The sequence below is a fragment of the Alteromonas sp. S167 genome (assembly GCF_036864375.1).
Taxonomy (GTDB): Bacteria; Pseudomonadota; Gammaproteobacteria; order Enterobacterales; family Alteromonadaceae; genus Alteromonas.
In genome coordinates this window covers 57,672-173,014 of sequence record NZ_JAZETR010000002.1, presented here as the reverse complement: position 1 = coordinate 173,014, position 115,343 = coordinate 57,672, and the positions used below count along the sequence as shown (strand labels likewise).

Sequence of the window (115,343 nt, the reverse complement as noted above, 5' to 3'; positions counted from 1 at the left end):
TGTCGCGTGTCAGTGCTGAAGCGTCATTTTCAAGCAGTGGAATAGTTAATATGTCGCTTAGCCCATCGAACGATGCATCTAACCCCTGCTGAACGTCAAATACATTAACATCATGGTAATGCAAAGCATGCAGCGTAGCTGCGGTAGGTGACGGTACCCAAGCAGTGTTTGCGCCTGCTTTAGGGTGACCTATTTTCGCATTCATCATGTTTTGCATCTCATCAGGAATAGGCCACATGCCTTTACCTATTTGGGCTTTGCCTGATAGTCCACATCGAAGGCCTACTGCTACGTTTGCAGTTTCATAAGCAGCAATCCAAGGCATTGTTTTTAGCGCTGCCTTTTCAGCAAATGGCCCTGCGAGCATAGAGGTGTGGATTTCATCACCGGTTCTATCCAAGAAGCCTGTGTTGATAAACACAACCCTTGAAGCAGCTTCTGCAATACATGCCTGAAGGTTTACGCTAGTTCGGCGTTCTTCATCCATAATGCCCATTTTCAATGTATTTTCAGGTACATCAATAATGCTTTCAATTTTACCAAATAGCGCGTTTGAGAAAGCCACTTCTTCTGGGCCATGCATTTTAGGCTTAACGATATAAATACTGCCTTCACGGCTATTTTTGAATTTACTATTACCAAGCAAGTCGTGTTTAGCGATAAGTGAGGTAACAATACCGTCCATAATGCCTTCCGGCACTTCTTCACCGTCAAACAATATTGCGTCGTTAGTCATTAAATGACCGACATTACGCACGAACATAAGGCTTCTACCAGAAAGGGTAAGCTGCTCATCCGTGTTTGCGTGAGCAGATGGTGAATAGGCTCTGTCTTCGTGCATGGCGCGCACTATCTTTTTGCCGCCTTTGGTCATTTCTACGCTAAGCGTGCCTTTCATCAGGCCAAGCCAGTTGCTGTACACTAAGGTTTTGTCTTCTGCATCAACCGCTGCCACTGAATCTTCGCAGTCCATAATGGTGGTTAAGGCTGCTTCCACAAGAACATCTTTCACGCTTGCTGGGTCGCTTTCACCAATAGGATGTGTAGGGTCAATTTGAATTTCAAAGTGAAGGCCGTTATGACGGAAAAGTAGCGCTGATGGTGCTGAAACGTCGCCCTGGTAGCCTTGCCATTGCTCAATGTTCGCTAAGCTCGTGACATCTCCGTCAGTCAGTTTAATGGCTAACTTGCCACTTTCAATTTTGTATTCCACCACGTCGGCATGTTTGCCTTTGGCCAGTGGGATCATGTCGTCTAAGTATGATTTTGCTTTCGCCACTACTTTTGCGCCACGCACTGGGTTGTATGCTTTACCTGCTTCAGCGCCACCTTCGTCGCTAATTACGTCTGTGCCGTAAAGCGCATCGTAAAAGCTACCCCAGCGTGCATTTACTGCGTTTAACGCGTAGCGAGCATTGTTAATAGGCACCACAAGCTGTGGGCCTGCCATGGTGGCAATTTCTGGGTCAACGTTGGTGGTAGTAGTTTCAACGGCTGATGGTTGCTCTACTAAATAGCCTATGCTTTTTAAAAACTCGTTGTATTCATTGCAGTTAACCGGGTTGCCGGCTTTGTGGTAATCGTCAATGGCACGCTGCAATTGTTCACGCTTTTCTAAAAGCGCACGATTCTGTGGAATGAATTCTGCGAAGAGGGCTTCTGCACCTTTCCAAAAAGCGTCTTGTTCTACGCCTGTTCCGGGGAGCGCCTGTTGGTTGATAAAGTTGTCGAGCTGTTCGGCAACCTGTAATCGGCCTCTAGTGATATATCCTTGCATAACTACCTCTATACATTTCTCTGTTGCTTCAGTGTAGTGTGAATAGAGGTAGTTTTTTAATTTATGGTTTGTATTTTTGCCATATATTTTGTGAATGTTTAGCCGGCATTCATCTCACTTGCTACATCGCTGATGAGTCGGCGCAACCAAATGTGCCCTGCATCATGGTGTAAAAGCGCGCTCCACGCCATTTTTAGTGCGATAGGTGGAATGTCGAATGGTGGCTCTTTAATGACGACATCTGGGTCGTGTTTAAACAGGCGCGCTGCTTTACTGGGAAGGGTTGCAATCAGTTTCTGTTTTTTCGCTATTTGAAGTGCGGCGTGGTAGTGACGTGTAAATACGCGAATGGCGCGTTGTTTACCTATTTTAGTAAGTTCTGCATCAACCCAGCCTAGCTTTTGTACTTCGTTAGGGTCAATACCAACCCCAACACCAAAGCCTGTTTTACTTACCCATATATGCTGAGCGCGAAGATAACCATCAAGGTCACATTTCGCTACCAGCGGGTGGTCGGCACTCATAACACAGCTGAAAGTGTCGTACCAAATCACCTTTTGGTGAAAGGAAAGCGGTAGTTCGTCAAACCGGTTTATTGCCATATCTACTTTGCCCTGTTCGACGTCATGGAATGTCACATCGCTCGGCGTGATAAGATCTAGCGTAATATTCGGCGCAAGGTCCGCTAATCTACCAACAAGCTCGAGCAGGAGTGTACTTTCCGCGTAGTCGCTGGTCATGATACGAAACGTTCTATCACTGGTAAGTGGGTCGAAGTCAGTTTCTGGCTGAATAGAGCTTTCTAGACGACTGAGTACATCGCGAATGATAGGTTGAAGTTCAAGTGCGCGTTTAGTTGGCGTCATGCCATCGCTAGTGCGAACAAGTAGCGGATCTTTAAACAAATCTCGAAGGCGCTTAAGGCCGTTACTCATTGCAGGCTGCGTAATGCTTAATTGGTTTGCAGCTTTTGTTACGCTTCCTTCTCGTAGAAGCACATCTAAATACACCAATAGATTAAGATCGACCTTCGCTATATTCATTGTTCTAATGCTCTTCAGTAATCTAATTAAACGTATCTATTGTACGCAATTTTGTATCGCTTGTCAGATAAGCATTTAGTCTTATTGTAAGTTTTTGTTTTTATTTTAAGTATTTGATTTTTATGCATTTGGCTATTTCTCGAACTATATCTTTCAGCTTGTGCAAAATATCACATGCATTAAAACGCATAATCTTAGTGAATATTTGTAGGTGAATTTCCATTGAACGTCAGAAGACACCACTATTTATATTCGCGATTTATAGTATTCACGCAGTGCTGTTAAAACACTTTCAGTGTACCTTAACGAAAAAGGGCACCCGAAGGTGCCCCGTGGAAAGGTTGGGATGCTTTCCAGTAAAGTGTTTTACGCGTTATTAAACGTCAAACTGGTTCATTGTGTTGTCTTCACCAGACGCCTTCAGTGCACCGTCACCAGAGAAGTACTCTTTGTGTGTGTCACCAAGGTCAGAACCTGCCATTGCCTGGTGCTTAACACACGCAAGACCTTGACGGATTTCCTGACGCTGAACACCGCGAACATAAGCAAGCATACCTTCTTCACCGAAGTACCCTTTAGCAAGGTTGTCAGTAGACAATGCTGCAGTATGGTATGTAGGTAGTGTAATAAGGTGATGGAAAATACCCGCTTCACGTGCTGCGTCAGCTTGGAAGCTCTTAATTTTCTCATCTGCCGCTGCAGCTAGTTCACTGTCATCGTAGTCAGCTGACATAAGCTTCGCACGGTCGTAACCAGATACGTCTTTACCTTCTTCAGTCCAAGCATCGAATACTTGCTGACGGAAGTTAAGCGTCCAGTTGAACGATGGAGAGTTGTTGTAAACAAGCTTCGCGTTTGGAACTGTTTTACGAATTTCGTTAACCATTTCCGCAATTTGACCAACGTGAGGCTTTTCAGTCTCAATCCAAAGTAGGTCTGCACCGTGCTGAAGAGAGGTTACACAGTCTAGAACAACGCGGTCAAAACCAGTGTTGTCTTTAAAGCGGAATAGTCCGTTAGGAAGACGCTCAGGCTTAACAAGCTTGCCGCCCTGCTTAAGCACTAGATCGCCTTCAGCTAGGTCATCCGCACCCGCCACGTCAGTGGTCTTAAGGAATGCATTGTACTGTGCTGCTAGGTCACCTTCAGACGTAGACACAGGGATCTTTTGAGTAAGGCCAGCACCTAGTGAATCGGTACGTGCAACAATAACACCTTCATCTACGCCAAGCTCAAGGAATGCGTAACGTACAGCGTTAATCTTAGCTAGGAAGTCTTCATGTGGAACCGTTACTTTACCGTCTTGGTGACCGCACTGCTTAGCGTCTGATACTTGGTTTTCGATTTGAATACAGCAGGCACCCGCTTCAATCATTTGCTTGGCAAGTAGGTATGTTGCTTCTTCGTTACCAAAGCCTGCATCGATGTCTGCGATAATGGGTACAACGTGAGTTTCGTAGTTATCAATTTCTGCTTGGATAGCAGCTACGTCACCGCCGTTTTTCTTAGCGTCGTCTAGCTTATTGAAAAGGTCACCTAGCTCGCGTGCATCTGCTTGACGAAGGAATGTATATAGCTCTTCGATAAGGGCAGATACAGACGTTTTTTCGTGCATTGATTGGTCAGGAAGTGGACCGAATTCTGAGCGAAGTGCTGCTACCATCCAACCTGAAAGATATAGATAGCTTTTATTAGTAGTGCCTTGGTGCTTCTTAACAGACAACATTTTCTGTTGACCTACGAAGCCGTGCCAGCAACCAAGAGACTGTGTGTACTGAGACGAATCTGCGTCGTATTCAGCCATGTCTTTACGCATGATGCTTGCAGTATAGCGAGCGATGTCTAGGCCCGTTTTAAAACGGTTTTGAATTTTCATGCGAGCAGCGAACTCTGGGTTAATACCTTCCCAAGTTCCTTTTTGTGCTGCTTTTAATGTGGCGAAGTTATCAATGTCTTGTTGATATTGCGACATGAGCGTCTCTCCCGACTATAATTAAAATACTTAACGTTATTAGCGTTTACGCTTTGGGGCGTTCCCGTTAGTTCCATTTCATCCTAGTGTGCGAATTCGAATAAGAGAAATATATAATCAGCATTGCCGCCATTCATTTTGTGAATGTTGTAGCGATGCGTTGTACGAAAAGGTGTTAAACCAGAAGTCTTTGTCTACGCTTTAAGTGTAAGGAATAAATAAGAGGCGCTTAGTTTTTGAGCTGGCAATTAGATGAAAGGGTAATAGCTATTAGTGCAAACGCCCTGTAGATTGTCGCGCACTGGTCGGATATGATCCGAGTGTATTGATTTTTAAAGAAAAGTGAGTGGTATGAGTAACAGTGTATTGTCGTCTGTCGATCAAAGAACCAAGCTTGTGGGTGAAAATAGGCTTGAACTTTTGATGTTCCAGCTTGGCACGCGTCACGTCTTTGCCATGAACGTTTTTAAAATCAAGGAAGTTATCAACGTTCCAAAACTAAACATGATGCCAGGTTCTCACTACAACCTTCGAGGCGTTATGAACTATCGAGGTAGCTCAATTCCTATTATTGATCTTCGCCAAGCAATAAAAATGCGCGGTTCGGTTGCCGACGACTTCGCCAAAAATGTGATAATTACTGAATACAATCGCAGCGTGCAGGGCTTTATCATTGGCGAAGTGAAAAGCATTGTGAATACATCATGGGGGGACATACAGCCCCCCCCAAATGGCATTGGTAAATCAAACTATCTAACCGCTATCACTCAGGTGAATATTGAAGGTAAAACCGAGCTGGTAGAGATAATAGATGTTGAGAAAGTGCTTGCTGAAATCATCGATTACGATATCTCAATATCGGAAGAGGTGCTGGATACCGAAATTGTAAATCACTTCGTAGGTAAGAAAGTGTTGATTGTGGACGACTCAAGCACCGCCCGTAAGCAAATTAAAGACACGCTAGAGCAATTAGGCGTATCAATTATTGAGCGTAAAAACGGTGCTGCAGCGCTGGCACTACTTCAAAAATGGGCAGATGAAGGTAAACGCCCATCGGATGAGATACTGTTGATGTTCACTGACGCGGAGATGCCAGAGATGGATGGTTACCGTCTGACGGCAGAGGTGCGCAGTGACCCACGTATGAGCGACCTTTTTATTGCTCTGAATACTTCACTTAGTGGAAGTTTCAACGATGCCATGGTTGAAAAGGTAGGGTGTAATCGTTTCATATCAAAATTCCAACCCGATATGTTAGTGGATGTAGCGCAGCAAAGAATGCGTGAATATTTAGATACCAAAAAGTAAGAGAACGTTTGCGGATATTAAACTTCCATCATCATAAGACTATTTGGTCTTAATTTCCTTGTAATAACCCTTGTTTATTTTAGTTAAACCTTTGAGGTGAAACGCTGTGTGTTTTACACTTATGCGAAAATTATTGTAGCAATGGCGCTCAGGTTTACATTTGCAATTGGCAAATATCAAATACCTTTGCCCACAAGTGAAATACTCAGGGAAGTATAAATGATGACAAATTTCTTACGTACAGCGCTGTTAAGCTGTGCGTCGGCTGCGTTTTTAGCAGGCTGTGGCTCAACAAAAAGTGACCCCGTTGCAGCCGCTGGTTCAGAAGTAAATACACCAAAAAACATTATTATGGTTGTTGCTGATGGTATGGGCCCAGCGTACACCACGGCTTATCGCAATTACATGGACGACCCTTCAACGCCTGTAATAGAAAATGTAGTGTTCGATGACATTTTAGTTGGGAATGCGTCAACCTATCCTGCACAGGTTTCAGGCTATGTCACAGATTCGGCCGCTGCGGCGACTGCACTCGCTACTGGCATAAAGTCTTATAATGGTGCCATTGGTGTGGACGTAAATAAAAAGCCAGTGAAATCAGTAATGCACTATGCAAAAAGCAAAGGCATGCGCACAGGCCTTGCGGTTACTTCACAAATTGTTCATGCCACCCCTGCATCTTATATTGCACATAATGAAAGCCGTAAAAACTACAATGCCATTGCAGAAGACTTTTTTGATATTCGAGTAAATGGTGAGTTTGTTGCAGACGTAATGCTTGGGGGCGGTGCGTCTTATTTTAAGCGTGAAGACAGAGATATTGCGGCGCAGTTTACTGATAACAATTACCAATTTGTAGACACGTACGAAACATTAGAAAAGGTACCAGCAGGTAGTAACGTGCTGGGCTTGTTTGCACCAGTGGCATTGCCTGCTGTACTTGATGATGAAAAGAAAAACCGTCTTCAATATCTTACTAAAAATGCCATAAAGCATTTAGAAAACGACAATGGCTTCTTTTTGCTTGTTGAAGCAAGTCAGGTTGATTGGGCAGGACATTCAAATGATATTGCATCAGCAATGGCAGAAATGCACGACCTTGCCATTACGCTAGAATATCTGCGCGATTACGTAACTAAGAATCCTGACACATTGGTGGTTCTAACTGCCGATCACAGCACGGGTGGGTTAACTATTGGTGCTAATGGCGATTATCGCTGGAGCCCTGAACACCTTAAGGGTTTAAAGGCCTCGGTGATGACAATTGCTATGGCAATGCCGAACGAAGAAAAGCCTGAAGAATATGTGGCATCAATGCTGGGCTTGTCGCTAACAGAAGATGAGTTAGCCACCCTTGCCAGTGTTGCAAACCAAGATGACAGAAGCCGCTTTACAACAGTTAAAGCATTTCTTGACGCCAAAACCAATACAGGTTGGACAACCGGCGGCCATACCGGTGTTGATGTAGAAGTGTTTGCATTTGGTGCTGGATACACAAACTTTATGGGCCAAATTGATAACACTGATATTGCTAAAAAAATATTCACTTTGCTTGATAAAAAGCACTAATCATAAATACTTAAATAGTGTTGTTTGTTGAAAGCGCCTTAACGGGCGCTTTTGCTTTATAGGGAGGAGAAGAATTATACGATGAATAGTGAAATGTATACCTTGCTACAAGATATCTATGACGAAGTAGAGCCTATGCTTGGCATGGGAAAAGTGGCTGACTATATCCCCGCACTTGCTTCGGTAAATCCAAGGCAGTTTGGTATTGCCATATGCGATACACAAGGTCAGATAACATCTATTGGCGATGCAGGCGTACCGTTTTCTATTCAAAGTATTTCGAAAGTATTTAATTTGGTCTTGTCTATAAACCACTACGGTGAGGAAATGTGGGAGCGCGTAGGTTGCGAACCTTCTGGGCTACCTTTTAACTCTTTGGTGCAACTGGAGTATGAGAACGGTATTCCTAGAAACCCATTTATTAACGTCGGTGCATTGGTGGTGAGTGATATGGTGCAGTCGCGTTTCGCATCACCACATATAGCTATGCGCGATTTTGTAAGAAGGCTATCTTGCAATGGCGATATTGTGGTCAATAAGGTGGTGGCAGAATCTGAATACGAGCACCGCTCGAGAAATGCTGCCATGGCCTATTTAATGAAGGCGTATGGCAATTTCGACAATGAAGTGGAAGATGTTCTACGAAACTATTTCCATAACTGTGCACTAGAGATGAGTTGCGAAGACTTGGCGCGGTCAACAAGCTTTTTAGCCAATGCGGGTTTTTCATCATGTGCCAGTGAACAGGTACTAAGCCCTTACCAAACAAAACAAGTTAATGCGCTTTTAGCAACAAGCGGCATGTATGACGAAGCTGGAAGCTTTGCGTTTAAAGTAGGGCTGCCAGGTAAAAGTGGTGTAGGTGGTGGTATAGTTGCCGTTGTGCCCGGGCGTTTTTCTATTTGTGTATTTTCGCCTGCGTTAAACAGCGTAGGTAATTCACAGCTTGGGGTTGCAGCACTTACATCGTTAAGTGAGCGAATAAACTGGTCAATATACTAGCCTTTTTAAACGGTTAGTAACCGGTAAGCTCCATAAACCCAGTGCCACCGTGTGTACCAGTTACGTCAATTCTGCCTTCGTAGTAGGGAAATAAACTAGGATTCCACTGGTCTTTTTTAAATGGCGAGGTTAGCAGGTTTATTTCTTTTGAAGGAATGGATATTCGCCAACTCGTGGGTACGCTGTGCTCCTTGTTGTTAGAGGTAATGAGAGATGTTTTTTCAGGCTGAATAGATATTTCATCGCCATTTAGGGTTTCTTTGCGCCCATCTTTTCTTATAAAACTAGCCGTTGTAAAAACTTCCGACACACTGCCTGTATCGCTTGTATTACTTACGTTTCCTTCTGCTTCTTTTTCTGCATCTTTTTTCGTTGCATGCATCCGAAACGCCATTAGCTTGTCGCCATTATCAAAATGAAGAGAAAACCAATCCCAGCCCATGGCCTCGCTATTGGCAAGGTGACTTGTCCATTCGTGATCAAACCAGCCAAGCCCTTTTACTGTTATCTGTTTTCCATTAACTACAAGCGTGCCGTTCGCTTCAATGAATGGTTGGCTGTAATAATATGACCTAAGGCGCTCGTCATAGGTTTTCTTGCTATACCCATCGTCACCTTGTTTGATGTAGGGGCCGTTAGCAGTAAGTTGAAGAAATGCACTAGTGTTGCTAGAGACCGCTTGGGGAAATGTGACACTTAACGATGATGGAAATAAGTCGGCGTTAGTGTTGTTAGCTTGCCAGCTCCAGTCATCGATAACTGCTTCAAATGGCGCTGTGTTTACATAAGCATTACCTACGCCGCCAGCAGCAAAGCGCTCTTCAAAAAAATGCTCGTCTTTAGAATGAAGTGATGCATGCCCCATCCATTGTTGTGAATTTGACCAACTACTCGCATGTTGGGGCGAGTTAGATGTGTCTTGCTCTTCAAAACCAGCTTCAAAACCACCTTCAAAGCCACCTTCAAAAGCCTCACTAAAACGAAAAAGCGTAAACTGCATGCCATATTCATTTTCGTTTTCATCTTCAAGTACAAAAGTGAGATACCACCATTCAAGCTGAAACTCGGGATGGCTTTTATGATCTTCAGGCAGTTTAAGCAGTGTGTTGCGCTGTACTGATGCGGCGTTACTCACAGTATTATTGCTAGGCATATTGCCAAAAAATGAGGTGGGGCCTACATTTGTTTCGCTGTTGTTAGATTGGTTTTGTTCAGAGCAAGACATCAGCAGAACGACAACCGATAAAAGGGCAGAAGGTACTTGTATCCACTTCAAACTTAGTAGTATGGCTAGTGCTGTTCCTGCCACATATTTCAATTCAAAAACGCGCTCGCGGACTCTTATTATCGTTTTACTGCATGAGGTGAAAATCATAGCTGAGTATCCTGCCTTAAATCTATCTTAGGCTTCAGTTTGCCCAACGGAAGCAGTAACACTAGCGAGATAATTAATAGCGATACGCCTACGCTGGTGGCAATAACTTGTACGTTAATACTTAACGAATACGACCAGTTAAAGGCATAGCGATTTACCAAGTTAATAAATACATACGCCAGATAAATACCGCACGGAACACTGAGTAGAGCCGTTACTATGCACAGCAGCAAGTATTGAATAAATAATACTGCCTTTACTTTTAGCTGAGTAACACCCAGTGCACGCAATACAGAAAGCTGCGCTGCATTCCCTAATGTAAGCACCGTAAGTGAAACTGCAAAGGCAATACCGGCGACTAGCAAGGTGGTAATATTTAAGCCATCGGTAAGTACAAACGTTTTATCAAATGTATTTAAAGACAGCGCCATTAATTCTTGCTGAGAGAAAAGTTGGCCTGCATCTTCTTTTGTATTCAGTTTTAAAGCGCTTTCAATGTCGCTTTTAGTTACAACGCTGCTTTCATATGCTGTATTGCTTACTGTATTTTTCGGTGAATGACTTACCGTACTACCTTCCGAATCACTTACTGAGTGATTTACCGTATTGGTGTCAGTGATTTCGTACTCTGAGCTGCTGTGGATTGCGATGACACCCGAGAAGAGCGCATCACCACTTGCTGTATCGACACGATTAAAAAACGGCAACGGCACTAGAAGTTGGCCATTTAAATTGCCGTAATCTGGGTATACGCCAAGAACAGTCCATGTAACAGGTGAAGTGAAAATGTCATCGATAGCGCCTTGGATGTCATCTACATTTTCCTTGTCTTTTACCACACTTCGGTTTTCATTATTTTGGGGGTGATACGTTACGTTCGATAGTGTCAGGGTTTCACCCACTGAAATACCTAACGCAAACGCGAGCTGCTGATTAATGTAAACGCCTCGACCTTCTACAAAACGCTTCCAGGCATTGGGCTGTGCGAAATCCACAACCAGCGCCTCTCTTCCCGAGACGTGAGTGGGATAGCTACTAATAGAAACTCTATCTTCCTCTTTCCCTTGAAAAGTTGTCGTGCCTTGTGCCCGAAGTAATGGTGTTACTTGTGCGTTACTGGGAAGAGAAATTGTTGAAAGCGGTTGATTAGTATAAAGGTAAAAAGGTGCATAAAGCCGTTGGTCCAGCCATTGTTCAGTGGCAGACCGAAAGCTATCTGTCATGGTGTTCATGCCGATATTAGCGGTAAGGGCAATAAAGAAGGCGCACACTGCGAGTTTTGTTTTTCCCGAGAGTAAATGCATGTTCGCCATTACAAAATGAAAAACAGGCCATGATTTGGGGGCAACAACAGCAAGGCTTTTAGCAAGTAGGGGAAGCCAAAGCAGCACTAAAGAGCAACACAACAACAGCAAAGCAGCAACAAACAGCAATGCCATACCCGTATTATGCACTGTCTGCTGTATCGTGATTAATCCGGCGATCGCTGCAGCAGTGCACAGCGCCGCTGTTCTTACTGAGAGCGTTCTTACGCTTCTCACACGTTTAGGTGTGAGCGCATTGGTTAACTGTGAAACTGGCTTCACCGCAAAAAGCAGCAGCGAAACAAAAGTAATACTTAACGTAAGGGCAAACAAGAAAAGCAGATTTACGTCGGGGTTTATAAATACGGCATTAAACAATGAAGAAAAAGTACCGCTGATAATTGGGGAAAGCGCCGATGCAGCATAAAAACCTATTGCCATACCCGCTGGAACACTCACTATGCAGTAACATAAAAGTTCGGCATACAACGCTATTAGCAATTCTCGTTGACCAATACCCAGCTGGCGAAGTCGTACGATGTTGGGAAGCCTAGTGCGGTACATCAAGTTAATAGCATTTAGTACTATAAATAATGCTACAACGCCCATCAGGGCGCTCATTGCCCAAAGGTTTAGTTTAAAGCTTTGTGGTAGCGAGCCTGTTTCGTTTTGCTGCGAGGTGCTTTGTAGTACTACTTGATTGCCCAACAGTGTTTGAATATTCGAAATGTCTTCGGCAGTTAGCGTATGAACTGAAACAAAGCCAGAGAGTGGAGTAGACTCTTCGGTAATGCCAGCACTGTAAAATTGGCTCATTGCTACCAGCATTACACCTTGCTCTATGCGAGTAGTTACTACCTTTTTGAGCTTTTGATTTTGCAGTGTCTCATTAGTGCGAGTGGCAAGAGTACTTATAATAGGAGGGCTAACAGTAGGAGTGCGAATAGTAAGTAAGTCATCGCACGCCAGCTTGGCCGACGTTATAGGGTGTATTAGCGCCGCGTTACTCAATAGCTGATTTTGTGCGGTATTGGTTGTTGATGTGCTGTTAAAAAGTGATGCCGTGAGCTCACTAAAAGCACTGCCTAACAGTGGTTGATAATCCACCCCTACAAGCCTAAGCGTGCTTTTTGTATCGGCATCAAAGCTATCAGAATCTGAGCTAGTGGTATCTGAACCACAGGCAACATTTACCTGCCGTTCTGCCATGGCAATAAGCGAAGTAAAGCCCGCTTTGCGTAACCTTACATAATCGTTTTTGGTAAAGCCTTCTTGTCCGTCGCTAGGTTTTATTATTTGCCCTGATAATACCGATGAATTGCTTTGAAGCAGTGCACCTTGCGACGCACCTTCGTTTATAAGTAAAACGGTAATTAATCCCGCGTTAGCCAACATAATGGCTAACATGATCAGTAAAGGTTCCCACGGCCGCTTTTTGGCCATGGCAAGTAAGGTAAAAAGCGTTAGGTTAAAAGCGCGCATAAGGGGTAACTAACCCACTAAACCGAAAGTAAAGGTTGGTGCTTGGCATCTAAAAGTTTGCCTTGGTGTAAATGCATTGGCTTGTCTGCAAGTGCTGCAACGTCGCTGCTATGCGTTACTACAATCAGTGAGGTGTTTGTTGTTTTGCAGGTGTCAAACAGCAGCGCTGATACAAATTCACTGGTGGCCTCATCTAAATTACCCGTTGGTTCATCGGCCAACACCAGAGAAGGACGATGTACCAACGCACGGGCAATGGCGCAACGCTGTTGCTCGCCGCCAGACAGGTCGTTCAACGGCTTTTTAGCAAGGTCGCTAATATTGAGCTGCTGCATTAATGTTTTTTGAAAGGCGCTATCGTAGTTTCCTTTAAGCCGAGCGGTAAAAGCGATATTGTCCCACGCGTTAAAACAGTCAAACAAATTGTAACTTTGAAACACAATCCCTAAATGGTTTTTACGAAAGTTATCTAACGCTTTTTTGCTTTGCACTTTACGTGCGCTTTTCTTTATGGGCTTGGGCGTTGCTAGCTCGGGATTTGTTTGACCGTGCGTTGTGGCATTTGGTGTAATTTGCAAACCACCTACTGATATCAAACCACTGGTAACACTATCGAAGCCAGCGATTAAAGACAGAAGCGTTGACTTTCCGCACCCTGAAGCGCCTTGAATGCTTACCGACTGACCTTGTTCAACCTGAAGGTTTATGTTGTTGAGCAACGGAGCGGCGTCAGTTGAAAATGTTTTTACTAAATTATTGATGAGCAGCATAGAAAGTACTTACAAAGCGATAAGTTACAACGACATTACTACTACGTGTTCGACGGTCTTTTTGTTTACTTATGTTTGAATGGGAACACGGTGCTTGCAGCAGTTAGAAAGTAAGAAATGTAAGCGCAATAAAAAAGGGCCATTAGGCCCTTTTTTATTGGTTTATAAAGTTATCTAGCTCTTCGCCAGTAATGTTCTTTATTTGAGCGAACAAATACCAGAGTGCTGCGATTAGCAATATCATGCTGGGTATAACAATTACTGGGTAGCTTAGCGCTGTCATACGGCCTAACTCTTCGGTGTAGGCGGTAGTGCCAGGCTCGCTCACTAGAATTATTTTTGCCAAAATGTAGTTAAGTGCAGAGGATAAGAAAAACGAGCTTGCAACAATGTAAGAGCTAACCGCCACTTTTTTCTTAAACTCAGATTGCTTGCCTTTTGCATCGAGCACTGCGTTAAGGTGCGGCCAATTAATGATTTGGTCGTTAAGAATAAGCATTTTAACCAGTGGCTTGTTGGAATATTGAGTGACCAATACCGCAATGCCTATTATTCCGGGAATTGCTGCTTCTTTAATTGCGATGTATTCCGCGGGAAGTTTTAGCAGACTAAAACCGCCGGTTAACAGCACGCTTATTATGCCTAAAATAGAAAAGCCGTTTACTTTTCCTGATGCTTTTAAATCCCACAAGCCATAGCCTATCGGAAAGCTCAAAGCTGCTACGATGCTCCACGCTGGCCCTAAATATTCATCAGAGCTTGCGTAGCTCATTAGCACCACGGGAATAATAATATTAAACGCAAGGTTACCAAAAAAGCCTTGGTTCTTTTGTGTAGGTTGTTGTACTGCTGACATAGTTACTTTAAATGTTAAGTCTTGGGTTCAATTATACGGAAACGAGTTATCGTGCCCAGTGCCATGCGGCAATTAAACCGCCAATAAAGCCAAATAAGTGATATTCAAAGGAAATAAACTTCGACGTAGGGAGTACACCAACTAACATTCCTCCATAAAGCGCAGCCACTAATAACGAAATAAGCAAGTATTTGACTTTTTTGCTTCTAAAACCGGCGAGTACAAGAAAACCAAAATAACCATACACCATGCCGCTTGCGCCAATGTGTGTGGCCGTTCGCCCGAATAGCCACACGCCTAAGCCACCAATGATCAAGGCACTGAGTGTAGCTATCAGAAAAGTACGTCTTCCCCATTGCATGGTTAACCACATAAACAATAACAACGGCACAAGGTTTGCCATTAAATGGGTAGGCGTGCCATGCAAAAATGGCGCAGTAAAAATATAGGGCAAGTGCGACAATGAGCGCGGCACAACACCAAACTGATTAAGGGCATTACCTGTTAAGATATTCGCCACTTCAATAACAATAAGTAACGCACCTAATGTTAATAAAACCCTTATTTGAAAAGAGAGTGGCTTCATTTCGATTTCCTCTTTACTACCAGTTAAAGCACCGCAAAAACGTGTGGCACTACGTGCGATATTATATGATGCACAGCCTTTAGAAATGATGCTGCGATAAACGATGCTACAGGATGATATGCGGCAAATACCTCGATAAGTCCTGCGTTATGGCAGACTTATCCTCCCTTACGGAAATGCCCGCAGGCATATCATCAACAAGCCAGCTTCCTATGAGTGTATGATTACCTTCAAAAACAGGCAATGGTTCAAATGCCTGAATAATAAAGCCTTCCTCGCCGTACGGGCCGCTACTTAATTCACTCTCTACGCCATTTTCGATGAGCGACACATTGGCACCTTCTCTGGAAAATAGGGGTTTTTTAATCCACTTTCCTGACAACGCATTGTTTTTGATATCTTCTGCAAAGTAAGCAGGAAGCAGGTTGGGATGGCCTTCGAAGCGTTTCCACAGCTGTGGCAACAAGGCCTTGTTAGACAGAATTGACTTCCACGCTGGCTCTAACCAACTAACATTGGCATCGTCAAGTACATTGCCAAACTCCTCACGAAGCATAAACTCCCAAGGATAAAGCTTAAAACAATCGGTTATTGGGTTATCTTGTAAGTCGGTGAAAACACCAGTATCAGCAAGGCCAATGTCTTCAATATAAACAAAATCAGCGGTAAGCCCTGCTTCTTTAGCGCAGTCTTGAAGGTATTGCACAGTACCGCGGTCTTCTACGGTATCTTTACAACACGCCATATGCAGTTGGTTAATACCATAGTGCAGCGCTATCTCTTTAAAACGATGGACAAGCTTTTCTTGTAAGCTGTTGAATTGATCTGCATGGCGAGCAAGCTTCCCACTATCAACATTTTGTTCAAGCCACAGCCATTGCCAAAAGCCAGACTCGTACAAACTGGTCGGTGTGTCTGCATTGTTCTCTAACAGTTTTGCCGGCGCTTTTCCGTTGTAAACCAAATCAAGGCGTGAATATAAGCTGGGATCTCTTTGAAGCCAGCTGTTTCTTACTGTGTCCCAGTGTGCTTCAGGAATACCAAATTGTGTAAGCAGTGATTCACTGTTAACCACTTCGTCGGCCACGGCCAGGCACATTTGATGGAGCTCAGCAGTAGGGTCTTCTAAGTCTTCTTCAATTTGTTCGAGAGTAAATTGATAATACGCACTTTCGTCCCAGTAAGGCTCGCCATACATAGTATGAAAGTGAAAACCGAATTCATTAGCCAGCTGCTGCCAGCCCTTTCTTGGCTGGCATGGCATTCTAAACATAGTTAGCCGCCCCAGCCGCCTTTACGGCCACTGCTGCCCCAAGATGACTTCGCGCGAACGCTGCTGCCAAAGCCGCCGCGTTTCATTGTGCGGTTTACAGTGGGTTTAGGCTTATAAACGTCTTTATTAACACGATAGTTACGTTTTCGTATATCGCCGTCAAACACATAACCATCTGCGGTAATCCAGCGTGAACGGAAAGGAGAGTTATACGAATACGATGTATATAGTGGTTGAGAGTAATATCGGTTAGGCGATAATAGTGAGCTAACCATATAGCCAGCCATAAACGGCATGAAAAAGCTGCCGCTGCTGTTGTTTACATACTGGCATTGGTTAGGGCCGAACTCATATTCGCAGTCATATTCTGAATTAAACCGCGGGCTGGTACGCATGGCTTCATCAACGGCTGTTTGATAAGCCGCTTCGCAACGTTCAATAGCGTCTGGGAAGTCCTGCTTGCAGTCTTCAAGTGAAGTATAAATAGTCGCATCTTCACGTTCTGCACCGCAGGCACTTAACATGACGCTGGCCACACTAAGCGCAATAGGTTTAATACTGAACGCTTTACGCATACGCGTTAAGTCGATGTTTTTACTTCGCTTAAGCTTTCTTGGCGCTTCATTAATATTGTGTTTTAGTTCAGTCATCAGCGCGCCCCTAGTAGGTCATGCAAGCCGCATTTAACAAGCCAACCGCAACTGACATGCTGGCCAGCATAACACCTGCTGATACTTCGTTGTTGTTAATGCGCTCGGCAATTTTAGGCATAAAGCTAAAACGCAGAAGGGCAAATGCAAGTGACTGCGCAATTAACGCAACGAGTGCCCATACCGCAAAATCAAGCAATGCAACCGAGTTCGATGCAGCGCCACCTAAGGCAATGGCAAATCCAATTATGGCTCCGCCAAATCCAATAGCAGCTGCAACGTTCTTTTCTTCTTTTACAAGCTTCCATTCATCATGCGGCGTAACAAGCGCGTAAGCTAATTTAAAGATGAAAAGAAAGACAATAGACAGGCCGAAATACAGTGCGAAGCTTCCAAGGCCAGCCAGTGAATGCATAATGGTTTCCATAGATAATCCTTTTTTCTTAACCGTTAATTGTTATATCTGCGGGTTGAATATCGAAGCCTGTTGAGATTACCAGGCATCGATCCATATTATTACCAACTTGTTTTTCTTCGCCAACAACCAGCAATGTTTCTACACGCTCATTATCTAGCGGGCGTTCGTAAAGCATCATGAACTGATCTGTTTTACTTACGTCACCGTCTTCCTCATAGGTGGTTTCTGTTACGGCTACTGGTGGAGATTCCTCACCAACGGCTTCCCAAACACGAGTAAACACTTTACCGTCTAATTCATAAGTTGGTTTACTAATAAGGTTTTTCAGGCAGTCGTTCCACTGCGCACTACTGCCAATGGTTTGCGTGTCATAAAAGTGCCAAAGCTTTACATCTGTGATGTGATTTTCGGTAGTACCGCCGTCCAGTACAACTTGCAGAAATGCGTCGTCGTCGGTGTAAAAACGTAGTAATGTGCCGCCTGTATCAAGAGGAGCTTCACCTACGGCTTGAATAAGCTGGGAACGTGCGGCGCCTTCAATGGTAAGCTCTGGCTCTATAAGCGACATTTTTAAATTATCTAGCTCAAATGAACCACCAAGGTACAGCCCCATAATTTCTGGCGCTTTCGGCTTACTGGGCGTCGACTTTTTAAACAGTTTACTAAACATAGAAATAGCCTTTTAGTCTGCGTCTAACGACGACCAATTGATGGCATTAATACGGTGCTCGGCTATGTAAAACAGTGTGTCACCGGCGTTTAGCGTTTCTTCTAGCGGCGGGTTTACTACCATTTCTTTTATTTTGGCGTTAGGGGCATAGCCAATAAAAATAGCGTTATGCTTGCGCTTCAAATTAATAAAAAGCTTTGCTACTGAAATTGTAGGGCTGTTTTCAGGAATTTTTACTGAAAACTGCGCCTGCCCATCTTCAACACTTAATAAGTCGTGATGAAGCATACTCGAACCCGGGTCGAAGGCGGCTTTTGCTAGCATTTCAACGGCCACACTTGGCGTGCATTCTACTCTAGGGCAGTGATCTTGCAGCAATCCAACAAGGCTGTCGTCGTCAAAGTAGGCTACTTGATGCGCTTCTGGATTTCGTTTTGCGCAATATAATGCGGTTGTCATGGTGACATCGTCTTGCGGGTTATCGATAAGTATTGTTCTTGCCTCAGCCACGCACGCTTTATCCATGTCCTCATCTTTGTTGAAAGAGTCAACCTTAACGAACTCAATGACGCCTGGCATAGGATTTTCAATGTCTTTCTTCACACACAACACAATATCAGGGCGTTCTGGCATTGCATCGCGTTCACGTATTAATAAATCTAACAGCAGCATTGTGCGCTGCTCATTCCATCCAATTACTAAAATATGCTGGTCTAGGTGCAAGCTATTCATACCCATTAGCCCTTTTTTCCATTGTCCTGTAACCCAAGCTGCTATTCGCCCAATAACCATAGCGAATATACTTAATCCAAGCGGTATAACGTAAAGTGCTACAACAATTTTCCCCGCCGAAGAGGAAGGGGAGAGGTCGCCATAACCTACAGTAGATGCCGTTACTGCAAGCCAATAAATGAAGTCGACGTTGCCAATAAGGTCATGCTCGCCTGCAGCATAAAGAAGCCAATAACTTGAGGCTGCGTAAAAACCGGTGGCACCTAATATTGTGTACCAGCGAGACTCCGCAAAATGCTTCAACATTATTTTGCGCAGCTTAATCCATGGAGACGGAGACATATTACCCAAAAGCCCTTTTTTCGCGTTATGTTACTGTGCCCCGAATATTGGGAGCTTGTCTATGGTTTATGTGTAACAAACCATTGTTCCTAACCACTTTTCATAAGGTAACAAACAAAAAAGGAGCCCGAAGGCTCCTTTTGCCCGGGTGCTTTCACAACCGGAGTATTACTTATTTACCTAAAATGCGTGCTAGCTCATCGTCGGCAGATGTTTTACCGCCTTTAATGCCTGCTTCCGCCAAACGTTTTTCTAAATCGCTGCTTGATTCTTCGGTTGCAAGCTCTTCAGCTGCTTGAAGTTCTGCAGTTCGCATTTTTTGTTTTTCTTGGATACGAGACAGCGATTCAGTAGCCGTTTTCATTTTACTATTCGCACCCATGTGTCGCGATGATACGGCAACTTGTGCTTTTTGAACGCTTTCCGTTGCCTTTACCATATCAACCTGCTGTTCTAAACGGCGAAGGTTAGCTTTTGCTTGTTGTATGTTTTGAGCAAGTTGCTTTTCAGACTGTTTAAACTGATCAAGATACGCCTGTTCTTGGTCGCGTTCTTCTTTAAGTTCCGACACTTTCTGGGCACAGTCTAAGGCTAGCTGTCGATCAGTATCTATTGCTTTGCGAGCGTGAGCTTCGTATTCCGCAATAGAACTATCAAAGCTGTCTACTTTTTGCTGAGATAGTTTGCATTTAGCCAAGATTTGGGTACGAGCGTGATCTGACTTGCGAAGCTCTTCTTTTGCTTCTCGTATTTCTTGTTCCAGAATGCGAATAGCTTGGCTGTCTACCACTGACTGCGCAGCTTCGGTTGCACCACCTTTCACTGCTGTTACTAATTTTTTCCACACAGACATTTGCTTCTCCTTAGAAGTAAATTATTAGTTAAGGTGTGTTTCGTATGCATCTAAAAACGACGCAACATTCTGAAACAGCGTTTCTACTTCAATTACAATGCTTTCGGCTTTTGATTGTGCACTGAGTGCGCCAAAAGCGGTGTAGTATTCTTCGCCATTAATAGTAGATATACCCACTGTTGTAAGCGGGAATACCATGTGTGATGACAATATTTCATGATCTAATGCAGGCTTATCCTTTACCTCTGATGCTGCAAACAATAAGCTTTCCACTAAAATTTGCTCACCACTTATGGCTAGCCAGGCGTCAATGCCGTCTTGATTAGCTATTAGTAAGCAGTTTTCTTCTCGTGTTACCACAAAGTCATCAACCTCTTTTAACAAGGTTTCGATGCTTTCTAGTTCCCAGCTCATGGCTTTCTCCTTTATTTTTGAAGCGATGATGTCGTGTGAAAGTCGAATTTTAGTAAAACGCGACACCCTACTGTAACGACAATTTCTGTACACGCCAATATCTAGACTTGCAGTGTAGACTCGATATGCCATAATCGTCAATATAAAATCACTCCATAAGTGTAAAAAAGTGTGTTTTTGTAAATTATAAGTCACATTTGTATATTTTTAGAGGTGCCATTTGAGTACAAAGAATGCGTGGCGACAAGCGGTTGCAAGGGTAGTTAAAAGTGAAATGTCTGTACGAGGGGTGAAATATCAAACGTTAAGCCAGCGGCTTGAAGAAATTGGTATAGATCAAAGTGCAGATAATTTAAGGAATAAGGTGAACAAAGGAATAATGGGCGCTGATTTATTGCTTCAGATATTGTATGTACTGAAGGCGCGCCCAATAGACTCTACGCTTTTAGAAGAAATCTTAACTGACCTACAGTAATAAAATGCGTAAACTATGTATCTATCGTTTTTGATTGAAAACGATGTTGAACGTGCAGGCAAAAAAATACCCAGCAAACACCGGGTATGAATGATAAGGAATGTTATGGGAGAACATCATCACTATCTGTACGCATCTTAACCGTTTAAGGTTGTAAGCGCTATCAAGGAAAAGTGATTTGACGTATGTGGCATTATAATAGGGTATTGATATTTATACGCTTTGTTTATAAATGGTTGATTTTATTGGTTTTTTATTGGTTTTAGTGAGCTTTGCGTTATGAAAAAGCGTAACGAAATGGTGTGATTTTAGCTTAACGTGTTCTTAACGTTAGAGAGTTAGTGAATTAATTTACGGTCTATAGTGTTGTTTTTATTATGAAGTTATCTGATTTCAGTTTTGAATTACCTGAAGCGCTTATTGCGAAATACCCAACTGAGCAACGCGCAGCTAGTCGCCTTTTACATCTTGACGGTAAAACCGGGCATGTTGCCCATACCATGTTTGCCGATATGCTGAAGTTTGTTGAACCGGGAGACCTGCTTGTTTTCAACAACACTCGAGTTATCCCTGCGCGTTTGCTAGGCAAAAAAGAAACAGGGGGCCAGGTAGAAGTATTAATCGAACGTATTACTTCAGACAATACAGCGCTTGCCCATGTTCGCGCTAGCAAAGCACCAAAGCCTGGCACAAAACTTATACTGGAAGATAAGGTAAATGTAACGGTAACAGGGCGCGCTGAAGCGCTATTTGTTCTTCAATTTGAGCACGACGATACAGTGTTAAGTTTGCTTGAAGCACACGGCCACATGCCATTACCGCCTTACATCGACCGTCCTGATGAAAACTCAGACAAAGAACGTTATCAAACGGTTTACAACGAAAAACCGGGTGCAGTGGCTGCGCCTACAGCAGGCCTTCATTTTGACGATAGCATATTAGCGGCGCTAAAAGAGAAGGGCGTTAACTTAGCATTTGTTACGTTGCATGTTGGTGCGGGAACTTTTCAACCTGTTCGCGTTGATAATATCCAAGAGCACAAAATGCATGCTGAATATGCAGAAGTTCCTCAAGAAGTGGTAGATGTAGTAATAAGCACAAAAGCAAATGGAAAACGCGTCATTGCCGTAGGAACAACGTCTGTACGTTCGCTAGAATCTGCAGCTAAAGCAAGCAGTGAGCGCGGCGATGAAGCTGTTATTGCTCCTTTCTACGAAGACACCGAGATCTTTATCTATCCGGGCTTTGAATTTAAAGTAGTAGATGCGATGTTTACTAACTTCCATCTTCCAGAATCTACGTTAATGATGCTCATCAGTGCGTTTGCAGGGAAAGAGCACGTTATGAATGCGTATCAAGAGGCCATAAACGAAGAATATCGATTCTTTAGTTATGGCGACTCTATGTTTATTGAGCGTGGATAAACTCGCACGCTCAAACTCGTGTAGTAGTGAACAAACGCTGCATTTTATCTACTCACTTAAAGTACAAATGAGTAGTTGATTTGCAGCTTAATTCGCTGATTTAAAGCTACATTTACCACACAATCTGCGTTTGTTTCTGTATTCATTCATCCTGCGGCTTGTTTTAATTCGCCTTTGATGACGGATAAACATAGATACAGGGCATGATCTCAGCAAAATTACTGGTATAATCGCCGCCAATTATTTTTTACACCCAGCGCAGCTGCGCATCAAAGTGGGAATATTTTCACATGCAATTTGAGTTGTTAAAAACCGAAGGACGCGCTCGCCGCGGTCGTTTGGTATTTGAGCGAGGTGTAGTAGAGACACCTGCGTTTATGCCTGTAGGTACTTACGGCACCGTTAAAGGAATGACGCCAGAAGAGTTGAAAGACAGTGGCGCACATATTTGTCTAGGAAACACATTCCACCTAATGCTTCGCCCCGGCACCGGCATTATCCGTGAACATGGCGACCTTCATGACTTTATGAACTGGGATAAGCCTATTCTTACCGATTCAGGCGGTTTTCAGGTGTTCAGCCTAGGCGACCTGCGTAAAATTACTGAAGAAGGGGTGACCTTCCGCTCACCAATTAACGGTGAAAAGATTTTACTTACGCCTGAAAAATCGATGGAAGTGCAGCGCGATTTGGGCTCTGACATCGTCATGATTTTCGACGAATGTACGCCATACCCGGCAACGGAACAAGAAGCACGCGTTTCAATGGAAATGTCGTTACGTTGGGCTAAACGAAGCAAAGAAGCGCACGGTGATAATCCTGCGGCGCTATTTGGTATTATTCAAGGCGGTATGTACGAAGGTTTACGCGACGTATCGCTTGCAGGTCTAGAAGCTATTGGGTTCGATGGTTACGCTATCGGCGGTTTGTCGGTGGGCGAGCCGAAAGAAGACATGATTCGCATCATCGATCACACGGCACCTAAGATCCCAGAAAACAAGCCGCGTTACCTAATGGGTGTAGGTAAGCCGGAAGACCTAGTGGAAGCAGTACGACGCGGTATTGATATGTTCGATTGTGTTATGCCTACTCGTAACGCTAGAAACGGTCACCTGTTCGTCACCGAAGGTATCGTTAAAATCCGAAACGCAAAACACAAAAACGATACGTCGCCACTTGATGAAAATTGTGACTGTTACACTTGTAAAAATTATTCTCGTGCTTATTTACATCACTTAGACAAATGTAATGAGATATTGGGTGCGCGTTTAAACACCATTCACAACCTTCGTTACTACCAGCGTGTTATGCAAGGCCTTCGCGATGCAATTGACGCGGGTACGCTGGATGAATTTGTACAAGAATTTTATGAACAAAAAGGGTTGCCGGTTCCGGCACTATAACAACGATAATAATTGGGGAATTTTATGAGCCTATTTATCTCAAACGCTTACGCGCAATCTGCTGGTGGTGCTCAACAGGGTGGTGGCATGGAAATGCTTATCATGTTGGCAGTATTCGGTTTAATTTTTTACTTTCTACTTTACCGCCCACAAGCGAAGCGTGTTAAAGAGCATAAGAACCTTGTTTCATCACTGGGTAAAGGTGATGAAGTACTAACGCAAGGTGGTTTAGTAGGTAAAATTACTAAGGTGTCGGAAGAGAAAGACTTTATCGAAGTGGCACTAAATGAATCAAACAACATTGTTGTTCAGAAGTCTTCAGTTACTGCTGTGCTGCCTAAAGGCACAATGAAGTCACTGTAAGTAACAACCGCCGGGGCCGGGATGCTTCCCGGTACTGGCACGAAAGGATTATCCAGTGCTAAATAAAAATACCATCTGGAAAGTACTCAGTGCACTCATTGTTGTTGCAATGTGTGCATTGTACGCACTTCCAAATATTTACGGTGAAGATCACGCCGTTCAAATTTCTGCAGGACGTGATGCAGTAGTAACCACTGCTACTGTTGACCAAGTAAAAGCAGCGCTTGCGGAAAAAAATATCACTCCGAAACGCGTTGAATTTGAAAATGAGCAAATTCTTGTTCGCGTTTCAGATTCAGACACACAATTAGTTACTCGCGAAGCACTGGAAAAAGTGTTGGGCGATGACTACTTCGTGGCAATGAACCTTGCACCCGATACGCCTGACTGGCTAGAAAGCCTTGGCGGTGCACCAATGAAACTTGGTCTTGACCTTCGTGGTGGTGTTCACTTCCTAATGGAAGTCGACATGACAGAGGTTATTGCTAAGTCACTTGAAGATGCGGAAAGTGGCTTTCGTACTTCACTTCGCGAAGAAGGCATTCGCTATCGTGGCGTTAAGCAAGAAGGTAATCACGTAGATATTACGTTTCGCGATGAAGACGCTCTAGATAAAGCTGAGTTCTTTTTGCGTAACCAAAGCCGTGACTTAACATTTAACCAAGTTGATGACTTAACCCTTCGCGCTGTTTTCGCTGAAAGCAAGCTGCAAGAAATTCGCGATAACGCCGTTAAGCAAAACATCACCATTATTCGTAACCGTGTTAACCAATTAGGTGTTGCCGAGCCACTGGTTCAAAAGCAAGGTGCTGACCGTATTGTAGTTCAGCTACCGGGTATTCAAGATACTGCGCGAGCAAAAGAAATTCTTAATGCAACCGCAACGCTTGAATTCCGTATGGTAGACCAAAAAAATGACATCCGTGATGCATTGAATGGTCGCGTTCCTCCTGGGTCTCAAGTTATTGAAGACCAACAAGGCGTTCCACAGCTTCTAGAAAAGCGCATTATGCTTACGGGTAGCCACATTATTGATGCTAACAGCGGCGTTGATGAGTATGGTCTACCGAATGTAAACATCTCGCTAGACTCAGAAGGCGGTAACAAGATGTCACGCTCTACTCGTGGCAATATTGGTAAGCCTATGGCAACCGTGTTTATTGAGTACAAATCTACTGGCGAGCGAAACAAAGACGGTAAATTAGTATTTGAAAAGCAAGAGCAAGTTATCTCTGTTGCTACTATTCGTGCGCAGCTTGGTAGCAAGTTCCAAATCACCGGCCTTGATTCACCTAAAGAAGCCCGTGACTTAGCGTTATTACTTCGTGCAGGTGCGCTAATTGCGCCAATTCAAATCGTTGAAGAACGTACGGTTGGTCCTAGCTTAGGTAAAGAGAATATTGAGCTGGGCATGCAGGCTATAATTTTTGGTCTTGCCGCTGTACTTATCTTTATGCTGATTTATTACAAAGCGTTTGGTGTTGTAGCCAACGTAGCTTTGGTAACCAATCTTGTAATGATTGTGGGTATTATGTCGATGATCCCGGGTGCTACGCTAACGCTTCCCGGTATGGCAGGTATTGTACTTACGGTTGGTATGGCCGTTGATGCGAATGTGCTTATTTTTGAGCGTATCCGTGAAGAGTTACGCGATGGACGTAGTCCTCAGCAGGCTATTCATCATGGTTACGACAGTGCATTTTCAACTATTTTGGATGCAAATATCACAACGTTTATTGCTGGCCTTATATTGTTTGCCGTTGGTACCGGCCCAATCAAAGGCTTCTCTATTACGCTTATGATTGGTATCGCTACCTCAATGTTTACCGCCATCTTGGTAACGCGCGTTATCGTTAACGCCGTGTGGGGTGGTAAACGCATAGACAAATTGGCGATTTAAGGAGCGTAACATGCAATTATTAAAACTTTCCGAAACCGTCAATTTCATGCGCCTTCGCATACCTGCGATGGTACTCTCTACTGTGCTTATTTTGGGCTCTATCGTGTCACTGGGCGTGAATAGTCTGAACTGGGGGCTAGATTTCACCGGCGGTACGTTAATTGAAGTGGGTTATGAAGATGCTGCAAACCTAGAAGCAATTCGTGTGCAGTTAAACGGCGCAGACTTTGAAGATGCCATTGTACAAAACTTTGGTAGCAGTCAAGATGTGCTTATTCGAATTGCACCTCGTGACGGAATTAAAGCAGAGACCATTGGTGAGCAAGTGCTTGCAACACTGCGTTCTGATGGTACTTCTGTTGATATGCGTCGTATTGAATTCGTAGGTCCGAATGTGGGCGAAGAGCTTACAGAGCAGGGCGGCTTAGCCATGCTAGTGGCGTTGCTGTGTATTCTTGTATACGTAGCAATGCGATTCGAGTGGCGTTTTGCACTGGGCTCGGTATCCGCACTTATTCACGACGTTATTCTTACTTTAGGTTTATTCTCTGTACTGCAAATTGAATTCGATTTAACGGTACTTGCGGCGGTGCTAGCAGTGATTGGTTACTCGCTTAACGACACCATTGTTGTTTCTGACCGTATCCGTGAAAACTTCCGTAAAATTCGAAAAGGCGAGCCCGTTGAGATCATCAATATCTCTCTTACTCAAACCTTGAACCGTACCATAATCACTTCACTTACTACTGTGCTTGTGTTGGTAGCATTGTTCTTTAAAGGTGGCGCGCTAATTCATGGTTTTGCCACTGCACTGTTGTTTGGTGTAGTAGTAGGTACTTACTCGTCTGTTTACATTGCAAGCTCTGTTGCGTTGGCGTTAGGTATCAGTAAAGAAGACTTGATGCCTCCACAGGTTGAAAAAGAAGGCGCCGACTTAGATCCAATGCCTTAAGCATTTTCTACGTAGTCGCAATGAAATGTTAAAAGCCGCACCTAGTGCGGCTTTTTTGTAGTTTATACTCGCTATGTAAGAAAAGAAAAAGGCGCGGGTATTGAACCAGCGCCTTCCTCGTTTTGTTTGTTCGTGTGGTGTATTTAGCGCTACACCAAGCGCTTTGACCTATTTAAGGTGCTTAGCTCTGTTTAAGGTGCTTAGCCTTATTTTAGATGTTTCACTAGGCCCTGAACAACCTTAACGCTGCCGGCAACAATTTCGCCTTTGTTAAGAGGGTCATTGCCGCCTTTAAAGTCTGTTACCAAGCCGCCAGCTTCGCGAACGATCAGTTCACCTGCTGCGATGTCCCAAGACTTAATGCCACGCTCCCAGTAACCATCGTGTCGACCAGCCGCTACGTATGCTAGGTCAAGTGCTGCGCTACCGCCGCGACGAATATCACCCACTTCGTGGAAGATTTTGTTTAGGCTTAGTGCGTATTCGCCAAACTGCGATTTGTTTTTAAACGGAAGACCCGTAGCGATAATGGTTTCAGTAAGATCGCGTGGTTTAGACGCACGAATGCGGTAACCGTTTAGCTGCGCACCTTGGCCACGGCTAGCGGTGAATAGTTCACTACGGATAGGGTCGAACACAACCGCTTGATCTAAACGGCCTTTGTGTAGAAGTGCAATTGAAACGGCAAAATGAGGGATGCCTTTAACAAAATTGGTGGTGCCGTCTAGCGGATCGATAATCCACTGATAGTCGGTTTCTTTACCGTGAATCTCACCCATTTCTTCGCCAAGGAAGCAATGCTCTGGGTATGATTGCTGAATTTTATAAACAATTGCTTGTTCTGCTTCTTTATCAACTTGTGTAACGAAATCGTTTAAGCCTTTAGACTCGGTTGCAACTTCATTATGTTTTTCAAAACCACGAACAATAACTGTTCCAGCCGCACGCGCAGCGCGCACCGCAATATTCAGCATAGGATGCATAGATAAACCACCAATTGTAAAAGACCAATGAAAAAAGCCAGCTGTATAAAAAATAGCTAGCTGTTTTCGAAAACGGGCGGAGTCTACCAGAATCATGCTGTGATGCAAATGAATTTGGTCGTATTGAAACGAGGGCTTTCACAAAGGCGTTGTGAATAGCCATCTATACTGCCGCTGTGATAAACTTAAAACATTAGAAATTGCCTGTTAAGCAGCGTGTTGTTTCACAGCAACATCTTTATCAAGCGCAATAAAGATTATTCTTAGGTATACAAAACATGCTCGAAAACATTCGTATTATATTAGTTAACACGTCTCATACCGGAAACATAGGTTCAACTGCTCGTGCTATGAAAACGATGGGGTTAAGCAACCTTTACTTAGTTGATCCTGTTAACGAACCTGATGGACAGGCGAGTGCTTTGGCGGCAGGTGCTGGCGATGTTTTAGCGAATGCGAAAATAGTAAGTACATTAGAAGAAGCAGTGAAAGATTGTGGTCTTGTTGTTGGTACATCAGCACGTTCTCGTACGCATTCTTGGCCAATGCTTGGGCCTCGTGATTGTGGTGAGAAGCTAGTGCAAGAAGTGGAAAAATACCCGGTTGCACTCGTGTTCGGTCGTGAGAATAGTGGCTTAACCAATGAAGAGCTTCAGCAATGTCACTTCCATATGTGTATTCCTGCAAACCCTGAGTATAGCTCATTAAATTTAGCGGCAGCGGTTCAAACACTGTGTTACGAAATAAGAATGGCGTATTTAAATCGCGAAACGTATCCAAGTGTTGAAGAAGAATACCCCCTTAACGAAGACTTAGAGCGCTTTTATGTGCACCTTGAGACCACGCTAGAAAAGACATCTTTTATCCGTAAAAGTCACCCTGGCGTGGTAATGACCAAGCTTCGCCGCCTGTTTAATCGAGCGCGCCCTGAATCACAAGAATTGAACATATTACGTGGTATTTTGGCGTCTATCGACAAGTCGGTAAACGCAGACACAGCCCAAGCTGCTAGCGTCGAAGCTGACGCTGAGATTAATAAAGAGTAAGCACTATGTTTGCCCGTATAAAAGACGATATCCAAGGTGTGTTCCATCGTGACCCCGCAGCACGAAATACCTTTGAGGTGCTAACCAACTACCCAGGTTTACACGCAGTTTGGCTACATAGAGTGAGTCATAAACTGTGGAAGGCTAATTGGAAATGGTTAGCAAGAACTTTGTCTACGTTTAGTCGTTGGCTAACAGGCATTGAAATTCATCCTGGGGCAACACTGGGGAATCGAGTTTTTATCGACCATGGCATGGGGGTGGTAATTGGCGAGACTGCTGAAATTGGCGATGACGTAACGCTTTATCATGGCGTGACTCTTGGAGGCACTAGCTGGAAAGCGGGAAAGCGTCACCCAACACTTAAAAAAGGTGCGGTTGTGGGAGCTGGAGCAAAAGTGCTAGGGCCTATTATTATTGGTGAAAATGCGAAAGTTGGATCTAATTCTGTCGTGGTGAAAGACATCCCTGATGGTGCTACCGCTGTTGGCATTCCAGGTCGTATTATTATTTCCAAGCAACATGACGCAAATGCCACCGTTAACCCCCAACGAGACAAGATTGCGCAAAAATATGGTTTCGACGCCTATGCCGTGGCGCCAGATAACCCTGACCCTGTGGCCAATGCAATGGGCATCATGCTGGAACACATGCACCAAATGGACACCAAAGTTGAAGAAATGTGTAAGGTTATTCAATCCTTAGGTGGTGAAGTGTGCACAGAGAACTTACATAATATAAGCGCTGAAGACTTCGCTAACACAGGTATCGATTTAGCGAACGCACAAAAACAAGAACAAGCGCATTCTTCGTTCGATCCGGCAATTTAAAATCAGTAGCAAGTATCATAAACAAGCTCAGTTATAACTGGGCTTTTTGGGTTTGAAATATTCGTTTTTACAATCAAAATAATTTCGTGTTGTCGCTTTACTTGATGTTTTATTAGAAGAAGTTTATGGTTGATTTTTGTTCGCTTGACCCATTGGAGTAGGGATAAAGCGAAACGCTTATATATCGCCTACTTATAGAAAAGGAACTTCAATGAGAAACATCATTTCACTTGTTCTCATCTCTCTGTTTATCCAGCAGTCAGCAAACGGTGCTGTAATATCATCATACTCTGGAAGCAGTGTATCTGTTCATAACTGCTCAGGTGTAAATGCAGAATATATCGAACAAAACCAACAAAAAATCATCGACTTTGCTCGTGAACTAAATTATCAAAACGCGTGTGAACAATCGTCATACGAAAAGGGAGCGGAGCAAGAACGTTTTGCAAAGCAATTTGATGGGCAAAGCGCTACAACGTCACTTTATAACGCCGTTTACTCAGAAAGTGAGTTACAAAATACTGTTTTGTCGTTACCAGAAATCCATATGTTAGCAAGCAGCAACCAAGGAAATATGAGCATAGCACGCAGCTTTGCTGTGCAGGGCTTTTTATGGACTGGTGAAGATACAACTTTGTCGTTTGATGCAGACTTAGATTACACAATAAGTGAAGATCAGTATGATCAATACGGAAATAGAATTGTTGGGGCTTATTACGAATCAGTTATTGCTGCTAGCTCAAGTATTAGACTTTCTACCGCCGACAATGATATATACCCGCTGAACTTTGATGAGGGTAGCTTACTAGGTGGCCAGTTCTATTCATCGGATAATACAGAACTAGCGGGGCAAGCTCGATATGATGAAATTCAGCTGGGCTTTCATTTTGACGTTAAGAAAGACAGTGTGTTCTATCTTTTTGGGCGTGCAACGGCTTACGGTTGGAACGGCGGTTTTGTCGATTCATTGAATACGCTTACCACCACTCTACGAATTACGGGAAAAACGTTTGAAGAAAGTAATTCAATCCTAAGCACATCTATAGCTTTACTTGAGCCCACTGCAGTGTCGTCACCGTCAACTTTCCAGTTATTCATTCTAACATTTATCGGTTTGGTAATAAGAACTAAACGAAAACACACAAACATATAACGGCCTATCTATGCTTTTTGGAATACTACAAATTATCCCCGTAATTCTATGTGCTTCTTATGAATGTGAGGCTGGTGCAGATGAAACACCATATGTAGAAGAAACAATTCATGTGCAAAGCGAAACTCATCAAGCTGAATTCTTCTTTGAACAGGCTCGGATACATGAATTGGGGGAAGGAGTACCTCAGGATTATGTGAAAGCAAAAGGTTTTCACGAAAAGGCAGCATCTTTGGGTTCAATTAAGTCAATTTCTAGACTGGGGTCTTTATATTATTGGGGAAAGGGAGTTGAGAAGGACAGTGCTAAGGCGATTTCTTTTTGGAAAGAAGCGGCTGCAGCAGGAAACGAATACTCGCTGTTTTATATGGGAGACATGAATCGCCTAGGTGTAGAAGGAGAGATAAATATAGACCGGGCACTAGAGTATTACCTTGCATCTTTTGAGCAAGGTTATGAGCCTGCTATTTGTCAGTATGGTGACCTTATGTCAAGACGGGACCCTGATGATGTGCTGCGAATAGCAGAGCTAATGGAGAGTGCTGCACTAGATGGGGAAGCACTTTGTATTCGTGCTATTTCATGGTTACTTTATGAAGGTTTTGATAAACATAACGATGCTGAAAAGCTTTTACATTGGGTAAACTACGGAGTAAGCCGCGATAACGCGGAAGCGACGTATGTAAAAGCGTTAATTTATGATTTCGACAAAACGAGTATTGATGCCAATCCTGAAATCGCTAAGCAGTATTATCTCAAAGCAGCAGAGTTAGGCAAAGGCGCTGCATATACCAATTTGGGTTTTATGTACGAAGAGGGAAAATTTGGTCATGAAGATCCCATTTCTGCTAAATACTACTACGAGCAAGCAATCGAAGCTGATGAAACTTGGGGCTATAACAACTTAGCGACATTCTATCACAGAGGTACTGGCAAAGAAGTTAACTACGAAAAAGCACGAGAGTTATACGAAATTGCAGCGAAAAGAGGGAACTCTTATGCTCATAGTAATCTGGGAGGAATGTACGCATATGGTAATGGAGTTGAAGTTGATGCGTATAAAGCAGAGTCACTTTACAAAAAGTCGATCGAATTAGGTTTCGACAAGGCCAAGATACATCTTGCTGAATTATATTTAAATCAAGAGCTCCCTCTTTTCAATAGAGCACTAGCGTTAGATTACCTTTATGAGGCAATCCAAGATGGTGAAGAGTTTGCACTTGAAAGATTGGCTGAACAATTCAAAGATGAAGAACGTAAGTGGTTTGTTGCATCTGAGGGAGATGCTCAAATAGCCTTCGATTTAGCAGCTCATTACGCAGAGGCGGACAACATTGCAGAGGCATGTAACTGGTATCTAGTGGCCTTTGAACGAAAGCATGATGAAGCCTATCTTGATTTACTCGACTGTGTAAAAGATAACAAGCTCGCAAACTCACCTTTTACTGACCATCTAGAAGTAGCAGCACAGTGGGCAAAGCACCAAGAGTGGGACGCTGACTCGCTTATTGGTGAACTTTTTTATTACGGTATAAGCGTTACCACCGATAAGTTAAAGGCGGCAGAATACTTTCACGCTGCTCATCAAAATTCAGGTGACTCCATTGCACAATACAAATTAGGCGTGATGTACTTAGAAGGCGATGGTGTATCCAAAGATGAAGCCACGGGGCGTCAGTTTCTTGAATTATCCAGCGAGCAAGGGGTAAGCGCTGCTTTTAAACAATTGAGCGAAGTTTACCGCAAGGGTAAAGGTGTTCCTGTAGATTTGCCAAAAGCATTCGAATATGCCAAGGCAGGCGCCGAATATGTTGACGATGTTGATGCAACGTATCAATACGCAGAAATGCTGCTTAACGGCGAAGGGACGGAAAAAAACATAGCGCTTGCAATAGATTGGTTTGATAGAGCAATTCAATTAGGCCACTGTAAAGCACAATGCGCCCTAGGTAACGTACTAGCCGAGTTCCCACAAAATCAAGAACATAAATCAAGAGCCGTGCAGCTACAGGAATTTTGCACCATCAAAAAACCTATATGTGCCAATAATACCTGACTAAAACACTAGGTCTTATACTTGACCATTTTAGTCGGGTATGTGAAAATTCCCGCATCAAAAACGGCGGGAGAATTCTATGAAACTCACTTCTAAAGGGCGCTATGCAGTAACTGCGATGCTTGATGTAGCTTTGCATTCCAAGCGTGGTCCAGTGCCTCTTGCCGACATATCAGAACGACAAGAAATTTCACTTTCCTATTTAGAACAGCTTTTTTCTCGTTTACGAAAAGAACAGCTAGTTGATAGCGTGCGAGGACCTGGCGGAGGCTATCTGTTGGGTCGAGATGCATGTGACATTGCTATTGGCGAAGTTATTCGTGCGGTTGATGAGTCGATTGACGCTACGCGATGTCAAGGTCAGGCCGACTGTCAAGGCGGTGATCGCTGTTTAACGCACAGCTTATGGCAAGACTTAAGTGATCGCATTTCGGTATTTTTAAATTCAATTACGTTGGGTGAGCTAATGGCGAAGCGAGATGTTCAAGAGGTGGCGGGTCGCCAAGACAGTGCCACGTCGCTTCGCAATATAGCTAACGACATAGAAGTAAGCATTCAACTTTAAATAGGTATTGAGTAACGCATGGCTTTATCAACACCCATTTACCTTGATTACGCTGCCACTACACCGGTAGACCCTGCGGTTGCAGAGGCAATGGCAAAGTGTTTAACCCTAGACGGTAATTTTGGTAATCCTGCTTCTCGCAGCTACCGTTTTGGCTGGATGGCCGAAGAGGCTGTAGATGTAGCGCGCAACAATATTAGTGATGCATTAAATTGCGACCCTCGCGAGATTGTTTTTACATCCGGTGCAACAGAGTCTAACAACCTTGCGATTAAAGGCATTGCAGAAGGATATGCCGGTAAAGGTAAGCATATCATTACGGTTAACACCGAACACAAGGCGGTTCTGGATACGTGCGAATACCTTGAAGAGCAAGGCTTTGAAGTAACCTATCTGGCAGCGCAGCAAGACGGCCTAATTAATCTAAACGATTTAAAAAATGCCATCCGCGAAGACACTATTTTAGTGTCGGTCATGCACGTGAACAATGAGCTAGGTGTAATTCAAGATATTCAAGCCATTGGTGAAACATGTCGCGAAAAAGGCATATTGTTTCATGTGGATGGCGCGCAGAGCGTGGGTAAAATTGCAATAGACCTTTCAGAGCTTCCAGTGGATTTACTGTCGATTTCCGCTCATAAGATGTATGGCCCTAAAGGCATGGGGGCCTTGTACGTTAGAAGACGCCCAAAGATAAATTTGGTATCTCAAATTCACGGCGGCGGTCATGAGCGCGGTATGCGTTCAGGCACCCTAGCTACCCATCAAATAGTTGGTTTGGGTACAGCGATATCTGTAGCCACAGCAAACCTTGAGCAGGAAAGTAAGCGTATTTTAGCGTTGCGAGAACTACTGTGGAATGGCTTGGAGAAGATTGGCGATGTTCATCTTAACGGCCACGAAACACAACGCATACCAGGCATTTTAAACGTGAGCTTTGCCGGTGTGGATGGCGAAAGCTTAATGATGGGACTTAACGATATTGCAGTTTCTTCTGGTTCTGCGTGCACGTCGGCAAGCCTTGAACCTTCATATGTATTAAAAGCAATTGGCCGCAGTAACGAACTTGCTCACGCGGGTATTCGTTTCAGTGTAGGCCGATTTACAACCCAAGAAGACGTTGAATACGTAATCAATAAAGTCACTGACGTAACAACGCGATTAAGAGGCATTGTAAGTGCCTAAAAACAGCAAAAACGCCTACAAAGCGTATTAACAAAAACTTAAGCGAAGCGGCTAGAAATATACTGCTGAATATTTGAGTGAAATAGTCAGGTATTATATACTACCGCACCAAAATTTTAGGCTGCTCATATTGTGGCGAGAGGTTTGTCGGCTTTTTTCTTAAGAAGTATCGAAGAGAAAGAAGTGTTTCAAAGGAACAAACCCAGTAATCACCAAGACCGTGGGGTGATTACTGTGCTAATTCTCTAGCAAACGCACGAAATAAATGGCAGCAAATGCAGGCAAACAAGTGAGATCCCAACATGAGTGAACAGATCGAACAGGCGTTAGAAAGAAAGTACGAAGCCGGTTTCTACTCTGAAATCGAGTCGGAAACGTTTGAAAGCGGCCTGGACGAGTCGGTTATCCGCCGCATATCAGCAGTGAAAAACGAGCCTGAATGGATGCTTGAATGGCGTTTGAAGTCGTACCATGCGTGGCTAGAAATGGAAGAGCCAGACTGGGCGCATGTCGATTATCCAAAAATAGACTACCAAGCCATTTCTTATTACTCGGCACCAAAGAGTATGAAAGATAAGCCTAAGTCGCTTGACGAAGTCGACCCTGAGCTACTTCGTACCTATGAGAAGCTGGGTATTCCATTGCACGAGCAAGAAATGCTAGCCGGTGTTGCGGTAGATGCGGTTTTCGACTCGGTATCTGTTGTTACTACATTCCGTGAAAAGCTTGAAGAAGCTGGCGTTATTTTCTGCCCAATTTCGGAAGCACTTCAAAAGTATCCTGACCTTGTAAAGAAATACATAGGCTCAGTGGTACCGCGTACAGATAACTACTTTGCGGCACTTAACAGTGCTGTATTTACCGATGGTTCATTCGTTTACATTCCAAAAGGCACGCGCTGCCCAATGGAGCTTTCTACATACTTCCGCATTAACGAAATGAACACCGGTCAATTCGAGCGTACGTTAATTGTTGCCGATGAAGGCAGCTACGTAAGCTACCTTGAAGGTTGTACCGCACCTCAGCGCGATGAAAACCAGCTGCACGCGGCCGTGGTTGAACTAGTGGCAATGGACGACGCGCAAATCAAATACTCAACGGTACAAAACTGGTACCCGGGTGACGAGAACGGTAAAGGCGGTATCTACAATTTCGTAACCAAGCGTGGTGTAGCGCATACCAATGCCAAAATTTCGTGGACGCAGGTTGAGACAGGTTCTGCGGTAACGTGGAAGTATCCAAGCTGTGTGCTTAAAGGCGATAACAGTGTAGGTGAGTTCTACTCAGTAGCGCTTACTCGTGGTCGTCAGCAGGCTGATACAGGTACTAAGATGATCCACGTGGGTAAAAACACCAAGTCGACCATCATCTCTAAAGGTATATCAGCGGGTAACAGTAACAATGCCTATCGCGGTTTGGTTCAAATGGGCCCTCGCGCAGACGGTGCACGTAACTTTACCGAGTGTGACTCGCTACTTATCGGTGATAAATGTGGCGCGCACACATTCCCGTATATCGAAAGCCGCAATCCTTCAGCCATTGTTGAGCACGAAGCAACAACATCGAAGGTGAGCGACGAACAATTATTCCTGTGTCAGCAGCGTGGCTTAGACACAGAAAAGGCCGTTTCTATGATTGTTAACGGTTTCTGTAAAGAAGTTTTCAAAGAGCTACCAATGGAATTTGCCGTAGAAGCCGGCAAACTGCTCGAAATTAGTCTTGAAGGTTCAGTGGGGTAATCAATGCTTAGTATCAAGAATTTACATGCCAGCGTGGAAGAGAAAAACATCATTAAAGGTCTTAACCTCGAAGTTAAACCTGGTGAAGTACACGCTATCATGGGCCCCAATGGTGCCGGTAAAAGTACATTAGGTTACGTGCTTTCGGGCCGCGACGGCTATGAAGTTAGCGAAGGTGAAGCGTCACTAAACGGCAAAGACCTGCTTGAACTTGAAGTGGAAGAGCGTGCTCGCGAAGGGCTTTTCCTTGCTTTCCAATACCCGGTAGAAATTCCAGGCGTAAGCAACATGGAATTCATGAAAGAGTCGGTTAACGCTATGCGTGAACAACGTGGTGAAGAGCCGTTGACTGCTGCTGAATTTTTAAAGAAAGCAAAAGAAGCGTGCAAGCAAGTACAGCTGCCATTGGATTTCTTGAAGCGCGGTGTAAATGAAGGCTTCTCGGGTGGTGAGAAAAAGCGTAACGAAATCATGCAAATGATTTTGCTAGAGCCGAAGCTGTGTATTCTTGATGAATCAGATTCAGGCCTTGACGTTGATGCACTACAAGTTGTTGCTGATGGCGTAAACAGCCAGCGCGACGGTGAGCGCAGCTTCATTGTTGTTACCCACTACCAGCGCCTTCTAGACTACATCAAGCCTGACTTCGTACATATCCTAGCTGACGGCAAAATTGTGAAAAGTGGTGACGCATCACTTGCGCTTGAAGTTGAAAAGAGCGGATACGCATTTCTTGGTAAAGCGTACGAGGAGGCTGAGGCATGAGTCAATGGCTAGAACAGGTCATTGATGCGGCGCAAATCTCCGATTACTTAGCGCCCGTGCGTCAGCAGGCCTTAGAAAAGTTAAAAGCCGATGGTTGGCCAGCCCGTAGAAACGAAAGCTGGCGCTTTACACCGCTTTCATCGGTTGAAAAGCGTGAAGCGAATTTAACGGCGAAAGCTGAGAACTTACCCGTTCCTGCTATCGAGAACCTTAACGCTATCGACCTTGTATTTGTAGACGGTGTTTTGGTTACCCAGGTTAATACCCTTGATGTGCCAGCAGGCATGACCATTACATCGCTGAACAGCGACGATGCGTCTACCCAGCAAGCCATTAGCAGCGTATATGGCCAAGTTAAGCCTACACGTCATATGTTTGGCCTAGTGAACGACGCGTTATGCCAACACGGTATCTTCATTAATGTAGAAGCGGGTGCGAAAATTGACACGCCAGTTCGCATTGTGAATATGGCTTCGCAGAACGTTGATGCCCATACACGCGTTGTAGTGAAAGTGGCAGAAGGCGCAAGCGCCACAGTTATCGAGCAAGGTTTTGGTGATACTGAAAGCTTAACCACAGCGTTTGCTGAGTATGACTTGGCTGATGATGCTCACTTAGAGCACTATCGCTTTGCTATGTTTACCGGTAAAGCAAAACAATTAGGTGGCAGTCACTTTAAACTGCATAACCGTACCACGCTAAACAGCACCATGGTGGGTTACGGCAGTGAGCTTTCTCGCTTAGACGTTGATATTCATCACGCTGGTGAATTCGCTGATGCGAAAATGAACGCTATTTATCTTCTGGCAGAAGGCGAGCTATTCGACCTTCACTCAACCATTGAGCACGCGATGCCTAATGGCACAACAGAAGAAAACGCTCGCGGTATCGTTGGTGACAAAGCGCGTGCGGTATTTAATGGTCGTATTCATATCCATCGCGATGCGCAAAAGACACTGGCCGAACTTAACAACCGCAACTTGTTGCTATCGCGCCGTGGTGTTATCAACACCAAGCCAGAGCTTGAGATTTATGCCGACGACGTAAAATGTGCCCACGGTGCAACAGTGGCAGAAATTGAAGAAGAAGCCTTGTATTACTTGCTAACTCGCGGTGTTTCTCGCAGTAAAGCACTGGTAATGCTTAACTTTGGCTTTATTCAAGAGCTTATTAATGACGTACCTAATACAGCGGTACGAAACTGGCTAGCCCCAATCTTAAGTGAGCGTTTCTCTCAGATGGAGGTGAAATGAGCTTAGACGTTGCAGCACTTCGTGCCCAGTTTCCTATTTTATCGAAAACGGTAGACGGCAAGCCGCTGGTATACCTAGATAATGCAGCAACCACACAGAAGCCTCAGGCTGTGATTGATGCGCTGATGGATTTTTACACGGGCACCAATGCAAACGTGCACCGCGGTGCGCACCATTTGTCTGATGAGGCAACGCGCCGCTATGAAAATGCACGTAGCAGCGTAGCGAGTTTCATTAACGCAAGCGCCCGAGAAGAAGTTATTTGGACGTCAGGCACAACAGAAGCCATTAATATTGTGGCTAATGGCCTTGGTCAGCTTTTAAGTGAAGGCGACGAGGTCATGGTGACCGAGCTTGAGCACCATGCAAACTTAGTTACATGGCAGCAGGCGTGTCGTCGCTCTGGTGCAACATTAAATGTTGTACCTATTTTTGATAGCGGAGAACTTGATGTTGAGGCATTCGGCAGACTGCTATCGGAAAAAACCAAGCTTGTAGCGTTTCCACACGTATCGAATGCGTTAGGCACCGTAAACCCTATAAAGGCGTTAACTGAAAAAGCCAAAGCCGTTGGTGCGTTGGTATTGGTAGATGGCGCACAAGGTATTGCTCATGGCGGTGTTGACGTACAAGACATCGGCTGTGACTTCTATGCGTTCTCAGGCCACAAACTATTCGGACCAACAGGTATCGGCTGTTTGTGGGGTAAAAAAGAGGTGCTAGAAACCTGGCCTGTGTGGCAGGTAGGCGGCGAAATGATTAAAGACGTCACCTACCATGAAGCTACTTGGGGCGCTTTGCCAAACCGCCTTGAAGCCGGTACGCCTAACATTGCTGGCGCTATTGGTATGGGCGTTGCAGTAGACTGGTTCAGCGCGCTTGATGTACAAGCATTACACGAGCATGAGCAGAAATTGCTGGCCTATGCCACCGAGCAAGCGCAAGCGCTTGAAGGAATGCGTATCATTGGAACAGCGCCTAACAAAGTTGGCGTGCTTAGCTTCCTACTTGATGGTGCCCATCCGGCGGATGTTGGCTTTATTCTGGACCGTCAAGGTGTAGCGATTCGTACCGGCGATAACTGCGCACAACCGCTAATGAAGCGCTTTGGTATTCCGGGTACTGCACGTGCATCGTTCTCAATTTACAATACGCTTGAAGAAGTGGACAGCTTATTTGCTGCACTTAAGAAAGCAAAAATGATGTTGGCCTAAGGAGGCACTATGAGTGTTGAAACTTTTGTTCCAAGCACAAAACTCATTTCGCTAACTGACAGTGCCGTTAAGCATTTCGAAAGTAAGCTTAAAGACAAGCCTGGTCAGTTAATTCGTTTATCAACCAAAGTAAGCGGATGCACTGGCTACGCTTATGTGCTTGATTTTGCAGATGGCGCAGAAGCAGATGACGAAATTATTGAAATTTCTCCAGTGCTGAACGTTGCGGTAGCGTCTGATGCTACTGAGCTTTTACGCAATACTGAAATTGACTACGTGATGGAAGGCGTAAATGGCGTTATTAAATACAATAACCCTAACGTGGTTGATGAATGCGGTTGCGGCGAGAGCTTCAACGTAGGCTAATAGCCAATACTTTTTAACAACAGGCACTAAGCAGTATATGAAGCAAAAGATGGTGACTACTGAACGCGACTGTAAAGCGCGTTTGGTACCTGCAGGTAATCCAACCGTAATTCCTGAAGGCGAGTTCGTTAATATTACGCAGGAGCTTGGCGGAAACTATACAATTACGTGGCGCGGTAATATGTATCGCATTGACGGTACAGACGCTGGCGCTATTGGCCGTAAGGCAATGACGCTAAGTTTCGATGTGCCAGAAGATGGCAACATCAGCGAACAGCAAGTATGGGATGCCCTAGAAACCATCTTCGACCCAGAAATACCGATTAATCTAGTCTCGCTTGGCCTAATCTATAAAGTAGATATAAACCAAGCTTCAGGCGAGGTTAACATTGATATGACATTGACTGCACCTGGATGCGGAATGGGGCCAGTACTTGTGGGCGATGTGGAATATCGTGTTGCCATGGTGCCTCATGTTAAGAATGTGAATGTTGAGTTGGTGTTCGACCCAGCTTGGTCACGTGATATGATGAGTGAAGAAGCGCAGCTTGAAGCTGGATTGTTTTTCTAAGCTTATCTAAAACTTTCAAATTACCTCTTTACCTATAAACGGAAATGACGATGCAATTACCTAGCAGTGACGAGATTATTGATGATTTAGCGTTCTTCGATGATTGGGAACAGCGTTATCAGTACATCATCGACTTAGGTAAATCTATCCCCGGTTTATCTGAAGAAGCTAAAACCCCGGAACGCTTAGTTAAAGGGTGCCAGAGCAGTGTTTGGCTAGTAGAGTCTTACGACGGTGAAAAAGTGAGTTTTGACGTCGACAGCGATGCTGTAATTGTTCAAGGCCTACTTGCTTTAGTGCTTGCCGCTTATAATGAGAAATCGCCAAACGATATTTTAGCGTTCGATATCGACGGTTATTTTGAAGCGCTTGATCTTGAACGTCACATTACGCCAACTCGCGGTAATGGTTTGCGCGCTATTGTCGGCAAAATACAAGAGCTGGCGAAAGCAAACGCATAAGGTCGCCTTTCTTTATTTAGCAGGTATTTTCAAACTAATACCTGCTTATGCAAAACAATGTATACAATGTCATCATATTGTCATATCTAGCACGCTAACTAACACACAGCTTTACTCATAAAAACAGTGCTTTAAGGCAGTTTTGACAAAGTCTCTGGTCAAGCTGCTATTTATTGCCTATAATTCGCGACCAAAATTTTTAAGATACATACTATTTGTTTGGAGAGAAAACATGGCTCTTGAGCGTACTTTTTCGATTATCAAGCCTGATGCGGTAGCTAAAAACGTAATCGGTGCAATCTACAACCGTTTCGAATCTGCAGGTCTTCGCATTGTGGCATCTAAGATGATCCACATGAGCAAAGAGCAAGCAGAAGGTTTCTATGCAGAACACAAAGAGCGTCCTTTCTTCGGCGCACTTGTAGACTTCATGACATCTGGCCCAGTTATGGTTCAAGTACTAGAAGGCGAAAACGCAGTTCTAGCAAACCGTGAAATCATGGGCGCAACTAACCCAGCTGATGCAGCTGCAGGTACACTACGTTCAGACTACGCTGCGTCAATCGACGAAAACGCAGTACACGGTTCTGACGCTCCTGAGTCAGCAGCACGTGAAATCGCATACTTCTTCTCTGAAGAAGAAATCTGCCCACGTACTCGCTAAGATTGTGTAAGCAGTAAGAACGGGGCCTAAGGGCCCCGTTCTTGTTTGTCAGATGTGCTTAGTGTCTGATCACGCGTTATGCAGCTTTGCTCGGCGCTCATTTAGGCAGACTAAACGACGCTTCTCGCGCATTGCCTAACACGCGCTCAGTCACTAAGAAAAAGGCACACGTTATGCAGCTTTGCTCGGCGCTCATTTAGGCAGACTAAACGACGCTTCTCGCGCACTGCCTAACACGCGCTCAGTCACTAAGAAAAAGGCACGCGTTATGAAGCTTTGCTCGGCGCTCATTTAGGCAGACTAAACGACGCTTCTCGCGCATTGCCAAACTTAACCTTGCTCTGCGTTAAATCGGCTTTTTCTCTATTCTCTTCTGTGGTAGAATCCGCGCAATTTTTAAACAGTGAATGTTATCTTCTTCAAGGCTTTTCGTCAGTAGGTTAAGGCTTGGTCAATTCGCTGGTTTTTACATCATATTCAGCAGTGTGAGGGGCGCCCCTCAAGGTTAAAGGGTCATTCAATTCATGGCAAAAACGAACTTATTAAATCTTAATCGCGAAGGCTTGCGCAATTTCTTTAAGGAAATGGGTGAGAAGCCATTTCGTGCCGACCAGGTAATGAAGTGGATTTACCAGCACGGTATCAGCGATTTCGAAGAAATGAGTAACCTCAATAAAAATTTGCGTGCCATGCTTATTGAAAATTGTGAGATAAAAGCGCCTGAAATTGCTTATTTCCAAGAAGCCAGTGATGGCACTATCAAGTTCGCGCTTACACTTGAAGGCGGTCAAGAAGTAGAGTCGGTGTGGATCCCAGAAACTGATCGCGCAACGCTTTGCGTTTCTTCGCAAGTAGGTTGTGCACTAGAGTGCACCTTTTGCTCTACGGCACAGCAGGGTTTCAACCGTAACCTAAGCGTAAGTGAAATTATTGGTCAGGTATGGCGCGTTGCTACCTTCCTTGGTCTGTCGAAAGATTCAAGCAAACGCCCAATTACTAACGTAGTAATGATGGGTATGGGTGAGCCATTGCTTAACCTTAAAAACGTCGTGCCGGCAATGGACATTATGCTAGACGACTTTGGTTTCGGTTTATCAAAACGTCGCGTTACTTTAAGTACATCTGGCGTTGTACCTGCGCTTGATATGTTGGGTGACCAAATCGACGTGGCGTTGGCCATATCGCTTCACGCGCCAACAGATGAACTTCGAGATGAGATAGTGCCAGTAAACAAAAAGTACAACATCGAAGCGTTCCTAGCGGGCGTTCGTCGTTACTTGGCGAAGTCGAAAGCGAACCAAGGTCGTGTTACGGTAGAGTACGTAATGCTATCGAACATAAACGATAGCACTGAACAGGCGCATCAGCTTGCTAAAGTATTAAAAGATACTCCTAGTAAGATAAATTTAATACCATTTAACCCATACCCGGGTTCACCGTACACCTGTTCAAGTAACTCACGCATCGACAGATTCGCAAAAGTGCTTATGGAATATGGGTTTACCACCGTTGTTCGCAAAACACGAGGCGACGATATTGACGCTGCATGCGGTCAATTGGTGGGTGATGTTGTTGATAGAACAAAAAGATTATTAAAAAAACAGATGAAGGGCGAAGCAATTTCAGTAAAAATGGCCCAATAATCATCAAGATATTAGGGTAAGTCTATGCGAACAGGATTGCGTTCTTCACTAAGGATTTGTTTACTTGGCGCTGCGCTAGCGGCGTCAGGTTGTGTTAGCAACAACCAAGCTGGCAGCTATGGCAGTAACTTCGACCGCGAAGAAGCTGCTAAAACGCGAATGTCGCTTGGGCTTACCTACCTTCAAAACAACAATTACTCTCAAGCTAAAAAGAACCTCGATAAAGCCCTTGCTTTCGACCCGCGCTCTGCTGACGTTCAATACGCTATGGCGTATTACTATCAGTTAGTGGGCGACAACCAGCGAGCTGAAGAGTTTTACGAGGCGGCCATAGACTTGGCACCCAACAATGGCGATATAGCAAACAGTTACGGCGCTTTTAAATGTCAAAACGGACAATATGAAGACGCAAAAGCTTACTTCTTCGATGCCATCAATAACCGACTGTATGCTAACGCTGCGCAGACTTACGAAAACTTAGCACTTTGCGCACAAAGCCAAGGTAATCTTGAAGAAGCAACGAATTACTTCAAGGAAGCGTTAAAGCATCAGCCTGCCAGAGCAAAAAGCTTATACCTTCTTACTCAGCTTTATACCGTTTCCGAGCAATGGGATTTGGCGAAGCAAACGTCAAAGCAATATGAGAAAGTAGCACGAGTTTCTCCCGACTCTTTATGGCTTGCCTACGAAATTGCGAAAGGGCAGGGCGATTTAGAAACTGCAAAAGGCTACGGTGAAATGATGCAGTCATTGTTTCCCGATAATCCATTAACCGCACGCTTTGAAAAGGAGAGCGCGTCTTCTCCTAACCGCATTGTTAAAGTGGTTAAAAATAGCGACAACGCAGCCCCCTCAAAAACGACAGCCATGGATAAATCAGTACCTGAAGTAAAAAGTGCTCAGCCCAAGGCAAGTGACACTGGTATTGAGCGTACCGTGCGTCAGGCTAGTACGAATACCGAAAACGCCGCTAGCGTAAACGCACAAGCGAGTAAAACTAGTATTGCTAAAGCGCAAAGTAATAAATTATCAGCTGAAACACCAAAAATCCATGTAGTAAAACCGGGCGAAAACTTATATCGTATTTCGCTATTGCACAATATTAAGATGGCAACACTGCAAGAGTGGAATAACCTAGGAAATACTGGCGCTATTATTGCTGGTCAGTCGCTTTGGTTAGTACCACCTAGTATGCAGGAGGAATAAGGTTTAATGGTGTCAGAAGAACAAGCGAAACAAGACGTAGATTCGCAACAAAACGAAAGCACGCCAAGTCCAGGTGCCATGCTAAAGGCACGCCGCGAGGCATTGGGCCTCTCGCAACAAGAAATTGCGGATAAGTTGTTTTTAAAAGCTCAGCAAATCAACGATTTAGAAAACGATAAACTGGACGGTAACGCCTCGATAACGTTTACCAAGGGCTACGTAAGAAATTACGCAAAGCAGGTAAATATGAATTCGCAAGACGTGATTGAAGCCTTCGAGCGCTTCCATAATCAAAAGTCAGTACCGTCATCGGATAAACTGCAAAGTTTTTCGAAACGTGTCGCAAAACAGACACACGACGACAGGTGGATGATGGTAACTTACGTGATCCTCCTGTTAATCATTGCGGGAGTAGTGGCTTGGTGGTATCAACAGCCTGGTGATGATGCTGTGAGTGATGTGTCGCTTCCCGATGCGGTGATGGAAGAAGCTGCCAATACACCTATTCCTGAAAAAGCGACGGGTACCGTTACCTCGCAAGAAAGCGCATCAACGTTAACTGATTCTGAGAGTACGTCTAACGATGAATTAACGCTTCCATCAACGACGCAGCCACAGCAGACAAGTCAGTCTGCGCAGCAAGACAACGTGACACCAGAAGAAGACGCGCTTTCACAAAGTGGTTTTACTCAAGAGGGTAACCTTGATGATGGCGCCATATCAGCACCAGACACGGCTATTAACGACAGTAACAATTTAACCGAACTTGTTGCTTCAGCCACCAACTCACCTGATATTGATTTAACGAGTAATGCCGCACCTGTATCGATGACATTTACCTTTGATGATGATTGTTGGGTAAATATTACTGATGCTACGGGTGAAGCTATTGCCTATGGCGTTAAGCAAAAAGGTCGAATTATGGAAATTCAGGGCGTACCTCCGGTTGAAGTTACGCTCGGCGCACCGGATAATGTGCGTATATCAGTAAATGGCGATGCTGTTGATATTTCTTCTTACCAAAATGGTAGAACAGCGCGCTTTACACTTCCTATGTAGGTTAATTAGATGTTTGCAGAAAGTCCTATCAAGCGCAGAAAGTCGACGCGTATCAATGTAGGTAATGTTCCAATAGGCGATGGAGCTCCCATTGCTGTTCAATCAATGACTAATACACGCACCACAGATGTGGCGGCTACGGTTGATCAAATAAACCGTATCGTGGCTGTGGGCGGTGAAATTGTGCGTGTTTCAGTGCCTACCATGGAAGCGGCAGAAGCATTCAAAGAAATTAAAAAGCAGGTGAGTGTGCCTTTGGTGGCTGACATTCACTTCGATTATCGCATTGCGCTTAAAGTGGCTGAATACGGCGTAGACTGCCTTAGAATTAATCCGGGAAACATTGGCAATATGGAGCGCGTTCGCTCTGTTGTCGATTGTGCAAAGGATAAAAATATTCCTATCCGTATAGGCGTAAATGGCGGGTCTTTAGAAAAAGATCTACAAGAAAAGTACGGCGAACCAACACCTGAGGCGCTTGTAGAGTCGGCTATGCGCCATGTTGACATTCTAGATAAGCTCAACTTTGACCAGTTCAAAGTAAGCGTTAAAGCATCTGATGTTTTTCTTGCCGTTGGCGCATATCGATTACTGGCAAAGGAAATTGATCAGCCTCTACATTTAGGTATTACCGAAGCTGGCGGTCAGCGTGCTGGAGCAGTCAAAAGTGCGGTAGGTTTGGGCATGCTTCTAGCAGAGGGTATCGGTGATACGCTGCGCGTTTCACTTGCCGCAGACCCTGTTGAAGAAATCAAAGTGGGTTTTGATATTCTTAAGTCGCTACGTATTCGCTCGCGCGGTATTAACTTTATTGCGTGCCCAAGCTGTTCACGACAAGAGTTTGATGTTATCGGCACAGTAAACGCGCTAGAACAACGTTTAGAAGATATTCTGACACCTATGGACGTGTCTATCATCGGTTGTGTAGTAAATGGGCCTGGCGAAGCTGAAGTGTCGGACATAGGCTTAACCGGTGCACGCAACATGAGCGGTCTTTATGAAGATGGTAAGCGTGTGAAAGAGCGCCTTCCGAATGATGACCTAGTAGATAAGCTTGAAGCAAAAATCCGCGCTAAAGCCGCTCGTATGAGCGAAGAAAATAAAATTCAGGTTTCTGTTAAAGACTAAGCCGCTTTTTGTTCATTGTTGTTTACTTCCAAAGCCCCTATAATGCGGGGCTTTTCACTATTTAGCAGTATGAGAATTTCACGTGGCTAAGACTATTCAGGCAATTCGAGGCATGAATGACTGCCTACCGGAGATTTCCGGCACATGGCAAAAGGTAGAATCTGTACTTCGTCAGGTTGTGGCGAGCTACGGCTACCAAGAAATACGCACGCCCATTGTTGAAAGCACAGATTTATTTAAGCGTTCTATCGGTGAAGTTACCGATATCGTTGAAAAAGAAATGTACACATTTGAAGACCGCAATGGTGACAGCTTAACGCTTCGCCCAGAAGGTACAGCAAGCTGTGTACGCGCGGGTAATGAGCACGGTCTGTTGTATAACCAACAGCAACGTTTGTGGTACATGGGTCCTATGTTCCGCCATGAACGTCCGCAAAAAGGTCGCTATCGTCAGTTTCACCAGTTTGGTGTTGAAACGTACGGTATGGACGGGCCAGATATCGACCTAGAAGTCATTATGTTAAGTGCGCGCTTTTGGAAAGCATTTGGCATTGAAAAACATGTAAAGCTTCAAATTAACACGTTAGGTTCTAACGAAGCGCGCGCAGCGTACCGTGACACGCTAGTAGAGTTTTTGAAAGCGCGCGCTGATAAGCTAGACGAAGACTCGTTGCGCCGCCTTGAAACTAATCCACTTCGTGTTTTAGATAGCAAAAATCCTGACGTTCAGGCGGCAATCGAAGATGCCCCAGCGCTTATCGACCACCTTGATGAAGAATCTAAAGTTCATTTTGAAACATTGTGCTCTCGCTTAACGCAAGCGGGTATTGAATTTGAGATAAACCCACGCTTAGTACGCGGCCTTGATTACTACAATCGCACGGTGTTTGAATGGGTAACCGACAGCCTAGGCGCACAAGGTACGGTATGTGCGGGTGGTCGTTATGATGGACTTGTCGAGCAGCTTGGCGGTAAAGCAACGCCAGCAGTTGGTTTTGCCATGGGCATCGAACGTTTGGTACTGTTGCTCACCACGCTAACTGATGAAGGCAAAGATACTAGCTTTGCTGACGTTTATGTCACCGCTATGGGCGACGATGCTCAGCCTTACGCATTGGAAGTTGCAGAGCATTTGCGTAACACACTGACGGATACGCGTGTAATGATGCACTGTGGTGGCGGAAACTTTAAAAAACAGCTTAAACGCGCAGACAAAACGGGCGCACGCCTTGCGCTGCTTTTGGGCTCTGATGAAATGCAAGCACGTGAGGTAGGTGTTAAACCACTTCGCGATGGACAAGAACAAGTTACAGTAAGCTTCGATACCTTAGCCGATAAGGTACAAGAGATGCTTAGCGCAAAATAATAAGAGGACATCATGGAACGTTTCGAAACAGAAGAACAACAAGTAGAAGCCATAAAGCGTTTTTGGAAAGAGCACGGTACTGCAATTATTGTGGGTGCTGCATTAGGTCTTGGCGGTCTATGGGGCTGGCGCTACTTTTCAGAAACTCAGCTTGCTAGCAAAGAGGCAGCGTCTGTTGCTTATCAAGAAGCCGTTGAATCTCTAGCTGCTGAAGGTGGTGAAGCGAAGGTTGATGCGTTTATTGAAGCGAATAAAGACAGTGGCTATGCAAGTATTGCAAGTTTGCTTGCGGCTAAGCAAGCCGTTGATTCTGGTGATTTAGACGCTGCTGCGTCGCACCTAAATCGCGTTGTAACGTTTGCCGAAAGCGAAGAAATGAAAGCTGTCGCGTCGCTTCGTCTATCAAGAGTACAAATTGAAATGAACCAGCTTGATGCGGCGTTGTCTACGCTAGGCAACGTAACAAACGACGCATTCTCAGCTGAAGTTTCAGAATTGAAAGGCGATGTGTATGCAAAGCAGTCAAAGTTTGACGACGCTCGCCTAGCTTACTCAAGTGCGTTAGAAAAAAATGCCAATAACCCGCTATTACAAATGAAGCTGGACAACTTGTCTGTTGCCGCTGGTCAGTAATCGCGAGCCAAATAACTGGCATTCATAATAAAGAGGTACGCAATTTGTTTCACAAGACGTGTGGCCGAAAAGGTCGATCCGCTCGCGTAATAGGAATGGCCATGGCTGTTTCTGTAACGCTGTCAGGCTGCTCTACTATTGAAGACTGGTTTACTGACGACGAAAAGCTAGAGATTCGTCGATTAAAGCCCATTGATGCTAAATTTCAGCCAACCATTAGCTGGGAGCGTGAAATAGGTAATGGCGTAGACCGCTATTTCTCTCGTTTGCGCCCTGTATATGCCTACAACAAACTGTACGCTGCAGAGCGACATGGTAATGTCGTTGCGATGGAGCCTGAAACAGGCAAAGTTTTGTGGGAAAAGAACTTCGCAACCTTTAGTAATGAAGGGATGTTGAGCCCGGTAACGCGGTTATGGCAAGACGGTGAAACTGCACGTATTGGTGGTATTGCCGTTGCAGACAGGCACGTTTTCATTGGTACAGAGAATGGTTACATTGCTGCACTAGATGCTGAAAACGGTGAGCTTGTGTGGGAAGCGAGTATTCCTGGCGAGATATTGGCAGCACCAGCAGCTGACGAAGGCATTTTAGTGGTAAACACGGGAGCTGGAAGCCTATTTGGTTTTAATACCAGAACAGGTGAGCAAGTGTGGCGCCATGAGGGCGACACGCCACCGCTTACACTTCGCGGTATCTCTGGCCCAGTGGCCTCTAATGGTGGTGCCATCATTGGAACACCTACGGGCAAAATTCAAGTAAACCTTATCGATTCTGGTGTGCTCGCTTGGGAAACTGCCATTGCTAAGCCAACGGGCGCGACCGAGTTAGAGCGTATTGTTGATATTGATACAACGCCAGTTTTATTCGGTGGCACAATATACACGGTATCGTTTAATGGCACATTGGCTGCAGTTGAGCTGCGTTCTGGTCGTGTAATTTGGAAGCGTGAATATGCTTCTTTTAGAAACCTGAATATCGACGGTAACCGTATTTTTGTTGTAGATAACAACTCAAACGTGTATGCATTAGACAGAAGGAACGGTGTTGAGCTATGGTCGCAGAGCTCTCTTAAACAACGTTCTTTAACAGCAGCTACACCAATAGGTGACCACGTTGTCGTAGGCGACAACTGGGGCTTCTTGCATTGGATTGAACAAGAGACAGGACAAGTTGTTGCTCGCTTAGATGTTGGTGGTGATGATGATGACGATTCCATTTATGTAGAGCCAATTAAGGTTGATGGTCGTATCGTGGCTGTTACTCGAAGCGGCGTTATTGCATCAGTAAGTATGCCTCAGTAGCGATATCTAAGTAGCTATACCTAAAGAGCTAGGCGGTAACTAACACGCTGCGTTATTCAATACATATTTGTTCAATTAAAAAAGCGAGCCACAATAAAGGCTCGCTTTTTTGTTTTTGCTGACTACTCCTAAAGAATGTGAACATTCTTCAAACTTACAATCAAAAACTGAACGTCATTGGTATTAACCATTGAACAAGGTATAATGCGCCATTCTTCAAAGCCGCAAGCGTTTTTACCTGCTCTGTAATTGCTTCAATAACTGTTGCATGAGGTGTTAAGTCTTGCGGTTTGTGCTTTTTAGCTTTCATGACCCTTAGGATCTGATAAATGTTACCCGTTGTTGCTTTGGTTGGCCGCCCTAATGTTGGCAAGTCGACCTTGTTTAACCGTCTTACTAATACACGTGATGCGCTTGTTGCTGATTACCCCGGCCTTACGCGTGACCGTAAATATGGCCAAGCGAAATTTGATAGACGCCAGTTTATTGTTGTGGATACGGGCGGTATAACGGGTGATGAAGAAGGCATTGATGCGGAAATGGCGCAACAATCACTCTTGGCTATTGAAGAAGCCGATGTAGTGATGTTTCTTGTTGATGCTCGTGCTGGTTTGTTACCTGCCGACCAGGGTATTGCCGATCACCTTCGTCGTATAAATAAGAAGGTATTTGTTGTTGCAAATAAAGTTGATGGTATCGACGGCGATAGTGAAAGTGCTGAGTTTTACTCTTTAGGTCTTGGCGACATTAAGCAAATAGCCGCTGCGCATGGCCGTGGTGTAGCGCAGCTATTACAAGATGCCTTGGCGCCACTTGAATCTGAATTTCCTGATATGGAAATTGTGGACGAAGAGCCACAGGAAGACGAAGATGCCGAGTCGCAACGACAGCGTCTTCAAGAGTTACCTATTAAGCTTGCTATTGTGGGTAAGCCAAATGTAGGTAAATCTACGCTTACTAACAGAATATTAGGTGAAGAGCGCGTTGTTGTTTATGACATGCCTGGCACCACACGCGACAGCGTTTACATTCCTATGGAACGTGACGAGCGCGAATACATACTTATTGATACTGCGGGCGTTAGAAAACGCAAGAAAATTAGCGAAGCAGTTGAAAAGTTCTCAATAGTAAAAACCCTGCAAGCCATAGAAGAAGCAAACGTAGTGCTTTTGGTAATTGATGCGCGAGAGGGGATTACCGACCAAGATCTTAGCCTTTTAGGCTTTGTACTTAATTCTGGCCGTTCGCTTGTGGTGGCGGTAAACAAATGGGATGGATTAAGTAACGATATTAAAGATGAGATTAAGCGCGAAATGGACCGACGCTTAGGCTTTATTGATTTTGCCCGTATCCACTTCATTTCAGCATTGCACGGCTCTGGTGTCGGTAATCTGTTTGAATCGGTTCAAGAAGCCTATATGAGTGCTACTAAGCGTATTAATACCGCATTGCTTACGCAGATCATGGAAATGGCCCAAGACGATCATCAGCCGCCACTGGTGCGTGGACGTCGCGTGAAGATGAAGTACGCTCATGCCGGAGGATATAATCCACCAGTAATCGTTATTCACGGTAACCAAGTGGACGATTTACCAAGCTCTTACAAGCGCTTTTTGATGAACTACTTTAGAAAAGCCCTAGAAATTATGGGAACGCCAATAAAAATTGAATTCCGTGAAGGTAATAACCCATTTGAAGGCAAAAAGAATAATCTTACGCTTGCACAACAGCGTAAACGTCGCCGCATGATGTCTTATTACAAAGAGAAGAAGTAACGCAGCGCTGTCCTCGCCCTGAGCTTTCTACTCAGGGCTCAGAAACTTGCATCCATTCTTTACACTTAATCGTTAATTCAAAAAACAGCTGCATATCTTTGATATGTAATGCTGTGTGTTCTCGCACTCGAACAAGCGGAAGTTTCGTGAACTTCTTACATAGAGTAGAAGCCAAATAACCTTTTTTATTGGTTTCGCTGAGCTGTGAGCCTTATAAAGCAATGGATGCTTTGTTGTTTTTAGGAATTGTTATGACCTCAAGTGACTTTAAGTTAAAAAACAAAGCGCTTAAAAAAGACGAAGTTTTTAATTGGTTTGATAAATACGAAAGCAGCCCAAACAAAGAGACTTATCTTCTAAATCAAGAATTAAAGAAAGGTGATGGATACGCCTTACCTAGAAAGTATCAGAAACTTATGCAGTTAAAACATAAATTAAACCATGCTTTTAAGAGTTAGTTGCTAACTTAAAACTTAATGCCGGGAGTGGAAAAGCGTTTCTAATGTGTAGACTAAATAGTTTTTAATAACAATTCACTTCCTGAAATTTATTACTGATTCATGTAATGGTTACCCACCCCCCTTTTTGTTTTCATTCGCTACCACAAATTTCATGATGTCACTGAAGCCCAATCGATTCGACGGTTATAGACCGATTGAGTTAGTAAATAAACAGTGGCTTTCAATTTGCATTGAAACTAATGGAAGGCAAATTAGATGAAAGGCAAGCAAACGTTGTATTGGCTTAATTACCTCGCTTTCAATGATGGAAGCGAAGACATAAAAGTTTAGCGGTAGAGGCTTTGAGATAAAAGCTGTGAAGTAACTATTGAAGATAAAGGATTAACTATGTCTACAAGTGAACATCTTCGCCTTACTAAGGCACTAAAAAAAGACCAAGTATATAACTGGTTTGATAAATACGAGACAAAACCCTCAAGTGGTAATTATGTGATGAATCAAAACATTGCGAAGCAAACCAGAAATGCTGTGAAGCAAACTAAAAATGCAGGTTCACCCGCTTCAGCTAAGCTTAATCGAATGAAACGTAAGCTAAAAGTTGCAGTTAGAGCTAAGGTAAGGCTAGCGTAGCATCGCGCTAGTCGCCCTGCGTACTCTGTTGCAACAACTGCCTAATATTTTTCATAAGTACTGACTCTGTTGGCACGCTAATAGACGCGATAAGTTCATCGGCAATAGGGTCTGAGAACTGCACTGGAAACGTTGTCGACACCTTTACAATTTTATCGCCTCGTCTGAACACGTAGGTCGATGCATAAAGAGTAGGCGATGTTTCTGATTCTGCTTTAAGGCCAATTCGCCAGCCAACAATATCACTGTTGACAGTGTAGGGCGATGCCGGAGACGGTTGGCTTAGTGTCAATGCTTTAGACTGCGCTACTTGTTCTGCCCTCGCTACATCATCTAGAAGCTGCGCATTTAACAACTCGCCGTCTTTCACTGATAAAGCTTCCATAAATGGGTATACCGTAACGTCAATTAGTGCATCTTCGAACTGCGAATGTGTATAACGAGTTATAGCACCGTTAAATGGGTCGTCGTAAAGCTGTGTTTCTAATTTCGTGAAATCGCCAATTTTATCGGGCACGAATAATTCTTGGGTGTAGTCGCTGGCTTGCAGTGCTGAAAAAAGAAATACATTGGAAAAAACGTTATCTTTTCTTACTTTTTCAAGCCACATGTCTACTAATACTGACGCTGCTTGGTTAGTAGAAACTTGTTGGTTGTTATAAGACAATGGCGTACTGCTTATTTCAAGACCACGCCACTGCAAAATGAACTCTGCATACTGGCCATCGGTGTGCCCCATGTTTGCAATTAACAATTCATAATCACCACCGTCTTCAAAAGGCATTAACCTAGTAAACGCATTCGAATTCTTCAGCGCAACTAAAAAGTGTTCAACAGGGATTGCATCCTCTACGCACTGTTCGCTATTGCTTTTCTTTAGCGCTTCGCATTGACGAAATAACGCATTGCTGGGGTATGTTGAATAAACTGATAAAGAATGATGATACGACGCACTTGCCCGTGCGTGACCAGCGCTTACGAGCAAGGTTATTAACAGTGCTAATAAAGAAGATAAAAATAGCGTAGAAATGGGCGCCAATTTACGCATTTTCACTTTCCATGTGTAGTACCAAATAGGCTTCACATCTCATCATTGTATAGCTGCTCCATAGCCTATTTTAATTTGAAGAATTTGAGTTTTCTTTAACGTGCGTTACGGTGCTGACTATCTCACCATCTGATACTTTTGTCGTTAATTTTTTACCTTTTTTAACATCTGAAACACTGCTCACCGGCTCATCATCCAGTAGTGTTATAGAATAGCCTCTGGCTAATGTAGACAAAGGGCTAACCGACTGTAACAAGGCCACCTTTGTACCTAACGTGTTTTTTTTGTTTCGCAAAATGGTATTTAATGCGCTTGATAGACGGGAAGTAGTGCTGCCTAGCTTGTCTTTAGCTAACGCCAATTGAGAAACAGGGCTCTGCTGGGCAAGGCGAGCACTTAACTGCTGATGTCGCTTTTCTGTATGAGTGAATACGCGCTGCATCTGATGTTGCAAACGCAGGTTTAGACGGTCTAACGTCTGCCATTGATATTGAATTTTGCTCTCTGGGTGTAGCGTGTTCAAACGCTGTTTTTTAAGAGTTAACTGTTGCTTACTTGCTTGAAGATAATGCGTCATCACGCGTGTAAGACGTTGCGTATACTGATGTAGCGTTTGTTGAAGTGCTGTTGAGTCTTGGCTTAAAATCTCCGCTGCTGCTGAAGGGGTAGGTGCTCTAACATCGGCAACAAAATCAGCAATCGTAAAGTCCACCTCGTGGCCAACTGCACTGACTATTGGTAGGGAACTCGCGGCAATTTCACGCGCTAGCACCTCATCGTTAAAACACCATAAGTCTTCAAGTGAACCACCACCGCGCGTAAGCAATATTACATCAACTTCGTTTCGACGGTTTGCTGTGCGCAATGCATCAATAAGTTGAAGCGATGCCGTGTCTCCCTGAACCATAGAAGGGTACACAACTACCTCGGTTTGCGGGCTGCGACGTTTTAGTACGCTTAATACATCGTGAAGCGCAGCTCCGCTTGAAGACGTGATAACACCAATACGATTCACATGTTGCGGTAGCGAGCGTTTGTTTACAGCATCAAATAGCCCCTCGCTATTCAACTTAAACTTCAATGCTTCAAAAGCTTGTTTAAGTGCACCTTCACCATCGCTTTCCATGTGCTCAACCACAAGCTGATAATCACCGCGAGCTTCATATAACCCTACAGAAGCGCGCACTAATATTTTGTCACCTTCTTTCGGGCGAATTCGCACATTGCGATTCGCCCCTTTAAACATGGCAGCTCGAACCTGTGCTTTATTATCTTTAAGCGTGAAGTACCAATGCCCTGATGCCGCGGCAACAAAATTGGATATTTCAGCCGACAGCCAGATAAGGCCAATTTCACCTTCCAGCACGGTTCTGGCTAAGCGATTTAGCTTGGTAACTGTTAAAATTTGTCGAGACGTAGATGGCGAATTTGTAAACATAAAAAAAATCACTGGGTTTAATACATTTAGAGTTTACCTGAAAACTAAAAAACACTACAATTGCGCCGCAATTAACCCTCAACTGAATAGGTGTTGTTGCATGCTACGTATCATCCAAGAAGCCCTGACGTTCGACGATGTGTTGCTGGTTCCCGGCCACTCGACCGTCCTCCCTCACACTGCAAACTTACAAACACGCCTTACGCGTGGCGTAACGTTAAATATTCCAATGGTGTCTGCTGCCATGGACACGGTTTCTGAAGCCCGTCTAGCTATCGCGCTAGCGCAAGAGGGTGGTATTGGTTTCATTCACAAAAATATGAAACCAGAAGAGCAAGCTAAGCACGTACGTGAAGTGAAGAAGTACGAAAGTGGTGTGGTATCTGACCCTGTAACGGTCTCTAAAGACGCAACTATTGGCGAAGTAATCGCTCTTTCAAAGCGTCTTGGTTACTCAGGCTTCCCAGTAACCGATAAAGACAACAACCTTATTGGTATTGTGACAGGTCGTGATCTTCGTTTTGAAAAGCGCTTAAACCTTCCTATTAGTAACGTAATGACCGGTAAGGATGATTTGGTTACTGTTAAAGAAGGCGCAAGCTCTGATGTTGTACTAGACCTTATGCACGAGCACCGCATTGAAAAAATTCTTGTTGTAGATGATGCATACAAGCTTACAGGTCTTATCACCGTTAAAGACTTCCAGAAAGCTGAAAACAAACCTAATGCATGCAAAGACTCGCTAGGTCGTCTTCGCGTAGGAGCAGCGGTAAGTGTTGGTGCAGGTACTGATGAGCGTATCGCATTACTTATTGAAGCAGGTGTTGATGTGTTACTTATCGACACATCTCATGGTCACTCACAAGGTGTTATCGACCGTGTTAAGAAAGTGCGTGCTGACTATCCAGATGTACAAATTATTGCGGGTAACGTGGCAACAGGCGACGGAGCAAAAGCGTTGGCAGAAGCTGGCGTTGACGCGGTTAAAGTAGGTATTGGCCCAGGTTCAATTTGTACCACACGTATTGTTACCGGTTGTGGTGTGCCACAAATCACAGCAGTATCTGATGCGGTTGAAGCGCTAAAAGATACTGATATTCCTGTTATTGCAGACGGCGGTATTCGTTTCTCTGGCGATATTGCGAAAGCACTTGCCGCAGGTGCAAGCTGCGTTATGGTGGGCAGCATGCTAGCCGGAACAGAAGAGGCGCCTGGAGAAGTGGAGCTTTTCCAAGGTCGTTATTACAAGTCTTACCGCGGTATGGGCTCATTAGGTGCAATGGACCAAAGCCATGGTTCATCTGACCGTTATTTCCAAGAATCTGATAACGCGGAGAAATTAGTACCTGAAGGTATTGAAGGACGCGTTGCATATAAAGGTCCAATTGCGAACATCATCCATCAACAAATGGGCGGCTTGCGCTCGGCGATGGGCTTAACGGGTTGCGCAACAATTGAAGAGCTTAACAATAAAGCTAAGTTTGTACGTGTAACGGCAGCCGGCATGGGCGAGAGTCACGTGCACGATGTAAGCATTACCAAAGAAGCGCCAAACTACCGTTTAGGTTAAGGCGAGTTACCGCTCAGCGTGGTGATAGTGTTTTATACAACCACGCTGTAAACCCATCCTTGAGAGCTTGGCCCCGGCATTCATGCCTCGGACAGGTTGTTTACAAACACTTTGCCTTCGCTATTTAGCGACATGTTGCACAGTGGTTGGAAAGAGAAAAAGGCTTTTTATGAGTTTAAACATACACGCTCAACGCATACTTATTTTGGATTTTGGCTCGCAATACACGCAGTTAATAGCGCGTCGTGTTCGCGAAATTGGCGTTTACTGTGAGCTTTGGGCTTGGGATGTGACCGAAGAGCAAATTCGCGAGTTTAATCCGCAAGGCATTATTTTGTCAGGTGGTCCGGAATCGGTAACCGAAGCCGGCTCTCCGCGTGCTCCGCAATACGTTTTCGAAGCGGGTGTACCCGTGCTAGGTGTGTGCTATGGCATGCAAACCATGGCTGAGCAATTAGGCGGAGCGGTACAAGGTTCTGACAAGCGTGAGTTTGGTTATGCACAAGTTGAAGTTATTAAGCCAAGCCCACTATTAGACAAAATAGAAGATGCCATCAGCGACAATGGCAGTGCGCTTCTAGACGTGTGGATGAGCCATGGTGACAAGGTAGCATCTATACCCGCTGGGTTTGAAACAATTGCACAAACGCCATCGTGCCCGCACGCCGCAATGTACAACGAAGAAAAACAGTTCTATGGCGTACAATTCCACCCAGAAGTGACACACACACGCCAAGGTATGCGTTTACTTACCCATTTCATTATGGATATTTGTAAGTGTGAAAAGCTCTGGACTGCTGGCGCAATCATCGATGATGCCATTGAGCGCATTAAAGAAAAAGTAGGCGATGAAGAAGTTATCCTAGGCCTTTCCGGCGGTGTTGACTCTTCAGTGACAGCAATGCTTCTTCATCGTGCGATTGGTGACAAACTTACTTGTGTGTTCGTAGACAATGGTTTACTGCGTTTGAACGAAGCTGATCAAGTAATGGAAATGTTCGGCGATCATTTCGGGCTTAACATCATCCGAGTAGACGCTGAAGACAGATTCTTAGATCGTTTAAAGGGCATTGAAGATCCTGAGCTTAAGCGTAAAGCCATTGGCAACGAGTTCGTTAGAGTATTCGACGAAGAAGCCGGCAAACGCGAGAACGCAAAGTGGCTAGCACAAGGTACTATTTATCCAGACGTAATTGAATCTGCGGGTTCTGCAACGGGTAAAGCGCATGTCATTAAATCGCATCACAACGTGGGCGGTCTTCCAGAAGACATGGAGTTAGGCCTTGTTGAGCCCCTTCGTGAGCTATTTAAAGACGAAGTACGCAAAATTGGTCTTGAGCTAGGCTTGCCGTATGACATGCTTTACCGTCACCCATTTCCTGGGCCAGGTCTTGGTGTTCGCGTGTTAGGTGAAATTAAGAAAGAGTATTGCGACTTACTTCGCCGTGCTGATGCTATTTTCATTGAAGAGCTATATGCAGCTGATTTATACCAAAAAGTAAGTCAAGCATTCACCGTATTCCTACCAGTGCGCTCAGTAGGCGTGATGGGGGATGCGCGTAAATACGATTGGGTTGTAAGCTTGCGAGCAGTTGAAACCATCGACTTTATGACAGCGCATTGGGCGCACTTACCTTACGATTTCTTAGGCAAGGTGTCGAACCGTATCATCAATGAAATCGACGGCATTAGCCGCGTGGTTTACGATATTTCTGGTAAGCCGCCGGCAACGATTGAGTGGGAGTAATACTCACGTTTCATTAGCTCATAAAAAAGGAAGCGATAGTGCTTCCTTTTTTAATTGACCAATTCACTTTGATTAAAAAAAATTAATATATTAGGCGGTAGTTATTAATCTCAGCAATGACGAATGCTAAAGAACCCATTTAGCATGGTTATATTGTTAAACCCCTCTCACTATTAACAATTTACTCGTTTGTAAATTTGCGCGATTTTTGAACTCTACTATTCTTCTGTTAAGAGCATTTAATATTTAAACTTAAGAAGAATTGACAGGATGTTTCGAAACCAAAACATGGCAAGTTGGCAGTTTAAACTATACCTTGTTGGCGCGGTGCCAATATTGGTATGTCTTTCCATTGTGGGTTTAGCATCAAACACACTCCTTTCTCAAAGCGAATCACTACAGCAAGCTATTGACGAACTGAAAAGCCGTCAGGATATGTCACTGTCTTTTATGGTCGCCAATTTAGCGCTTAATGCGGAAGTAAAATCTTTAATAGCTGCATCCACTCCTGGTGACATACGCGTCAGTGCTATTGCAACTATCAAAGCTACTTCTACAGTAGAAGAAGAGTTAACAAATCTAAAAGAGGCGCTTGGCAATGATAGTAGTTTGCAGCGTATGCGAGCGCTATTTGACGAAATAAAACCCCGTCAAATGCAGGTCATCGGAAAGGCGAAGCGCAATTCAGATGCAGAAGCAATGAACATTGCAAACGAAATGAAGCCACTTATCTCTGAGCTTGAAAAAATAAGTCTGTCGCTAGTAAAAAGAGAGTCTGAAAAACTGACTGAGCTAAAAAATGCAAATGCATCACAGAATACAAAACTTATGTACTCTCTTGTTACTTTTTCATTGATAGGCGCCTTAGCTTCACTCGGTATTGCGCTTTACTTCGGCAAAACATTGAAGGATAGGCTTAATTATGTGCGTACAGTGCTGGCTAAATTCAGTGAGGGGGATTTAACTAGTCGCGTTGAAAAGCGCAGTAAATGTGAAATTGGTGAGGTGAATGACTCGATTGCCGTAACATTGTCTAAAATTGAAAAGACCGTACAACAAATATCGAAGCGAGCCAAAGGGCTAAATAGTGACGCCGAAGTAGTAAAACAGGCAACTGAGAATTCTATCGCACGGGTAACAGCGCTCACATCAACTTACCAACGGATAGATGAAAGTGCACAAACCAATATATCGTTGAGTGAGAAAACAGCGGACGAATTACACACAGTAAAAACCATGAGTGCTGATGCGAGTAAAAAGGCCCTCGAAGCCCTTCAGCAAGCCCAAGTGACAAAAAGCAATATCGCCGAAGTGATTACATCTATCAACGTATCAAATCAATGCGCAGAGCAAATGGGGCTCGCAGTACAAAATATTACATCAATTTCTGAAAATATTGCGGCTATTTCTGAGCAAACTAATTTACTTGCGCTCAATGCTGCTATCGAAGCTGCGCGAGCGGGCGAAAGTGGCAGAGGTTTCGCTGTTGTAGCGGATGAAGTAAGAAGCCTTGCATCACGCTCTAACGACTCGGTCGACGAAATTGCAGCATTGGCACAGCAACTTACCACGAGCGTGTCAGAAATGGTGTCTCAAATGAATGAGACCAGTACAAAAGTTTCCGAGCAAGAGCAGGAATTTGAGTCGACGCTTGAGAATATTTTGAATGCTGAATCGCTTATTCGAAGTAGCGAAGGGCGCATTGAAGAAGCATCAAACATAGGCGATCAACAACTCGATGAGACGCGCGCCATTATTGAAGCGATGGAAAAGCTCAAGGAAGTCATAGATTCCACCACACTGTCTGTTGCCGATATGGAAGGCCTTTCAGATAGTTTGGCACAATCGTCAAGCAGGCTGCAGTCGCTTGTTTCTTATTTCAAGATAACGGGAGATGCAACGTGAAAACCCTTTTGTGTGCATTATGCGTGTTGATATCCACCAACCTTCTAGCCGAAGAATACGTTTTTGAAGCAGGTCATCCATCACTTAAAGAATGGTTACTTCCTGCTGAAGTTCCGACACCGGATGATAATCCGTTAACCAAAGAAAAAATTGAGTTGGGAAAAATGCTCTTTTTCGACCCTCGTTTGAGCGGTGATGGAAACATGTCGTGTGGCACATGCCATTCTCCGTTGTTTGGATGGTCCGATGGGCAAGCAACGGCTAGAGGTCACAAAAGCATGGTGCTTGGACGTGCATCACCTGTCATCACGAACACGGCATACAACGATATTCAGATGTGGGACGGACGCGAGCAAACCCTTGAAGATCAGTCCATAGGGCCAATGCGTAATTCTGCTGAAATGAACATGGATATACCCAAGCTTGTGCAGTTTTTGAAAAGCTCTGACTATCAACAACATTTCAAGAACGCATTTGGCACTGACGAAATTGGTGTAGCGCAAATTGCGAAAGCCCTTGCCTCGTTTGAACGCACGGTAGTTAGCAGAAATTCGCCATTTGATGCATGGGTAAGGGGCGACAAGAATGCGCTAACCGAACAACAAATACGCGGATTTAAGGTGTTTGTTGATCCTAAGAAAGGAAATTGCGCGGTGTGCCACAGTGCGCCTAATTTCACAGATAATGGTTTTCATAACTTAGGTTTAGCGTCTTATGGAAACGAAAATCCAGATTTAGGAAGGTATACACAGCGGCCGCTAAAGCTTATGAAGGGCGCATTTAAAACACCAACAATTCGCGATATCACGCTTTCTGCACCTTATTTTCATGATGGAAGCGCCAATACGCTTGATGAAGTTGTAGAGCACTACGCAAAAGGCGGGGTCGTTAAAGACAATCTATCGCCAAACATGAAAGCACTGAACCTGACAGAGCAAGAAAAGTTAGATCTTGTTGCATTTATGGAGTCGCTAACTACACCACGAAAAGAATTTGTTTTACCAATTCTCCCACTATAAGGCGGTATTTATGAAACTGATATTCTCTTTAATGTTGTTTTTTACAAGCACTACGCTATTTGCAAACGAACCGGTTGTTGTTGGACAAAAGGATAAGGCTTTTACCGTTAAAAACGTTGAAATTTCGGTTGGTGATACGGTTCGTTTTTTAAACGAAGATGACTTTTTTCACAATGTGTTTTCGCTTTCTGATGCGGCCTTGTTTGACTTAGGTTCGTTCCCGAAAGGAGAGCACCGCGACATTCAATTCGATACAGCAGGTGAAGTTGAGGTTGAGTGTGCGATTCATCCGTCCATGAAAATGGTCATACATGTGAAAGAATAAAAAAGGACTATGCTCATGAACGCCAGCAATTTCAAGCATGCTGTTGTTGTATTGCTCATATTATTCCCATGTTTGTTAAGTACGGTGCATGCCGAGGATACAACCCCATCAATTCAGATTGGTGCAAAGGTTTATCAACAGCGCTGCGTTTTGTGTCATGGCTCACAAGCAATGGGGGAAGGTATACTGCCCATGAAGCTAAAGGGATACCCCAATACCAATTTGCTTCAACGTATTAGACAGCGCAATGAGCAAGAAATACAGAATATCGTCACACACGGTGCGTCTCTTGATAGCATTTCTGACTATATGCCTCCAATGGGCGCAGAACTTTCGTGGACAGAGTTAGAGAGCGTAGTCGACTTTCTTATGCTGTTAAAAGAGGACACTGATAAAGGCTTGAATTTGTTAGCGTCGGTTAACGCAGCGTCGTCTGAACAGTCTATATTTGCCGGGCGTGATATTTATGAAACACGCTGTGTACTTTGCCATGGCGCTTCAGGCCAGGGTGATGGGCGAATGAGCAAAATTATAAAATCACCACCACCTTTTAATTTAACATTATCGCGTCTGCCGAAAGAGTATTTAATTGATATCGTAACGAAAGGTGGTGAGGGGATGAAACGCTCTGGTCAGATGCCTCCTTGGGGCGACCAACTTACTCAAGAAGAGATTGGCCATGTTGTAGATTATATCGTGACGCTGAGAAAGTAATGAAACGGTTTACGCGTTTTCCTATAACTGATGAGGCGATATACAAATCTCGCCGCCTGTTAATAAAGCAAGCTATCGCATGTGGTCTTGTTGCAGGTGGACTAGTTTCGCCTGCAAGAGGCGCTTCTGAAATTTCTGTCACGTCCGAGAAGCGGGCAACCACCTACTGTAACTACTACGAATTTTCTAGTAATAAACAGATGATTCATCATTTAGCGAAAGCGTTTTCGGTGTCACCTTGGACGTTAACCATAGATGGCGAAGTAAAGAAGCCAATTCAAGTGGAGCTCTCTATTTTGCCTGATGATGTGTCGCGTACTTATCCCATGCGATGTGTTGAGGGGTGGACAGCAGTTATTCCTTGGCAAGGCGTAATGCTTCGAGATGTATTGTCGATGGTAGAACCCAATGAAAATGCAAAATACGTTAAGTTTCACAGCGTTTTTCGACCAGATGAGATGCCAATGCAGCGAACAGGTAATTTTCCGTGGCCTTATGTTGAGGGATTAAGACTCGATGAAGCAATGCATCCGCTCACAATGCTCGCCACAAAAATGTACGAGAAACCACTTACCAAGCAAAATGGCGCGCCCATTCGTCTTGTTGTGCCATGGAAATATGGTTACAAAAGCATTAAAGCCATTACCCGAATTGAGCTGACACAAAATCAGCCAGTGGGGTCGTGGCAACAAGCAGTACCGTCAGAGTATGACTTTCTTGCCAACGTAAACCCTAATCAACCACACCCAAGGTGGAGTCAGCGTAGAGAGTTACTGCTAGGTGAAAAGAGAAAAAGAAAAACACTCATGTACAATGGCTTTGAAAGCGATGTCGCGGCCCTATACGCCTGATAATGAAGTTAAACGTGTTTGGTACAACGCTGCACCGCATGTCAGTGCAATTCGAATTATTATTTACCTTTCGGCTTTTTTTCTAACGCTTTACCTCATCTATTGTTTTTATGCCGACTTACCAAACACCTACCAGACGTTGATGTCGCTCTCTGGTCAATATTCGTTGATATATTTTTTTATTGTGCTGGCAATAACGCCTTTAAGGCGCTGGTGCGTCATTTTATGTCAATATTTAAAGGCGCGTTTCGGAAAGCGATTAAGTGACTGGAATTGGCTTATAAAATTGCGTCGAAGTTTAGGTGTCGTTAGTACTCACTTCGCATTGATACACATGCTTATTTACCTGTGGCTCGAATTGGACTGGTCTTTCGGTGAAATAGTTTGGGATGCGCAGCAAAGGCCTGTTGTTGCAATTGGATGGTTAAGCTTCGTAGTGCTTACGCTTTTGGCGTTGACAAGTCCTGATATCGTTCAGAAAAAGCTGAAAAAAAATTGGCGCGTACTACACCGAAGTATCTATCCGCTAACGTTACTTATTCTATTGCACTATGCGTTAGAGGAAAAAATAGGAGAAAGCGCTGTAGTGTATTGGGTTGTTCTGTCGCTGGTTTTACTGTTGCACCGGGTTTGGTTTAACTGGCGTAAGGTTCGTGCCAACGTCTATGACGATGGAATGCTTGCCAAGCGATAGTATTCGTATAAATTTATATATATTAGTATTTAATTTTATACCTTACGTGTAACAGGGCTGTCACAAAAAGATCATCTAATGGTGTTACATCGTTGGATATTTTCTGCCTAAGGTCTTTTTTGTGTTCAATTACACTAGCATCAGCCGCTTGGTCATGACCCCTGTTCTTGCCAGCCTTTTTTTACTTGTTTTGCTTAACAGCGCATCAATTTTTAAATCGTTTTCGGTGCTCAATTCTTTTGATGAGCTTGAAAATACGTTAGTTCAATCTGAGCGCGATGTGAACATGGTGCTAAGCACGTTTAAAACACAGGTGCAGGAATGGAAAAACGTACTTATACGTGGCCACAAAAAAGATGATCTAGATAAGTACTGGGGGCGATTTAAGCAGAGAGAAGCTGAGATAAAAAGCCAGTTCAACGCTATGTTAAGTAATGAGGCCATAAGCGATAAGGCTAAGTCAGAAATTAGGCAGTTTCTTAAAGCACATTCTGTGATGGCGACGAAATATCGAGAGGGCTACGAGGCATTCGTTACGTCGAACTTCGATCCTAAAGTAGGCGATGGCTATGTGAGAGGCATAGATCGTGAGCCTGCAAAGCTGCTTGCGAGCATTGCAGATGATATTGCCAAACAAAGCGAAGATGCAATAGCGGATTTGAAAGCGAATACTCGCTTTATGCTATGGGTTATTTTGCTTGCAGCTATTGCTCTGTCATTGGCATCCGTTGTTTACGTTGTCTCTCGCCTTCGAACTCAGGTTATAAAGCCAACCAAGCAAATAGCTTCATGCATTTCCAATTTAGCCAACAGCAATTACGACTACGCATTAACGTACACAAGTAAACACGAGCTGGGCGTGCTAGCAAATTCAGCACGTGCGCTTCAGAGTAAACTGAAAGAGTCGGTGGAACAGCTGCGTGAGGCAGAAACTGAAATGGAGCGTGCTTTTGGTACGCTTGGCAACGTAAGTAAATCCATTATGGACGGCGCTGTAGAGCAGCGGGACGCCTCTCGTTCGCTAGACAGCAGTACAGATAAACTTCGCGAGATAGTACAAAGCTTAGTCGCTATTACTGACCAAGTGGCTGTTGCTACTAATAATTCAGAGATGAATGTTGCCAGCTGCTATACCACGTTTGAGAAAGCCAATTTGGGCTTTAAACAGCTTGCCAAAACGGTAACAGAGTCGAGTAATATTGTGGCTGAGCTACAAAGTAGAAGTACCAACATACTAAAAGTTGTGAACGTAATTAACGAAATTGCAGATCAAACCAACCTACTAGCGCTTAATGCGGCCATTGAAGCTGCTCGTGCTGGTGAGCATGGCCGTGGTTTTGCCGTTGTTGCAGATGAAGTACGAGCACTCGCTGCCAAAACGCAGCAATCTACCAAAGAGATTAACGATATTCTTAGTAGTTTTGAGGCTGAGGCAAAAGGAGCTGTTAATGCTATGGCGTCGGGTAAACAGCTTTCAGACAATAATGCAGAAGAGGCTGCTACTGCACTTGAAACACTCAACAATGTTGTCAGCGACATTAAAGAAACAGCCAGTGTTGTAGTGGCGCTCAATGAAGCGGCTGACGAACAGGAAGCTGTGCTTCATCAGGTAGAAGCAATTATCAATAATGTTGTGACGTCATCTGAACGTTATCATGAACTTTCTCAAAAAGACGACATGTCACGTTCAATGAAAAGTATGTCACTTAACGTTGAAAAAGTGGTGAATAGTTTGACCCGCTAGCGTCGCTTTGACAGTATAAGAAAGGGGAGCAGGTGGCTCCCTTTTTTATGCGCTTGAGGTACATAGTGTTTCATGATCCCACTCGTTTTCCATCCTATTTATAGCCAGCTCGATTTACCCGAGCGTCATCGATTCCCAATAGAAAAATATGTTGGTATTCGCGATGCATTAATTGCGAGAGGTATAGAAACGTCTCGCTTTATCACGCCAGAGCCCATAAGCGATAGTGAGCTTGTTCGCTATTACTCAAGTGACTATGTTGGTGCATTAACAACCGGCACTCTTGACCCCAAGGCAATGCGACGTATTGGGTTTCCATGGTCACAGCAGCTTATTGAGAGAACGCGCACGGCGGTCGCTGGAACGCGACTAACTGCACAGCTTGCGCTTGAAGCCGGTAAAGCGCTCAACCTCACCGGTGGTTATCATCACGCGTTCTCCGATTTTGGTTCGGGATTTTGCTTATTTAACGATTTGTACATCGCCGCTAAAACCATGCAGCAAGACAAGAACATCGACAATGTGCTAATTGTCGATTTAGATGTTCACCAAGGTGATGGCACGGCAAAACTTGCTGAAAATGATAGCGACATCTTTACGCTTTCTATCCACGGTGAAAAAAACTTTCCCTACAGAAAACAGCAATCAGATATTGATATTGGGTTAGCAAAAGGTACGGGGGATGATGAATATCTCACGGTACTGGAACAGGCATTAACGATTGCGTTACGACAGTTTCAACCCGACGCTATTATCTACGACGCAGGCGTTGATGTGCACATTAATGATGACTTAGGGCATTTACACATTACCACAGAGGGTGTTTATCAACGTGATTGCTTGGTCTTTGACATGGCTGAGCGACTGGGCGTGCCAATTGCAGCTGTGATTGGGGGAGGGTATCAGCGCGATATTGATGCCCTTGTTGATGTGCATCTGCAGCTGTATCGCGCGGCGGGTGTGATAGCTTAATACCCTAAAACGTTTATGCAGGTGCGCATAGTTTGCTGCACCTGTCAGTTTGCCTTTTTATAAAAACTGTAGCTGGAAACCAATACCAATTCGTTCTTGCGAGCGGTTATAGTCAATTAGTGAGTCGCCATAGCCGTTAAAATACTGAATTAATAAATCGTATCTATCTGAAATAGGATAGGTTAGGTCAAGCTGAATGCTGCCGCGGTTATCGCTAAAATCAAGGTTATTACGCAGTAGCGCCATCATTTTAAATGCACCTATTTTTCTTCCATACCCGAATTCCATTCTGCCATAGAAATCTTGGATGTCAGGATTGTCATCGCCGGTTGGATCCGTAGGGTCTTCTTTCTCGTCTTCTGGTATGCGATACCAGGTTTTTAGATAGTAAATATCGTCGTCGTCGCTAAACACGATTGACGCAAAAATTCTGTTCCAGCTGCGTGAGCGAATACCGCTTTGGCCGTTCGACATATGGTTAAAGCCAACTTGAAAGGTATTGAATTTATAGCCAAGTACCGAATAGTCTGCGGTTTCTTGCCAGAAAACTTCGGGCTCGTAGTTTGTTTCTCTGAACGGTTTTGATACTTCACTGTTATACAGTTGCCAAAACGAAGTCAGCGTAAAACCAAAGTACAGCCCATCAAAGCCGGTCTCTTCTAAATAAAGCGGTAGCTTAGCGCTAACTTGAAACTTTGCTTCAGTGTTGTCTACGTTATCATCGGTGAGGTCTTCATTACCTAGCGCGTTTGGCGACGACACGTAAGTGTAGGGCAGAAGGTAGTTTTGTCGGTGCTGTGTAATTGCAAAAACATTATCCAGGGCTTCTTTATCGCCCTCTAGCCTAGCATCTAGTGCGCTTTCTGTTGTGGTATCTCGCTTTATGATATCGATAATTTCGATACCCGACTTTTCACTAGCGGTATCTTGCTCTTCTGCTGTGTTTTCTTGCTTGGGCGCCGAGAGATTTTTCTCGTCGTAATCAGCAGGACGCGTTTGTGCCTGTACAGCACAGCAAAATATGAGTATAGCAGTAACGAATAAGGGCTTTAACACTGACACGTTTTGTATCTCCATGATAGGGGTTGTTTTTGTGCTTAACTGAAGTCCAGTGTTTGGCCTTCGCGAGATGCAAATACTTGTAATGTAGACTCAGCAATAGTGACATAACTATTACAATGGGTAACTACGTCATCTATATCGTCGTCGGTACGTTCTGGATCATGACTGTACAACGCCAATTGCTTAGCATTGCAGGCCATTGCCAATTTCACTGCTTCTTCAGCAACGCTATGACCCCAACCGGTTTTTGCCGGCATATCTGATAACATGTACTGCGCATCGTGGATAAGCACATCAGCATCGCTGGCAAATTTTACAAAATCCAGAAAATCAGTTTCTTTTTTATAAGGAGGGTAAAGCTCATTATCAGTGATGTAGGCTACTTTCACGCCATCGGCTTCAATGCAATAAGCGCTGCCTTTCCCTGGGTGGTTCATTGGTAACCGGTGAATTATCGCGCTGCCGATCTCAAATCTGTTTTGCTCGTCATTCAGCTCAATTATTTGAATGTTGGCTTTTAATGCTTCACGAGGCACAGGGAATAGTGAACCTTCCATCTGCTTTAAAATTTGATCTGGTTCATTCAAGGTTGTTAAGCCAGGATAAATATTGATATCGCGGCCTTCTTGATAAATGGGCAGAAAGAAGGGGAAACCTTGAATATGGTCCCAATGGTTGTGGCTTAACAGCAGGTAGATGGGAGTTTGCTTTCTTGCAAGTTGTTCGCCGAGTTTGCGAATACCTGTACCTGAGTCGAGGATGATATCAGTACCATCCTCTAGCTCAATATGAACGCATGCGGTGTTACCACCATAACGTATAAAATCTTCTCCCGGAGTGGGGATAGACCCTCTAACGCCATAAAATGTTAACCGCATACGCCCTTTTCCTTACCTTTGCAGGGCAAGTTCAGATGTTAGAGTGCGGCTACGAAGTCTTTCGCGGCACTAATGTCTAATAACTGCTTCTCGCCAGTACGTCTGTTCTTATATTCAACTTGTTGATTATCCAAGTTTCTTTCACCAATGACAATACTGTGAGGAATACCGATAAGCTCCATGTCATTGAACATCACACCAGGGCGCTCTTTACGGTCGTCAAACAGTACTTCAACACCTAAGTCTAGAAGATCTTGGTAAAGCTTCTCAGCCACTTCTTTAATGCGATGTGACTTGTGCATATTCATAGGTATTACTGCAATTTTAAACGGCGCAATAGGATCTGGCCACTTTATGCCGAACTTATCGTGATTCTGTTCAATTGCAGCAGCAACAATGCGCGACACACCGATACCATAGCAGCCCATGGTAAGTGTTTGGTGTTTACCTGTTTCGCTTAGTACACCGCAGTTCATTGCTTCAGAGTACTTGCTGCCAAGCTGGAATATATGGCCAACTTCAATGCCGCGTTTAATATCTAGTGTACCGTTACCGTCTGGAGATGCATCACCAGCTACTACGTTTCTGATATCTACGGCTTGAACATTGTCTGCCCAGTTGACGTTGGTGTTAAGTTTACCACCTACGCCCGAACCGGTTGTGAAATCGGCCAGTGCAGCAGCGCTAGCGTCCACAAACGTAGGGATTGAAAGGTTTGAAGCATCTGCAAAGTATGGCACTACGCCAAGCACTTCTTTGGCTTTATCGAGCGACGCTTCAACTAACGGCGTCGCAACGCCTTCAATTTTTTCGGCTTTAACGTCGTTTAGTTCGTGGTCAGCGCGAAGCACTAGTGCAACCCAATTGTCTGCCTGGATTTCTTCACCTTTATCATCAGTCGCATTTGCGGCTTTAACCACAACAACTTTCACAGCATTGGTTACATCTGCGTCAATGCTCTTAAGGATCTTCTCGAAGTCTTTACCTTTTGCATCCTTCGTTTCTACAGCTGCACCTGACGCCTGTGCTTTTTGTGGCGCAACAGCGGCAGCCATTTCAACGTTAGCGGCATAATCACTGCCTGTAGAGAAGGCAATGGCATCTTCACCAGAGTCGGCTAATACGTGGAACTCATGTGAATGGTTACCACCAATAGAGCCTGAGTCAGCAATAACGGCTCTAAAGTCTAAGCCCATACGAGAGAAAATGTTGCAGTATGCGTCATACATTTTCTGATACGTCTCTTCCAAACAGCTGTCTTCAAGGTGAAAGCTGTACGCATCTTTCATAGTGAACTCACGACCGCGCATAATACCGAAGCGAGGACGTACTTCATCACGAAACTTTGTTTGAACTTGATATAAGTTCAACGGAAGCTGCTTGTAGCTGCTTATTTCGTTGCGCACTAATGCCGTAATAACTTCTTCATGCGTTGGACCCAATACAAAGTCGCGCTGGTGGCGATCTTTTATGCGCAGAAGCTCTGGTCCATACTCTTCCCAGCGGCCTGACTCTTCCCACAGGTCAGCGGGCTGAACCACAGGCATAAGCACTTCAATAGCACCTGCTTTGTTCATTTCTTCACGAACAATATTGGCAACTTTGTTTAGCACTCGAAGGCCAGACGGTAGCCATGTGTATAGGCCAGAGGCTAGCTTTCGAATCATACCAGCACGCAGCATAAGCTGGTGGCTAATAACTTCTGCATCAGCAGGTGTTTCTTTCTGCGTGGCAAGCAAATATTGACTAGTGCGCATGTAAAGCAGGTTTCCTGTAAAAATTTTTCTTTGATTTGGCGTATTCTAATTAACTGCGAACGATTTCGCTACAAACGTGTAACTTTATAGTGGATTTATCTCTGTAACGACTACATTGCCGCTCTTTACTTGAAAGCCCACGTCAACATCGTAAAGTGATACTTTGTAGGTTTTAATATCGTCATTAAGGTGTTGTTTATACGCTGGGCGCGGGTCTTGTGATAAAACATGATTAACAAGAGCCGTAAATCCAGGATGGTCTTGTTCAACGTTAGTGACTTTCACTGAAATAGTGTCGTGAAAGACTACTTCGCGGTTTGGAATGGGGTTGTAGTCGTTAAGCTTGTCAGTTGCGTGTGAAATGCTATCGGCGTAAGCAATGTAAGGTTTAATATCGACAAGAGGAGTGCCATCAACAATATCAACACCTTCAACGATGAGACAAGTTTTGCCATTATGCTTTTTAAGCCCTTTATTTTTTACCACCGACATGCCAATGCCGTTAGGGCGGTGAGTACTTCTGGTTGCCAAAACGCCCATTGTTGCGTTCCCACCCAGTCGGGGCGCTTTTACGGTGCTTTTCCAGCCTTTATCAACATTCTGGTGGAAAATGAATAACACCCAAAGGTGGCTGTATCCTTCAATGCCCTTCAACATGTTTTCATCATCAAACCCTTCGTTGAAGGTAATGATACCCTGAGCATTGGCAAGTCCAGGTTGTCTTGGAATGGCAAACTTTTGCTTAAAAGGTGTTGCAATGCTGGCAATAGGCAATATTGGATAGCTTGATGACATATTGTTTATCGTTTTCGTTGTATGCGTATCAATTCGGGGGCGCGATTTTATGGACGCACAATGTAAAAGTTTAAAGTTTGCACTCAAATGTCATAAAAATCACATAAACGGCGCCTATTATACTAAACATAAATGAATAGTTGGTCCCCCTGGATCTTCACCTCTCAGAGCCCGGACGTTAGTTTATTTCGCTTTTGGGCTTTTCTTTTTTCATCTCCAACAACTTCGCTTCAAAATAGGGACAACCAAGGGCCTCAGCACGCTCTATATTTTGCTGAAATATTTTTTCGGCATCATCTTCGTTTTTCATATATCGAGAAATGTCGTCTTCTCTTATTAAATGAAAGATGGGGTAGGGCGACCTGTTGGTATAATTATCGGCATCGGCATCTGAATTGCCATCGAATACATAGTGCGGATGAAAGCTGGCAAGCTGGTAAATACCCGCATAGCCCCATTCTTGAAGCATGCGTTCGGCAATGGCAAGTACATCTAGGTACTCGTCGAAATTAACTAGGGCAGGTGAGCCCAGAATAAGCAGCGTTGTGGCTACTTCTTCAGAAACGCTAAGCAGCTTCGCTTCATTAAAAAGCGTTTCAATTATGTCGCCAGCTTCGCCATGTTCAACAGTACACCTAATTTTGTTAGGCGTACGAACATGACGAGCGAATGGGCAGAAATTGTGTGATATCACAATATCGTCCACCCATTGCATAGTGGCCTCAATAAGATGAGTGGTTTGCACGCCAGTCACTTTGATATGTTATGAGTGAAACTTAACGTAAGCTTCTAATGTGTTCTCAATAAGGCTTGCTACTGTCATGGGCCCTACGCCGCCTGGTACGGGTGTAATCCAACCTGCACGCTCCTGCGCTTTTTCAAAATCTACGTCACCAACAAGCGAGCCGTCATTTAAGCGGTTAATACCTACATCTATCACAATTGCACCAGGCTTAACCCAGTCGCCAGGAATGAAGTTAGGCTTGCCAACAGCAACTACTAATAAGTCAGCTCGCTGAACATGGCTCTTTAAGTCTTGAGTAAACTTGTGACACGTAGTAACTGTGCATCCTGCTAGTAAAAGTTCAAGGCTCATTGGACGACCAACAATATTCGACGCGCCAACAATCACTGCATCTAGCCCTTTAACCGGGCGTTTTGTAGATTCAATCATCGTCATAATGCCTTTAGGCGTGCAAGGGCGAAGCGCTGGAATACGTTGTGCTAAACGGCCAATGTTGTATGGGTGAAAACCGTCTACGTCTTTATGAGGGTGAATACGTTCAAGCACTTTTTCCGCGTTAAGACCTGCCGGAAGAGGCAGCTGAACTAAAATGCCGTCAATCTCTTTGTCGTTATTTAGCTCATCAACTAATGACAATAAAGTGTCTTCTGAGGTATCTGCCGGTAGGTCAAAAGAGCGTGATACAAAACCTACTTCTTCACATGCTTTTCGTTTGTTAGAAACATAAACTTGCGACGCAGCGTCACTTCCTACTAACACAACCGCTAAACCCGGCTGGCGTTTCTTGGCTTGGATTAGTGTATCTACATAAGAGGTAACGTGTTGGCGAACTTGTTTGGCAATTAATTTGCCATCAATTAAATGAGCAGTCATAAGCGTGTGCAGTCTTAGTTATATAAAGGTGAACAACAGGTGCTCTATATTGTTTCATAAAACAAGGTTGCGGAACTAGTCTTTTGAATAGTGATAAACAACAAAAGTAAATCAAACCTGCACAAAAAAGCGCACTGTGAATTGAAATCTTTGGTGAAATAGAAAGTGAAAAGCGTATTGGCTGATAAAAACAAAATAAAAAATAGCAGCAGTTCAATCTACAACATCTTCACCATGTAACTCATCTTACTAACACCGTGTGTGTTTAGGGTGAGTTATAACGGAGTAATAAGGAGCTTTTTGGATGAAATACGCGCGAATTGTACAAAAAAACTCGATAATGCACGCTTTGTGAGCGGTTGATAAATTTATTTAAAAAAGTGTTTGACGAGGTGGGGTCATGTCAGTAATATTCGCACCCCGTAACGGCACAGAGACAAAACATCTCAGAAAGCAGTTACATCAGTCGGTGAGTGGCGCAGCTTGGTAGCGCACTTGTTTTGGGTACAAGGGGTCGCAGGTTCAAATCCTGTCTCACCGACCACTTTTTGCAGCGAAGATTCGCCGAGCGCCCGTAGCTCAGCTGGATAGAGCAACGGCCTTCTAAGCCGTGGGTCGCAGGTTCGAATCCTGCCGGGCGCGCCATGCGGGTCAGGTAGGTCCTGACTAGGATGGCAGAATTTTCAAGTTTACATGTTTTACAATTCACATGTAAACTATGCAAGCACCTCTATGGTGGGCGTAGCTCAGTTGGTAGAGCCCCGGATTGTGATTCCGGTTGTCGTGGGTTCAAGTCCCATCGTCCACCCCACTTTTTGCGGAAGTGGTGGAATTGGTAGACACGCTGGATTTAGGTTCCAGTGCTTCACGGCGTGAGAGTTCAAGTCTCTCCTTCCGCACCATATTTTCAAGCTTTATCAAAAGCTTTTCTAAAAAGATATCTTTGTCGGTGAGTGGCGCAGCTTGGTAGCGCACTTGTTTTGGGTACAAGGGGTCGCAGGTTCAAATCCTGTCTCACCGACCACTTATCTTCTGCGTGATACATTCTCTAAACCTATATCAACACTATTTTCTAATTTGCTGCGATGCTTTTTTATACGTTTGTGCTGTTAATGCTCAAATGGATGTTACAAACTTGTGTTTCCCTCTCGACTCTTGTGGTGTGCGGCTGTATACTACCGCGTCTTTTTTTAACCAGTACGTTTGCTTCAGGTTAGTTTTTTGACGCATTTTGTGTCCTAACCATGATGATATTAACGTCAGATAACGACCTCTTCCCCGCAAGTGATATGCAACATTGCATGACGGGAGAGGGGATTGAGAACAAAACGCCTGCAAAGGCGTATAGTTGAGGTAACATAATGCAAGTTTCAGTCGAGACGACCCAGGGTTTAGAACGCCGTCTTACTATCACCGTTCCATCAGACACGGTTGATTCAGCAGTTAAGTCACGCCTACAGCAGTTGGCAAAAACACAGCGCATTAACGGCTTCCGCCCAGGTAAAGTTCCTGTAAGCGTAATCAAGAAGCGTTTCGGCCAGGCAGTTCGCCAAGAAGTTGCTGGTGACGTAATGCAGCAAAACTTCTACCAAGCGGTTATTCAAGAGAAAATTCAACCTGCTGGCATGCCAAAGTTTGAACTGACTAAAGATGAAGACGGTCAGGACCTAGAATTCACAGCATCTTTCGAAGTTTACCCAGAAGTAGAAGTGAAAGGTGTTAGCGATATCGAGATCGAAAAGCCAGTAGTAGAAATTACTGATGCAGACCTTGATAACATGATGGAAACGCTTCAGAAGCAACACGCAACTTGGAAAGAGGTTAAGCGTAAAGCGAAGAAAGATGACAAAGTAATCATCGATTTCGTTGGTTCTATCGACGGTGAAGAGTTTGAAGGCGGTAAAGCTGAAGACTTCGCACTAGAGCTTGGTAAAGATCGCATGATCCCAGGCTTCGAGAAGCCACTTGTGGGCGCGAAAGCGGGTGAAGAAGTTACGATTGAAGTAACTTTCCCTGAAGATTACCACGCAGAAAACCTTAAAGGTAAAGACGCGGTATTCCAGGCGACTGTTAAGAAAGTTGAAGGCCAGGCTCTACCAAAAGTGGACGAAGAGTTCGCAAAATTATTTGGTGTTGAAGAAGGCGGTGTAGACGCGCTTAAAGCAGAAGTTCGTAAGAACATGCAGCGTGAACTAGACCAAACGCTTAAAGCGCAAGTTAAAGAAGACGTTATTGCTAAGCTAGTAGCTGCAAACGAGTTCGACATCCCTCAAGCGCTTATCGACCAAGAAGTAAATGCACTTCGCGAGCAAGCTAAGCAACGTTTCAGCCAACAGGGCGGTGGTCAAAACCTTCCTGAGCTTCCAGCTGAGCTATTCACTGACAACGCTAAGCGTCGTGTTTCAATTGGTCTAATCCTTGGTGAAGTGATCAAAAACAACGAACTAAAAGCTGACGAAGCGAAAGTTAACGAGATGATCGAAACTGCAGCGTCTGCGTACGAAGATCCACAGGAAGTTGTAGATTACTACAACAACAACCAAGAGCTTATGCAGCAAATGCAAAACGTTGCGCTAGAAGAACAAGCTATTGAGTGGGTTCTTGAGCAAGCTAAAGTTACTGACGTAACGAAAGCTTTTGACGAGGTTATGAACAAACAGGCGTAATTTGTTACTGTCTGATTGACAAAACTTGTCAGCAACTGCTTAAATGCTCGGAGCCTTCCGAGCATTTTTGTTTTTAACGCTAGATAATCAAGGTAGCTATGACTAATACCCCGTTTGACCCTATGAATGCACTTGTTCCAATGGTTGTAGAGCAAACCTCAAAAGGTGAGCGCTCGTACGACATTTATTCTCGTCTTCTTAAAGAAAACGTAATTTTCTTAGTAGGTCAGGTTGAAGACCACATGGCCAACCTCATCGTTGCGCAAATGCTGTTTCTTGAAGCAGAAAACCCAGAGAAAGATATATTTCTGTACATCAACTCGCCAGGTGGCTCTGTTACTGCGGGCATGGCTATTTACGATACGATGAAATTTATCAAGCCGGACGTTAGCACAGTGTGCATGGGCCAAGCAGCAAGCATGGGCGCATTCCTTCTCTCTGCCGGTGCAAAAGGCAAGCGCTATTGCTTACCCAATTCACGTGTGATGATTCACCAGCCACTAGGTGGGTTCCAAGGTCAAGCGTCAGATTTTGAAATACACGCGAAAGAAATTCTGTCTATTAAAGAGAAGCTAAATCGTCTTATGGCGGATCACACAGGCCAAGACTATGAAAAGGTTGCCCGTGATACTGACCGTGACAATTTCCTAAGCGCGACAGAAGCAATGGAATACGGTTTAGTTGACCAAGTTTTAGCAAATCGATCTGACGTAGCCGGAACTAAGTAGTATAGTTATAGAAAACCCGAGCCTGTGCGTAGCACGTATTGGTTTTTGGCTCGGGTAAGGCAGAGGCAAAAGTAATGAGTGATAAGCAAAGCGGTGACGGTGATAACAAGCTACTGTACTGTTCGTTTTGTGGCAAAAGCCAACACGAAGTAAGAAAGTTAATAGCAGGCCCGTCGGTTTTCATTTGCGACGAGTGTGTTGAGTTATGTAACGATATCATTCGCGAAGAAATCAAGGAAATCGCGCCTAAGCAAAAGCAGGACGCTTTACCTAAGCCAAGCGAAATTCACGCGCACCTAGACGACTACGTTATTGGTCAAGAGCACGCTAAGAAAGTACTTTCTGTAGCGGTGTACAACCATTACAAGCGTCTTCGTAATGGTGATGTTCACGATGGTGTTGAGTTAGGCAAGAGTAATATTTTGCTAATCGGTCCTACAGGTAGCGGTAAGACGTTACTTGCCGAGACATTGGCTCGTTTACTTGATGTACCGTTTACCATGGCAGACGCAACAACGTTGACCGAAGCAGGTTATGTGGGCGAAGACGTTGAAAACATTATTCAGAAACTTCTTCAGAAGTGTGACTATGATGTTGAAAAAGCGCAGCGCGGTATTGTGTATATCGATGAAATCGACAAAATTTCTCGAAAGTCTGACAACCCGTCAATCACACGAGATGTGTCAGGTGAAGGCGTTCAACAGGCACTACTAAAATTAATTGAAGGTACTGTTGCATCGGTTCCGCCACAAGGTGGTCGTAAACATCCACAACAAGAGTTTCTTCAAGTAGATACGTCGAAGATCCTGTTTATTTGTGGCGGTGCATTCGCTGGTCTTGATAAAGTTATCGAGCAGCGCGCCCAAAAAGATACCGGTATCGGATTTGGTGCTACGGTTAAATCGAAAGACAACAGCAAGCAAATTAGCGAGCTGTTCAAGCAAGTTGAACCTGAAGACCTAGTGAAATATGGGTTGATACCTGAGTTTATTGGTCGTCTTCCAGTTGTTACAAGCCTTGAAGAACTTAACGAAGAAGCGCTTATTCAGATTCTACGTGAACCTAAAAATGCCATTACTAAACAGTATGGTGCGTTGTTCTCGATGGAAGACGTTGAACTTGAATTCCGTGACGACGCCTTAAACGCGATTGCCAAAAAAGCGATGGAGCGTAAAACCGGTGCACGTGGTTTGCGTTCAATTGTAGAGGCAGTGTTGCTAGATACCATGTATGACCTTCCATCTATGGAAGACGTCAGCAAGGTGGTTATAGATGAAACGGTTATTCGCGGAGAGTCGAAGCCGATTTTGATATATGATAGTAACGAAAAGAAAGCAGCCTCTGAGTAATTATTGGGTTGTAAAAAAGGCCCTTCGGGGCCTTTTTTGTTTTTAAACCGCTACTGTGCTGGTTTATACCGCGTTGGTAAATTTTGTGAAATCCTCATTTACTGTAAGTAAACTCCGGCTCCCCAAAATCTCCCGCCTTGTCTAAACCATGCTCGCTGACGCGGTCTAAAAACGACTAATGTTGTTTTTGATTTACTTCAACATCAAATATTCAGTAGTGCGGTTTATTGTCAACTTCCGCCTTGAACCCACTGCGCTCACGACGCTGAACAAAAACACTGGGTGATATGTTAGGCACACTTCTTTTGTACTGAGCCTGTGAAATCCTCATTTACCATACGTAAACTCCGGTTCCCCAAAACTTCCCGCCTTGTCTAAACCATGCTCGCTAACGCAGTTTAAAAACGACAGTTGTTGTTTCTGGTTTGATTTAACGAAAACAAAGATTGTCGCGGTTTTTCGTCAACTCCCGCCTTGCACCCACTGCGCTCACGACGCTGAACAAAAACACTGGATGATGTTTGAGGCATGCTTCTTTTATACGTAGTTTGTGAAATCCTTATTTACCGTAAGTAAACTCCGATTCCCCAAAACTTCCCGCCTTGTCTAAACCATGCTCGCTGACGCGGTTTAAAAACGACAGTCGTTGTTTCTGGTTTACTTCAACATCGGATATTTGTTTATGTAGTGTTTCGTCAGCCTCTGCCTTTTTATCTTTTCGCCCATGGTCCCAAACAATCAACCCCTGATGTTTATTTGTGCACTTTACTGCGTTAATACTATCCTTTCTATCAGATTTGCTACTTAGCTATTGCCATACGCTTTAAAATCTATAATGGTTATAAAAGAGCAGGGAAGAAAAAGCTGAGGAATTAACGCACTTTAATAAGTTGCGATTGAACTTTGCGCTTACATCCCCATATAAAAATGACATTTGGAACTAATTGAGAACAAGTATGACAGTTGAGCGTGAGAATCGCATTGAAATTCCTGTACTTGCCTTGCGGGACGTAGTTGTTTATCCGCATATGGTCATTCCCCTTTTCGTTGGGCGTGAGAAATCTATTCGTTGCCTTGAAGCGGCAATGGAAAACGATAAGCAAATTTTCCTAGCAGCACAAAAGGACGCGGGCGTAGACGAGCCCGATACAGACGACATTTATTCTGTAGGTACCATTGCTACTATTCTTCAGCTATTAAAACTGCCAGATGGTACGGTTAAAGTACTCGTTGAAGGCAGTGTTAGAGGCCAAATTGATAGCTATCAACAGTCAGAGCCGTATTTTGTAGCCAATGTCGATAAGCTAGAAGATGAGACTATCGAAGAGAGCGAGCAAGAAGTGCTTATTCGTTCTGCAGTGTCTCAATTTGAAGGTTACGTAAAACTTAACAAGAAAATTCCACCTGAGGTACTAACCTCGCTTAACGGTATTGAAGATGCGGCGCGATTGGCCGACACAATGGCTGCACACATGCCATTGAAGCTTACCGAAAAGCAGAAAGTACTTGAGATGCAGGGCATCAACGAGCGCTTAGAGTACTTGATGGCGCTGATGGAAGGCGAGATTGATTTGCTGCAGGTCGAAAAGAAAATTCGCACCCGCGTTAAAAAGCAAATGGAGAAAAGTCAGCGCGAGTATTATTTGAATGAGCAAATGAAAGCCATTCAGAAAGAGCTTGGTGAACTTGACGATGCACCAGACGAGTTCGAAGCATTGTCTAAGAAAATTGCTGAAGCAAAAATGCCTAAAGAGGCTGAAGACAAGGCAAAATCTGAGCTGCAAAAGCTGAAAATGATGTCGCCTATGTCAGCAGAAGCAACGGTGCTTCGCAGCTATATTGAATGGTTGACCAACGTTCCATGGAACAAACGTTCACCGGTGAAAAAAGACTTGTCACGAGCTGAAAGCGTACTTAACGAAGACCATTATGGTCTTGAAAAAGTGAAAGAACGCATTTTGGAATACCTTGCTGTACAGCAGCGAGTGAAAAAGCTTAAAGGTCCAATTCTGTGCTTGGTAGGACCTCCTGGTGTGGGTAAAACGTCACTGGGTCAGTCTGTGGCCAAGGCAACAGGCCGAAAGTATGTGCGTATGGCCTTAGGCGGCGTTCGTGACGAAGCAGAAATTCGTGGGCATCGCAGAACCTATATTGGCTCTTTGCCAGGTAAGCTAGTTCAGAAGATGGCAAAAGTGGGCGTTAAAAACCCATTATTCTTGCTTGATGAAATAGATAAAATGTCGTCTGACATGCGCGGCGACCCAGCGTCAGCGCTGTTAGAGGTGCTTGACCCTGAACAAAACAACAGCTTTAGCGATCATTACCTTGAAGTTGATTATGACCTGTCTGACGTAATGTTTGTTGCTACTTCTAACAGTATGAACATACCTGGACCGCTTTTAGACCGTATGGAAGTCATTCGTTTATCGGGTTATACGGAAGATGAAAAGCTGAACATTGCTAAGAACCATCTAATTGGTAAGCAAATGGAGCGCAATGGCCTTAAGGCGAAAGAGCTTGAGATTACTGATTCTGCGGTAATTGGCATGATTCGCTACTACACCCGTGAAGCAGGTGTTCGTGGTCTTGAGCGTGAAGTATCTAAAGTATGCCGCAAAGCGGTAAAAGATATTCTGCTTAAGAAGAGCAAGGGCAAAGTTGAAGTGACTCAAGATAACCTGAAAGACTATTTGGGTGTGCAGCGTTTCGACTATGGCAAAGCCGATAAAGATAACCAGATTGGCCAAGTGACTGGTTTAGCTTGGACACAAGTAGGCGGTGATTTACTGACTATCGAAACCACCTCTGTGCCTGGTAAAGGCAAGATGACCTCAACGGGGTCGCTAGGTGATGTAATGCAAGAGTCAATCAAAGCTGCTACGACCGTAGTGAGAAGTCGTGCTGAAAAGCTTCGTATTAACGACGATTTTTACGAAAAACGTGATATCCACGTTCACGTGCCTGAAGGGGCTACACCAAAAGATGGTCCAAGCGCGGGTATTGCGATGTGTACTGCACTTGTTTCGTCATTAACAGGTAACCCTGTTAAGTGTGATGTGGCCATGACTGGCGAAATCACATTGCGCGGTGAAGTGCTAGCAATTGGCGGGTTGAAAGAAAAATTATTAGCGGCACACCGTGGTGGTATAAAAACGGTAGTTATTCCAAAAGATAACGAGCGTGATTTAGAAGAGATCCCTGACAATGTGAAAAAAGATCTGTCTATTCACCCGGTCAAGTGGATTGATGAAGTGCTCGATATTGCCCTTCAAGAGCCAGTTGAGTCTTTTCAAGTGGTGAAAAATTAGTACATCTAAATAGCTGCACTGCTTAATTTTAAAGGCGTGCAGCGCTTTCTTTTTTCAAAATTTGAAAGAAAATCTCCATAATTGGTTAATTTTTGCTCGTTGAGCCAAAGAAATCCGTATTTTTTGCAAAAATGGGCTTTCAACTCACAAAAGTTGTGTTACCTTTAAGTGGTATTCGCTTGAAGCCTTGCCACAAAAGGGATTGCAGCGATTCATAAAAAAGTTAATTAATTGTGACAGATGCTTGATGTTAACTATCAAGCTTGTTATAACGTCCATTCAAAATCGTTTTGGACAAACAGTATAATAACAATCGAAGGGGATCATAATTGTGAACAAGTCTCAACTTATCGACCAAATCGCTGCTGGTGCAGACATTTCTAAAGCAGCTGCTGGCCGTGCTCTTGACGCATTCACTGACTCAGTAACTGCAGCACTTAAAGACGGCGACCAAGTAGCACTAGTTGGCTTTGGTACTTTCTCAGTTCGCGAACGTTCAGCTCGCAGTGGCCGCAACCCACAAACTGGTGAGACTATTCAGATTTCAGCAGCGAAAGTTCCTTCTTTCAAAGCTGGTAAAGCACTGAAAGACGCTTGTAACTAAGCAAAGAAATTATAAAAAAAGGCGATGGCTAGTCCATCGCCTTTTTTATTTCTGAAATAAAATGTATGTGCATCGCAAAGTAAGCCGTTGCGGTTAGCATCATTATTTAAACGCACAGTGCCGACAGAGCGTGTTGAGATATCACCAATTCAATAAAGAACGGTGAAAAGACCATCAAATATCGCTTTAGACCATTCATATTCATCGGCATTACGTTATAATCACCGCTTATTTTATCTGGCACTTTATATTGTTAAGTTGGCGGGTAATGGTAGTAAGCAACGGAGTTGAAGAACAATCATGCTAGAAAGAATCAGAGAAGGTTCTCAAGGCCCTTGGGCGATGGCCATAATTGCGCTTATCGTTTTAAGTTTCGTATTCGCAGGTGTAGGTAGCTATTTAACCTCGTCTGGTCCAACCGCTGTAGCAACAGTGAATGGCGAAGAGATTTCGGCACAAGAACTAGAAAGAGCGTATCAAAACCAACGTGCGCAAATGGAATCTCAATTTGGTGAAAGCATTGCTCAGCTTTTCTCTAGCGAGCAGTATCTTGCCGATTTCCGTCGAAACGTACTAGACCGCTTGATAGCAGAAAAGCTAATACAGCAACAAGCTGCTGATATAGGTCTACGTGTTAGCGACGAGCAAATTCGTAAAGCTATTGTGCAGATGCCTGAATTTCAATTTGGTGGTCAGTTCGATAATGAGCGTTTCCAAGCAATTTTGCGTCAGAATGGCTTCCAAGTTGCTGACTTCCGCGACTACCTTCGTGTTCAAATGACACAAAATCAATTGTCTGCGGCATTAGCCAACTCATCATTCGCCCTACAAGGCGAAGTAGAGCAAGCAAATGCGCTGCAACGCCAAACGCGTGATGCTAAGTACGTAATGGTTAGCTCAGACAAGTTTGCCGATTCTGTTGAAGTGACCGAGGAAGACGTTACTGCTTTTTACGACAACAATATTGCCTCTTTTGACACAGAAGAAGAAGTGAAGTTAGCTTACGTAAAACTAAGTGCACAGGACTTAAAAGATCGTGTTTCAGTTGACGAGCAAGCGGTTCGCACATACTACGAAAACAACCTTGGTAGCTATGGTAAAGAAGAAGAGCGCCGTGTTTCTCACATCTTAATTGAAGCGGGTGATGATGCAGAAGCGGCGAAAGCAAAAGCACAATCACTTAAGGCTGAACTAGACGGCGGTGCTGATTTTGCAGCCCTTGCAGAATCAAATTCAGACGATGCATTTTCTGCAGAGAACGGCGGTGATTTAGACTTCATTACGCCTGAAATGATGGACCCCGCGTTTGACGAAGCGGCATTCGCATTAGCAAATGTAGGCGACGTGTCAGACGTTGTTGAAACTGATTTCGGCTTCCATATCATTAAGCTTACTGACTTAAGAGCTGCTGAAGTTAAAGCGTTCGAGGAAGTTGAAGCTGAAATCCGCGATACGCTTTTATATGACGCGGCAATGGAGAAATATTTCGAGCTACAAAACACCATGGCGGAAATTGCGTTTGAAGTACCAGATACGCTAGAAGATGTTGCTAATGCTGTAGACCTTCCAATTCAGGAATCTGCAATGTTTAGCCGTAACACAGCACCAGTTGATTTAAGCTCACCTGCCGTTCTAGAAGTTGCATTTTCATCTGAACTTATCGAAGAAGGCTTGAACAGCGACATCATTGAACTGGACGACGAAAATATCGTTGTTGTACGCGTTGTTGAACACAACCCTCAGCGTACTCAGTCGCTTGATGAAGTAAGAGAAGGCATTGAAGCATCAGTGAAAGCTGATAAGTCAAAAGCCGCTGCTGAAGCGTGGGCTTCTGATATTGCACAAAAGGTTCGTGCAGGTGAAAGTGTAGACGAGTTACTAGCGGCGCAATCGGCATCATGGGAAACTGCTACGGAAGTTTCAAGAGCTGGTGGTTCGTTGGCTCGTGCCGTGGTTGATAAACTGTTTTCGCTGGCACTTGAAGGCGACAACAAAGTTGATACGGCTACTACGGTAAATGGCGACGTTGCTATTGTCATGCTTGAAGGAGTGAATGCAGCTCCAGCAATTGAAGAAAATATTGCTGAAAGCCTACAGCAGCGTTTAGCGCAGGTACAAGGCCAACGTGTTTACCAACAGTATATAGATGCGCTTCGTGCACAAGCTGACATACAGGTTACCATTACGCAGTAATGCGAATAACTGTAGTTAAATTAGAAAAGCCAGCGCTTTAAAACGCTGGCTTTTTTGTATTTCAAAGAAAAATCGTGAAAAAATACTGGTAATAAAACACTAATTAGTGACAAACATCATAAAGGTATAAAATGCAGCAATAACGCCGGATAGTACAAAAATATACAGAAATCCCTGCTTTCCCTGCTCAAGCGTATATTTGTTTGCCTGTAAGTAACCAAACCACAAAAGTGATAGAAAAAGTGGAATAAGCACAATAATTTTTATCACAATAAAGGCCTTTTCAATAAATTTCTTTATTTATATCAAGCCCCGTTCACTTTTTCCATTAACAACGGTGTAACTAAAAGCGTTATCTATTATTCAAAGGCGTAATATGTCATCGCTTTGTCGCAAAAGTGTTATTCGCCTGTCACCATATTTACGTGTAATAAAAACTAAGTTCGTATTAACGTTTTTATTATGACCGCTCAACAACTCCTACAAGCTCCACAAGCACGAAGCATTCATTTTGCTCAAGTCCTAATGGCAAGAGCTTCAATAACGCCAGTAGATGCAGGCTGCCAAACGTATCTCATGTATCGGTTAAAAAAGTTAGGTTTTTCGTGTGAACAGCACGAAGTGAATGGGGTAAAAAATCTCATTGCGAAGTGGGGGAAGGGCGATACACACTTTGCTTTTTCTGGGCATACAGACGTTGTGCCACCTGGCCCGCTAGAGAAGTGGATGTCGCCGCCGTTTAGCCCCTCCATTAGCAACAATAAGCTTTATGGGCGAGGGGCAGCTGACATGAAAACTGGGGTGGCGGCAATGCTTGCTGCTACTGAGCGAACCATTAAAAGCCTTGACCCTTTGAAGGTAACTTATTGGTGGCTCATAACCTCAGACGAAGAAGGTGAGGCTGAAGACGGTTCTCGTTGGATAAAGGCGTTTTTAGATAGAAAAGGCATCCAGCTTGATATGTGTTTAGTCGGCGAGCCAAGTGCAAGTAAAAGTACTGGTGATACAATTAAAGTCGGGCGCAGGGGCTCGCTGTCTGCCACAGTTTTCGTCACCGGTAAGCAAGGTCATGTGGCATATCCAAAAACGGCTGTTAATGCTATCCACAAAGCCTGTGACATAGTGCAAGCATTGAAGAACTATGAATTTGATATTGGAAGCGATGACTTTCCTGGAACAACACTTCAAATCACCCATTTAGACACAGGCACATTTACCGACAATATAGTGCCAAGTAGTGTGCGTATCGAGTTCAATGTGCGTTATTCTTGGCACTTTGATCAAAAGGTATTATCTTCTTTGCTTCAACAGGTTATAGCAAATATAGATAGCAGCGCTGAAGTAAGCTTTTCCAGACCTTGTGAGTCGTATCTAAGTCAGCCCAAAAAAGAAGGGTTGTGTCTTATTAATACCGTTGAAGCAGCGATAAAAAATGCTACAGGCCGCTACCCTGTTGTTAGCACATCAGGAGGAACCTCTGATGGGCGCTTTTTTGCCAGTGCACACACACAGGTGGTTGAAGTAGGTGTGCCTAACGCAACCATACACCAAGTGAACGAGCATATTCATTTGTCGGATTTGGTAACCTTAGAAGATATTTACGCTGATATTCTTGAGTTATTTGGAGCTTGAACTTTTTGATGCTTGGCTTCTTGAGGCCTAAGTATCTTGGAGTTGGCAAAGTAACTCCAAGATAACCCCAACGCAAAGTAGTTTATACTGTTAGTTAAAGTTTTAAGCGCTGGCCTGTAATGGCTTGTGCGTTAAATAGCGCTTTCGCTTTTTTGCTGTCATTAACGCAATATCAACAACCACAAGGCCATCAATACAGTCGTTGAAATCAGGATCGACGTTAAAGCCTAAGAATGCCACGCCACCGTCTTCTGCTACTTCGCTATATTGTTTATACAGGGTAGGGATGTTTACTCCCATATTGGCAAGTAAATGTTTTAGCTCCGCAAATTCCGCTTTGTAGTTGTTACCTTTAAACGTATACAAGGGCTCTTGCGTGGCTTGAAATGGCCGCTTACACGTAGCCTTGCCAAATTTGCTAGGAAAATACGTGCTGTAAAATTGAACAAGCAATTCTTTTGCTGGCTGCGGATAGGCATTGCTAAGGGAAACTGCTCCAAATAAATAGCGGTATTTTGGATAGCGACTTAAAAAAGCACCTATTCCGAACCATAAATAGTCTAAGCTACGTTTGCCCCAATATTGCGGCTGAACAAAACTTCTACCAAGCTCTAAACCTTCTTTAAACAGTTTTTCATTGTCGCCTTCGTAGTTGAATAACGTTGCTGAATAAAGACCTGTTGAGTGATTGTTCTGCGACAGTAGCTCTGCGTCGCCAAAGCGATAGGCACCCACTATTTCTAAGTCACTGTCGTCCCACAAAACAAGGTGGTAGTAATGTGAATCGTACTGATCTATATCACGGCGTTTATTCGTGCCTTCACCAACAGCCCTAAATGCAACCTCTCTAAGACGGCCAATTTCCCGCATTATGGGCGAGCAATGCTTGTGTTGATAGAGGTATATCGACTTACCATCATGTGTTTGCCCCAGGTGTTCGCATTCTCTAATAGCTCGGGATAATTCTTTCCTGTCCTCAGGAAGGGCGATAGACGCTTGTGTATTGAATACACCTTTCTTATTACTGCCTATACGGTATAAGTGACGCTTGAACAATTTCACCTGATCTTTTAACGGGATAGATGTTTGGTTATACGACTCAAAAGGAATAACTTCGCCAATGCGCATGGGCAGATGTTTGCGGCGTTGTTTGAACATTTCTTTCACTAAAAGTGCTGTGGCTAATGGCTTGTAAACCATTGAAACGCCATAAAACAACGGGCTGTTTTTCGCATCAATATAAACAGGCAGAATGGGTGATTTCGCTTGTCGTGCAATGCGTAAAAAGCCCGTGTGCCAACGCGTATCTCTCACGCCTTGAGGTCGCAGCCTTGAAACTTCACCTGCTGGAAATATTAAAATTGCACCATCGCCATTAAGATGAGACTGAATAGCCGCTAAATGTTGTTTAGGTGTGCCGCCTTGCATATTGTTCACTGGCAATAGCATGTCATGAAGTGGCTCGATAGCCATCAACATTTGATTTGCAACCACTTTTAAGTCATGACGAACCTCACTCACCAGTTTGATTAAAGCGAGTGCGTCTAGAGAGCCGATAGGGTGATTCGCAATAATAACTACCCGTCCTTCACTAGGAATGCGCTCTTTTTCAACATCTCGTGTTGAATAGCTGATGTTGAAATACTCCAACACCTGTTCAACAAAATCGATATCTTCGTAATGTGGGTACGTTTCGCCAAACTCAATAATTTCCTGTTCGTGTAGTAAGTGTCTTAAAACAAATGACGCAGACTTAAAAAGGAGTGGGTTATTGGCAACCTGAGGGTAATGCTTATTCAGTACTTCATTTACGGTAAACATAGTGCCTGTATATCTTTTTAGACTTTCGCCGAACAATAGCAGGGCAATATGACGCTTTTTACGCAATTTAATGGCAGTTATTTGACAATGTTATTGAATTGTTAATTTTTGCGATTGGTATAGGAGGAAAGGGTGTTTAAACTGTTTTGCCTAAACACCGCTGTGTGAGTCAAGTTATTGGAAACGCATTAGTAAACACGACGTTTTCGCTAATATTTTGCTGATATTTCGTTATTAGCAATAACGTCGCTAGTGAAATACCAAATTATGCGGCTCTAGAGGCTTTAGAGCCCACTTCTAACGTGGTTATTTTAGACTTCTCAACATGCTCTAAATAATGAACTAAAGTAAGGTTGCCCTGCATGTCTTCACCAAGGGCGCTACAGTTTTCTATCCAGTCTCCATCGTTGATATAGTGGACGCCGTCTTCAATAGTGCTTTCAGGGTGGTGAATGTGACCGCACACAACACCATCAAGCTGTAAGTCTTTTGCTCGCTGGCAGCATGCCTTGCGATACCGAGCAATAGCCGCATTCGCTCCCTTAATGTGCTTTTTGATGTAGCCTGCTAAAGACCAGTATTCTCGCTTTCTCCACGCCCTAAAACGATTGTACTCACGGTTTAAAAAAAGCAGTAAATCATAACCTTTATCACCAATCCACGCTTGAAAGCGGCCTAAAGTAACATCGCCATCGAATTGGTCACCATGCAGAACCAAATAACGCTCACCCTTGGCTGTGGTGTGAATAATCTCCCGTTCAATTTCAATATTACCAAATACCATTCCAGAATAAGACTGAATTGGCTCGTCGTGGTTACCCGGTAAATATACTATGCGCGTACCTTGTTCACTCATTTGCATAAATTTATGCATTACTTGATTGTGCGCTTTCGGCCAGCGAAATTGTTTTGTCATCTGCCACATATCAACAATGTCGCCGACCAAATAAAGTGTGTCTACAGAGATGTTATTTAAGAAAGAAAGTAAATATTCTGCCTTGCAATCTTTGTTACCAAGGTGAATGTCTGAAAGCCACAAAGTACGGTAGTGTGTTTTGTTCATAGCGAGCCCCAAAGTATTAACTTTGGAATGCCACTTTAAACACCGTAATTGACATTAGCGTGACGAATGCTTGACCGTTTAGTTACAGCCCAAGTCCATTGGCTACTTCCATCAATTTATCTCGCATCCAACTATTTACTAAGTCATTGTCTGACTGTTTATGCCAATACATGTGAACTGCTAGCGGCGTGATTGAAAGTGGAATAGGCGACGCTGCAATATCAAACTTATCTACAAATTGCTGTGCATAGCGACTTGGCATCGTGAGCAGTAAGTTACTGTTACTCACTACATTAACTGCTGCAAAATAATGTTCACATTGAAGCGCAATATCACGGTGTAGATTATGCTGCGCCAAGGCCAAGTCGACGGTATCGAGTTTTGAGTCTTTTAACGTTACCAATGCGTGTTTCGCTTTGGCATAAGCCTGAACATCTTTTGTTTTTAGGTAGATGTTATCTGGTGCGCACACCACACAAAAACTCTCATGACACAGCAACTGCGAACGAATGTCGTTGCTGGTTGGCACTAACACGTCAACCACAATGTCTACTTCTTTGCTCGTTAAAGAAGGAGCCAGTTCTGGCCATGTTACCTGTCTACTGGCAACAGTTAGGTTGGGCGTTGTTATGAGGAGCTCTGGGATAAGCGCTGGGAAAAAAATTGACTCTAATATATCGCGCAGCCCAAGGTTTAATTGCCTTTTAGTATGGGCAATGTCAAAGCTTACTTCTCCACTTGCGGCGTGCTCAAGCGTATTTACAGCGCCTTCTACTGAAGCAATAATTTTCTGGCAATAAGGGGTGGGCACCACGCTACGACCGTGACGCACAAATAACTCATCGTTTAAGCTCTCGCGCAACCTGCCTAATGCATGACTTATAGCTGGTTGAGACAGATACAACGACTTTGCAGCAGCAGTAATGCTGCCCTGATTGTAAATAGCCAGTAATACTGTAAACAAATTAAGGTCTATTTTTCCATGCATACTATTTATGGGTTTATATAATAAGTCATCATTTTCATTTATTGATAATAAGGGTACACTGCCAAAGATGTTAATAAAAGGTTTCTTTTGTAAGGGGTGTGTTGATGCAGGCATCTGTACTTACCGAGGTATTGCTACCTCTAGCGTTAGCGTTTGTAATGTTTGGCATGGGGTTAACGCTAACCACTGCTGATTTTACACGCCTGCTTAAATCACCACGATCTGTGACTGCAGGTTTTATCGGCCAAATTATTTTTCTACCTTGCCTAGCGTTTACCTTATGCATACTTTTCACGTTGCCACCGCATATTGCTGTTGGCGTCATGATTCTAGCGGCCTGTCCAGGTGGCACTACAAGTAACCTTATTAGCCATATTGCGCGTGCAAATTTGGCTTTATCGGTAAGCTTAACGGCGATATCGACAGTTGCCTGCGTGTTTACCACACCACTTATTATACAATTCGCCATCAGCTATTTTGTAAAAGAGAATGCGCCAGCCTTCTCCATTATTCAAACCGTAATTGGTCTAGTCGGCATTTCAATTGTGCCGGTTATCATTGGTATGACGATTAGGCGTTTCAAACCGTTATTCGCAGAGCGTACAGAACACTTCTTCCGACAGTTTTCTATGTATTTTATGTTGCTGATGATTGCAGGTGTATTGATATCAGAACGTCAAAACCTTGCAACGTCATTCAATGATGCTTTCCTAGTTTGTGTTTTGCTCAACCTTTTATCAGTATCACTAGGGCTTGTGCTCGCGCGCTTTAGTAAACTGGTTTTCAAAGATGCTTTAACCCTTGCGATAGAGATTGGTGTACAGAATGCTGCATTGGCCATGCTTATATGTATAAGTTTTTTAAAGGCGCCTGATTTTGCAATAGCGCCTGGGGTATATGGTATTGCTATGTATATTGGCCCAGCGCTTTTAGCAATTTGGGCAAAGCGACGCACAAGCCGCGCAAGCACAACATAGTAACAATGGGCAGTAACATTGGGCTATATCAAAGTGCAAAAGCAACTCAACGGTCACTTTTGTAGAGTCGAAGGCGACTTTAAACGCTGGTCTTTACTCAAAACAGAATAGATAAAACTGTCTTAGAAAGAGAACAACAAATAATGCGATTACTTATTACTGGTGGCGCGACAGGTCTAGGCCAAGCACTGGCTGAAAAATGGGCGCAGAAGCACAAAAATATACAAATATGTGTTGCCGATATAAATGAGGCACGTGGCGCTGAAACAATTGAAATGCTTCAAAAGCTAGGCGCGGAAGCGTTTTATTTTCATTGCGATATTACCCGCTCAGATGATGTGAATAATTTAGCAAGTGAATTGCAAAATCGTTGGCAGGGTATCGATTTCGTTTTCAATAATGCAGGTGTTGCAACAGGCGGCGGTCTACTTGACGAAAGTATTGAGCAGTGGGAGTGGGTTTATAATATCAATATGCTGGGAATGGTAAGAGTCAGTCAGGCGTTTATGCCATTGATGCGCTCACAAAGAAGTGGCTATTTTATCAATATTGCCTCTCAGGCGGGGCTAACACCTATTCCTTACATGGGAAGCTACAATGCGGTAAAAGCTGCAGTAGTATCATTTTCGGAGACCATGAAACTAGAACTCGCTCCCGATGGTATCGACGTAAGCGTGGTATGCCCTAGCTTTTTCAAAACGAATCTAGATGAGTCAATGCGAAGCACAAACCCAGCTGCGCATAAGATGATCGATCACTTTTTTGCAAAGGCAGACATGACCAGAGAAGATGTTGCGGAATCAATATATCAGCAGGTTCAGCAGAAGCGTTTTCTCATTCTTACTCATAAATTGGGTAAACGCGTTTATTGGCTTAAAAAGCTGCTTCCAAGCCAGCGTTATATCAACAAGATGCTTGCCCAAACAAAAAACATGAAGCAAGCAATGGAAAAACACAAATAACAAGCACATTCATTTACGTCGTGTTAGTGAACAACATGTTAGTGGATAGCACGCAAGCGAATAAGAAGTAGGTAAAGATACATGTCACATAGTGTGGTTGATAAAGCTAACAAGGTTCGACCTGGCGAGGCACTCGATGCCGAGGCCGTTCATGAATGGTTAAGTGGGCATTTAACCGATGAGGTAAAAGCTAAGCTGGGAGGCTTAAAGGGCAGTCCGGCAGTAACCCAATATTCGGGGGGCGCGTCGAATTGGACTTACTGTCTAGACTATAACGATGCTTCGCTAATTTTGCGACGCGCACCTGCAGGTACAAAAGCTAAAGGCGCTCACGATATGGGCAGAGAGTTCAAGCTGCAAGATGCGCTCAAGCCAGTGTACCGCTATGTTCCAGATATGCTGGGTTATTGTGAAGATGAGACTGTTATAGGAACAGACTTTTATGTAATGGAAAAGCTTACTGGTGTGATCCCCAGAAAAAACTTACCTAGGGACTTAGCAACAACACCAGAACAGACCAAACAGCTTTGTACTAATGTGCTTGATAGTTTAATTGAGCTGCATAAGGTCGATCACGAAAAAGCCGGTTTATCACACCTTGGAAAGGGCGCGGGATATATAGAACGTCAAATAAGCGGGTGGAGTGAGCGTTATAGCAAAGCCAAAACGTGGAATGTGCCTTCAGGTAAAAAGGTAATGCGTTGGCTAGAAAATAACATGCCTGCACACGAACGTATCTGCATTACTCATAACGACTTTCGTTTTGACAATGTTGTGTTAGACCCAAATGACTACACCCGAATAATTGGCGTGCTAGATTGGGAATTGGCCACCCTTGGTGACCCGTTAATGGACTTGGGTAACTCTCTAGCTTATTGGGTGAATGCCGATGATGACTTTTTGGCGCAGTCAACGCGTCGTCAGCCAACGCATTTACAGGGCATGTTAACCCGAGAGCAGGTTGTGGCTCATTACTGCAAAGAAATGGAAGTAGACGTAGACGACTTTACCTTTTACGAAGTGTACGGTTTGTTCCGTCTAGCCGGTATTGCGCAACAAATTTACTATCGCTACCACCATGGTCAAACAAATAACCCGGCGTTCAAGAATTTTTGGATTTTTATTCACTACTTACTATGGCGCTGTAACAAAGCAATAAAAGCTTCTGGAAAAAGAAAATGACTATAAGAAAAAATATCCTAATTACGGGTGCGAGTTCGGGCTTAGGCAAGGGCATGGCCATTGAATTTGCGAAGCAAGGTTGTAACCTGGCGTTGTGCGCAAGACGATTTGAAAACCTAGAACAGCTCAAGACAGAGCTGCTTGAGCTTAATCCTAATATAAATGTCTTCATTCGTTCGCTAGACGTGAACGATCACGATGCCGTATTTGAAGTGTTTGATGCGTTTAAAGCGGATATGGGCCAGCTTGATCGCGTTATCGTGAACGCGGGTATGGGCAAGGGCGCTTCAGTGGGTACAGGTTTTTTTCACGCTAATAAACAAACGGCAGTGACCAATTTTGTATCGGCGCTTGCACAGTGTGAAGCGGCGATGGCCATTTTTAGAGCGCAAAATAGCGGCCATTTAGTTACTATCTCATCTATCAGCGCGGTGCGCGGCTTTAGACGCGCCATGACAGTTTATGCGGCTACGAAAGCGGGCTTAACCTCTATGACAGAGGGAATTCGCATGGACGTAATGAATACGCCTATTAAAGTTACGTGTATCCATCCTGGTTTTATCCGCAGTGAGATTAACGAGAAGGTTGAAAAAGTACCGTTTATTGTTGATACCGATGTGGGCTGCAGAGCGATGGTAAGTGCGATAAATAAAGAAAAGGCGAATGCATTTGTGCCAAGCTGGCCATGGGCTGTGTTGCACTGGATAATGCGCATTGCACCTGCCAGTACCATTAGAAAAATGAGCTGATGGTTTTATGGATGCTTCCCTGCTTGGTATTTATGGCTGAGCGGGGGTATGCGAAAGTAATTCAGCACTAATACACAAAAAGCGATAGATACAAAAAAAGCGCCAAAAGGCGCTTTTTTAACTACTAATCTTAAAGATTAACCTAGTGCTTTGATTTGTGCAGCTAGACGGCTCTTATGACGAGCAGCTTTGTTCTTGTGAATCAAGCCTTTAGTAGCCATTCTGTCAAGTACTGGAGTAGCAGCAGATAGTGCAGCTTGAGCCGCTTCTTTGTCACCGCTAGCGATAGCAGCGATTACTTTCTTGATGCTTGTACGTGTCATTGAACGACGGCTAGCGTTATGCTGGCGACGCTTTTCAGCTTGGATTGCACGCTTCTTAGCAGACTTAATGTTAGCCAAGGTGTAACTCCCAAAATAAATTCATGTCAAAAACGAGGGTGCGGATTGTGCCTAGCAAACGCCCAAATGTCAAACGATTTAAAACTTAAATCGAACGCGCTATAAACGCGCAAGTCATTGAACACGCCGCGCAAGCTATTGATAACGCAAAAATGCTCAACGCGTTGCACATTCATAATACCTTTTTGAGGTATTGTAAGCGGCATTTATGGCATATGTTCGTCACAAACGTGAAACACCAACACATCGTACAACGTGAAGATGCACCACCCCATATCGGGCGCGGATTATAGCAAGAAACTTCATAAAGATGCACAACTATTTTGAATAAATCGTTTCACCAAAGAATTCCTTTGGTTATCATGCATACCTTCACTACTACAGTGGTGTTACGAAGGCATACGTTACCCTGCAAATAAACCGGTATAAAAGCATAGCGGTATGTATGACCACGTAACAAAACCCGCCTACTAATGCTTTTAAAAAAGCAGTTGGTAAACCTTATCAAGCAATTGGAAACACGAAGTGTCACGGAAGTTAATTAAATCAGGTTTAATTGTAAGCGTTATGACGCTTGTCTCGCGAGTGCTGGGATTAGTTCGTGACGTAGTTGTTGCCAGGCTTATGGGAGATGGTGCCGCTGCTGACGTGTTTTTCTTCGCTAACAAAATTCCCAACTTTCTGCGTCGCTTATTTGCGGAAGGTGCTTTTGCTCAGGCGTTTATTCCTGTGCTCACCGAAGTAAATCAAGACGAAGATAAGCAAAAACTTAAAGAGTTTGTTGCCAAAATTAGCGGAACCCTTGGCGCTATTGTTTTCGTTGTTTCTATTATTGGCGTTATCGCATCACCGGTTTTGGCAGCATTGTTTGGCACAGGCTGGTTTATGGCATGGCTTCAGGGAGATGAGGCGGGAGATAAGTTCTTGCTCGCCTCTACAATGCTTAAAATCACTTTTCCTTATTTAGCGTTTATCTCATTAACAGGGCTTGCTGGCGCTATATTAAATACGTTGAATAAGTTCGCAGTTGCAGCATTTACGCCCGTATTATTGAACGTATGCATTATTTCCTGTGCTATTTTCCTTGCGCCGTCTTTAAGTCAGCCTGCCTACGCCTTGGCTTGGGGCGTGTTTATTGGCGGCATTGTTCAGTTGCTTTTCCAACTTCCCTTTTTGTATAGAGCAGGGCTTCTAGTAAAGCCTAAATGGGGTTGGCATGATGAAAACGTAGTTAAAGTACGAACGCTTATGATCCCTGCTTTGTTTGGTGTGTCTGTAGGGCAAATTAACCTATTGTTCGATACTTTTATTGCTAGCTTTTTAGTAACAGGGTCGATTAGCTGGCTGTATTATTCAGACCGCCTGCTAGAGTTTCCACTAGGGCTTTTTGGTATCGCAATCGCTACCGTTATTTTGCCAACGCTGTCTCGAAATCACGTTACAAACAACCCCAAAGCGTTCTCTGCCAATATCGATTGGGCTTTTCGAATGGTATGCCTGCTGGGTATTCCAGCTGCGGTAGGGCTTGGCGTGATGGCGCGTCCTATTTTGACGGTTATATTTCAACGCGGTGCATTTACAGCAGAAACTGCCATTATGGCGTCTTATTCGCTTACTGCGTACGCATTTGGTTTACTAAGCTTTATGCTTGTTAAGGTACTCGCCCCCGGGTTTTATTCTCGCCAAGACACTAAAACCCCTGTTAAATTTGGCATTTGGTGTATGGTTGCCAATATGTTTTTCAATCTAGTGCTTGCCATCCCGTTTGGTTATGTGGGGCTTGCCATTGCAACCAGTATGTCAGCTACCATGAATGCCGCGTTACTCTACATCACACTGCACAAACAAGGTGTTTTTGCATTAAGTCGTACGTCTGTCATGTTTATTGCTCGAGTGCTCATATCCAGTGCCGCAATGGGCGCGCTTATTTTTTATCGTGACCAAGGAATGGCGTTCTTCAACCTTAGCCTTACCCAGCAAATTTTAGATGTTGGTATTACCATCGGTCTTTCTGTTTTGGTGTTTGGTTTGAGTATGTTGGTATTGGGTACTCGTCCGCGTCATTTTAGAAGCGGCGGTGAATAAGCGATAATTAAGAATAGTGTAAGTCAAGGCGTAATGTAGGTGCTTGGTATTGAGCGCATGGTCGGCTATAATCGCGAGCTTTGAATTTTAAGCAGTTATAAAGGTAGTGGCTAACAGTGGAATTTATCCGCGGGCTTAACAACGTAAAACCACGTCACAAAGGTTGCGTACTCACTATTGGCAAGTTCGATGGTGTACACCGCGGTCATCAAGCGGTGCTGGCCAATGTGCTTGAAAAAGCAAAACAGCTTTCATTGCCAGCAACCGTCATGGTATTCGAGCCTCAGCCTGAAGAAGTCTTCATGCCCGACCGTGCACCTGCCCGCATCAGTCCACTGCGAGAAAAATTCGAACTGCTACGCCAGCAAGGCGTTGATCGATTACTTGCTGTTCGCTTTAACGCAGCGTTTGCAAAGCAAACTGCAGACACGTTTGTGCACGATTTGTTAGTAGACAAGCTGGGCGTGAAGTTTTTAGTCGTGGGCGATGATTTTCGTTTTGGCAATGGTCGCAAGGGCGATTTTGAAATGCTAAAAACTGCTGGTCGCATGTATGGCTTTGAAGTAGTAAGCACACAAAGTTTTACAATGCATGCCCACCGCATAAGCTCTACTGCGGTGAGGGAGGCCCTTGCTGAAAGCGAGTTTGCACTAGCAACAGAAATGTTAGGCCGCCCATTTGCGATACACGGCCGTGTCGTGCACGGTGAAAAAAAGGGTAGAACCATTGGCTTTCCAACAGCGAACGTAATGCTCAAAAGACAGAAAACGCCAATACACGGCGTTTTTGCGGTACGAGTTGATGTGGACGGTGAGCATTACAATGGTGTTGCTAACATAGGTCGTCGCCCCACATTAAACGGCGAACGAAATCAATTAGAAGTACATATTTTCGATTTGTCATCTGACTTGTACGGGAAGCCTATTACCGTTTTTCCCACTGCGAAAATACGCGATGAAATTAAGTTTGCTTCGTTTGAAGCACTAAAAGAACAAATACAGGCAGATGCCGCAAAAGCGCGTCTGTTACTCGCATAGTTAAACGTGATAAAGTCACGAAAACTATGTAAGCCTAATTAAGCAGGCTGCTAACAAATAGCATCCAAAATAATGTTTTACAGTTAACGATTTAACGCCTTCACAATGCCTCACGCATTGGGTGAAACCTAAGGTAACCGGATTAAACAATTTTATGAGTGATTACAAAGCCACATTGAACCTTCCAGAAACTGCGTTTCCTATGCGCGGTAATCTTGCTCAGCGCGAGCCGAAAATGCTTAAAGACTGGCAGGAAAAAGGGGTATACAGCAAAATTCGTGAAGCCAAAAAAGGCAAAAAGCCTTTCATTCTTCACGATGGCCCTCCTTACGCAAATGGCGACATTCATATTGGTCACGCGGTTAACAAAATCCTTAAAGATATCATTGTAAAATCGAAGAACTTGTCAGACTTCGATTCGCCTTATGTACCAGGTTGGGACTGTCACGGCCTTCCTATCGAGCTAATGGTAGAGAAAAAAGTAGGTAAGCCAGGTAAGAAGGTAACTGCTGCTGAGTTCCGTCAAAAGTGTCGCGAGTACGCTCAAAAGCAAATTGATGGTCAAATGGCTGACTTTAAGCGTCTTGGCGTTTTTGGTGCTTGGGATAACCCGTATAAAACAATGGACTTTAAGTCCGAAGCCGACATTATCCGTGCACTAGGTAAAATTGTTGAGTCGGGTCACCTTGAAAAAGGGTTTAAACCTGTTCACTGGTGTACTGACTGTGGTTCAGCGCTTGCTGAAGCCGAAGTAGAATACAAAGATAAAGTGTCACCCGCTATCGACGTTAAATTCCAAGTGGCTGACAGTGCAGAAATAGCGCAAGCATTTGGCGTTGAAGAATCAGATTTAGCAGCGCACAAAGCCGGCGTTGTAATTTGGACAACAACGCCGTGGACACTACCTGCTAACCGCGCAATTAGCCTGCACCCTGAATTAACTTATGCGATTGTTGAAGTTCAGCCGTCAGGTGAGTGGCTAGTGGTTGCACAAGACCTGTTAGAAAGCTGTATGCAGCGTTATGGCGTTGAAGACTTTCGCGAAGTGGCAACGTGTACAGGTGCTGCGTTAGATAAATTAAAAGTAAATCACCCATTCCTTGACCTTCAAGTGCCGCTTATTTTGGGCGAACACGTAACTACCGACTCTGGTACAGGCTGTGTACATACTGCACCAGCGCACGGTGTTGACGATTTCAACGTTGGTAAGCAATACGACATTGAAGTGTATAATCCGGTAGGCAACAACGGCGTATACCTTGAAAACACACCGCTATTTGCTGGCAAGTTCGTATTTAAAGCCAACGATGAAATTATTGAAACAGTGAAAGAAAAGGGCAACCTTGTACTTAACGTAAAATATGAGCATAGCTACCCTCACTGCTGGCGCCACAAAACGCCTATTATCTTCCGTGCTACCCCTCAGTGGTTCGTTAGCATGGATAAAAAAGGCTTGCGTGCAGAGTCACTAGAGCAAATTAAACAAACCAAGTGGATCCCAGACTGGGGCCAAAACCGCATTGAAAAAATGGTAGAAGGCCGTCCTGATTGGTGTATTTCGCGCCAGCGTACATGGGGGGTTCCAATTCCGCTGTACGTGCATAAGTTGACTGGTGAAATTCACCCAGAGTCGGCTGCACTCATGGAAAAAGTTGCTGTTGAAGTAGAATCTAAAGGTATTCAAGCGTGGTGGGATTTCGATGACGCCGAACTTCTTGGTAGTGAGTTAGATAACTACGAGAAAGTAACAGATACATTAGACGTTTGGTTTGATTCAGGCGTAACGCACTATTTTGTTGTTGATCAGCGAGATGATATTCCTGCATCAGCAGACCTTTATTTAGAAGGCTCTGATCAACACCGTGGTTGGTTCATGTCGTCGCTTATGTCGTCAACCGCTATGCATGGTCACGCGCCGTATAAAGAAGTGCTAACACACGGTTTCACTGTAGATGCTCACGGCAGAAAAATGTCGAAATCGGTGGGTAACGTTGTTGCGCCACAAGAAGTGACAAATAAGCTGGGTGCAGACATTTTGCGTTTGTGGGTTGCTTCTACAGATTACCGCGGTGAAATCGCAGTATCTGATGAAATTTTAAAGCGTGCCGCAGATTCATACCGACGTGTACGCAACACCGCTCGATTCCTACTGGCCAACCTTAATGGTTTTAGCGTAGAAGACGCAGTAGCTGAAGATGAAATGGTAGCGCTAGACCGCTGGATTGTGGCGCGTGCCAAAGCACTTCAGGCAGAGCTAATTGAAGCGTATGAAAAGTACGACCTGCTTGTGGTAACGCAAAAGCTTATGCATTTCTGTTCAATTGAGCTTGGCTCTTTCTACTTAGACGTAATTAAAGATCGTCAGTATACCGCTAAAGCCGATGGTCTTGCGCGCCGCTCTTGTCAAACAGCGATGTATCACATTGTTGAGGCACTAGTGCGTTGGATGGCACCAATTACAAGCTTTACCGCGCAAGAAATTTGGGAAACGCTTCCTGGTGAGCGCAGTGAGTTTGTATTTACTGAAACTTGGTATGATGGTTTTGACAACTTTACGCAAAGCGATACGTTTAATGACGCGCTTTGGCATCAAGTACTAAGTGTTAAAGACGCGGCAAACCAAGCTATGGAACAAGCGCGTAAAGACGGTGAGTTAGGTGGTTCGCTTGAAGCTAGTATTGCTTTGTATGCCACCGACGAGCTTTATAACGTATTGGCGAAACTAGAAGATGAACTTCGTTTTGTACTCATTACATCTGGCGTGTCGTTAGAGAGAGTTGAAAGCGCACCTGAAGGCGCTAAAGCAACCGACGTTGATGGCTTATGGCTAACCGTTAATAAAGCAAGTGGTGCTAAGTGCGTACGCTGCTGGCATCATCGTGAAGACGTGGGCTCACATGAAGGCCATGAAGAGCTTTGTGGACGTTGCGTAACAAACATCGACGGCGAGGGAGAAGAGCGCCACTATGCTTAATCTTTTTCGCGAAACAGGATTGCGATTTTTATGGATAAGTGCAGTTGCATTTATCCTAGATCAATGGAGTAAATACGCGGTTATCGATAGCATGTCTTTGTATCAATCAATACAAGTCATGCCGTTTTTTAACCTTACTTATGTGCACAACTACGGTGCCGCTTTTAGCTTTTTAGATAGTGCTGGCGGCTGGCAACGTTGGTTCTTTACTGCTATTGCTGTGGTCGTAAGTATCGTCATTTTATGGTGGCTAAAGCAGTCTCCTCGTTCGCAAAAAATGTTGCCCGTTGCGTTTTCATTTATACTAGGTGGCGCACTAGGTAATGTCTACGACCGTATCGTGCATGGCTACGTCATCGATTTTCTTGATTTTTACGTAAATAACTACCATTGGCCGGCGTTCAACATTGCAGACAGTGCGATTTTCATTGGTGCAGCGTTATTAATCATTGATATGTTTAAGAACGGCGACAAAGATGAAGCGTCAGATAGCGACGCAGCCAGTGCAAGCGAAACCACAAAGTAGTATTCGGATTATTTATGACAGATTCTTTAGTGATTGGTGCAGACAGTGAAGTGATTCTTCACTTTGATTTAAAGTTAGAAGATGGGTCTGCGGCAGATAGTACACGCGTAAACAATAAGCCTGCGAAAATGGTAATGGGCGACGGTAGTTTAACGCCTAACTTTGAGGCTTGTTTACTGGGGCTTAAAAAAGGTGACAAGAAAGCATTTACGTTGAAAGCGAATGACGCGTTTGGCGAGCCTAACCCGAATAATATCCACTATATGGACAGAAGTCGCTTTGGTGCCGATTTGAGCATCGAAGAAGGGATGATTTTAGCGTTCTCGCAGCCTGATGGCTCTGAAATCCCTGGCATTATCCGAAGCGTAGCGGGCGACTCTGTAACGGTTGACTTTAATCACCCACTGGCAGGTCAGACTGTTGTATTCGACGTTGAAATTGTTGACGTTAAACCAGGTGCAGCTGCACAAGACGGAAACTAATTATGCAAATTCACTTAGCCAATCCAAGGGGCTTCTGCGCCGGTGTAGATAGAGCAATTACCATTGTAGAACGTGCGCTGGAAATGTTCGAGCCACCTATTTACGTACGTCACGAAGTGGTGCACAACAAATTTGTTGTTGATGGCTTACGCGAACGCGGTGCATTGTTCGTTGACGAACTGCATGAAGTACCAGATGACAGCATTGTTATTTTTTCTGCGCATGGTGTTTCTCAAGCGGTAAGAAAAGAAGCGACAGATCGTGGACTTAAAGTGTTTGACGCAACCTGCCCACTGGTAACAAAAGTGCATATGGAAGTGACGCGCGCAAGCAAAACCGGCACTGAATGCATTCTTATTGGTCACGCAGGTCACCCTGAAGTAGAAGGCACAATGGGGCAGTACAGCAATGAAGATGGCGGCATTTACCTAGTTGAATCTGAGGCTGATGTGGCAACCCTTGAAGTAAAAGACCCTTCAAATCTTTACTACTGCAGCCAAACCACATTGTCGGTTGATGATACTGCAGATGTTATTGATGCACTGCGAGCAAAGTTTCCTGAGATAAATGGCCCGCGTAAAGACGATATTTGCTATGCAACGCAGAATCGTCAAGATGCAGTGCGAGACCTTGCTCAAGACTGCCAAGTATTGCTGGTAGTGGGGGCGCAAAATAGTTCAAACTCGAATCGCTTACGCGAGCTTGCTGAGAAAATTGGTGCTACGGCATACTTAATTGCCGACGCAAACTGTATACAAAAATCTTGGTTAGAGGGCGTTGAACATATTGGCGTTACTGCAGGAGCATCGGCGCCTGAAGTATTAGTGCAAGGCGTAGTGAACCGTTTGAAAGAATGGGGCGCTGTGTCTGCTTCTGAGCGCGCTGGACGAGAAGAAAATGTCGAGTTTGCTGTGCCGAAAGAACTTCGTGTTAAGCAAGTGGTTTAAGCAATAGATACGATAATAAAGTGTAGCTACGATAAATTACTGCATAAATCGAAATCGCATATCTTTTAAAAAAACACCGCATTGAATGCGGTGTTTTTGTTTGTGCTAGTGTGCTTTACTATCAGCAACTTGCGAATAGCTTGATATACGTGTCTTGACGTTTTTCATGTAGTGAAGCTGGTAAAATAAATATGCCACAACTATTCATTAAAGCTGCCGATAGTAAGTCTTTAGCTAAGAAAGGAAAGTAAGGTTACTGGCAGTCTCTGAACACACCAAAGACCTTATTCGTATCTTTAAATTATACGTTTTGATAACTAAGAATACGCAGTTGCATACTCAATTGTCTTACTATACTACATTGGTAGAGGTGTATTTGGGGTACAAGGTTTCCTCGCCAAAGTGATATTACAGAAAGGGTGGCAATGAATACCAGGTCAGTAAATGATATGAGCAAGCAAACAGGCGTAGGTCTTATTGAGATCCTTATAACCTTGTTTATTCTTGCCGTTGGTTTGCTCGGTGTTGCAGCGCTTCAGTTTACTGGTTCGTTTGCGAACAAAGACGCAATAAGTAGAACCCAAGCTGAAATGGTTGCAGCCCAGGTCGCTGAGCGTTTGCGTGCAGCAGCAAGGCCAGCCACAGTAGGCGACGGTATGGTAGTGCACAACGACTATTTTAATAGCGACAGCTACAACTTTTCGAGCCTAAGTTGCGCAGGCTCTTCGCATCCTTACCGTTGTTATTGCTTAAGTCGCCCGGCCGGTATTCCCAATTGCGAAGGCAACGCCTGTACAGAGCAACAAATGGCCGCCTACGACGGTTGGGCGCTGTCTTGCTCTGCGGTACAAACTAACCCACAGACAAAAGTAAATATTCGCTGCGATGATAACAACACTGCCGATGTTTACAGATGCAGCGCAGGCTCTCGCATCGAAGTATTATTAACGTGGCCGGTTACGTCATCGGGTAACCAAAACTATACGCTTAACAGTCGCTGCAACCCTATCGAAGGCGATAGCAATGCCTGCGTGTTCAAGGACATTACATTATGACGCGCGGATTATCGACCCCGATGAAAAACACAGGTTTCTCCCTTGTCGAGCTTATGATTTCCCTTACGCTCGGCCTTATTATTTCCGGTGCCATTATTCAAGTGTTGGTAAGCAGCAGTGTTACAAATAAGTTGAATCAAGCTGTTGCGCAGGTACAAGAATCGGGGCGTTTTATTATGGCGCGTTTATCGTCTGAGTTCTATGAAGTAGGGCGCTACGACTTGGTTACGGCTGCCATTGATAGTTCTGTCGATACTATTGCTGAAGCGGCGTATGTTCAGAACAAGCCTATTGCCCTTGTGGGCGACTTTGTTACCAGCGGTGAGCTTGGCAGCATTCAAGCTGCAAGCGGCGATAGCGATAAACTGGTGGTGAGTTTATTGGGCAAAGAAGACTGCACGGGCAACAGTCATGGCTATGCGGCAGATGAAGAGTTTCATGTAGTAAACCACTATTTTGTGAGCGGTAGCGAACTTAAATGTACAGGCTTTGATGGCCGTGTTTTAAGGGGGCTTAAAAATCAATCTGTGGCGCCAGTAACGGTAACGCTTTTAGACAATGTGGAAAGTTTTCAGGTGCAATTTGGTGTGTCAGAGCGAATTACATCATCAAAAGGTCAGCCTGTAAGCTATGTTACTGCCAATGAATTAGGCCTTTTAAGAGCGCAAAATCAGCAGGTGGTTGCGCTACGTTGGGGCATCATGCTGAAAAGTTATCAAAATGAAGTACAGCAAACTCAAGCGCAGCGTTTTGCGCTGCTTAACGAGAATGCAAAAACCATGAGTACATCGCATTACTATCAGGTTTTTTCAAAAACACTGGCACTTCGTAATATGAAGAATTTTGTAAGGAGTTCGCAATGAAACAGCGTGGTTTAGTGATGGTATTCGCGTTACTCGTTTTGTTGTCTATTACTGTGTTAGGTGTAAGCGCGGTAACCAGCAGCTTATCTCAGTCTAAAATGGCGGTGTCGATGCAGCAAAGTGGTTTGGCTTTCGATGCGGCTGAATCGGCTATTGCTGGGGTATTCTTCGAATCTGAAGATGAAACATTACTAAGCGATCCTAATCAAACCGACCCGTTATCAGAAGCCAGGCAAGGTAATATTTTCGACCCTGCAAACGATGCAATGAGCTGCTTTGATAACAATGAGTGGACAGATCGCTACATGACTGAAGGTGGTCTTGCCGTAGGCGATAGACATATTAACGACGGGACATATCAAACCGCGGTTGCTTCAAAAAGCTGGTCGCGAACAGCGTTTATACGCGAACAGGCATGTCGTGGCTCTAGTAACGTAATTGGCGGCAGTAATATTAATTGTCACGTATTCATTATACGCGGATGTGGAAAGGTAGCAGGTAAATCGACGGTGGTTGCAAATACGCTTGCAGCGTCGGTGTTCGGCCCGGCCTCTCAATAGGTGATGTTATGAGAAAGTTATCTAGCTATTTTGCTTCAACAATACTCTTCAGTTGCATTGGGTTCTCAGCATTTGGTGACGACTTAGACATTTATTTAGGCAATGCCAATAGTGCAGTTACCTACAATCCAAACGTACTGTTTATTATGGATTCATCAGGCAGTATGGGAGGCTACGACGGTACCGACCAGACGCGCATGCTGCGTGTTCAAAATGCATTGAAAGCGGCGCTAGGTTCTGCGACAAACATCAACGCTGGTCTTATGCGTTTTTCTGATTATGGTGGCCCCATTCTCTACCCTATTCGTAATATAGATGAAACAGTACGTCCTGAAATTGTTATCTCAACTAACGATGATGATCACGACGCTCATGAAATAGATGGTACGGTAACTACTGACGCAAATGATCTCATTCTTAGTCAAGGTACTGAAACCGTTACGTCGGGCCTACGTTTTACCGATTTAAATATACCGCAAGGTGCAACCATTGTTAGTGCCAGCCTGCGTTTTACCTCGGAGCGTTTTAATATTGCAGGTACATCTTTAGTTATCTCTGCAGAAGATAACGCCGATTCCTCAGTATTTTCGAATACGAATAGTAATTTAACATCACGAACGAAAACCACGACCACTGTAGAGTGGACAACCGACAACGATTTTCCTGCTTCAGGTGAAGTGGTTACTACACCCGATATTAGCGCTGTCATACAAGAAGTTGTGGATTTATCAGCATGGTGCGGTGGGAAAGACCTTAACATATTAATTGAAGGCAGCAGCGATGATAGCGCAAGTGGTCGCGAGGCGAGAGCCAGTGACGTAGGCCAAAGTGGTGCGCCACAACTCGTTGTTTCTTATGATGATTCAACGGCGACTGGTTGTGTGCAAGGTGAGGGTATTTATCAAGTATCAAACTCGCGAGATAACTCTGAAGAAGATAGAAATGGCTATCCCAATACCGGCAGCGAGCTGACTTTCCATCCTTCTTACAACAGTTATATTGGTTTACGCTTCAGAAATGTGAATATTCCTCAAGGCTCTGTTATCTCAGAGGCATATTTAGAGTTTACCGCCTATAACACAACTACCTATGGAACACCTAGTATGCGTATTCGCGGTGTGGCCGACGATGATGCAAATGACTTCCACCCGGACCGTCGCTACCGGATACGCAACTTACCGAAAACATCCGGTTTAACCTGGTCAATGCCAGATTTCTATCGTAACAATAGCTATCGTACCCCCGATATTAGCAGTATCGTGAAGCAAATCACCGACCGGTCGGGGTGGCAATCGGGCAACGATATGGCTTTTGTGCTAGATGATTTTGTATCGTACCGAGGTGCTTACACGTATGGTGGGTCACCTTCAAAAGCCGCTAAGCTGATAGTGAAGTTTAACGGCTCGGCCACCCCTGGCGCCTCTGCTACCGTGCGAGAGCATTTAATCAGTAAAGTTGATGAGCTAAGTGCAAACGGTTTAACACCAATTGTTGATACATTACTTGAAGCCAGTAACTACTATGGTGGTCGAAGTGTTGATTACGGGCTAAAGCGCGGCGAAAGCGATGTAAGTAGCTCAGTGCGCCGAAGCACGCGTGTTAGTCATCGCAGTTCTTATTTGGGCGCTGACTCTATTCTGCCTTCAGGTTGTAGCGAAGATAATTTATCAGACAGCGACTGTGTGAATGAGCAGATCCCGACACCAGCAACTTATATTTCTCCGGTTTCCGACTTACAGTGTCAAACCAATAACCATATTGTGCTGTTATCTGACGGTGTGGCTAACAACAATCACAGTGTAAGTAAAATTCAGGCGTTGCTAGGAAAAACCTGTACGGGCAGTGGCGGTGAAAAGTGCGGACTCGATTTGGTGAGAAATATCAGCGAATCTGAAACCTCGGTGATAGGCCCACGCGTTATTACTCACACTATCGGTTTTGCAGCAAATAGCAGTGCAAACAACTTTCTAAATCAGCTTGCACTACAAAGCGGTGGTGGATTTTATCAAGCAGATAACAGTACCAACTTGCTAGAGGCATTTAATACTATTTTACGCTCTGTAAAAGACATTAATGCAACGTTTGTATCTCCCGGTGTTGCTGTAAACCAGCTTAACCGCTTAACACACCGTGACGAGCTTTACTTCGCATTATTTAAACCCAGCGAAGGCGCTATTTGGCCAGGGAACTTAAAACGTTACAGGTTAAGCGGAGACAAAATTCTTGATAAGAATAGCTCGAACGCTGTAGACAGCGTTACGGGATTCTTCTCAGAGAACTCACACAGTTATTGGTCTACGTTAGCCGATGGCAGTGAAGTGAGTGACGGCGGCGCTGCAAGTCAGCTAGGCGCCAACCGGAATATTTATGTATTCGATGGCGATGGCTCAATTATAAGAAGCTCGAACGCGCTTCATGAAAACAACACAACCATTACCGCCACTGACTTAGCTATTCAAAGTGAGCCTGAGCCTGAAGCATTGCGTGATGCACTGCTTAAATGGGCTCGCGGCGTAGATGTAAAAGACAGCGATGGCGACGGCAGTACATCAGATTTTCGCGCGCAGATGGGCGACCCAATTCACTCTCAACCAATCATTGTGAACTATGGTGAAAACGACTCAGCAATTTTGGTGGCTACCAACCATGGAATGATACATTCATTCGACACCACTACAGGTGAGGAAAACTTTGCCATTATGCCCAAAGAGCTGCTTGCGAATTTGCACCACTTTTATAAAGATGCATCTTCTTTCGAACACCGATATGGCATAGACGGCGACCTTATCTTACGTCACGTAGGCGACAGTAAGTACCTATATGTAGGAATGCGCCGCGGTGGTCAAAACTACTACGTGTTTGATGTTACGAACAAAACCTCACCATCACTTAAGTTCAAGATTGAAGGTGGTGTAGGCGGTTTAGCAAAATTGGGTCAAACATGGTCACGCCCCACAATCACCAAAGTGAGAATGGGAGATACGGTAAAAAATGTAATGATAGTAGGCGGTGGCTATGATGATGCACAAGACGACCGCTTAGTAAGATCAAGCGACTCAATAGGTAATGCGGTATTCATGTTCGATGCCGATACCGGAGCTTTACTATGGCACGCAAGTAATGCTGATTCGAACCTTAATCTTTCAAATATGAATTATAGTATTCCTGGCAGGATCTCTGTTATCGACCGTGATAATGACGGTTTCGCCGATCATATGTATGTGGCAGATACTGGTGGTCAGCTGTTTAGGCTAGATATATACAATGGTGAAAGTGGCACTGACTTTATCAAAGGGCAAAGGATTGCAGATTTTGGTGGTGACACAGCCGAAACTAATCGCCGCTTCTATTACGGTCCTGATGTTACTGAAATCGCACTCGGTGATGAGCTTTATTATGGCGTGGCGTTAGGTAGTGGTTGGAGAGCATCGCCTTTAGACACTGTAGTAGAAGATAACTTCTATATGTTGAAAGACGAAGGAGTTTTCAAGCGAGACGTCAATGGCGAGTACACATTCATGAGTACAGTGTTTGAATCAGACATGTATAACGCTACAAGCCACGCCTTAACCAGTAGTAACGAGGAAGAGCGTAATTTGGCGGCAAGCACCTTTGCCAACAAATCAGGTTGGTACTTAAACTTGACCACCAACGGTGAGAAAGTGTTGTCCTCACCGCTTATTCTCGATTACAAGGTGTTCTTCACAACCTATGTTCCTGCAGTAAGCAGTACCAGTGCCTGCGCACCTCCTACAGGAAACAGCCGTGCGTATCTTGTCAGTATGTTTAACGGTAATGCAGTAAGCGACCTCAATATCAATGGTGCACTGGACAGTGGTGACAGATCAGCTGAACTCAAACAAACCGGCATTGCACCTGAAACAAAAATACTTATAGAAGACATCGTTAGTCCGGTGGTGTGTTTGGGTACAGAGTGTGTATCTGCGGTTATTGAAGTTGATGAAGACGGTAACGACAAAGCCTGTGTATCGGCGTTTGAATGCCTTGCTGAAAACATTTATGGCAGGTTTGAGCGAATTCAACGGGGAAGCTGGCATTCCGAAACAGAGAGAGAATGATGGAAATGAAATATAGAATGCAGAAAGGCTTCTCACTTATTGAGCTGATGATTGTGGTTACCATTATCGGTATTGTCGCGGCGATAGCTTACCCATCTTATCAAGGTGTTGTGGCAGATGGTTACCGCGGTACAGGGCAGGCTGACTTGCTTGCTTTTGCATCAGCAATGGAGAGGCATCACAGCGGCTCTTTTAGTTATGAAGGTGCTGGCAGCGGTGGCAGTAATACAGGTGCTCCAGCAATTTTCACTACTTATTCACCCTCTTCAGAGCCACAAACGAACAAGCGTTACGACTTAACTATTGTTGCCGCCACGGCAACAAGCTACCAGCTAAAAGCCACTCCGGTAAGTGGTTCAGGGCAAAGCAGTGACGGCGCCTTGTTTTATTTCAGTGATGGCCGAAAAGCATGGGATCAAAACAATAACGGCAGTATTGAATCTAGCGAATATTGTTGGTCTTGTTAGCAAAGGTACTAGTACCCTCTAGCGTTAGCGCCCCTAGCTTTGTAACGTCATTCCATTGTTGGTCGTAAGGTGCAGTGATAACTTCGCGCTCTTTTGGCATTCGTGAAGCTAAATAGCGCTGCTGGTGTTCTTGTATAGCCACTAGCAGTGTTGATGATTTATTAAATGCTGAAAATAGAAACGCACTGCTACTTATAAAAATAAATGTGGCCATTAACACCTCCACAAGCACCGTACCACGACATTTTTGACTCTTAGGTAACTTACCGTACTTTTTAGTATTCATAAGCCGTTCCCGGTATCGGTATTATTTTGAAAAGGGCTGCGTGTTGCTGTAATTGCTGCAACACGTCAAACGAAAAAGCAGTGGTTCCCTGAATATCGGTTGTAATAGAGCGGGTTGAAATAGCGAGCCCTGTAAGTTTGGCTGACGGATGAAGCACTACTTTGTTGGTGTTTGAAGTACTAGGGATGATAATTAGCAAACCGTAAAATGTAGTATTCTCTTCAAAGGTAATATTGCCATTTTTAACCACTAGCAGAATGGGGTTTTTAGCACTACTGTGCTTTACACTTTTGGCGGTGAGCAAACAGTTTCCTTCAATCCAAACCACCACTTTTGTTTGCAAGTCATTGCAATTATTTGTACTGAGCGGCGAGGGTAAATAACCGTGGCTAAAGTTTTCCAATGTTCTATTGAACATTTTCTCAGTGATTGAACTGTCTACATCAAAATTCTTCGTGTTGTTAGGTAGTGCTAGAATACTCGGGTATTTAACAAAGCTTTCTTTATATTGCAACGCGCCCTCTAACGACGACGTAGCTACAGAAAACTGTTCAACTAAAAGCTCATGTGCTCCTTTGTAGCTGAATGAATTAACGACGAACTTATGTGAATGTTGTGCGGGTAGTAACTTTCCTAGCGGTTTTACTGCGATGCTTTTCGCTAATTCACGGGTTGCTTGTCGTGCAGATAATGATTCATTTGAAGTCTGTTGTGTTAATTTGTCTAACCTACTGAATGTAATAATGCTGTGAGCGCTTGAAAATACAAGGTATGACAGCGAAAGTAGAAGTATAAGTACGAGCGAGAGCATCATGAAACCGCTACTTTCGCTTTTTAAGGGGCTTACTTTCAAGTGAGCAAGCGCTGTGTGCAGTTCGCAATCCTCAGGCTTGCACATTTACTAAACCAATCGTAAATGTTTTCGTTTGTGCGATATCAGTGTACGTTGCATCCTGCGCATCTATCGTTACCTCAAGTAACGTGCCCCACGAGGAAGCCTGCGTAATAGTGAAGCGTAACCTAGTTATCAACGTCGAGCGGGTATCTGTTATGTCGTGCCAACCAGTTACCTCACATGCTTTACCTTTTACTCTATATTCAATTGCCTTCGATCGTAGTCTGTAGCCAAATTGTTCAGATGCAGAAGCCTCAATTACACCGCTTTCGTTTTTATCATACGCAAACAGCACGCAGCTGTTTGTGGCTTCGGAGCCAAATTGACTGATTGTTAACGTAGGTTTAGGAGGCAATGTTACGGATGAAAAAGCAACGGGTTGCACGTGGTCATAAGCGGCAAAGTCAGTACTTTTTATATTTTCAGTCAATACAGACTGTAAAGCCCGCAATTCATCTTCTAGTTTAATGCGGTGCTCAAACTTCATCACTGCTTGTGCCAACTGTGAGCTATAGGTGCTTGCCTGAAGCGAGACAATCAGCATTATTGCAGTTGCTACAAGTAGCTCGGTTAACGTTGCCCCTCTTGTTATGTGCACTTAGCAACCCCACTTAAAAACGGAGATGAACAGCTTCGCGCCCTCCCTAAACTACTAATTATTATGCGGCCCTCTCGTTGTTTGCTCTTTAGCACTATTGTTGTGCTGCTAGAAAAATTTAATGTGCCGTGTTTGTTAAAAGTAATCACTTTGTTGTCACCCGATGATGTGGTGATATCTATATGTTTATCACGAAGTAACACCGGTCTTATTTCATTGTCTGATGTACATTGTTTTGAGGCTGAAGTGGGCGAATTTGGTAGCGAAGATACAGAGCAATAACAGCTGGCATTGGTGCTGATAGCGATACACTCTTCACTTTTGCCATTAACTACAAGGTGTTTTTCTGCCCCAGTTACAAGGGCCTGTAATCGAGTTGCTTTTACTAGCTCGCTTACGGCCTGTAATGTGCTTCTAAATTTGTTGTCAGCTTGCCAATGGTTAATAGAAGGGATAGCGAACGTACTAAGTAGCACTATTATGGAAACCACTATCATTACTTCAAGTAATGAATAGCCTGTAGACCTACGCATAGTATTCATATTAAAAACTAGACCCAAGCTCGGTTACTCCGTCTCGACTTCATTGATACTTTTAAAATACTTCTAACGAGACGGGATGTAAGCTGTACCATGGATAGGTTTGAAACAAAATATGCAGGGAATATAAACGGTTTCTCGTTATTGGAAATGCTAATAGCCGTTAGCATAGTGACTATTCTCACCCTTTCGGTCTACAAAGCTACGGAACGTGCAGCGCACGCATCAAACAGACTAAAAGCGAAAAGCTACTTACTAGCGCTTCAGGCTATACAAGCAAGAAACTGGCTAGAAAATGGCATTTATAAACCGTTAAAACAATTGGATGTGAAGCCACCGGAAGGCTTAAAAATAACTGACAACACTGATAAGACGAAGCAAAGTATTTCGTACAACTTCAGCGTAACTCTACAGTTATTCCCGAATTCTTCAGATTGCCGAACGCTTGCGATAACGCAGGATGAAGTTTTGCCCAGACATTGTTGGTAGTAATCAATATAAAGTCGACTGTTGGAACATCAGGATATTTAGCAAGGACAACATGTTGAAAGTAAGCGTTTGATTCAGTAATTGGCTCAAGGTTAAGCGTTACACAGTTTTCTTATTTTCATGTAATTTCAAAACTTCTTTAATCTTGCGAGCCCTCTTTAGATACTCTGTAAATGCTAAAACTTATCAAATTCTCCTTAAGTTCGCTCTTACAACCCCCTCTATCTGCATACAATCTTCAAAACTAAGTTTTAGGAAAGAATAGGGGGTGTTTGCTAGCCGACTGATAAATAAAAGAATTTGTGTCGATGTTTTTTACAATTTTCTAAGAAGGGATTGTAAGTATCTGATTTTACGCTGCTTAATTTATGGGATGTTTTTTGCAGTCCGCGTGTACTGGAGTGAAGTTACACGGATAATAACAATGAAAAAATGTATATTTTTTATAGCCTTACTTTTTGCATCAACTGCGGTTAACGCATTAATCATCACATTAGAAATATCAAATACCAGCATTCACAAATTGGAAAACGGTACATTTCAGAGCGTCTCATATCCTTTACCCGATACTTATTTAATTGAATATGAAATTGCCGAAGAAGTTCTGTTTAATTCTCAATATCGATCTGGCATTTATTTTTCAGAACAAGTTGGAGAGTCTCGAGTTTACGACTCTTATTTCCAATTGTTATCGAAAACAGCTGCGCCAAGTTCAGCTTTGTTTAATGCTTTTGTCAGTGATAATTATAGTTACAAATCCGATGCTGATTTTGTTTTTGACAACAATTACACAGATATCCGATTGAGTTATTCGGCGAATGAGTTATACCCACAATTTGAAAATGATGCTGACAAGCAGGAATTTAATAACACTGTTGATAGCAGGATAAGCGCCAGTACCAACGAAGAACAGGGTTGGGGTGACGATATTAATGGAAGACAAATAGGTCAGACGTATGAATGGTGGACAAGCTTTGATTTAGACGCCTTATTTAGCGAATTACCTGCAACGCAATTTGGTACTTATGATGATTTTTTGGCAGCAATTGAACGAACAATGTTAAATGGCGTTTCTTTTGGCTATTTTGAGCAACTCCACGTCTTTGATTTTGAGCGCGCGAGCGGTAACACTAGCATGTTTATAGATTACGCTGACGTTACCGAAGAACGTGGAATGTTTCTTGATGCCACTGCGCGAATTGTAGGATTCAGTGGAGCTAATACTATTCAGGTCTCTGAACCATCTACAATTGTATTAATGTGTATTAGCATGCTGGGTGTGATCAGGTTACGTCGTAAAATAAGCTAATTCACATTTGCATTGTTGGTGCTCGCAAAACCATGGTGATTTAAGTAAAAGGTTTGAGCATCAGCGATTGCATCGCATCAGTTGCCCCGTTTCAAAAAGTGATGGAAAGGTTTTAAGAGGCAATGTGGCTTACGAAGCGAAAACTAGCTACACGATAAATCGTTGCCCTGCAGATCTTCCTTTACGCCATTTCCATCACTGTCCACCGCAACTGAAATTCTTCCGTATAGCGAAAGTAAAAGGGCTGAAGCGTAATTAGCGTCATTTGTTTTTGGACATATCTTAATAGTGGCTGCGCGGCTAACGCCGCCTTGTTCGTCAAATATTAAGCTACCAGACAAGCCATAAACGGTATTTGAACTATTAAGTGGGTCGCTTGTAACAATCAGATCTTCAGTGTTATCGCGAGCGCCGTTTCCGTTGCTATCAATAAACACCATTTTTGCCAGCTTCCAATCATTGCTGCACGCACTGTAATCTTCTGTTGGGCACATCAGTACATCAGTTTGCTCGTCAACTGCAGTAAAGCGAGCACGCTGAGCTACAGCGCTTAAACTATTTAAGTCAGCTGTAATTTTATTTTTTATCAACAAGCTTTGTATATTAGGAGCTACGGATGTTACCACTATGGCAAGCACGGCTACTGCTACTAGCATCTCTAATAGTGTTAAGCCGTGTTGAAGTTTTACGCTGCCTGATTTGACAAAAGTAGTATCACGAGCCCTGCAACCCTCATTAAGGCTGGCGATCAGAGGTTTACCTACGCCCTCACGTCGATGGATATCGTATACTTGGTGTCTGTGCTGCATGGTGCTCAATAACTAATAATAGAAAGAATTTGGTTGTTAAAAGAAGAGTTAGTACGGTAATCATCGATGGGTTTTTATAACCACCTATACTCTGATGTTGCCCATAAAAGTCGCGCTTAAATCGACAACCTTTCTGCTTTGTAATTCACAATGTGGCTTTTGATACAAAACTCTCCCTCTATTTAGGGTAAACTATTTTTACCAATTAAAGGTATATTTTGAAAAGAGGGGGCATAAAGCTATATACACAACCCCCCCATTTTAAGCAGCGTGCTTGCTGTACTAGTGCGTTTAGCATTGCACCGAATAATAATAAGCAAAAATAAGCATTTAATTGCCTTAACATGAATGACAATAGTGTCGTAAACTCTTGTCAGGACGCCTCAACATTACGTGGATATTATGATGCAAAAACAAGCAGTTATTGAAGAAATGAGAGTACTGCCTGAGATTGACGTGGAAAATGAAGTTACACGTCGAGTTTCCTTTATCAAAAATCAGCTAAAAACCTCTGGCCTTAATGCCTTAGTACTGGGTATTAGCGGTGGTATAGACTCGTGCACACTTGGGCGATTAGCGCAGCTTGCTGTTAACGAGTTAAATGACGAAGGCGGCAAAAAATATCAGTTTATCGCAGTAAGACTTCCTTACAGCACTCAGGCTGATGAAGAAGACGCACAAAAGTCTATTGATTTCATTCAACCAACCCATGCAGTAACGGTAAATGTTCAGCCAGGCGCAGATGCTATTCATGAAGCTACTACGCAAGCATTATCAGAATCTAGCTTATTGCCAGAAAGTGACGCAAAGCAGGATTTTGTGAAGGGAAATGTAAAAGCGCGTACACGTATGGTAATTCAATACGAAATTGCAGGTATGGTAGATGGCCTTGTATTAGGCACAGACCACTCGGCTGAAAATATTACAGGCTTTTACACCAAATACGGTGATGGTGCTTGTGACCTAGCACCTTTATTCGGTTTAAGTAAACGCCAAGTGCGTGCCATTGCTGCACATCTAGGTGCGCCTCAAAATGTAATTACTAAAGCGCCAACGGCCGACTTAGAAAGCCTTTCACCTCAAAAGGAAGACGAGCAAGCGTTGGGTATGACGTACGACCAAATTGACGATTTCTTGGAAGGTAAGCCTGTTTCTGCGGAAGTGGAAGAGAAATTGCTCTATATTTATGAACGTACACAACACAAACGTGTGCCAATTCCAACTATTTACGACGAGTTGTAGTCATGAAAAAAATTGAAGCTATCATTAAACCATTTAAGATGGATGATGTGAGGGAAGCACTAGCCGAGGTAGGTATAGCAGGGATGACCGTTTCAGAAGTGAAGGGCTTCGGTCGTCAAAAAGGGCATACTGAACTTTATCGTGGTGCGGAGTATCAGGTTGATTTTTTGCCGAAAATTAAAATTGAGCTGGTACTAGACGACGAACGCGTTGAACAAGCGGTCGAAGCAATTCAGTCTTCTGCAAAAACGGGGAAGATTGGTGATGGCAAAATTTTCGTTTATAACGTTGAAACTGCGGTACGTATTCGTACTGGCGAGCAAAACGAAGAAGCTATTTAAACCTTGTTAGCATTGTTTCACTATTGAAAAT

Annotated in this window: 103 protein-coding genes and 5 tRNA genes (1 of these 108 only partly in view); 74 read left to right on the top strand and 34 right to left on the bottom strand. The window is 44.0% G+C overall.

Features of this window, described 5'->3' with window-relative positions; all coding sequences use genetic code 11:
* From V7R35_RS04025 to V7R35_RS04015, 3 genes are all read right to left on the bottom strand, one after another.
* A protein-coding gene (locus tag V7R35_RS04025) for a malate synthase G (protein ID WP_334013419.1) crosses the window boundary here: on the bottom strand, window positions 1-1,777 show its 5' portion. It extends 407 nt beyond the left edge of the window; the window shows 1,777 of its 2,184 coding nt (coding positions 1-1,777); it begins with the start codon at window positions 1,775-1,777; its stop codon lies beyond the left edge, outside the window.
* A 98-nt stretch (window positions 1,778-1,875) separates the two neighbouring features.
* Window positions 1,876-2,820, bottom strand: a complete 945-nt coding sequence (locus tag V7R35_RS04020) for a LysR family transcriptional regulator (RefSeq protein WP_159627081.1) — start codon at window positions 2,818-2,820, stop codon at window positions 1,876-1,878.
* A 376-nt stretch (window positions 2,821-3,196) separates the two neighbouring features.
* Entirely contained in the window at window positions 3,197-4,792 is a 1,596-nt protein-coding gene (locus tag V7R35_RS04015; RefSeq protein WP_334013417.1) for an isocitrate lyase, read from the bottom strand.
* A 351-nt stretch (window positions 4,793-5,143) separates the two neighbouring features.
* Here V7R35_RS04015 and V7R35_RS04010 point away from each other — a divergent pair, with 351 nt between their 5' ends.
* From V7R35_RS04010 to glsB, 3 genes are all read left to right on the top strand, one after another.
* Window positions 5,144-6,100 (top strand): chemotaxis protein CheV, encoded by a 957-nt coding sequence (locus V7R35_RS04010; RefSeq protein WP_334013416.1) that lies wholly within the window; start codon window positions 5,144-5,146, stop codon window positions 6,098-6,100.
* 219 nt (window positions 6,101-6,319) lie between these two features.
* The gene (locus V7R35_RS04005; RefSeq protein ID WP_334013415.1) at window positions 6,320-7,669 is read left to right on the top strand and encodes an alkaline phosphatase; all 1,350 of its coding nucleotides are present in this window, start codon (window positions 6,320-6,322) and stop codon (window positions 7,667-7,669) included.
* 93 nt (window positions 7,670-7,762) lie between these two features.
* A complete protein-coding gene (glsB, locus tag V7R35_RS04000; protein WP_334013806.1) occupies window positions 7,763-8,671 on the top strand; it encodes a glutaminase B in 909 nt (302 codons plus the stop codon).
* A 13-nt stretch (window positions 8,672-8,684) separates the two neighbouring features.
* Here the strand turns inward: glsB and V7R35_RS03995 are convergent, their stop codons facing one another.
* The 12 genes from V7R35_RS03995 to V7R35_RS03940 all read right to left on the bottom strand — a co-directional run bounded on the left by V7R35_RS03995 (window position 8,685) and on the right by V7R35_RS03940 (window position 20,396).
* Window positions 8,685-10,046 carry a lipocalin-like domain-containing protein gene (locus V7R35_RS03995; protein ID WP_334013414.1) on the bottom strand — a complete coding sequence of 454 codons (1,362 nt, stop codon included), beginning with the start codon at window positions 10,044-10,046 and terminating at the stop codon, window positions 8,685-8,687.
* Complete coding sequence (locus V7R35_RS03990) at window positions 10,043-12,832, bottom strand: ABC transporter permease (protein ID WP_334013413.1); 2,790 nt, start codon at window positions 12,830-12,832, stop codon at window positions 10,043-10,045. Before V7R35_RS03990 ends, V7R35_RS03995 begins: the two co-directional genes overlap by 4 nt.
* 17 nt (window positions 12,833-12,849) lie before the next feature.
* On the bottom strand, window positions 12,850-13,602 hold the full coding sequence (locus tag V7R35_RS03985; protein WP_334013412.1) for an ABC transporter ATP-binding protein: 753 nt from the start codon (window positions 13,600-13,602) through the stop codon (window positions 12,850-12,852).
* 154 nt (window positions 13,603-13,756) lie between these two features.
* Window positions 13,757-14,458 (bottom strand): VC0807 family protein, encoded by a 702-nt coding sequence (locus V7R35_RS03980; protein WP_334013411.1) that lies wholly within the window; start codon window positions 14,456-14,458, stop codon window positions 13,757-13,759.
* A gap of 46 nt (window positions 14,459-14,504) precedes the next feature.
* On the bottom strand, window positions 14,505-15,044 hold the full coding sequence (locus V7R35_RS03975; RefSeq protein WP_334013410.1) for a rhomboid family intramembrane serine protease: 540 nt from the start codon (window positions 15,042-15,044) through the stop codon (window positions 14,505-14,507).
* A gap of 106 nt (window positions 15,045-15,150) precedes the next feature.
* On the bottom strand, window positions 15,151-16,317 hold the full coding sequence (locus V7R35_RS03970) for a glutathionylspermidine synthase family protein (RefSeq protein ID WP_334013409.1): 1,167 nt from the start codon (window positions 16,315-16,317) through the stop codon (window positions 15,151-15,153).
* Between the two features lie 2 nt (window positions 16,318-16,319).
* Window positions 16,320-16,967: a DUF1190 family protein gene (locus V7R35_RS03965; protein ID WP_334013408.1), complete on the bottom strand. Its 648-nt coding sequence runs from the start codon at window positions 16,965-16,967 to the stop codon at window positions 16,320-16,322.
* A 10-nt stretch (window positions 16,968-16,977) separates the two neighbouring features.
* A complete protein-coding gene (locus V7R35_RS03960) occupies window positions 16,978-17,394 on the bottom strand; it encodes a DUF350 domain-containing protein (RefSeq protein WP_334013407.1) in 417 nt (138 codons plus the stop codon).
* 16 nt (window positions 17,395-17,410) lie between these two features.
* Window positions 17,411-18,055, bottom strand: a complete 645-nt coding sequence (locus V7R35_RS03955) for a YjfK family protein (RefSeq protein WP_334013406.1) — start codon at window positions 18,053-18,055, stop codon at window positions 17,411-17,413.
* A gap of 12 nt (window positions 18,056-18,067) precedes the next feature.
* On the bottom strand, window positions 18,068-19,093 hold the full coding sequence (locus V7R35_RS03950) for a potassium channel protein (RefSeq protein WP_334013805.1): 1,026 nt from the start codon (window positions 19,091-19,093) through the stop codon (window positions 18,068-18,070).
* Window positions 19,094-19,301: 208 nt separating this feature from the next.
* On the bottom strand, window positions 19,302-19,982 hold the full coding sequence (locus V7R35_RS03945) for a PspA/IM30 family protein (RefSeq protein WP_334013405.1): 681 nt from the start codon (window positions 19,980-19,982) through the stop codon (window positions 19,302-19,304).
* A gap of 24 nt (window positions 19,983-20,006) precedes the next feature.
* Window positions 20,007-20,396: a DUF2170 family protein gene (locus V7R35_RS03940; RefSeq protein ID WP_334013404.1), complete on the bottom strand. Its 390-nt coding sequence runs from the start codon at window positions 20,394-20,396 to the stop codon at window positions 20,007-20,009.
* A 274-nt stretch (window positions 20,397-20,670) separates the two neighbouring features.
* Between V7R35_RS03940 and V7R35_RS03935 the strand changes: the two genes are divergently transcribed.
* The 6 genes from V7R35_RS03935 (at window position 20,671) to secF (ending at window position 26,913) form a co-directional block, all read left to right on the top strand.
* Window positions 20,671-20,871, top strand: a complete 201-nt coding sequence (locus tag V7R35_RS03935) for a DUF6471 domain-containing protein (protein WP_334013804.1) — start codon at window positions 20,671-20,673, stop codon at window positions 20,869-20,871.
* A gap of 377 nt (window positions 20,872-21,248) precedes the next feature.
* Window positions 21,249-22,295 carry a tRNA preQ1(34) S-adenosylmethionine ribosyltransferase-isomerase QueA gene (queA, locus tag V7R35_RS03930; protein ID WP_334013403.1) on the top strand — a complete coding sequence of 349 codons (1,047 nt, stop codon included), beginning with the start codon at window positions 21,249-21,251 and terminating at the stop codon, window positions 22,293-22,295.
* A 290-nt stretch (window positions 22,296-22,585) separates the two neighbouring features.
* Window positions 22,586-23,698 (top strand): tRNA guanosine(34) transglycosylase Tgt, encoded by a 1,113-nt coding sequence (tgt, locus tag V7R35_RS03925; protein WP_334013402.1) that lies wholly within the window; start codon window positions 22,586-22,588, stop codon window positions 23,696-23,698.
* A gap of 24 nt (window positions 23,699-23,722) precedes the next feature.
* Window positions 23,723-24,061 carry a preprotein translocase subunit YajC gene (gene yajC, locus V7R35_RS03920; RefSeq protein ID WP_334013401.1) on the top strand — a complete coding sequence of 113 codons (339 nt, stop codon included), beginning with the start codon at window positions 23,723-23,725 and terminating at the stop codon, window positions 24,059-24,061.
* A 55-nt stretch (window positions 24,062-24,116) separates the two neighbouring features.
* Entirely contained in the window at window positions 24,117-25,961 is a 1,845-nt protein-coding gene (secD, locus tag V7R35_RS03915; protein WP_334013400.1) for a protein translocase subunit SecD, read from the top strand.
* A 10-nt stretch (window positions 25,962-25,971) separates the two neighbouring features.
* On the top strand, window positions 25,972-26,913 hold the full coding sequence (gene secF, locus V7R35_RS03910) for a protein translocase subunit SecF (protein ID WP_334013399.1): 942 nt from the start codon (window positions 25,972-25,974) through the stop codon (window positions 26,911-26,913).
* A 206-nt stretch (window positions 26,914-27,119) separates the two neighbouring features.
* Here secF and suhB read toward each other — a convergent pair whose 3' ends face one another.
* On the bottom strand, window positions 27,120-27,896 hold the full coding sequence (suhB, locus tag V7R35_RS03905) for an inositol-1-monophosphatase (RefSeq protein WP_334013803.1): 777 nt from the start codon (window positions 27,894-27,896) through the stop codon (window positions 27,120-27,122).
* A gap of 278 nt (window positions 27,897-28,174) precedes the next feature.
* Here suhB and trmJ point away from each other — a divergent pair, with 278 nt between their 5' ends.
* The 24 genes from trmJ (at window position 28,175) to V7R35_RS03785 (ending at window position 52,969) form a co-directional block, all read left to right on the top strand.
* On the top strand, window positions 28,175-28,942 hold the full coding sequence (trmJ, locus tag V7R35_RS03900; protein ID WP_334013398.1) for a tRNA (cytosine(32)/uridine(32)-2'-O)-methyltransferase TrmJ: 768 nt from the start codon (window positions 28,175-28,177) through the stop codon (window positions 28,940-28,942).
* A gap of 5 nt (window positions 28,943-28,947) precedes the next feature.
* On the top strand, window positions 28,948-29,772 hold the full coding sequence (cysE, locus tag V7R35_RS03895) for a serine O-acetyltransferase (protein WP_334013397.1): 825 nt from the start codon (window positions 28,948-28,950) through the stop codon (window positions 29,770-29,772).
* 211 nt (window positions 29,773-29,983) lie between these two features.
* Entirely contained in the window at window positions 29,984-30,925 is a 942-nt protein-coding gene (locus V7R35_RS03890; protein WP_334013396.1) for a hypothetical protein, read from the top strand.
* Window positions 30,926-30,935: 10 nt separating this feature from the next.
* Window positions 30,936-32,981: an SEL1-like repeat protein gene (locus V7R35_RS03885; RefSeq protein WP_334013395.1), complete on the top strand. Its 2,046-nt coding sequence runs from the start codon at window positions 30,936-30,938 to the stop codon at window positions 32,979-32,981.
* Window positions 32,982-33,060: 79 nt separating this feature from the next.
* Complete coding sequence (gene iscR / locus V7R35_RS03880) at window positions 33,061-33,546, top strand: Fe-S cluster assembly transcriptional regulator IscR (RefSeq protein WP_334013394.1); 486 nt, start codon at window positions 33,061-33,063, stop codon at window positions 33,544-33,546.
* Window positions 33,547-33,564: 18 nt separating this feature from the next.
* Window positions 33,565-34,731: an IscS subfamily cysteine desulfurase gene (locus V7R35_RS03875; protein ID WP_334013393.1), complete on the top strand. Its 1,167-nt coding sequence runs from the start codon at window positions 33,565-33,567 to the stop codon at window positions 34,729-34,731.
* Window positions 34,732-35,033: 302 nt separating this feature from the next.
* Window positions 35,034-36,470 (top strand): Fe-S cluster assembly protein SufB, encoded by a 1,437-nt coding sequence (gene sufB, locus V7R35_RS03870; RefSeq protein WP_334013392.1) that lies wholly within the window; start codon window positions 35,034-35,036, stop codon window positions 36,468-36,470.
* Window positions 36,471-36,473: 3 nt separating this feature from the next.
* The gene (sufC, locus tag V7R35_RS03865) at window positions 36,474-37,235 is read left to right on the top strand and encodes a Fe-S cluster assembly ATPase SufC (RefSeq protein WP_334013391.1); all 762 of its coding nucleotides are present in this window, start codon (window positions 36,474-36,476) and stop codon (window positions 37,233-37,235) included.
* The gene (gene sufD / locus V7R35_RS03860; protein WP_334013390.1) at window positions 37,232-38,488 is read left to right on the top strand and encodes a Fe-S cluster assembly protein SufD; all 1,257 of its coding nucleotides are present in this window, start codon (window positions 37,232-37,234) and stop codon (window positions 38,486-38,488) included. Before sufC ends, sufD begins: the two co-directional genes overlap by 4 nt.
* Window positions 38,485-39,702: an aminotransferase class V-fold PLP-dependent enzyme gene (locus tag V7R35_RS03855; RefSeq protein ID WP_334013389.1), complete on the top strand. Its 1,218-nt coding sequence runs from the start codon at window positions 38,485-38,487 to the stop codon at window positions 39,700-39,702. The genes sufD and V7R35_RS03855 overlap by 4 nt, the downstream gene beginning before the upstream one ends.
* A gap of 9 nt (window positions 39,703-39,711) precedes the next feature.
* Window positions 39,712-40,068 carry a HesB/IscA family protein gene (locus V7R35_RS03850; protein ID WP_334013388.1) on the top strand — a complete coding sequence of 119 codons (357 nt, stop codon included), beginning with the start codon at window positions 39,712-39,714 and terminating at the stop codon, window positions 40,066-40,068.
* 37 nt (window positions 40,069-40,105) lie between these two features.
* Window positions 40,106-40,639 (top strand): putative Fe-S cluster assembly protein SufT, encoded by a 534-nt coding sequence (sufT, locus tag V7R35_RS03845; RefSeq protein ID WP_334013387.1) that lies wholly within the window; start codon window positions 40,106-40,108, stop codon window positions 40,637-40,639.
* Between the two features lie 50 nt (window positions 40,640-40,689).
* Window positions 40,690-41,100 (top strand): SufE family protein, encoded by a 411-nt coding sequence (locus V7R35_RS03840; protein ID WP_334013386.1) that lies wholly within the window; start codon window positions 40,690-40,692, stop codon window positions 41,098-41,100.
* Window positions 41,101-41,332: 232 nt separating this feature from the next.
* The gene (gene ndk, locus V7R35_RS03835; RefSeq protein WP_012519000.1) at window positions 41,333-41,764 is read left to right on the top strand and encodes a nucleoside-diphosphate kinase; all 432 of its coding nucleotides are present in this window, start codon (window positions 41,333-41,335) and stop codon (window positions 41,762-41,764) included.
* Between the two features lie 524 nt (window positions 41,765-42,288).
* Window positions 42,289-43,407 carry a bifunctional tRNA (adenosine(37)-C2)-methyltransferase TrmG/ribosomal RNA large subunit methyltransferase RlmN gene (locus V7R35_RS03830; protein ID WP_334013385.1) on the top strand — a complete coding sequence of 373 codons (1,119 nt, stop codon included), beginning with the start codon at window positions 42,289-42,291 and terminating at the stop codon, window positions 43,405-43,407.
* A 24-nt stretch (window positions 43,408-43,431) separates the two neighbouring features.
* Window positions 43,432-44,613 (top strand): type IV pilus biogenesis/stability protein PilW, encoded by a 1,182-nt coding sequence (gene pilW, locus V7R35_RS03825; protein WP_334013384.1) that lies wholly within the window; start codon window positions 43,432-43,434, stop codon window positions 44,611-44,613.
* Between the two features lie 6 nt (window positions 44,614-44,619).
* A complete protein-coding gene (locus V7R35_RS03820; RefSeq protein ID WP_334013383.1) occupies window positions 44,620-45,672 on the top strand; it encodes a RodZ domain-containing protein in 1,053 nt (350 codons plus the stop codon).
* Between the two features lie 9 nt (window positions 45,673-45,681).
* Complete coding sequence (gene ispG, locus V7R35_RS03815; RefSeq protein ID WP_334013382.1) at window positions 45,682-46,800, top strand: flavodoxin-dependent (E)-4-hydroxy-3-methylbut-2-enyl-diphosphate synthase; 1,119 nt, start codon at window positions 45,682-45,684, stop codon at window positions 46,798-46,800.
* A gap of 82 nt (window positions 46,801-46,882) precedes the next feature.
* Window positions 46,883-48,166 carry a histidine--tRNA ligase gene (gene hisS, locus V7R35_RS03810; RefSeq protein WP_334013381.1) on the top strand — a complete coding sequence of 428 codons (1,284 nt, stop codon included), beginning with the start codon at window positions 46,883-46,885 and terminating at the stop codon, window positions 48,164-48,166.
* 12 nt (window positions 48,167-48,178) lie between these two features.
* Complete coding sequence (locus V7R35_RS03805; protein WP_334013380.1) at window positions 48,179-48,799, top strand: YfgM family protein; 621 nt, start codon at window positions 48,179-48,181, stop codon at window positions 48,797-48,799.
* 44 nt (window positions 48,800-48,843) lie between these two features.
* Window positions 48,844-50,103: an outer membrane protein assembly factor BamB gene (gene bamB, locus V7R35_RS03800; protein ID WP_334013379.1), complete on the top strand. Its 1,260-nt coding sequence runs from the start codon at window positions 48,844-48,846 to the stop codon at window positions 50,101-50,103.
* A 329-nt stretch (window positions 50,104-50,432) separates the two neighbouring features.
* On the top strand, window positions 50,433-51,878 hold the full coding sequence (gene der, locus V7R35_RS03795; RefSeq protein WP_334013378.1) for a ribosome biogenesis GTPase Der: 1,446 nt from the start codon (window positions 50,433-50,435) through the stop codon (window positions 51,876-51,878).
* A 251-nt stretch (window positions 51,879-52,129) separates the two neighbouring features.
* A complete protein-coding gene (locus tag V7R35_RS03790; RefSeq protein ID WP_334013377.1) occupies window positions 52,130-52,336 on the top strand; it encodes a hypothetical protein in 207 nt (68 codons plus the stop codon).
* A gap of 390 nt (window positions 52,337-52,726) precedes the next feature.
* On the top strand, window positions 52,727-52,969 hold the full coding sequence (locus V7R35_RS03785) for a hypothetical protein (protein WP_334013376.1): 243 nt from the start codon (window positions 52,727-52,729) through the stop codon (window positions 52,967-52,969).
* Window positions 52,970-52,976: 7 nt separating this feature from the next.
* Here the strand turns inward: V7R35_RS03785 and V7R35_RS03780 are convergent, their stop codons facing one another.
* Both V7R35_RS03780 and xseA read right to left on the bottom strand, forming a co-directional pair.
* A complete protein-coding gene (locus tag V7R35_RS03780; protein WP_334013375.1) occupies window positions 52,977-54,017 on the bottom strand; it encodes a hypothetical protein in 1,041 nt (346 codons plus the stop codon).
* A 70-nt stretch (window positions 54,018-54,087) separates the two neighbouring features.
* Window positions 54,088-55,455, bottom strand: a complete 1,368-nt coding sequence (xseA, locus tag V7R35_RS03775; protein ID WP_334013374.1) for an exodeoxyribonuclease VII large subunit — start codon at window positions 55,453-55,455, stop codon at window positions 54,088-54,090.
* Between the two features lie 100 nt (window positions 55,456-55,555).
* Here xseA and guaB point away from each other — a divergent pair, with 100 nt between their 5' ends.
* The 10 genes from guaB (at window position 55,556) to V7R35_RS03725 (ending at window position 66,996) form a co-directional block, all read left to right on the top strand.
* Window positions 55,556-57,025, top strand: coding sequence for an IMP dehydrogenase (gene guaB, locus V7R35_RS03770; RefSeq protein ID WP_334013373.1), 1,470 nt, complete (start codon window positions 55,556-55,558; stop codon window positions 57,023-57,025).
* A gap of 169 nt (window positions 57,026-57,194) precedes the next feature.
* On the top strand, window positions 57,195-58,772 hold the full coding sequence (gene guaA, locus V7R35_RS03765) for a glutamine-hydrolyzing GMP synthase (RefSeq protein WP_334013372.1): 1,578 nt from the start codon (window positions 57,195-57,197) through the stop codon (window positions 58,770-58,772).
* Between the two features lie 288 nt (window positions 58,773-59,060).
* Window positions 59,061-60,677: a methyl-accepting chemotaxis protein gene (locus tag V7R35_RS03760; RefSeq protein WP_334013371.1), complete on the top strand. Its 1,617-nt coding sequence runs from the start codon at window positions 59,061-59,063 to the stop codon at window positions 60,675-60,677.
* Window positions 60,674-61,696, top strand: a complete 1,023-nt coding sequence (locus V7R35_RS03755; protein ID WP_334013370.1) for a cytochrome-c peroxidase — start codon at window positions 60,674-60,676, stop codon at window positions 61,694-61,696. The genes V7R35_RS03760 and V7R35_RS03755 overlap by 4 nt, the downstream gene beginning before the upstream one ends.
* A gap of 10 nt (window positions 61,697-61,706) precedes the next feature.
* Window positions 61,707-62,021 (top strand): plastocyanin/azurin family copper-binding protein, encoded by a 315-nt coding sequence (locus tag V7R35_RS03750; protein WP_334013369.1) that lies wholly within the window; start codon window positions 61,707-61,709, stop codon window positions 62,019-62,021.
* Between the two features lie 15 nt (window positions 62,022-62,036).
* Window positions 62,037-62,735 carry a cytochrome c gene (locus V7R35_RS03745; protein WP_334013368.1) on the top strand — a complete coding sequence of 233 codons (699 nt, stop codon included), beginning with the start codon at window positions 62,037-62,039 and terminating at the stop codon, window positions 62,733-62,735.
* The gene (msrP, locus tag V7R35_RS03740; protein WP_334013367.1) at window positions 62,735-63,586 is read left to right on the top strand and encodes a protein-methionine-sulfoxide reductase catalytic subunit MsrP; all 852 of its coding nucleotides are present in this window, start codon (window positions 62,735-62,737) and stop codon (window positions 63,584-63,586) included. Before V7R35_RS03745 ends, msrP begins: the two co-directional genes overlap by 1 nt.
* A complete protein-coding gene (locus V7R35_RS03735) occupies window positions 63,549-64,280 on the top strand; it encodes a sulfite oxidase heme-binding subunit YedZ (protein WP_334013366.1) in 732 nt (243 codons plus the stop codon). Before msrP ends, V7R35_RS03735 begins: the two co-directional genes overlap by 38 nt.
* A gap of 121 nt (window positions 64,281-64,401) precedes the next feature.
* Window positions 64,402-66,024 carry a methyl-accepting chemotaxis protein gene (locus V7R35_RS03730; RefSeq protein ID WP_334013365.1) on the top strand — a complete coding sequence of 541 codons (1,623 nt, stop codon included), beginning with the start codon at window positions 64,402-64,404 and terminating at the stop codon, window positions 66,022-66,024.
* Between the two features lie 72 nt (window positions 66,025-66,096).
* Window positions 66,097-66,996 carry a histone deacetylase family protein gene (locus V7R35_RS03725; protein ID WP_334013364.1) on the top strand — a complete coding sequence of 300 codons (900 nt, stop codon included), beginning with the start codon at window positions 66,097-66,099 and terminating at the stop codon, window positions 66,994-66,996.
* 57 nt (window positions 66,997-67,053) lie between these two features.
* Here V7R35_RS03725 and V7R35_RS03720 read toward each other — a convergent pair whose 3' ends face one another.
* The 6 genes from V7R35_RS03720 to folD form a co-directional block, all read right to left on the bottom strand.
* Entirely contained in the window at window positions 67,054-68,058 is a 1,005-nt protein-coding gene (locus V7R35_RS03720; RefSeq protein ID WP_334013363.1) for a phospholipase A, read from the bottom strand.
* Window positions 68,059-68,093: 35 nt separating this feature from the next.
* Window positions 68,094-68,936 carry an MBL fold metallo-hydrolase gene (locus tag V7R35_RS03715; RefSeq protein ID WP_334013362.1) on the bottom strand — a complete coding sequence of 281 codons (843 nt, stop codon included), beginning with the start codon at window positions 68,934-68,936 and terminating at the stop codon, window positions 68,094-68,096.
* A 38-nt stretch (window positions 68,937-68,974) separates the two neighbouring features.
* Window positions 68,975-70,693: a proline--tRNA ligase gene (locus V7R35_RS03710; RefSeq protein ID WP_334013361.1), complete on the bottom strand. Its 1,719-nt coding sequence runs from the start codon at window positions 70,691-70,693 to the stop codon at window positions 68,975-68,977.
* Between the two features lie 84 nt (window positions 70,694-70,777).
* Complete coding sequence (gene tsaA / locus V7R35_RS03705) at window positions 70,778-71,488, bottom strand: tRNA (N6-threonylcarbamoyladenosine(37)-N6)-methyltransferase TrmO (protein WP_334013359.1); 711 nt, start codon at window positions 71,486-71,488, stop codon at window positions 70,778-70,780.
* Window positions 71,489-71,666: 178 nt separating this feature from the next.
* Window positions 71,667-72,233 (bottom strand): DUF1415 domain-containing protein, encoded by a 567-nt coding sequence (locus V7R35_RS03700; RefSeq protein WP_334013358.1) that lies wholly within the window; start codon window positions 72,231-72,233, stop codon window positions 71,667-71,669.
* Window positions 72,234-72,251: 18 nt separating this feature from the next.
* Complete coding sequence (gene folD / locus V7R35_RS03695; RefSeq protein WP_334013357.1) at window positions 72,252-73,106, bottom strand: bifunctional methylenetetrahydrofolate dehydrogenase/methenyltetrahydrofolate cyclohydrolase FolD; 855 nt, start codon at window positions 73,104-73,106, stop codon at window positions 72,252-72,254.
* Window positions 73,107-73,573: 467 nt separating this feature from the next.
* Between folD and V7R35_RS03690 the strand changes: the two genes are divergently transcribed.
* The 11 genes from V7R35_RS03690 to V7R35_RS03640 all read left to right on the top strand — a co-directional run bounded on the left by V7R35_RS03690 (window position 73,574) and on the right by V7R35_RS03640 (window position 83,954).
* Window positions 73,574-73,650 (top strand) — tRNA-Pro (locus V7R35_RS03690).
* Between the two features lie 24 nt (window positions 73,651-73,674).
* Window positions 73,675-73,751 (top strand) — tRNA-Arg (locus V7R35_RS03685).
* Between the two features lie 90 nt (window positions 73,752-73,841).
* Window positions 73,842-73,917 (top strand) — tRNA-His (locus V7R35_RS03680).
* A 6-nt stretch (window positions 73,918-73,923) separates the two neighbouring features.
* Window positions 73,924-74,008: transfer RNA gene (locus V7R35_RS03675), tRNA-Leu, on the top strand.
* A 45-nt stretch (window positions 74,009-74,053) separates the two neighbouring features.
* Window positions 74,054-74,130: transfer RNA gene (locus V7R35_RS03670), tRNA-Pro, on the top strand.
* Window positions 74,131-74,467: 337 nt separating this feature from the next.
* Entirely contained in the window at window positions 74,468-75,772 is a 1,305-nt protein-coding gene (gene tig, locus V7R35_RS03665; RefSeq protein ID WP_334013356.1) for a trigger factor, read from the top strand.
* Between the two features lie 98 nt (window positions 75,773-75,870).
* Entirely contained in the window at window positions 75,871-76,500 is a 630-nt protein-coding gene (gene clpP, locus V7R35_RS03660) for an ATP-dependent Clp endopeptidase proteolytic subunit ClpP (RefSeq protein WP_334013355.1), read from the top strand.
* Between the two features lie 74 nt (window positions 76,501-76,574).
* On the top strand, window positions 76,575-77,849 hold the full coding sequence (gene clpX, locus V7R35_RS03655) for an ATP-dependent protease ATP-binding subunit ClpX (protein ID WP_159627016.1): 1,275 nt from the start codon (window positions 76,575-76,577) through the stop codon (window positions 77,847-77,849).
* A 956-nt stretch (window positions 77,850-78,805) separates the two neighbouring features.
* Window positions 78,806-81,157 carry an endopeptidase La gene (lon, locus tag V7R35_RS03650; protein WP_334013354.1) on the top strand — a complete coding sequence of 784 codons (2,352 nt, stop codon included), beginning with the start codon at window positions 78,806-78,808 and terminating at the stop codon, window positions 81,155-81,157.
* 331 nt (window positions 81,158-81,488) lie between these two features.
* Window positions 81,489-81,761: a nucleoid-associated protein HU-beta gene (gene hupB, locus V7R35_RS03645; RefSeq protein ID WP_012518978.1), complete on the top strand. Its 273-nt coding sequence runs from the start codon at window positions 81,489-81,491 to the stop codon at window positions 81,759-81,761.
* Between the two features lie 300 nt (window positions 81,762-82,061).
* Complete coding sequence (locus tag V7R35_RS03640; RefSeq protein WP_334013353.1) at window positions 82,062-83,954, top strand: SurA N-terminal domain-containing protein; 1,893 nt, start codon at window positions 82,062-82,064, stop codon at window positions 83,952-83,954.
* Between the two features lie 99 nt (window positions 83,955-84,053).
* On the opposite strand, the gene V7R35_RS03635 is transcribed toward V7R35_RS03640, so the two are convergent.
* Window positions 84,054-84,224 carry a hypothetical protein gene (locus V7R35_RS03635; RefSeq protein WP_334013352.1) on the bottom strand — a complete coding sequence of 57 codons (171 nt, stop codon included), beginning with the start codon at window positions 84,222-84,224 and terminating at the stop codon, window positions 84,054-84,056.
* A gap of 192 nt (window positions 84,225-84,416) precedes the next feature.
* On the opposite strand from V7R35_RS03635, the gene dapE reads away from it, so the two are divergent.
* Window positions 84,417-85,586: a succinyl-diaminopimelate desuccinylase gene (gene dapE / locus V7R35_RS03630; protein ID WP_334013351.1), complete on the top strand. Its 1,170-nt coding sequence runs from the start codon at window positions 84,417-84,419 to the stop codon at window positions 85,584-85,586.
* 102 nt (window positions 85,587-85,688) lie between these two features.
* Here dapE and V7R35_RS03625 read toward each other — a convergent pair whose 3' ends face one another.
* The 3 genes from V7R35_RS03625 to V7R35_RS03615 form a co-directional block, all read right to left on the bottom strand.
* Window positions 85,689-87,407, bottom strand: a complete 1,719-nt coding sequence (locus V7R35_RS03625; RefSeq protein WP_334013350.1) for a lysophospholipid acyltransferase family protein — start codon at window positions 87,405-87,407, stop codon at window positions 85,689-85,691.
* 265 nt (window positions 87,408-87,672) lie between these two features.
* Window positions 87,673-88,470, bottom strand: coding sequence for a UDP-2,3-diacylglucosamine diphosphatase (locus tag V7R35_RS03620; protein WP_334013348.1), 798 nt, complete (start codon window positions 88,468-88,470; stop codon window positions 87,673-87,675).
* 82 nt (window positions 88,471-88,552) lie between these two features.
* Window positions 88,553-89,458 (bottom strand): LysR family transcriptional regulator, encoded by a 906-nt coding sequence (locus V7R35_RS03615; protein ID WP_334013802.1) that lies wholly within the window; start codon window positions 89,456-89,458, stop codon window positions 88,553-88,555.
* 104 nt (window positions 89,459-89,562) lie between these two features.
* On the opposite strand from V7R35_RS03615, the gene V7R35_RS03610 reads away from it, so the two are divergent.
* The 4 genes from V7R35_RS03610 to V7R35_RS03595 all read left to right on the top strand — a co-directional run bounded on the left by V7R35_RS03610 (window position 89,563) and on the right by V7R35_RS03595 (window position 93,328).
* Complete coding sequence (locus tag V7R35_RS03610) at window positions 89,563-90,435, top strand: bile acid:sodium symporter family protein (RefSeq protein ID WP_334013347.1); 873 nt, start codon at window positions 89,563-89,565, stop codon at window positions 90,433-90,435.
* A gap of 143 nt (window positions 90,436-90,578) precedes the next feature.
* Window positions 90,579-91,397: an SDR family oxidoreductase gene (locus V7R35_RS03605; protein WP_334013346.1), complete on the top strand. Its 819-nt coding sequence runs from the start codon at window positions 90,579-90,581 to the stop codon at window positions 91,395-91,397.
* A gap of 81 nt (window positions 91,398-91,478) precedes the next feature.
* Window positions 91,479-92,579, top strand: a complete 1,101-nt coding sequence (locus V7R35_RS03600) for a phosphotransferase family protein (protein WP_334013345.1) — start codon at window positions 91,479-91,481, stop codon at window positions 92,577-92,579.
* Window positions 92,576-93,328, top strand: coding sequence for an SDR family oxidoreductase (locus V7R35_RS03595; protein ID WP_334013344.1), 753 nt, complete (start codon window positions 92,576-92,578; stop codon window positions 93,326-93,328). The genes V7R35_RS03600 and V7R35_RS03595 overlap by 4 nt, the downstream gene beginning before the upstream one ends.
* 137 nt (window positions 93,329-93,465) lie before the next feature.
* On the opposite strand, the gene rpsT is transcribed toward V7R35_RS03595, so the two are convergent.
* Window positions 93,466-93,729: a 30S ribosomal protein S20 gene (rpsT, locus tag V7R35_RS03590; RefSeq protein WP_012518968.1), complete on the bottom strand. Its 264-nt coding sequence runs from the start codon at window positions 93,727-93,729 to the stop codon at window positions 93,466-93,468.
* A gap of 525 nt (window positions 93,730-94,254) precedes the next feature.
* Here rpsT and murJ point away from each other — a divergent pair.
* The 11 genes from murJ (at window position 94,255) to V7R35_RS03535 (ending at window position 108,804) form a co-directional block, all read left to right on the top strand.
* A complete protein-coding gene (gene murJ, locus V7R35_RS03585; protein WP_334013343.1) occupies window positions 94,255-95,814 on the top strand; it encodes a murein biosynthesis integral membrane protein MurJ in 1,560 nt (519 codons plus the stop codon).
* Between the two features lie 116 nt (window positions 95,815-95,930).
* On the top strand, window positions 95,931-96,851 hold the full coding sequence (ribF, locus tag V7R35_RS03580; protein ID WP_334013342.1) for a bifunctional riboflavin kinase/FAD synthetase: 921 nt from the start codon (window positions 95,931-95,933) through the stop codon (window positions 96,849-96,851).
* A 154-nt stretch (window positions 96,852-97,005) separates the two neighbouring features.
* Entirely contained in the window at window positions 97,006-99,825 is a 2,820-nt protein-coding gene (ileS, locus tag V7R35_RS03575) for an isoleucine--tRNA ligase (RefSeq protein ID WP_334013341.1), read from the top strand.
* Complete coding sequence (gene lspA, locus V7R35_RS03570; protein ID WP_334013340.1) at window positions 99,818-100,351, top strand: signal peptidase II; 534 nt, start codon at window positions 99,818-99,820, stop codon at window positions 100,349-100,351. Before ileS ends, lspA begins: the two co-directional genes overlap by 8 nt.
* A gap of 14 nt (window positions 100,352-100,365) precedes the next feature.
* Entirely contained in the window at window positions 100,366-100,833 is a 468-nt protein-coding gene (fkpB, locus tag V7R35_RS03565; RefSeq protein ID WP_334013339.1) for an FKBP-type peptidyl-prolyl cis-trans isomerase, read from the top strand.
* Window positions 100,834-100,835: 2 nt separating this feature from the next.
* Window positions 100,836-101,780, top strand: coding sequence for a 4-hydroxy-3-methylbut-2-enyl diphosphate reductase (ispH, locus tag V7R35_RS03560; protein WP_334013338.1), 945 nt, complete (start codon window positions 100,836-100,838; stop codon window positions 101,778-101,780).
* Window positions 101,781-102,205: 425 nt separating this feature from the next.
* Window positions 102,206-102,835 (top strand): prepilin-type N-terminal cleavage/methylation domain-containing protein, encoded by a 630-nt coding sequence (locus tag V7R35_RS03555; protein WP_334013337.1) that lies wholly within the window; start codon window positions 102,206-102,208, stop codon window positions 102,833-102,835.
* Window positions 102,832-103,698: a PilW family protein gene (locus tag V7R35_RS03550; RefSeq protein ID WP_334013336.1), complete on the top strand. Its 867-nt coding sequence runs from the start codon at window positions 102,832-102,834 to the stop codon at window positions 103,696-103,698. Before V7R35_RS03555 ends, V7R35_RS03550 begins: the two co-directional genes overlap by 4 nt.
* On the top strand, window positions 103,695-104,258 hold the full coding sequence (locus V7R35_RS03545) for a pilus assembly PilX family protein (protein ID WP_334013335.1): 564 nt from the start codon (window positions 103,695-103,697) through the stop codon (window positions 104,256-104,258). Before V7R35_RS03550 ends, V7R35_RS03545 begins: the two co-directional genes overlap by 4 nt.
* A gap of 8 nt (window positions 104,259-104,266) precedes the next feature.
* Complete coding sequence (locus V7R35_RS03540; protein ID WP_334013333.1) at window positions 104,267-108,337, top strand: PilC/PilY family type IV pilus protein; 4,071 nt, start codon at window positions 104,267-104,269, stop codon at window positions 108,335-108,337.
* Between the two features lie 5 nt (window positions 108,338-108,342).
* Window positions 108,343-108,804, top strand: coding sequence for a type IV pilin protein (locus V7R35_RS03535; protein ID WP_334013332.1), 462 nt, complete (start codon window positions 108,343-108,345; stop codon window positions 108,802-108,804).
* On the opposite strand, the gene V7R35_RS03530 is transcribed toward V7R35_RS03535, so the two are convergent.
* The 4 genes from V7R35_RS03530 to V7R35_RS03515 form a co-directional block, all read right to left on the bottom strand.
* On the bottom strand, window positions 108,779-109,090 hold the full coding sequence (locus V7R35_RS03530; protein WP_334013331.1) for a hypothetical protein: 312 nt from the start codon (window positions 109,088-109,090) through the stop codon (window positions 108,779-108,781). The genes V7R35_RS03535 and V7R35_RS03530 overlap by 26 nt on opposite strands.
* Complete coding sequence (locus V7R35_RS03525; RefSeq protein ID WP_334013330.1) at window positions 109,080-109,904, bottom strand: hypothetical protein; 825 nt, start codon at window positions 109,902-109,904, stop codon at window positions 109,080-109,082. The genes V7R35_RS03530 and V7R35_RS03525 overlap by 11 nt, the downstream gene beginning before the upstream one ends.
* A 70-nt stretch (window positions 109,905-109,974) precedes the next feature.
* A complete protein-coding gene (locus V7R35_RS03520) occupies window positions 109,975-110,583 on the bottom strand; it encodes a hypothetical protein (RefSeq protein WP_334013329.1) in 609 nt (202 codons plus the stop codon).
* Window positions 110,574-111,116, bottom strand: a complete 543-nt coding sequence (locus V7R35_RS03515; protein ID WP_334013328.1) for a prepilin-type N-terminal cleavage/methylation domain-containing protein — start codon at window positions 111,114-111,116, stop codon at window positions 110,574-110,576. The genes V7R35_RS03520 and V7R35_RS03515 overlap by 10 nt, the downstream gene beginning before the upstream one ends.
* A 99-nt stretch (window positions 111,117-111,215) precedes the next feature.
* Here V7R35_RS03515 and V7R35_RS03510 point away from each other — a divergent pair, with 99 nt between their 5' ends.
* Together V7R35_RS03510 and V7R35_RS03505 are read left to right on the top strand one after the other, a co-directional pair.
* Window positions 111,216-111,611, top strand: a complete 396-nt coding sequence (locus V7R35_RS03510) for a prepilin-type N-terminal cleavage/methylation domain-containing protein (protein WP_334013327.1) — start codon at window positions 111,216-111,218, stop codon at window positions 111,609-111,611.
* A gap of 424 nt (window positions 111,612-112,035) precedes the next feature.
* Complete coding sequence (locus V7R35_RS03505) at window positions 112,036-112,920, top strand: PEP-CTERM sorting domain-containing protein (RefSeq protein ID WP_334013326.1); 885 nt, start codon at window positions 112,036-112,038, stop codon at window positions 112,918-112,920.
* Between the two features lie 143 nt (window positions 112,921-113,063).
* Here the strand turns inward: V7R35_RS03505 and V7R35_RS03500 are convergent, their stop codons facing one another.
* Window positions 113,064-113,729, bottom strand: coding sequence for a GspH/FimT family pseudopilin (locus V7R35_RS03500; protein WP_334013325.1), 666 nt, complete (start codon window positions 113,727-113,729; stop codon window positions 113,064-113,066).
* A gap of 405 nt (window positions 113,730-114,134) precedes the next feature.
* Between V7R35_RS03500 and nadE the strand changes: the two genes are divergently transcribed.
* A complete protein-coding gene (gene nadE / locus V7R35_RS03495; RefSeq protein ID WP_334013801.1) occupies window positions 114,135-114,971 on the top strand; it encodes an ammonia-dependent NAD(+) synthetase in 837 nt (278 codons plus the stop codon).
* Between the two features lie 2 nt (window positions 114,972-114,973).
* On the top strand, window positions 114,974-115,312 hold the full coding sequence (locus V7R35_RS03490) for a P-II family nitrogen regulator (RefSeq protein WP_334013324.1): 339 nt from the start codon (window positions 114,974-114,976) through the stop codon (window positions 115,310-115,312).
* Window positions 115,313-115,343 lie beyond the last annotated feature (31 nt).

What these genes read in the sequence shown, in the direction of transcription:
- V7R35_RS04020 (WP_159627081.1), bottom strand. Translation starts at nt 2,820, where the DNA reads ATGAATATAGCGAAGGTCGATCTTAATCTATTGGTGTATTTAGATGTG.
- V7R35_RS04015 (WP_334013417.1), bottom strand. Translation starts at nt 4,792, where the DNA reads ATGTCGCAATATCAACAAGACATTGATAACTTCGCCACATTAAAAGCA.
- V7R35_RS04010 (WP_334013416.1), top strand. Translation starts at nt 5,144, where the DNA reads ATGAGTAACAGTGTATTGTCGTCTGTCGATCAAAGAACCAAGCTTGTG.
- V7R35_RS04005 (WP_334013415.1), top strand. Translation starts at nt 6,320, where the DNA reads ATGATGACAAATTTCTTACGTACAGCGCTGTTAAGCTGTGCGTCGGCT.
- glsB (WP_334013806.1), top strand. Translation starts at nt 7,763, where the DNA reads ATGTATACCTTGCTACAAGATATCTATGACGAAGTAGAGCCTATGCTT.
- V7R35_RS03995 (WP_334013414.1), bottom strand. Translation starts at nt 10,046, where the DNA reads ATGATTTTCACCTCATGCAGTAAAACGATAATAAGAGTCCGCGAGCGC.
- V7R35_RS03990 (WP_334013413.1), bottom strand. Translation starts at nt 12,832, where the DNA reads ATGCGCGCTTTTAACCTAACGCTTTTTACCTTACTTGCCATGGCCAAA.
- V7R35_RS03985 (WP_334013412.1), bottom strand. Translation starts at nt 13,602, where the DNA reads ATGCTGCTCATCAATAATTTAGTAAAAACATTTTCAACTGACGCCGCT.
- V7R35_RS03980 (WP_334013411.1), bottom strand. Translation starts at nt 14,458, where the DNA reads ATGTCAGCAGTACAACAACCTACACAAAAGAACCAAGGCTTTTTTGGT.
- V7R35_RS03975 (WP_334013410.1), bottom strand. Translation starts at nt 15,044, where the DNA reads ATGAAGCCACTCTCTTTTCAAATAAGGGTTTTATTAACATTAGGTGCG.
- V7R35_RS03970 (WP_334013409.1), bottom strand. Translation starts at nt 16,317, where the DNA reads ATGTTTAGAATGCCATGCCAGCCAAGAAAGGGCTGGCAGCAGCTGGCT.
- V7R35_RS03965 (WP_334013408.1), bottom strand. Translation starts at nt 16,967, where the DNA reads ATGACTGAACTAAAACACAATATTAATGAAGCGCCAAGAAAGCTTAAG.
- V7R35_RS03960 (WP_334013407.1), bottom strand. Translation starts at nt 17,394, where the DNA reads ATGGAAACCATTATGCATTCACTGGCTGGCCTTGGAAGCTTCGCACTG.
- V7R35_RS03955 (WP_334013406.1), bottom strand. Translation starts at nt 18,055, where the DNA reads ATGTTTAGTAAACTGTTTAAAAAGTCGACGCCCAGTAAGCCGAAAGCG.
- V7R35_RS03950 (WP_334013805.1), bottom strand. Translation starts at nt 19,093, where the DNA reads ATGTTGAAGCATTTTGCGGAGTCTCGCTGGTACACAATATTAGGTGCC.
- V7R35_RS03945 (WP_334013405.1), bottom strand. Translation starts at nt 19,982, where the DNA reads ATGTCTGTGTGGAAAAAATTAGTAACAGCAGTGAAAGGTGGTGCAACC.
- V7R35_RS03940 (WP_334013404.1), bottom strand. Translation starts at nt 20,396, where the DNA reads ATGAGCTGGGAACTAGAAAGCATCGAAACCTTGTTAAAAGAGGTTGAT.
- V7R35_RS03935 (WP_334013804.1), top strand. Translation starts at nt 20,671, where the DNA reads ATGTCTGTACGAGGGGTGAAATATCAAACGTTAAGCCAGCGGCTTGAA.
- queA (WP_334013403.1), top strand. Translation starts at nt 21,249, where the DNA reads ATGAAGTTATCTGATTTCAGTTTTGAATTACCTGAAGCGCTTATTGCG.
- tgt (WP_334013402.1), top strand. Translation starts at nt 22,586, where the DNA reads ATGCAATTTGAGTTGTTAAAAACCGAAGGACGCGCTCGCCGCGGTCGT.
- yajC (WP_334013401.1), top strand. Translation starts at nt 23,723, where the DNA reads ATGAGCCTATTTATCTCAAACGCTTACGCGCAATCTGCTGGTGGTGCT.
- secF (WP_334013399.1), top strand. Translation starts at nt 25,972, where the DNA reads ATGCAATTATTAAAACTTTCCGAAACCGTCAATTTCATGCGCCTTCGC.
- suhB (WP_334013803.1), bottom strand. Translation starts at nt 27,896, where the DNA reads ATGCATCCTATGCTGAATATTGCGGTGCGCGCTGCGCGTGCGGCTGGA.
- trmJ (WP_334013398.1), top strand. Translation starts at nt 28,175, where the DNA reads ATGCTCGAAAACATTCGTATTATATTAGTTAACACGTCTCATACCGGA.
- cysE (WP_334013397.1), top strand. Translation starts at nt 28,948, where the DNA reads ATGTTTGCCCGTATAAAAGACGATATCCAAGGTGTGTTCCATCGTGAC.
- V7R35_RS03890 (WP_334013396.1), top strand. Translation starts at nt 29,984, where the DNA reads ATGAGAAACATCATTTCACTTGTTCTCATCTCTCTGTTTATCCAGCAG.
- V7R35_RS03885 (WP_334013395.1), top strand. Translation starts at nt 30,936, where the DNA reads ATGCTTTTTGGAATACTACAAATTATCCCCGTAATTCTATGTGCTTCT.
- iscR (WP_334013394.1), top strand. Translation starts at nt 33,061, where the DNA reads ATGAAACTCACTTCTAAAGGGCGCTATGCAGTAACTGCGATGCTTGAT.
- V7R35_RS03875 (WP_334013393.1), top strand. Translation starts at nt 33,565, where the DNA reads ATGGCTTTATCAACACCCATTTACCTTGATTACGCTGCCACTACACCG.
- sufB (WP_334013392.1), top strand. Translation starts at nt 35,034, where the DNA reads ATGAGTGAACAGATCGAACAGGCGTTAGAAAGAAAGTACGAAGCCGGT.
- sufC (WP_334013391.1), top strand. Translation starts at nt 36,474, where the DNA reads ATGCTTAGTATCAAGAATTTACATGCCAGCGTGGAAGAGAAAAACATC.
- sufD (WP_334013390.1), top strand. Translation starts at nt 37,232, where the DNA reads ATGAGTCAATGGCTAGAACAGGTCATTGATGCGGCGCAAATCTCCGAT.
- V7R35_RS03855 (WP_334013389.1), top strand. Translation starts at nt 38,485, where the DNA reads ATGAGCTTAGACGTTGCAGCACTTCGTGCCCAGTTTCCTATTTTATCG.
- V7R35_RS03850 (WP_334013388.1), top strand. Translation starts at nt 39,712, where the DNA reads ATGAGTGTTGAAACTTTTGTTCCAAGCACAAAACTCATTTCGCTAACT.
- sufT (WP_334013387.1), top strand. Translation starts at nt 40,106, where the DNA reads ATGAAGCAAAAGATGGTGACTACTGAACGCGACTGTAAAGCGCGTTTG.
- V7R35_RS03840 (WP_334013386.1), top strand. Translation starts at nt 40,690, where the DNA reads ATGCAATTACCTAGCAGTGACGAGATTATTGATGATTTAGCGTTCTTC.
- ndk (WP_012519000.1), top strand. Translation starts at nt 41,333, where the DNA reads ATGGCTCTTGAGCGTACTTTTTCGATTATCAAGCCTGATGCGGTAGCT.
- V7R35_RS03830 (WP_334013385.1), top strand. Translation starts at nt 42,289, where the DNA reads ATGGCAAAAACGAACTTATTAAATCTTAATCGCGAAGGCTTGCGCAAT.
- pilW (WP_334013384.1), top strand. Translation starts at nt 43,432, where the DNA reads ATGCGAACAGGATTGCGTTCTTCACTAAGGATTTGTTTACTTGGCGCT.
- V7R35_RS03820 (WP_334013383.1), top strand. Translation starts at nt 44,620, where the DNA reads ATGGTGTCAGAAGAACAAGCGAAACAAGACGTAGATTCGCAACAAAAC.
- ispG (WP_334013382.1), top strand. Translation starts at nt 45,682, where the DNA reads ATGTTTGCAGAAAGTCCTATCAAGCGCAGAAAGTCGACGCGTATCAAT.
- V7R35_RS03805 (WP_334013380.1), top strand. Translation starts at nt 48,179, where the DNA reads ATGGAACGTTTCGAAACAGAAGAACAACAAGTAGAAGCCATAAAGCGT.
- der (WP_334013378.1), top strand. Translation starts at nt 50,433, where the DNA reads ATGTTACCCGTTGTTGCTTTGGTTGGCCGCCCTAATGTTGGCAAGTCG.
- V7R35_RS03790 (WP_334013377.1), top strand. Translation starts at nt 52,130, where the DNA reads ATGACCTCAAGTGACTTTAAGTTAAAAAACAAAGCGCTTAAAAAAGAC.
- V7R35_RS03785 (WP_334013376.1), top strand. Translation starts at nt 52,727, where the DNA reads ATGTCTACAAGTGAACATCTTCGCCTTACTAAGGCACTAAAAAAAGAC.
- V7R35_RS03780 (WP_334013375.1), bottom strand. Translation starts at nt 54,017, where the DNA reads ATGCGTAAATTGGCGCCCATTTCTACGCTATTTTTATCTTCTTTATTA.
- xseA (WP_334013374.1), bottom strand. Translation starts at nt 55,455, where the DNA reads ATGTTTACAAATTCGCCATCTACGTCTCGACAAATTTTAACAGTTACC.
- guaB (WP_334013373.1), top strand. Translation starts at nt 55,556, where the DNA reads ATGCTACGTATCATCCAAGAAGCCCTGACGTTCGACGATGTGTTGCTG.
- guaA (WP_334013372.1), top strand. Translation starts at nt 57,195, where the DNA reads ATGAGTTTAAACATACACGCTCAACGCATACTTATTTTGGATTTTGGC.
- V7R35_RS03760 (WP_334013371.1), top strand. Translation starts at nt 59,061, where the DNA reads ATGGCAAGTTGGCAGTTTAAACTATACCTTGTTGGCGCGGTGCCAATA.
- V7R35_RS03750 (WP_334013369.1), top strand. Translation starts at nt 61,707, where the DNA reads ATGAAACTGATATTCTCTTTAATGTTGTTTTTTACAAGCACTACGCTA.
- V7R35_RS03745 (WP_334013368.1), top strand. Translation starts at nt 62,037, where the DNA reads ATGAACGCCAGCAATTTCAAGCATGCTGTTGTTGTATTGCTCATATTA.
- msrP (WP_334013367.1), top strand. Translation starts at nt 62,735, where the DNA reads ATGAAACGGTTTACGCGTTTTCCTATAACTGATGAGGCGATATACAAA.
- V7R35_RS03735 (WP_334013366.1), top strand. Translation starts at nt 63,549, where the DNA reads ATGGCTTTGAAAGCGATGTCGCGGCCCTATACGCCTGATAATGAAGTT.
- V7R35_RS03725 (WP_334013364.1), top strand. Translation starts at nt 66,097, where the DNA reads ATGATCCCACTCGTTTTCCATCCTATTTATAGCCAGCTCGATTTACCC.
- V7R35_RS03715 (WP_334013362.1), bottom strand. Translation starts at nt 68,936, where the DNA reads ATGCGGTTAACATTTTATGGCGTTAGAGGGTCTATCCCCACTCCGGGA.
- V7R35_RS03710 (WP_334013361.1), bottom strand. Translation starts at nt 70,693, where the DNA reads ATGCGCACTAGTCAATATTTGCTTGCCACGCAGAAAGAAACACCTGCT.
- tsaA (WP_334013359.1), bottom strand. Translation starts at nt 71,488, where the DNA reads ATGTCATCAAGCTATCCAATATTGCCTATTGCCAGCATTGCAACACCT.
- folD (WP_334013357.1), bottom strand. Translation starts at nt 73,106, where the DNA reads ATGACTGCTCATTTAATTGATGGCAAATTAATTGCCAAACAAGTTCGC.
- tig (WP_334013356.1), top strand. Translation starts at nt 74,468, where the DNA reads ATGCAAGTTTCAGTCGAGACGACCCAGGGTTTAGAACGCCGTCTTACT.
- clpP (WP_334013355.1), top strand. Translation starts at nt 75,871, where the DNA reads ATGACTAATACCCCGTTTGACCCTATGAATGCACTTGTTCCAATGGTT.
- clpX (WP_159627016.1), top strand. Translation starts at nt 76,575, where the DNA reads ATGAGTGATAAGCAAAGCGGTGACGGTGATAACAAGCTACTGTACTGT.
- lon (WP_334013354.1), top strand. Translation starts at nt 78,806, where the DNA reads ATGACAGTTGAGCGTGAGAATCGCATTGAAATTCCTGTACTTGCCTTG.
- V7R35_RS03640 (WP_334013353.1), top strand. Translation starts at nt 82,062, where the DNA reads ATGCTAGAAAGAATCAGAGAAGGTTCTCAAGGCCCTTGGGCGATGGCC.
- dapE (WP_334013351.1), top strand. Translation starts at nt 84,417, where the DNA reads ATGACCGCTCAACAACTCCTACAAGCTCCACAAGCACGAAGCATTCAT.
- V7R35_RS03625 (WP_334013350.1), bottom strand. Translation starts at nt 87,407, where the DNA reads ATGTTTACCGTAAATGAAGTACTGAATAAGCATTACCCTCAGGTTGCC.
- V7R35_RS03620 (WP_334013348.1), bottom strand. Translation starts at nt 88,470, where the DNA reads ATGAACAAAACACACTACCGTACTTTGTGGCTTTCAGACATTCACCTT.
- V7R35_RS03615 (WP_334013802.1), bottom strand. Translation starts at nt 89,458, where the DNA reads ATGCATGGAAAAATAGACCTTAATTTGTTTACAGTATTACTGGCTATT.
- V7R35_RS03610 (WP_334013347.1), top strand. Translation starts at nt 89,563, where the DNA reads ATGCAGGCATCTGTACTTACCGAGGTATTGCTACCTCTAGCGTTAGCG.
- V7R35_RS03605 (WP_334013346.1), top strand. Translation starts at nt 90,579, where the DNA reads ATGCGATTACTTATTACTGGTGGCGCGACAGGTCTAGGCCAAGCACTG.
- V7R35_RS03600 (WP_334013345.1), top strand. Translation starts at nt 91,479, where the DNA reads ATGTCACATAGTGTGGTTGATAAAGCTAACAAGGTTCGACCTGGCGAG.
- V7R35_RS03595 (WP_334013344.1), top strand. Translation starts at nt 92,576, where the DNA reads ATGACTATAAGAAAAAATATCCTAATTACGGGTGCGAGTTCGGGCTTA.
- ileS (WP_334013341.1), top strand. Translation starts at nt 97,006, where the DNA reads ATGAGTGATTACAAAGCCACATTGAACCTTCCAGAAACTGCGTTTCCT.
- lspA (WP_334013340.1), top strand. Translation starts at nt 99,818, where the DNA reads ATGCTTAATCTTTTTCGCGAAACAGGATTGCGATTTTTATGGATAAGT.
- fkpB (WP_334013339.1), top strand. Translation starts at nt 100,366, where the DNA reads ATGACAGATTCTTTAGTGATTGGTGCAGACAGTGAAGTGATTCTTCAC.
- ispH (WP_334013338.1), top strand. Translation starts at nt 100,836, where the DNA reads ATGCAAATTCACTTAGCCAATCCAAGGGGCTTCTGCGCCGGTGTAGAT.
- V7R35_RS03555 (WP_334013337.1), top strand. Translation starts at nt 102,206, where the DNA reads ATGAATACCAGGTCAGTAAATGATATGAGCAAGCAAACAGGCGTAGGT.
- V7R35_RS03550 (WP_334013336.1), top strand. Translation starts at nt 102,832, where the DNA reads ATGACGCGCGGATTATCGACCCCGATGAAAAACACAGGTTTCTCCCTT.
- V7R35_RS03545 (WP_334013335.1), top strand. Translation starts at nt 103,695, where the DNA reads ATGAAACAGCGTGGTTTAGTGATGGTATTCGCGTTACTCGTTTTGTTG.
- V7R35_RS03540 (WP_334013333.1), top strand. Translation starts at nt 104,267, where the DNA reads ATGAGAAAGTTATCTAGCTATTTTGCTTCAACAATACTCTTCAGTTGC.
- V7R35_RS03535 (WP_334013332.1), top strand. Translation starts at nt 108,343, where the DNA reads ATGAAATATAGAATGCAGAAAGGCTTCTCACTTATTGAGCTGATGATT.
- V7R35_RS03530 (WP_334013331.1), bottom strand. Translation starts at nt 109,090, where the DNA reads ATGAATACTAAAAAGTACGGTAAGTTACCTAAGAGTCAAAAATGTCGT.
- V7R35_RS03525 (WP_334013330.1), bottom strand. Translation starts at nt 109,904, where the DNA reads ATGATGCTCTCGCTCGTACTTATACTTCTACTTTCGCTGTCATACCTT.
- V7R35_RS03515 (WP_334013328.1), bottom strand. Translation starts at nt 111,116, where the DNA reads ATGCGTAGGTCTACAGGCTATTCATTACTTGAAGTAATGATAGTGGTT.
- V7R35_RS03510 (WP_334013327.1), top strand. Translation starts at nt 111,216, where the DNA reads ATGGATAGGTTTGAAACAAAATATGCAGGGAATATAAACGGTTTCTCG.
- V7R35_RS03505 (WP_334013326.1), top strand. Translation starts at nt 112,036, where the DNA reads ATGAAAAAATGTATATTTTTTATAGCCTTACTTTTTGCATCAACTGCG.
- V7R35_RS03500 (WP_334013325.1), bottom strand. Translation starts at nt 113,729, where the DNA reads ATGCAGCACAGACACCAAGTATACGATATCCATCGACGTGAGGGCGTA.
- nadE (WP_334013801.1), top strand. Translation starts at nt 114,135, where the DNA reads ATGCAAAAACAAGCAGTTATTGAAGAAATGAGAGTACTGCCTGAGATT.
- V7R35_RS03490 (WP_334013324.1), top strand. Translation starts at nt 114,974, where the DNA reads ATGAAAAAAATTGAAGCTATCATTAAACCATTTAAGATGGATGATGTG.